Raw genomic sequence first — 115,343 nt, 5'->3', positions numbered from 1 at the left:
ACGCTGTAACGCGCGTCTGCCTCGTCAAAATCACTCTTAGCGGTAAGATTTTTTGCCAGCAATTCTTTTTGCCGCTCAAGTGCGAGGCGCGATTCCTCCAGGGTCGCTTGCTGCGATTTCAGCAGATATTCGGTGGATGCAATTTCTTCCGAACGTGCGCCCTGCCCCAGATCCAACGCCTGCTGCTGCGCCACCGCAACCTGGGCCTGCGCCTGCGACACCGCTAAGCGCTGCGATTCGTCATCCAAGGTTACAACAATATCCCCTTCCGAAATTGGCTGCCCTTCAGTAACGTTCAGTTGATTTATCCAGCCAGCCTGCGGAGCAGAAATGTAAAACTGCACAGCCTCAACATAGCCGTTTGCGTGCCGGTTGGCGGGCTCCTCGCTGCAGGAAGTTAGCCAAAAAAACACGCACAGAGACAGGGTGCGAACAATAAAATTCATGCGGATTACTCCTCTTGCAGGCCAATAGCCCGAAACAACAGACGGCGATGCTCAGCCATAAATGCATCCAGATCCAAGCGGGAATCGCTATCATCGGATTCAAAAAATATGGTCCACATCAGCGATTTCACGAACGGTGAAACCACCAGGCGGGCGGTCAGTGCCGGGTCGCCAATGTTGATTTCGCCACTGGCCTTCCCGCGTTCCAGTAATTCTGTCAGCGCATTAAGTGCTCGCAAGATAATCTCCTCGCGGTAGTGCTGGACAATTTCAGGAAAGCTAAACGCTTCACTGAGCAGCACTTTGAGAAGTTTCGGCAGCGGACTGTGACTGATCAGCCTTGGCGCAAAGGTCAGCAACTGCGTAAGCCCCGCGCGCACTGTGGGAGTCGCCCTTAGCGCCTGTTCGACAATATCCACGTTTGGGCGCGCAATGGATGCCACCAATGCAGCGAAGATGGCGTCTTTCGACGGGAAATACAGGTAGACCGCCCCCTTGGATATACCCGCATGCCGGGCAATGCTTTCCATGTTGGTGGCCTTTAGCCCGTTGCGATAGAACTCGTCCAAGGCTGCAGCGAGAATGGCCTCGCGCCGACGGTCTTTCGCATCATCTGAGATAGCTCGTTTCATAGAATAATAACTTACTGACTGGTCAGTTAGTTATTATGGTTGCGGTCCGAAGGATTAGCAAGGAATTTTTGGCTATTTATTATGCAGATGTTATGACCAGAACGAGACAGCCGGCACACGTGACGAAAGCTGTTATACGCAATAGAGGTTGACGTTATGCGAAACGCAGGACACCAGTGCGGTTTGGCTATATATTTGTGTCCTGCGTGCTGGGTACGCACATTAAGGTATTGTTACTTCTTGGAAAAGGTTCTGTAGTCCACAGCAACCAGCGTGGCATTGGGGAATGGCCCATACGTTTGCGTCACTTTGGATCGCGCATAGTCGTCCCAATCGGTAAAACCTGAAGGATGGCCACGAATAAACCCCAAATCAAAATCTTCATTCTCTGTGGTGGTCGTTTGCACGTTAGTTGTGTTGTCCCGTAATGTGTAGCTTTTTATTTTAATCATTTGTTTTTTGTTGTGGCTGCCCTTTTCCTGCAGAACACCTTGCATGGCTGACGGTGCGCGCTCATCTTTAAACTGCTTTAACGGTGTTGTATCACGCGCTACAGTTTTTTTGGACACCGCGTTGTACGATTGCCGGTGGTGGATTGCGGGTTCTTTATCACTTTTGGAAAACATCGGTCTCTCCTTTTTTGGCTCACTAAGCGGTTAACCTTGATTCTTCGCCTTTTCTCCCATGACATCGGCTTCTTTTTCCAGTGACGGATTATCGTTCACGGGCATGCCATCAACTGTGGTTGTAACCGGCACACGACCTTGGGCCTGCTGCACTACATGCCAGGCTTCGTGTGGCAAATGCTTCATCTGGCCGGGAGCGACATGAATATCCGTGCCTTGCGCAAACGCGTGGGCGCCAACTTGTGCTGGCTTGCTGGAATTTTGGTGCACTCGTACCCCATCCATACTCAAGCCAGATAAGGTTTCGACCCCCGTCTTAAGATTGTCTGGCAGCCCTGTTTTATTTTCCTTTCTTTGCAGCGCAGTATGGAATTTACCCTGAGTTAACTCCTCTTCCTCAAGCGCGTCGCGCTGCATCGGCGCGTTAATAAATTTACCTTGTGTTAACTCCTCTTCATCGGGTGAAGCTTTTTGTAGCGCGCGGTTATCGCGAAATTGCGCCGTACCAGCGCGCCCGGATAGATCGGCGTGTTCAGTTGGATTATTCACATATTGTTTAGTCATAAAATTGCGCCTTTTTAGGTTAAGCACGTTCCAGCTTGTCCGCCATTTTCAGGTAGCTGCGGTAGCCGGAAAACGCCAGCATGGATAGAGCACCAACGGCCAGCAAGGGGGTAGCATAGGGGTAAAACAGCGGGTTACAACCCAATACCAGTAGAGCCAATAACACCGGACTCCAACGCAAGAGTAAAAAGGTTACGGGGTGGGCTTTCATAATCTTTCGTGTTGGGCAGTGTGTGTTGTACAGCGCGTAAAAAATCAAATTAGAAACAAACAACACAACTAACATCCACAACACAGTAATTCGATTTGGGCAGGCGTAAGCGCAAATAGAGAATACATCCGCTGCAGCAGGATAATGCATAGCGGCCGCCAACCAGCCCATGTTTTCCGTATCAACATACCCCACTTCAGTATTTCCATACCCTAGCTTTAGGGTAAAATCGAAAATGCTCATCACTGGGTTTTCAATGTCAGCCTTGCCTTTATCTGTTTGCGGGGTGAGTGGCAGGTTCCATAAACCGATACCGCCAAAGTTATATTTTAAATACGCCAGATCATCAACAAATTGCCGATGCGGCTCTGCACTTTCTTCACCAAGGGTTAGCCGCCCCAGCACCGGAATAATTTTTTGTTGTGCTTCTACCCTGGCCTCGCCTTTAAATTCATTTTCCAATTGCATCCGCAGGCGTTTTTTTTGCTCACTGGACGGTTCGTTGAGAAACACCAGTATATTTTTCACTTTGGGTGTTTGCGAGCCGGCTACCGTCTGATCAATCAGGTCTTTCGCAATAGGTTCATGTCCCTTCTCAAGCTCGGACGCCGTGGACTTGAGTAGCTCGTCGCGCGAAGCCACCATAAACAATTCGGACAATTTGGCAAAGTAGCTCTGTGACAATTCAACGCTGGCGCCAACATGGGTTTTCTGATTCTCCAAGCCCTGAATATCAAGCAGCAACCTGAGCTCCAGCTTCACAAGTGAATCGTCTTGCTGTATTACGTCATAGAGCCGCGACATATAAGTGAGTATTGCGTTCGCGTCGTCACCGCGACCGTAGTCATTAAAATAGACAATAACACCATTAATTCCGCCCCAGTGAGCAGCTTGCTCCTGTATAACCTGCAACGTTTTGTAATGGCTCTCCGCATAGGACCGAATATCATCGGTACCTCGCCAGGATTTCCAGTTTTGCGCCACCAAAACAATATCGCGCTGCACATTAAAACGTTGTAACTCCCGCAGGTAGTTCACAAATAATCGTGAGCTGGCCCAATGGAGTTGGTCGCTGACGCGGTTGTCTGCCCCCAATGGTAATGCGAAATAGGCTACCCGGCTGAACACTCCAAAATTTATGTAGCCGGGATTAATCAAGGGGAAGCCTATTTGTTGGTAGGCTTCCGACGCCAGCCAGTACGGATAAAACCCGATAGTTGTACCTTTAAGTGGTAAGGCGCATTCACTACATCCCGGCAAGGTCGATAATTCAATTTTGCTCAATTCGCTGCGCAAGAACGGCTTGACCGCCATAGACAACACGGCGTTTTGTACCTGGCTCACATAGTCAGTACCACTGTGACAGGTTTTGGTACGACAGATAGCGCAGGATTCCGGCGAGTTTGCGAGCAGCAGATCCGGACCAATTTCTGATTCAGTAAGCACCGTGCAAGCATAATTACCCGATCCGTCCTCGCTGCCTGAATCCGAGTTATCTACCGCGAGATCGCCCTCTTGAAAAGGTTTAACTATGTCGTCCGACAATGGGCATTCAATCTCAATACCAGGCGTATCGGTGCCGTCATTCGCGGCCGTGTTGTTGTTTTGTACCGCCGCTAAGCCAACCTCACGCATCTGGTACAAGAGGTTCGCCACCGCCAAGCGCAAACCATTTACCGACGGATACGCGGTACTCGCCAAGTTACTCAGGCAATCACTCACGGATGCGTCTACCGACGGGAACACCGCATCAAATGCGGCAGCATCATTGACTACCGCGTACCGGAGCGATTCCTGAGGTGTTCGAACAGCTATAGAAAGGGCACGATCAGTATCTTCTTTTTGGACAGAGGCTTGCTCCAGATTCCGCCGCAATTGTTGTGAAAAATACTGCGCCGGCACTGGCTGCCCGACAGCTGGCAGCAACGCCTGCGCTGCGAGCGACAGATTCTGTTGGCCGAGTTCAGAAATCGTTTGTGGCGATACGGCGAGATAATGCTGTTGCGTGATAAAACTTCGTATTTTTAGCGTAACGCTGTCGAGTATCTCCGGGCTGAAACCATCAATTTTTTCAAGTTCGGCAGACAAATACGCCAGTGCACTATCAAGGGTAACAAACTGATTGACACTCGGATTTTGTGCGGTGCTTACGGCTATTTCGCGAACCGCTTTATTAAGCTTTAACATTGTAACATCACGAGGCAACAGCATTATTGGCTGTATGGGGCTGATTTCTTTCTGCATAGCTTTCTGCGTACCTTGCTCCGCAGGTGTAGCAACAGAACTTCCAGCTGATGTGCCAGCATTAAGGCTCACAGCAGAAACAGGCACCGCTGCTGACACGTTTGCTGTAAAATATACTGTGCTCAAGCCAAGAAAAACAAACGACAGCAATCCGAAACGACGCGTATTAAGTAGTGAGCGGGTCAAGCCAACACCCTCCCCTGTTTTTTAATCTCCTTCGCAACGCCCTCCTCCAAGTCTTCGGTTGTTAACCTCCCATTACCCCGTTTAACCATGCGAATGGCCGCATAGCGCACCACATTGACAATCGAACCGCCCGCGATTTCGTACTCTTTTGCCAACAGTTTGAGATCCACCGACGCATCCAGGCAATCCGCATTAATAAAAGCATTTTCCCATAACGCCAGTCGCTGATTAAAATCGGGCATAGGAAAATAGATGGCCGACTGAAACCGGCGAAAAAACGCATCATCAATATTGCCACGTAAATTTGTAGCCAGCACGACAACCCCAGGAAAGCATTCTATTCGTTGCAACAGGTAGGCCACCTCTTGATTAGAATGCCGATCGTTAGAATTACTCGTTTCCGTACGCTTACCGAACAGCGCGTCCGCTTCGTCGAAAAATAGTATCCAGTTGCGGTTTTCTGCCTGGGTAAAAATGGCTTCCAGGTTTTTTTCGGTTTCACCGATGTACTTAGAAACCACCGCAGCCAAGTCCACACGATAAACATCTGCCGTCATAGCCTTTCCCAACAGACACGCGGTCAGCGTTTTTCCCGTACCAGGCGGCCCGTAGAACAGCGCACGGTAACCGGGCTTTATCGATTTCTCCAAACCCAGGTTTTGCATGATGTGCTTCTGGTGAAGCAGCCAGGTGCGCATGTGTTCTATATCGTCGAGCGTTCGTTCTGCAAGTACCAGGTCGTCCCAGCTAAGATTGGTTGTTAAATGTGTGGCCGGGAAATGGATGCTGAAGTCCGGCTTTTCACAAACGCCCGTGGTTACCTTGTGAAAATATTCATTGGAAACACTAATCGCAGCTGACAAATATGCTTCGTCAAATTCGGCCGAATGCACGCGCAATAATCCGCATCGAGTAAAATAGTGGTCCTTTTCCAGCATCGCGATAACATCCAGGCGCTCACCGAGTTTATCCCCTGCAATAAGGAATGCTGCTGTTTCACCTGTTGGCAGGAATCCGCCGTGCACTTTGCCTCGCCATCCACCAAATTCACTGTACGGGCGATCTATCTGGGGATCACGAATAAGCAATAAATTTAGCGCCTGTGGCCGTAAATGAGGTGCCAGCGCCAGCATAAACAGGAGTCGCTCGCGACTGCCCATACCAAATTCACGAACAACGTCGCCGTAGCTAGAGCTACAGTAGGTAATATCCGGCGGTTCGATTTCGGCAATGGAGGTATATTCACATTCATTGCAAAAATACAGCGCTAACCGTGTTTCCAACACACGGGAAAACCAGGCTAGCTCGCGTTCCAACACCAATGCATTGCGCTCGGCCTGAGTGCGTATTGCGATATCAGCAAGAGGCTGCTCCGCATAAGCAACGCTATTCAAGCGAATGTAGCCATCTTTGTCTGCAAACATAGTTTTTTCCGTTGAGTACAAAGCTTTGATCCAAGCGAGTTGGCTTTGTCAGCAGGGATACCACAAAGCAATCAATCATTGCGCCAGTGCACGTGAATCGCATCCGCCATAAAGGGGAATTTAATAATATTGAAATTCCACGGCAACCGGTCAATCAATACATCAACGCCACGCTCTTCAACCTCCAGCAACCATCCTTTTTCCTCGCGCCACAACAAGGCACCATCGCGTACAAGAAATGTCTCTCTCAGCCCAGCGATACTGGTAGAGCCAATTGCACTCCAATGTTGAATAACCGCACCCAGCAGTTCATCGCACATGGCAATTTCAGAACTCGCCAATGGCGCGAAGGACACTTTTACCTGCAGGGGTATGCCCAATAAGGCGGAGATTAAACCCGTATGCACCGAAGACAATTCTTCGCTGCCCGGTATAGATAGTACCTGCTCTCCCGTCGCCAGATAAAAGAGCACCTGACAGGCCTTAGATTGGTGTGTTTGAATGATTGAATCATCTTTTGTGTAGCCCAAACGGTTGAGCAAAACGGGAATATATGGCGCGAGTAATACTAGCCCACAGTACGAGACAATAGATGGCGTATGTGCATTAGCCCCCGACTTAACGTCAGCCTCCGCCTTCGCACGCTCTTCTACCTCCACATTTAGCTTGGGCAAGCCTAGATCACTCGCGCTTAGAGAGCTGATCACCTGCTGCGTCTCACGAAGTATCACAGAGCTAATGCGAAAACCCGGATTATGGATAAGACGGCTACAATACTGTCCGAACCGTTCTAGTTCGAACTGACGCGGGTTCGGTTGCCAAATCCGAAATACCTGGAAAAGCACCTGCTGAATGAACAAATCGACACTCACGCTGCCTGGATGAAGGAGTTGCCGGGCCAAGTAATGATAGGCAATACAGCGCCAGCGGGATTCGCTTACCAGCTGGTTGCATTTTAACGAACCAATGTTGTTCTTCGGAGCATTCTCACAGCCTTTAATTAGCAAATGCAATAACTGGAGCACAGGATATAAAACACGCATTTTATCGAGCGAGTAACTGTAAGCCCAATTGAGCAGCGCCGCTTCGCCCGCCCAAACCAGCTTTCCTGCCTCGGACAGTGACGTGGCGAGAGACTTAATTTTTTCCTCACAAAGGGTATGTTCCATCTCCCACGCGTTTTCAGATTTTTCGCCGTCACTGAGATTGGCGTCACCACTGTTAAAACTGTGCAAGGTGGCTGCAGTCAGTTTAGCGGCCTTCGCCTCCGAATCCTTCGTTCTTGGCCCAGGTAAAACACGCGAATCCATCCTTGATCGGCTACTGGCAGCTTTAGCTTGAGCCCTTTGCAAGGTACTTTCGAGATTGAGATTTACCTGCGCTAATATATCTTCGATCAGCACCGCATAAAAAATCTGTTGGCTACGACAGCGCTGCGCATAGCTTTGTAAAGCAGCCATAAGCATACCGGTACGCGCACTTTCAAGCCCACCAGCACCGATAAAACAGCGAGCCAATAGCACTAAACTGTCGCCATCAATACGATCGCAGATCATACTCAACATATGCAGATGAGCCCGACAATAATCGCTAAACCGTTTAAAGTAGATATAGTGCCCTGCGGCAATAAAACGCAGCGCTTTGTGTAAATCAGCTACCGTTGGCAGGGCTCCCGAACCGGTTATTTGTTGCAGTGTTTCAACAGCCTTAGCGGCGAGATGGCCATACTCCTCTTCACCCACAGGTGATTTATTTTCCGCTGAATATTGCTCGCGCAAATGCTGCCCTGACATTTTCTGCTCTGCTATAGGCGGCAGACCCGATCTGCTGGTGGTTTCGATCGAGTGATTTTGATCCCCTAACCCTAAACCATCGCCTGCAATGAGTCGCCACTCATCGGCCAGGGCTTGCGGCAAATTGGCCTGCTCACATAAGAGCCTTATGCAATGCAACACGTCCACATAGTTCAAATTAAAATGATGGCACAAAGAACGCAAAAAATATCTTGCAAAGCTGCGACGATTAAAAACACTGCCGCGCTGGTCCACAATAAAATTAATTGTCAGTTCTCTAACCAGTGAAAAGACCTTTTCACTCTGACCGGAGACTGAGGACGTAAGTTTTTTTGGCAGCGGACCAGGATTTTTCGAGCCTGCTAAAAGCGTTAATTGGGATACCTGACCCGAAGATGACCATATTTTCTGCAAAAACTCATCGTTCTCTGGTTCTAACACCGACAACAGATTCAACTGTACGACTACGGGGATACGATGAACAAACTGCTTACGATAGGTCATACTTTGTAGTAGAACCCGAGTCATCGAATACAAATACCGAGTATGCTCTGCTTTTAACCGCGCCCAGTCGTCGTCGGTTAATTGCCACACGCCCTGCTGTATCGAATCAACAAACAGACTAAACAGCTGTTTATCCGTATCGGACAATGGATAATCCTGATTTTCACTCGTGGCACCCTGCGTGCCAGAATACACTAGATCCGTAAGGTGGCGGTTAAGCAAGCTCGCCAGATCCCAATATGCAGGCTGGTTGTGGCGGGCGTCTTCCGCGAACTTCACTAATACATCAGAAAGACTATTGAATTTTTCGGACCCACCGAATGAGCGGGTGTTTGTCAAATGATCGAAGTAGAGTTTTCCCAGCCGGGAGCGCGCAGATGCAGAATCTTGACGCCCGAGTTTAGTATCACAGAAAAACCACTCTACGAAAAATTCATTGAAACGAAAGGATTTTCCCGGTAACAAATGATCATGCAGTTTTACCATAGCGGGTAACAGATATCGTATCTCGCCAGCAACCGATCGGCTCAGGTTGCCGCAGAGTTCACTTAACACTGATTGCGGCAATATCGTAAAAACCGCCTTCAAACGTTCCCTGCCTTGTGCGTCTACTACTTGACGAATCATTGCCACTAGCTTGTCAGGCGCCTGCGCCAGCAAATAGCCGAATTGGGTAATGAGAGCATCACTTTGCGCCAGGTTTAGATCGGGATGTACATCACTCAAACCAACAAACCACGCCCGTAAATTTTTGAGTGCTCGCTGCACATCAAGGCGAGACACTGCTGGATCAGCTTTAGAGGTAGTTAAAGAAGCCTGCGCTGAACCCGTATGCTGCTGTTTCGACGTGTCCGTGCCGTACAAGCCTGTGTCAGGATTTTCGGTTAGACCCGAGGAAACACGAAGAATCTCAAGCAGGTCGGATTTAATGGTGTTATCCGCTTCACTTTGCGACACCAGGGAATACAACCAGCGACTGAGTTTTTCAGTGCCTAAATTGTTCCTCTGCGCAAGTTGTCGCACCACAGAGCGCATATACATTTTTCGATTAAACTGGCTCCCACGCTCACATACCAGATAAATCAGCGTAAACTCGACAACAATATTTCTGGTCAGTTTAGTGCCAGATAAATTATCTCGATCATATTTTTCCGTCTCTTGAACCAGCTGAGAAATGGTTTCCTCCTGAATTAGCGTTTCATGCCTATTGGCGACACTAGCCATCTGATCTGCTGTGCGGACAAAAGTGAGTACGTAGTCCGCATGAACAGGCTCAAGTTTTTTAATAATCCATTCCTGCTGGTTCTTAGAAAATAGTTCCGCTACTTGTCGACGTGATTCCGGCTTTCGTAACACCCGCTTTAAAACATCGATGAAATTAAAAGCTGAGAAAACAGTCGAGCTGTTATCCAGCGCGACAAGTTCCTGAAATAATTTTCCGTCCCAAGCGGAGCGCGAAGAGGTGTTAAAGATATTCTTTAGAAGCCGCTCTACCGATACAGCGTGCCCCCCGTTCGCCCCGTTCGCCCCGTTCGCCCAAGGCGAGCCTCTAGAAGCGGCCTCATCGAATCGGCCTTGCTTGAGCGCAACGATATACCCGATAGCATCTTTTATTTCAGATCGGAACTTGTCTATAAACGCGGCTTCGAATTCTTCCCAACTGGAAGCTTCTATTGAAAGAGTGATTTCTTTGATATGAAAGGTATCAATGGGCACATTCTCGAAACGCTTTGTTTGTGAAGGGCCTCTATCTAACCCACCCTTCGGGCTATTAGCTTCCAACCGCTCCAACCAGATTTCCGCATCAGCCAGAATCTTGTCCGTATGCTTCAGCAGCTTTTCACGGGCAAGCAATTCAACCCGATCATCAGTTACATCTTCCATCAGCCGATCACATATTGTGAAATCCACACGCTGAATACTATTCACCGCAATCCTCCTTCTGCGAGCTTCATTAGCATCCGAAGGAGCTTTGCGGAGAGAAAATTAAATTTGCGGTGCTCGTCCCTCCGCATACGCACATCGCACCAATTTTTAAATAAAACCTCAAACCGCTCCATCGTCGAAAAATCAAGCCAGAATACCTGGGTATACATATGCGCAGGAGACTCCTGTAGCACCAGGTCCTCGACATAGCGGCGAAATTCCCCGTCTACGAAGCGTGCGGACCAGCCAGACACAACCAGACTTTGCGTATTCGCAAAAGGATTAAGCGACGCTACTTTATCGACTGCGGGTTGCCAGTGTTTAGAAACAGGCAGCAGGAGCTGGTGCTCTATTAGATGAAAGCCTTCCATATCGCTGTTCAGCGTTTGGATAAATTGACACAAACCATTGGCAGTAATGGCGGCATCGTGCTCTGATTTGGTCGAGAGCAAGTAGAGCCAGTTTTCTCGCGAATTTCTCCCCAAGTTGATGTATAACCGGGTTGCTGTGCGCTGATCAGATACTTTGATACGGTAGCTTGCCAAATTTGCACCGGCGCGAAAGAGCAGCGTTCGAAGATTTTTTAAATGACCAAAAACGTGGTTCCTTACCTGGTGGTACACCTTTTTACTGGTTGGTTCGTCAACAGCAATGTCAGGCACCGGCTTTAAGTTTCTTGTTTCATCCGCGGCCAGACTATGACCGATATTTTCGTAAAAACTCGTCGCGAATCGCGTCTCTTGTTTTGCGTTATTGGCGTTGAAATGGAATCCTAAATCACTGTCCTGGTGATTTAGCCCGGCTCGAACCAGCGGATAAACGGTAGACAGCCTTCGCTCACTTAATCCCAGTTTTATCCGCAGATGTTTTTCTAATGTAGATTGATTTGTTGTTCCCCAGGTTTTCTCTACGAAGTTTGTACCGGCTGCTCTATCCCTCGCTAACATGCCTATATGCTCAATATATTGCTGTTTACACGCTAACAGCTGCTCGGCTCGTGCCAGCTCAGAAAAATAGGGATTGTTAAAATCCCAGGCAAAACTCTCCTTGTCGCGCCCGTTCATTGCTGCCAGAAAATCAAATACTCGCGCCTTACGCGGACTGTAATTCTGGTAGGCTTCGAGTGAGTCTAAAAAATCAACGCCCGGTACTGATTGGTAAATTTGCGATACAACACCGTCAAGTTTACCGGTCGGATAAACGCGCTTAACCCCGGTATCCGTCGATAAAAAATCCTTTGTGCTATCGAGCATAGCCAGATGATCGACAAGCAATTGGTCGAACAGGGTAAGATAGCCTTTTAGCTGCTTCGCTTGCCCCTTCCGCTGTGCGGACGCACTAGCAGGGAGTCCAAACGCATTAATGCCGTAGTTTGCTGGAAAGTGATTCTGTACCGAAATATACGATAACAATTCCTTGTGTGAGCTGGGGATACTCGCCGTGGGCGCGGCATCGCGTAGCATGTTGCGTTGTAACTGGTGCGCTTCCTCCAAACTATGTATCAACTGCTGAACCGCGGCGGCGTCGACATTTACCTGACGGTTGCGCACAAACACACGCACAGAGTCGGCTCCGGCAATGGTTGATAACTGTAATCGCAGCGCGTATCGAGGATCTGTGAACACATTCGAACCGACAGGCTTCTCCAGTCTCCCATCCACAGCAACACCGATAAGTGCCAGGTGGCTGGTAGTAGTTACCCCCGGAACTTTGTGAATCTCATTCAAAAGAGCGACCAGCGGCTCACCGGTTACTTGAAATTTCGCGGTAACAAGATATCGCTGCACACAAAAATACATCGCCGCCATCGCCTGCTCTACTTTACCCGACTCACCTACTTCCTCGTTAAGATAGATATCACCTGAAAGCGCCACATTCACACGTTTTGTCAGCACGACATCGTTTAAAGCGTTACCCAGGTTTCGCACCCTGTGGTATTGAGTAATAACCTTCGCTTTTAGCTCTTGCATTTGCTTGGACGAGTTGGAACTGGCCCAAGCTGTGATATATATTTTATGCAGCCAGGGTAAGGTACTAACGACTGCTGAGGCTTTGGTTCGCACCTTGGTTTCCTGAATCGACACCGCTGCCAGCTCAGGTATCTTTCTACACAAATAATCCGCCATTTCGGTGGTGGTGAGCGGCCGCATCTGAAACGCGTCGCCTGGGGCAGATAACCCGTGCTGCCTCAAGCTCAATTCTTGATTTGCATTTGCGAGCAGATTTTCTATAGCGTAGTCTGTACGATGGTTTATATCGGTTAATGCGTAACACAAACTCTCTAGAATGGTAATCCCTGGATCGTGTAGGTTGTAATCCGTCCAGCAACTTGCAGCGAGCTTTTGTACTGCCTCCACCATCGCTTTTCGCAGTTGCTCAAAATCACTCGCGCCTCTGCGTTTAACCAACGTTAATGCCGGTGAGGTCTTAGCGTTAGAATTCTCCGGTTTAAGTGCGGTTTTTAAGGGCCTAATCATCGCCAAGACCTCGCTGCGCCTGCATGCGAAGTGATTGGAAATGATCATCGTCATCCCACAATCGAGTGATGTGGAAATCAATTACACAAGGCTCATCCGCTGCATAGCCGTCTTCTGTGCGTTGCTCGGTACCGTAGTCGCAATTACTGCGAATCTGCAGTTGGTAGCCGGACTTCATATCGTCTTCATTCCAGCGCAGTTTTATTTTGTGCAGCAACGAATCGTGGTATACCTGAGTGTAATTAATGCGATTCCGCAGACCGAGCCAAGCAAGAAGATCGTTACTTTTACGGCGCCAAGGGCAATGAAGCGCTATCGCGTGTACCATCGCGTAACGGCGGCGAGAAATATTCTGCGCTCTGGCGACGATCTCAAAGCCCGAGCCACCTTGAATGTTATCGACAATGGTCTGCCACTCACCATTCGCGGCAACTGACTCAAACGAGCGGCCATAGGTACCTCGCCTCTCCTGCACGAATGCTGCACCATTAACATCAAGGGTTGCTTTGGGATCTTTGGTACCAATACCAACCCCCAGTCGATTATTCGTACGGGCCAGGCACAACGCGGCATTCAACTTAGCGTCATCTGCGGCGCTGAATTCAAAACCCTCGTCGGTGTTGGCCTGTGATGACCATAATAAATTACTGTGATCACCATCGAATTTTGATCGCCACACAGCTTTGTCTTTTGAGCCAGCCTCATAAAAGCTGGTCAATACCGTATATTCAGAATGGCAGGTAAGCTTCAGTCCGTTTTCGCTGTCCTTAGCAAAGCCGTCCTCGCTGATATTGATAGTTGAATCAATGAGGTCACGAAAATTCGAAGAATTAGGCAGCGCACCGTCACCGAAGAATGCCTTTAATGTACTTCGGTTTTGTTTAGACATTGCGGCTTCTCTCACCAATAACAAAAGTCGAGCCAATTTGCATCGCGCTGACCCCTACAGGTTTTGCAAATTCCGGTGCACCCGGGGTTTTTAATATAGCGATATCGTGTTCGCTAAATGGCAGAGGCAGGCTCCAGGGGTAAGAGGCATGTAGATGACTGGCTGCCTTGTTGGGATTCGAGTGTGCTGTCTCACTCAAATAATAAACACCTTTTCGATCAGAAATCTCACCTATTTTAAGTAACGATATTGAAGTAACACTTCTGACATAATCGCGTTCACGAATAAAGCGCTCAACGTCCTGGGCACCTATTTTCCAACCAAGATCTATTTTTTGCGATGAAGAGCTGCCAGGTGACAGGTAGTCGAAAAGATCATTGTTCAAGCGCTTAATATTCAGCCCAACCCCAATCGGGTCAACAAAAGCCGCTTTACAGCGCACACGTACTTTTTCATAAACGGGATTACACACGTCTATCACAACGTGCGGCGAACTGAGCGATTGAAGATAGCGTTGAATTTCAGCTAATAGAACCTTGTTTATGTAAAACGCCTGCCGCTCGTCAGAGTTGAGGTTGTTGTAGGCAGGGCACACAATAATCGCGATGTGACCCGGCACTGGCTGTATCTCACCTACGCGACACGCAGGCAAACATTTTACGCGCTGCACCTCCGCGAACCGCTCTAATACCAGCCGCTCATAATCCCACGGCGTAATCGCACGATTTCGGTGCCGCAACAGTTCATTAATTCGGGCATCGGCCGCATGCTGAGTTTCACGCTGTTTTTGCGCAATTGCCGGCTCACATTGCATTAAGCGGCTAACCGACGGCAGCGCGGGTGTGGCCTGCCAGGTACTACTGTAACCCTCAGGCAAGCCCTGTTGCGGACAGCTATGCAAAGTCAGCTCCGGGTTTGTCGAAACAAGGGGTATCACATCGAACTGCAACGCCAGGAGTTCGCCAAAATCCTGTAAATTTCCGGACGAAGAAACTCTCAACCAATAACAGTTTCCATTGAAAAAACCTGGGTGACGGCAACGCTGCGCGGGTAATCGGAGATAAACAATTCCCGAGCGGGTTAACCCATTGGTGGAATCGCTTAGAATATTAGCCGTAGAAAGCTCCAGCCAACCGTAGGAAGTATATACGAACCATTCCAGTATCGAACCTTCGCTTTTACTGCCGCTAGTAGTACTCGCATCGAGCTTAAAATATAGGCTAAGCGCATCGGCTTGCTCGTCGATATCAAAACCGATATACAGATTGCCATCCTTCGACCATTCAGGAAATAGCGGGTATGCGCCCTCATCCATGAGTGTATAGCTGCGTTCATACCCCAACGGAGTTTTGTAGAATGCCAGCGAATTTCCCGTGAAAGCCTCGTCTGTCAACTCAGAAAACGAACCTATAAATTGGACCTTCTCGCAAGACTCGTAATCCACAAGTACACGGGAAATTTCCGGCGTGTAAGGCGGTGACGGCAGCGTCAGCTTCCTGCGCTTACGCGTGTTGTGAATAATAGTATCGCTAAGCACCGTCGAGTACTCGGCGTGGCCAAATAATTTTGCTTTCGATTTAAGCTTTAAATTGACGTAACCTGTCTGTAACGCAGTTTTATGCGAGTATTGCTTGCCAAAGTCGGACTTGTTCACAGCTGCAGGCAACGGCCTGTAGCTAAAATTGATCGGAAGTGAAATCGCTGTATACTTGCTTAACTTGCCAGTGGTAGGGTTGAACTCGAAAAGCGGTGCAAGGTGAACCTTGGATTCATTTTGAGGTAGTAACACCCCAGCCATTTGCATTTGCACAACCACCCAGTAGTTCGAATTCTCGTAGCCGTCGCCATAAGCGCGATAGTACTCGGCAAACCCACCGTAACATGTAGGCAGGTTTTTCCACTCGATATGTAACTGTAAGCGTGTGAGATGTTTACGAGCGTATTCATAGCCGCCGATACGTAAAAAGTCGTTAGTCGCTGGCTGCGCTGAAAAGGCCTGGAACGCCTGGGAGTTATCGACTTTACCGTAGACATTTCGTAACACAAGATCCGTGTACCCTTTTACACTGACACGCAGCACGCAATCCTGCACCGCAACACTGCGCACAAACGAATATGGGAACACAGTTGCCGCGTTGTTGATACCCAGATACAGCATAGGCTGTTGAAGACTCGCTAAAAGTGCATCTTTGCTAAGGTTACTGTCTTTGCCAAAGCGCTGAACTGCCGGCGCAGAGCTGTCAAGGCTTAGCATTACCACCAAAGAACCGCGCCCTTCTCCGCGCTTTACGCGATAGTTCTGAACAGTGAACCACCCTTCTGCGGTACTTAGACGGACAACAAAAGCGTTGTTCAAGTAGTAATGCAATAAGCCACGTTCACTCAGCGCTACATCCGCATACATGGTTCGGAGCATAAGCTGCCACTGTTCCGCGGTCGCTACAGCGGTATCCTTTGCTGGGTGATCCAGTAGCCAGATCAGCTTTGCCTTCATAAATGCGATATCTGAGTGACCTAGATAGCCGGTAAAGAAAATCCGTCTGTTAGTTATTTCTCTGTGAAGAAATCCCATTAAAGGAACCGACTCAGTCAGCAAATACAAGCACACCAGACAGCTATCAAAAAACGTATGCAGAGGTGCTTCGGCGACTAACCCATCGAAGCGCGGCTTCATATCTGCGATAGTTAACTTAGATTTTTCCGGCAGATATTTTTGTAACTGTTTAGCGTCGCCGCGCTCACTTTCACTCTCACTCTCACTCTCACTCTCACCCAGCAGATTTATTAACTCTTTGACGAAGAACGCTTCGCACTTAAGGCTGCTGGAAAGCGCAAAAAGTATGGCGTCAGCCCTGGCTTGCAACGGCGGCGGCAGACAGGAAAAGGTATCCGATTTCGGCAAGCTGGTATCGCCCTCAACCACGGCAATAAAACGATGAAAAGCACGGTCCTGCAAACTAAATTGCAAACAGATGTTTCGTGTACCCTGAGCCAATTCCAAATTTTTAGATGCGATGTAGAGACCAAATTCAGCATCAGAATCTTCGCGGCCAGCACGACTTTCCAACGCGTTTCCGAGTAGTGACACAGGTTCTATGCCGCCATCCGGATTGGGGAATGACTGATGCTGCAGTACCCCCGTAACAGCGCGAGTCGTATTCTCCGGAAATATTCTAGGGTGCCTTTGCAGGAATACGGTACCGAGCGCGCTCAATTTCGCGCCGGTTAGCAGCATGCTGGTTTCCGCTTGATACACAACACTTTTGAAGTCTGGTGTTTTACCTGCGTCAAAAAGTGTGCCTTTAGGGACTATCCGGTTAATTCCGGGGCTTGCATTACAGTGCAAAAAAACACGCTCTGCGTGACCGCCTCGAGGTGCATTCTGCAAGAGCGTTAGATAATAAAACCTAAGCAATCTGAGCGGTAAATTGTTGGTTTTTTGTTGAGTGTATTGATAAGTTTGAAGAAAACTCAACAATAAGCTAACGCTGGGATTGTGATCGCCCTGAGAGAGAAGAGACGGCAGCAATTTCGCACAATGTTCGGCAGTATACTCCCGCACTCGCAGTACTTTATCGAAACAATTGCGGAGAATGTCTTCCTTATCTCGGTAGCTTTGGGTTCGATATTGTATTTTTAACTTGTCGGTGGATAAAATATTTCTTAAAGCCCCCTTCAACTCTTGAGCATTTTCAAATTTTTCTGATACAGCAACTTTTAAGTAGGCTCCGCCAATATCACCCAGCATTTCCTGGCTGTACTCCCGCACAGCCAATGCCGCCTGACGAGATTCCATATAAGCAAATCGCTCACTTGCACCCAGCCAACGACCGACTGCGGCTATCGCTTGCAAGCCATAGTTGAGCCCATCTGTCAGGCTTTGTTTCAGCTTTGTATCAAACTCCTGCTTCAGGGTGCGAATATCAATTTCCGCCGCATCCGCTATCACCATCACTTCACTTTCACTGAAAAGTGACTGCCAAGTACCCTCAGGCTCATTTTTAAGATTAAAAAAACGTATCTCACTTGCATAGGAGGCAAGTGCACGTATCAGATCAGCCAGTGAGCGATCATCAATTTGCAAATACTCCTCTGCAAGCACGGAAGGCAGGCGCGTTTGCTGCTGTGATCCGTGCTGACGATTCAGCTTCGTAAAATAGGTATCACTCACGCGGAATCATTCCTATAGATTATCGGCTTCGGCAAAGTAAAATGGATAAACCATATTGCTGCGGGTGTTTGTGGTTCGAACCGTGTAGTGCAACTCGATAGCGATATAGCCGTTGTATACGCTTTGTGGGTTCGCAGGATTTCGATCGATATGTATTTCAATTCGCTCAAGACTAATGCGGGTTTCGTAGAAGAGTACCGCGCGTCGAATATTGTCCTTAATTTTGGTGATCGTGCCCTGTGTCATTTCATCGAACACGTTCGCTTTGAGGTTACAACCAAAGTTGGGATGCATGACCCGCTCGCCAACAGAGGTGGAAAACAAAATCTTCAGACTTTGCTTTATATCTTCATCATGTGAAACCATTTCAGCACTTCGTGTTTCGCCGCTAAAAGTAGGAGGAAAAGCCCAGCCGGTTCCGAGAAAGGCGCTTTCGTTAAATGCGCTCATTTCAACCTCCGATTATTACGTTTGGGGAGCCCAGGATAATAGATCCACCATGAGCCGTCTGATCGCCCATCCTGGCAGCAGGCTTGTTCGTGATCATCACCGTAGCCGAACCTTTGATTATGGTTGCGGTCGGCCCCACACAGGTAACCGAATCTCCCAGCAGCGCTGCAGGCAGATTATTAATCAGAACCGTGGCTCCGCCTGGCCCTATAATTGGCCCACCAACATGCGGCACCACACCTGTGACCATTGGACATGTGTGCATATCGGTTATTCTCGCTGCCGGCGGCATAAGCTCTCCTTTTGCTCAACTGATGCTTGCGTGTTGATTAGAAACACCCTAGGGCTAGTTAATCATCACCATAGAGCCCTTTACTGTCATGGTACCGCTGCTGGATATTTCCGCAGACGCTGTACCAGACGCAACCAGCCCCGCGTCCCCACTTATGGTCGCTTTAGCGCCAGCACTAATATCGACATTTGCACTCGCGCTTAGCGATATATCCGAATTGCTGTTCAAGCTAATACCAGAACTATTTAAAGTGATACTGTTCCCATTAGAATCTGCCAAAGCTATCTCGTTACTGTCATCTGAGAGGGTGACCGATTGCCCCCCCGACGTCTGGATGAGTATTTTTTTGTCAGTATCGTCCAGAGCGACTTTGTGTCCGCCAGGCGTAATTAAATTGATTATTTTGTTTTCGTCGTCAAAGCTCAGCGTCAGCTGACTCTTGGTAACAATTGCCTTGGTATAGTTTTCATCCGTGTGCTCTAGTGGTGACATGTTTTTAGCGCTATACAAACTTCCAATAACAACCGGGTAGCTTGGATCTGCATTCAAATAGCCAATTATTACCTCGTCACCTTTTTCAGGAATAAAAAAGCTACCACAACCTGAGGATGCATACAGATGCCCCAGTCTCGCCCAGATTCCCTCAGTTTCAGCTTGTTGCAACGGAATTTTCACTTGAACCCGATATATTCCGTCCGGGTCTTCGTCCAGTTTTTGGACGATTCCGATCTGTAACCCATTGAAACCCGAAACCAGGCCCGCGGCATCTGGAGCGGTTAAACCCGAAGATTCTGCAAACCACATGTGATCGCAACCGAACTCCACCTGAGTTTGCCAATTGCCCTCTTCTAACCGTTGCTCTACCGAGCTGCAGTAAACGTTACCGCTAAAACGCTCGCCAACACCTTTAACTTCGATGAGTGCGCCAATTTTTGCATCGGCGCTACCTTGAAATTTCATATGCCCGCGCAACTTCGCTAACTGGGACTTGACGAGCTGCGCCTCGGACCAGGCGGTAAGCAACGCTTGCTCTTGCGCCGTGGACGTTTTTAGTGTGAACTTTTCGTAGCCGAGCACACCTGCCAGATCACCGTTTTTTTGCCCTCGAGTGCTGGAGTCTGGCTCGGCATTCGCAGACTGACTTACCACATCCAATTCCGATGTCGACCAACCGACAGCAGTGACCGTGTTCGGCTGAAATCTAGCATCTACAGCCGCTTTAAATTCCATTAAGTCCGCGCCATAGGTAACGGATAATACAGGCGTACTGCTAAAGTCCGGCTTAGCTATTGTCAGCGCTGCGTCATCGTTCATCACGACCATTCCATTTATTTCTGCGCGAGTCAGAATAAAATCCCAATCTGTAGCGCCATACTGCACAAGGCTCTTTAGCTCTGGTGTTGTAGATGTAACACTCGGTGTTATATCCGCGTACTTATTAAGAATGGTCTGCATTGCGTCGCTATCGCGAACTATACTGCCGTCTGTGAGCGCAACAAAATTGGCATGCTGTCGTTGAAACGTCATTTTTATCGCCTGATCAACACATTCAAGCAATACCCGTGAATGCCCGCTGGACCCAATATCCAGACCATGCTTAACAAGCAATCCTGAAAAAATGACAGCGGTGTCGTCACCGTAGCCGGCTTCTATCTCAATTTTAGCGCCGGGACTTAGATCGTCCATGTCACTCGCCGGAAACTCACCACTGCCAATTTCACCATCAATAAGGTGAATCCAGGCTTTCGCGATACGATTAACCTGCTTCACAACACGAATGGAATGAACACGCAGCGCATTACTTTGGTCGTTACCATTCAGCTTAATGACATATTTAACTACGCCGTTTGCATTATCACTGGGTGAGGCGGCCATAATTAACTCAGTGGTGGAAACAGTAAACGAGTGCCAGCGGGTAGCTGACGAAAGTTATCAATGCCATTAATGCGTGCGATGTCGGTATAGTAGTGACTATCACGATATATCCGATAGCACAGTAGAGGCAGGGTATCTCCCTCTTTGGTTTCAACAATATGGGTAAGATCCGGCGACGACCGATTTGCGGCCTTACTCTCTTCCTCGTCGGTCATAAACCTGACAAAACTCATATTGATCTTTGCGCGCAGCGGCTCGCCGCTAGGTTTAAACAGGGTAAATTGTGAGCTGAGTGATTCCAAACGACCGTAAAAAACCACCGTTCCCCAAACAATACGGGAGTACTTGGGTTCGTGTGTGTCACCGTCGTAGCCCACAATAGCTTCCAGCGACGAGATCATATCCTCGACCGACTCAAGCGCGTAATCGGTGATGACGCCTGTGCCGTCGAGAATGGCTTCGAAAGCGAATTTGTCGTCGTCCATAGCGACAAACCGTTTTTGGTTTCCGACTTCGCCCAGCGCCTTATCATTGCTAAATTTAATTTTCTGATCGCGTTTGTAATTTTGTGGATTCAGCATGAGGGTAAATGAATCACTTTCGTTTACCGTGATACTACCGTCTTCATTAACGCTGCACGCCGTAATCTCGAGCTGTTCATGCACCCCAGAACTTGCCATAGTATTTACCTGTTTCGTTGTTCTTCCATAAACTCGGCAATTAACCGTCTTACTTCCACAGCCATAGACTCTTTAATGGAAGCCATACGCTGCTCTAAAAGCGCAACCGCAGCGTCGTCTATTTCCTCGACCATGTTCATTGTCGACTGCCCTGATGTAAGTGTTTTATCGGCAGACTCAGGTGAAACCGTGTTGATTGTTAGCTGACGTATTTCAATTGCCATAGTCCAGACTCACATTAATCTAATGGATTTTGTATAGCCCAACTCGACTGTCTCTATCGCCACTTCGTTTTTTGTAGAGTTAAACTCATCGATACTCCACTTAACAGGCAGGGCATCGCTAATCCCCCATACGCGTGACGGCATACCCTTTTCATCCAATAGTTGAATGGTTAATGCTTTTGGTATCACCGGCAGCGCAAAATCTGTGTGCATAATGCTTGTGAGCCAAAGATACAATCCGGACTGGTAGCTGCCAATACCCCGCTTGAGCACCAGGTTCGTATGTTCCACCTTTTGGGGAAGCATATAGGCCTTCTCGTTCATCCCCCCCTGATACAGGGTTTCGTATTTCACCGAGGAACCCAAGCCGCTCACGCTTTGAAACGATGTGTCCGAATACAAAAGTCCGTCCAAAAATTTAACGACAAAATAAAATGATGGGACGGGGTAAGTCGATGTAGTCATTCAAAGTTTCCATTTTGTGGGGAGCAAAGACAGATTTTACTGCTTACCAAATTCACTTTAATTAGGAAATCTGCACGGGTAAGAATCGCAATAAAAATCTCGAACAACGAACCTTGCATTACGACTCTCGCATATCGAATCTCGCCTCACAAACCCAGAGCGTTAAAATACGTGCAAACTGGCAAGCCATTGAATACTTGCGGTCGAGCGACGGCAGATACCGCAGTTAAAACACGGATTACTTCAGTTTTGCGTTTTAAAAACATAAAAACCGTGCTCGAGCGCGCGAGCTCTCTCTAAGAACTCGCGAGTATCACTTATCGTGACTATGCATTTGCTATGGTGAGACCTTCATGAGCAATTTCGATAGTCTCGATTGCAGCTTCGTTACCGTCAGATTTTAAATCGGTTCCGGTTATCTTGGTCGGCCAGGCGTTCGCCAGAGTCCACACCATGGTTGGTGCACCGGTCTCATCGAGCAAGCTGATGGTTACCGGAACCCGCGCAATGGTATTCATTTTGATTTTGCTAAACCAATCCCAGAACTTATTATCCGATTTGAATACGCCCTTTTTCATCGTGACATTGCCACTCTTTTGAATACCGGGCATTTTTACTGTGGAAAAAACTGGGCTGTCGCCACTTCGGTATTCAATCACTTGAGCTTCCACATCCAACCCGGAAACTTCCTGAAACGAAAGCACTTCTGAATCCCACTTTACTTGAAAGTGAAATTTGGGGATTGGCCATACACTCGTAGATTGCGCTGAACCGTCGTCCGCCATGATGATCTCCTTAACTGGGTGTTATGTGTGTTACGATTTCTGCATTTGCTGAGTAAAGGTAATTTCTATAAATTCGGCGGGCCGGGTAACGGCTACCAACACGGATACACGCAAAATACCTTCGAGAATATCTTCCGATGTCATGGTTTCGCCTAGCCCAACATACACGCTAAACGCGTCGTCTGGTGTCGAGCCCGCCAATCCCCCGCGCTTCCAAATACCGGTAAGAAAATTGCGGATCATGCTTTTGATCGTAATCCAGGTTTGCGCGTTATTAGCCTCGAAAACATAAGCTTTGGTACCCAGGCGAATGGATTCTTCCATCATGATCATGGTGCGGCGAACATTGATATAACGCCAATCCAGACTATTGCCATCGAGCGTCCTGGCGCCCCATACCAAGGTGCCTTCACCGATAAAACTGCGAATAGCGTTTATCGATTTACCTTGCGTGGTAACATTAAGATCTTCCTGATCATCGTGGGTGATATTCACTGCGGGTGCCGATACAGAAGAAAGGCTCACGTTCGCGGGTGCCTTCCAAACTCCGCGCAAGGTATCGACCGCGGTATAAACCCCTGCCATCGCTGCTGCAGGTGGCAGTAAATTCAAGCGGGCGCTGATCGCTTTCAAAATTTGCACATAAAGCGGGCTGACAGCCATCAGTGTTTTATTGAGCAGTGCTCGTTCAGCTTTTACCTGGAGTTCAATACTGGCATCGCTCTTACCTTTTAAGGATGGATCGCTACCGTCATCCCGTTTAGAGATTTTTTTATTGATTGCATCCTTAAGTTCAATTACGCCATCTAGTTCCTTGGCGAGGCTTGCCCGATTATCTAACAGTACCTGCCCTTCTTTCGTGGGTTTGGCTTCACCGACATTCCCGTCGGCATCTGGCTCAGGTTCCTCCATGGGAACATCATCCGTAACCGCCACCTTGAGTTCCACTTTCAACAAATCCACCAACGCGGACTTACCCTCCGGGCTCAGAAAATCAAAGGTGATATCGGAATCTGCGGTGATCGTCGTGTTAACCCAAGGGTAGTAAGCGGTCGCAAAATCGAGATAATTGATGCCCAACGAATCGCGGAATGCTGCGATACAGTCTCCGTCGGGATCCTGCCGGTCCTTATGGCCATCGAAAATATCGAGGATTGCAACCCGGTTGCGCATCTTGTTGCCGCAGTGCAAAAGCGCCGCCTGTTGCACTGAGGTGCAGGTTTTAAGGTCTGCCAGGCAAACCGCTTCGGGAATAACAACCATGGTTGGCTCTGGCTCTTTGATTAGCGGAGCTATACCCTTGCGTAACTCGTCGGCTTTTATTTCGCCTTCACCGTCACCACTGGCATCGCCGTCATAGTCTCCTACGGAGACCACATAGCAAGCACCACCACCATTTTGGAAAAACAGCCGCATGGAAGAATACAAAATAAATTTCGCGTTTTTCTGGTTCAGCACTTTGCCAGTGCCGCGTGAATCCCCGGGCGTACGCACCTTGACATCGGCGATATCCAACGTAGGCGCATCGTCAATGGTGAATTTGGGGCATGGCGCACCACCAAAAAACCGCTCAAACTCCTTCATGGAGGTTATCCGCCAAGGCTTATTGAGCAGGGATTTATCACCGTTCTCCGCCTTCTGGGTGTAGCCAATAAAAGCGGGAACAGCGGTAGCAACCTCCACGACAGAATTCGGGAAGGCGTTTTTTTCAACTATATAGACGCCGGGCGTTTTCATTGCTGGCATAATGATTTCCTTTCTGTTACTCGTTAATGAATGATTCCGCGAATGTCGTCGGGATGTTTTCGCCATCCAGATGCACGGCGAGGTTGCAGGAATCAGGTAGCGGCAAACAATCAATTAAAATATTTTGCCGCCCCCTGTAGGTATCTACTAGCGATGGATAGGCTTTATGCTTACACTTCAGCTCCAACGGGCGTTGCGATACAAAGGTTTGGACCGCCCTGCCTTCGCTGATATTTTCTATAGTGGAGTGAAAAGTATGATCCGGATAAACCACAGACAACCGCTCGCTGGGAGTACGGTTTAGCAGGTAATATTTCACCCGATAAGCGAACGCGTTTAGCTGAACGCGTGTATTTCGGTTCTGTCCTACCAACTCACCCAGCACGTCAGCCACCGGAAAGCTAAGAACTATTGCGGCCTCGGATTTAAGCGACTTATAGAGACGGGCCAAGCGAATGTTGACAGGCTTTTTATCAGCTGGCTCAATGATGAGTTCAGATACGGGAGGCAAACTATTGATTTCGCTTAACTCTTCTAACCCAGGTATAGCATCCACATTGAGAAAACTCAGCTCAAGGTCTTCGCTTTGGATTTGCCAATCGATTCGGTAGGAGTCCAAAGCCCGAATACCAGAATTCACATTTTTTTTGTTTTCTGTCTGATCTTGCACTTCCGCTTTTTTAGGCTTAGGCAAATCGGTTACCTGAAAGAATAGCGCTTTATCCGTCGGGCGAATTTCAAACAACATCCATTCATTTGCAAACTGTTCACGCAACTCCAACTCCGTCCACTTGCGATCATTCCATGCCACCTGAAATCCGCCAGATTGAGAAATGGTAATCCAGTCCAGCGCTGCCATTAGCCGTTCTGTTTCTTCATCTGGCACGACTGAATAGTTAAAATTAACACTGTTCTCACAGTATTTATGAAGAAGCGTTAGTCTGAATAGTGGCTTGTACATACTACTGCCCGAACGTGGGTTCCGGCGCGGAGGCCGGATTAATACGACTAACTACACTTTCGGATCGCAAGGTAATCAGCCTGACCTTATAGAAAACCGACGGTAGATATTTCCCTCCCAGCACACCCCACAAATTTGTCGATTCATTGATGTCCGTATTCTGAATATCCACAATTAACCGATCCAGCCCCGGAGGTAAATCGGCTACGGTACGCCTGTCTACAACGGGGTTTTCGTGAAGGTGCTGGATGGCATAAGACAAAAAGGTAAGCGCCTCCCCGTAACGAGAGGCGTGAAAATTAGCAGCTACAAAAAGGTAAAAATTCAAATGCAATGGCTCTTCCACCCTCAGACCGCCAGCCTCGATTGTTTTAAATCGAGTGCTGTGTGCAAGCGTATCTTTTGCAATGTTTGCCAGAAAAATCAAAATCTTATCGTTCGCTTCAATTGGACTCACGCCATCCGGCGACACCGGTGAAGCAAGCTGAACAATGTCCTCATCCAGATCAACCCGATTGAGGATATACGCGTTTAACCGCGTCGCGATGAGATTAAGAGCTTTGTCCAACATAGGGTAACGTCTTGTCTATTTTTTTGATTCGAATATGCCTCTGTATGCGAGGATATGTACGCGCAAGGCTAGTTATGCCGGCGCCCTGGAACGATTGATCATCACGCAAACCTCTGATTGCCTGAAGCGACCTAATGCTTCAGATCAGGCCCACCATTTGGGCGCCTCTACACAAAATACGGCCAAAACCGAGCTACACCGACTTAACCCTGTTGGTACAAAACTGGTTATTAGCACTCACTTCAGCCTCAGTTGGCTTCTTTGCCTACAGCTACCAAAGCGAGACGATTTAGTCTGGATTCAGGCTTGTTCGTATAAGAGTGTCACTGACGAGAGGTAGCGGGAAATGAATATTGGATATGCTGTAATAACGGGGCGTTATTGGTTGAATTAGGAAGAACGAGCAGTGGATTAGTGGTGATTTGGGTTGAGTTGAGCAGAGTTGAGTTGGGATAGGTAGTTACAAGTGGCTTTGTGGAAGTATTGGGCGCCCACAGACAATCACCCTATAGACGCCTACAGCTTTATTGGGTTTAGCTTGCTTAGTACACGCTGTAGATCTCCCCTTTTCAGAATGCGATTCAATGGCATCCTTGTATGCTGCAATTTTTGTTCAATTAGTTTTTCGATTTACCACAGTGAGCTCATACTTTATGGAACGCTCATCATAAATCAAATAATCGTACTACGAAAAAGTAGTTAAAAAATTGGGAAACTGGACATCAAAGACTACAAAGCACCCAATGTCATATCCAGCAATAAAGGAAAATACTAGGGCACCAAAGGCAATAGAAAAATAGGTAGCTCGCTTAATAATGACTCGCACTCGAATCATTTTCCCAGCGAGCCTAAAATCCAGCTCATACAAGCAGCGACCGTAGTGAATTTTCGCGTAAAAAAAGTCCATCGATTGCTCAAAAAACACAGATCGCTGCGTCAAATTGGGAAATTTGCTATAACTTTATTGATTTACTAGAAAAATAAAAACCGACTACTGTACCGATGATCGCACTGGAGAATGCCAGCAGTTCATTGAAATGGGCACTATTCAGAAGTGCCGCCAACGAAACCAATATCAGCAACGAAAAGGTCAGCACTATAGCGAGCACGGGAGCGATCCGCTTGTTCATTCGCTCAGTTAAGGGTTCCGCCCGGCCAATTCCACCACACGCACCACACATTAGTCCTTTGTGCTGTCTACGCGACCAAAAACCAAGCTCATTTTTCTTTATGCAAGCGGCACAACTAAAGCCATCTGGGCCATTCTGGCATGTCCCAGTGCCAGCGCAGTGCTTGCATTCATATAATGTCGAAACAACGTTCATTTTATTCCTTAGTTAGAACACGTCTATTGGGAGTAGACTTATAGCTGATTTATTTTGAACTTTTAAAGCACAATATAGTGCGAATAAAAAATTCTCACGATGCTAGTATTTTTAAGTATTTTTGGGGTTACTTAATTCATACACGATCACATCAAAAGTCTATTCCATATTTCATCGCCAGCAAATTTCCGACCATTGTATTCACTATCGATTAGCCGGAATGAGTAGACGCAAACGCCATTTACGAGCAATTTTTTGATTTTGACAAGCTGTTTTTCCAGTTTTGATAATTTAAGTTGATCTAGCCGCCAAAACACATGACGAGAACCTTTACAGGAGAGCGTTGCTAGATAGTAATGCTCGCCAGGATGGCTAGTTCGGATTAAGGGGAAAACCTGGCTGATAACTTAGGCGCTAGTGAAGTAATAATCTTTTTATGTTAGCAACCAAATCAAAGTTGATGCAGTACCGCATTAGCAACCAGCCTCTAGTGCCTTACGCGTTGCCTTGCTCACCGACGACGACTCGCCGCAGTAGTATCGCGAACTATGATGTTTTAGCGATATATTTTTAACATCAACGCGTCTTGAATATGCCCACTGTAAATTTCCGACAAGTGACATTTTCTATCTACAGAGTTATTGCTTATGCTTTGACATTTACCGCTGCAGCCATCTCCGGGAATCGGATTCCAGGCCTTCGGTTCTTAGTTCACTAGCTCTCTACAAGCTGTTTATGCCTGTTTAATTTTTTGGTCTGGTGCGGTGCTATTTCCCCAGGTATTTTGGAATAATTCAGTGCACTGCAGACCAGTCCAAGTATGTTAGAACACTGAACACACCCAAAGCGCCTAAACTGGCATACAAACTTTTGAGCCGGGGCTTTCGCAAGGCAGGGTAGCACGCCGAAGCCATTTCTTATCCGACTGTACTTTAAACCAAAAAAAGGGCTACACTCTCCCCCCTTTATTTCTCCGTAAATGGACAGAGTGTGTACAAGATAAAAACCACAACAGTCCATAAAAATATTTTATTTAAAACCCGCCTAGAATCTCATTCAGATTGATTGCGGGTTATGGCTCCATGATAAATAAATGAATGCTGTTATATTTAATTTTCACGATATTGGACTTTTGTTACGCGCCTTCGAGTGCGCGATGTTTGGCATTTTGCTAGTTACGCTTCGCGAAACAAAGCGAAATAGCAATCTTTTACTCGCGGGCTTTTTATTGGCAAATGCCTGTGTTGCAATGCAAACACTTGTACTTTGGGGAGATGCCGTAAAATACCAGGTGTTCAGTATTAACCCTAACATTGTGTTTTTGCTCGGATTTACACCTTTTCTGCCTGGCCCACTGTTACTTCTCTACACACAATCATTGGTCTACAGCGATTTCAAATTTCGACCGCTTTATATGTTACATATTATACCGTCCGTATTGGCAGGCTTCGGGCTGTATTTTTTGTATTTTTCGAAAACGGTTGCAGATAAAAAGCTAATTGCTCTGGATTTTAAAAATTATGGCAATTACGAATGGCACTTCAACTGGCTTGTTCATAGCGAAAAGTATCTTCTCGTAGCTTACGGTTGCAGCTGCATCTATACGCTACTTCGATATCGTACAGCTTTAAAATCAAGCTATTCCGACCTGGAAAACATTGATTTTTCCTGGCTTCTACTGTTGGTTGGCGGATTTCTCGTGGTGTGGTGCTGCTTTCTTGTTTCGCACCTGGCTGGCAATATGTCCTATATCACGCTAGGCAGGGATATAGCAATTGCTGGAAACTATCTTATGCTGACTCTTATCACCGCTCTGGTGTTCTACAGCCTAGCCTTTTCCGACCGGTTTGACGGAATTGCATCACCCACAAAAAACGAGCCACACGCGTCCTACTCGCCGCAGTACGTGCGCGCTTTTGTCGCGCAGTTCGAAGCGTCTAAACCCTACTTGAACCAGAGGTTAACGCTTGAGGGGCTCGCCGCGGACCTCGGTATGCACAAGCGCGATGTATCGGGCATTATCAATCAGCACCTAGACCAAAATTTCCACATGTTTGTCAATCGGTATCGAATACAGGCGGCCAAAGCGCTGCTTGATAATCCTGAGCACAGGGACACACTCATTTCTGAAATAAGCGGTTTGAGCGGGTTTAACAGCAAAGCCGCGTTTAACCGATTCTTCAAGAAGTTTACAGGAAAGACGCCAACCGCATACCGCCTTGATCATTAGCACGGCAGCCCGTAGGTACCTTGAGCGCAGCGGCACTCCCATCTTTCCTCCCCCGAGGCCATCGGTTTCATATTACAAATACGCGAAGCGAGCATCTTTTACGTCCAGCGCTCACTAGCACGCCCAACCAGTACAACTATCCGCAAAACCTCGTATCACTTTGTATTTTGCATAAAGTGCTACTTTACCCGACAGCCTCAAGCGGGACAGACTGGGCGAAACCCCTCAAAACCTGTCTCCCTCCATTGGCGGAGACCTAGGTAAAACATTCGAATAATCAGGGACTTAGACAATGTCTTTTGCTTTCAAACCACGCTCAAAATTGGCGGCTCTTTTGCCACTTACTCTATTTACTCACTTTGCTCATGCGCTGACCACCGATGGTGTAGAAGCTACGATAGTACAACAAAACTCCTGGGGTACCGGGTTTTGTGCCGACGTTAAACTAGAGAACCAAGCCTTGAATCCGGTGGAAAGCTGGAGCCTAACCCTTGATCCGCAAGGAAGTACCGTTACAAACGTTTGGAATGCAACGCTCAGTTCAAATGTTGCAAAACCGCTGGCCTGGAACACCCGTATCAACGGGATGTCTGCCGTAGGCTTTGGCTTTTGTGCAAACGGTAGCTCCCTACCGCTCATCACTAATCTGAGTATTAGCCGTTCGCAAAACCCCAGTTCCTCGTCCAGTAGTAGTTCATCGTCCAGCAGCACATCCTCTTCAAGTAATTCAACCAGTTCATCCAGTTCTAGCTCCTCTAGCTCCAGTTCATCCTCTTCAAGTTCTTCCTCTGGAGGCCAATGCGTGGCGGAGCAATGCAACTGGTACGGCACTCTTTACCCTCTTTGCATTTCTCAGAACTCAGGCTGGGGCTGGGAGCAAAGCAGTAGCTGCATCGGTACCAACACTTGTCAGAATCAGTCTGGTAATGGAGGTTTGGTTACTGGAAACTGCACATCTTCCAGTAGCTCAAGCTCATCAAGTTCGTCCAGCAGCTCCAGTTCATCAACAAGCTCCAGCTCTTCGGGTTCGTCCAGCAGCGGTGGATTTGAACTGGTCTTTCGGGATGATTTCAACTCACTAGATAGCTCGCGTTGGCAGCTGATGAACCACTCGTGGGACGGCAATCTTGCGCTGTTTTCCCCGGAGGCAGTGACCGTGGATGATGGCATGCTCGCCATCGGCTTGCGAGCGGCGCCTGCAGGCACCGTGTTCAATGGCACATCAAAACCCTATCTAGGGGCCGAAGTTCGCTCATACACCACCATCGAATATGGCCGGGTTACCGCTAGAGCGAAGCTCGCCAAAGGCTCTGCAGTAGTATCAGCACTTGTGACAATTTATACACCATGGCCAGCAGATGACTGGAACGAATTTGATATTGAAAGCCTCGGCCAAGACAACACCGAAATACAATTTAATTCAATGGTATACACCGGCCCAGAATTAACGCCACCCGTAACTACATCAGTCACGCCAACCCAACACCCGTCGCTCCAGTCGCTCGGGTTTGATTCATCGGCGGGTTTTCATACCTACACCATTGAGTGGACGCCAGACCAAGCATCATTTTATATCGACGGGACACTCTACCATCGCTGGACTGAGCGAATGGATCTGATTGGGTTACCGCAAAATATTCTGCTCACAATCTGGGCGTCGGATGCTGCCTCCTGGGCTGGGCCAGTTACGAGTGATACCGTTAACGGAGTCGCGCTCTACGATTGGATCGAAGTCTGGCGATACACCCAATAGCCATCTATAAAAAACAAAAACCGGCCTTTTACAGGTCGGTTTTTTCATCGACGGACGACTTGATTTTGGAAACTACAGCGGAGCGGCTACACCGAAAAGCTGTTTGCAGCAGAGCATCGACGGTGAGTCTATAGCTAGGGCCTGTTAACACTAATTCAATTCGCTCTGCTGGAGTCTGTATTTTCAGGATGAAAGGCATTTTTGGCGTTGTTTAGCGGGCTAAACGAGCGAAAAATAACGCATCAGCCTGGAAATACAGGCCCAGCCCTGCGGGTTGCGGCTAAAATCCCGCTCTCAGCGTTGTGTATCGCTCATTTGGAACAACCACTAAAACGCCGGGAGCGTTTTAGCGTGTAACCCCGTAGGGGTGAGGCATAGGGATATGCCGAACAACCTGCACTCCAAACGTCGGGGTGCCGCATCACTCGATAGCGAAATTTTAGCCGCAACAGAATGAATCGAATTAGTGTTAACAGGCCCTAAGAGGCTCTTGCAAACAACTGAGACTCCACTTGGTATTTAAGCGCCCTATTCATGGCCTCGAACCCTGCGCGAGCACCGGGTTCTATTTTTTTCCAACTCAGCCCAACTAGAATGCCGCTGTAGGCCTCTTGGTTCACAAACAAACACTGGTTGGATGAGATGCTTGAGATATCAAATCGATGTACGCTATCGAATAAGCCACCGATAAGAAATTTGCTTGTCCAGCACAAAGACTTTGCGCTTTCAAACTCGCAAATTTTGGTTTTGAATTGCATTCGCTGGGAATCCTTAAATGCGACTGAAATCGTAACGTTCTCGTGAAGCTGCGCTGCGCCCTTAACATCAACCATAAACGGGTTCCAGTTTTGATACGCGTGAAAGTCGGTTAAGGTTTGCCATACCTGGTGGCTCGGTGCATCAATTTGAATTTGAGTAACGATTTCTTTGCTCACAGGGCGTCCACCTCCGCCAGCATAAATCGGTTAACGTAATCGTGGGCACCTTGCATTAGTTGACTGGCAATATCAGCGACGTGTCGATTTCTCCAGGACTCGAGTTCTGTGCCCTTAACCCACTGGTTAAACGAACCCAACGCCGGGCCGCACTGAACCTGGTAATTAACCCGCTGTTGCCTTTCGCCACGCAGCGCCATGCGCGTGCCATGAATAAAGTACCATTTAAACACCAACGCCATTTTATGCTTGGGTGACTCTACGGCCTTTTTGACTTCTTCCGGGCGAGCGCGAAGATAAAACGCTTCGGTTTCCTGCCAGATTTCGTCGATTGAACGGGTAAATATCTGCTTCTCGAGCTTAGTTATAACATCGCGAGGAATAGCATCCAGACTGTCGTAGTTTTTGTAAAGTTCGTAGAGCTTGTTAGCGCGCACGTGGAAAAGGCTTCCTTTTTTAAGCACTTGTACTTTTGCCCCCAGTTCAAACATATCGCCCGCTGGCACTATCGCCATATCCTGAGGTTGAGCTTTTTCAAGCATGTCTTTCACGTCTTCGCTTACACCCGCTTCCACCGTGCATTGGTTAATGCTGCCGGTAACCACAAAATCGGCACCGAGCATAAAAGCAGCAGCAATCGCCTGGGGTGTGCCCAAGCCGCCCGCTGCACCAACTCGCACTTTCTGGTTATAACCAAATTGCAAGTTAAGCTCGTCTGCAATGGAGCGTATCGCGGGGAACAGCACCGTAATAACACCCTGGTCGGTGTGGCCACCGGAATCGGCTTCCACACAAATGTCGTCCGCCATCGGTATTAACGGAGCCAGCTCTGCTTGCTGGGGGGTTATTAAGCCCTGCTGTAATAAGTCCTGTACTTTTTCTGCGGGCGGCGGCGAAAGAAAGCGCATTGCCACCTCCGGACGAGACACTTTGCCAATTATGCGGTGGGCACACTGTATTTGTCCGTCAGGCGCAAGGCTTGCGCCGGTTAAACGATAGTAAACGAGTGCATCGGAAATACTAATATAAGAAGCGGCCTCGATTACCGACACACCCTTTTCCAAATAGAGACGAATTAACGCCATCTCTTTTTCCGGTTCTTCAAAATTACTCAGCATGTTCATGCCGAAAGGTTTGTTCTCGCCGACTCGACGTTTTATTTCGTCGATGCTTTGTGCAACTTGTGGCATTTTCAACCCACCTGTTCCCAGGAAGCTCAGCATCGATTGTTCAGCCATGGCACATACCAAATCAACGGATGCAATTCCTTTGTACATGGCTCCAGCAATATATGGACTGCGCACGTTGTAGGTTTGCATAAACTGGCGGTTGCCAAGCTGGATAGTACGCCCGATGGAGTTCATAAATTCACGGTCCTTCTCTCTGAGTAAACTTCGATGCTATACAAACCATGGTGCATGTATCGACGTTCCGGGTAGCTAATGAAAAAATTACGATGGCACACCGCTGTTGCGCAGCGAGTCCTGCGCGTTACCGCCGGTGGCGACTGTGCTTTGAATTAGCATGGTAAGCCGCTGAGCAATATCCGCATGTGCGTTCAACGGGAAGAAGTGCCCCCCTTCCCACAAGTGAAATTCACGTTGCAACAAGAAATAACGATTCCACCCTATGACTTCCTGCACCGGGGCGAAAGTATCGTTCTCGCCCGCCCAGATGGCGACTGGTAACGCGAATGGTCGATCCGGGGAGCCACTAAAGCGCTCAAAAATCCCCATATCGTTTTTTATAATGGGCAAAAACAATTCCCGCATTCCCTGGTTTTCCACCAGTTCTTTGGGGATTCCGCCATGTACCTGTAATTTTGCGATAAAAGCATCATCATCCAGGTGCGATGACGGGTCTTTAATCACCACATCTGGCGGCCGGCTTGCGGAAGCTACAACCAGTTTTGGCATAGGCAATGCGCGATTGCGGAATTCGTTACATAAAGCGAAGGCAAGTCGCCCCCCGAGACTGTGGCCAAAGATGACCAGTGGTAACTCGGTAAGCATGCCGAACTCGGGTTCAAGGTCTGCTACCAGTTCTTCAATGGAATGACATAAAGGCTCGGAAAACCGGTTACCGTGACCGGGCATTTGATACGCCAGCGCGCCTATGTGGTCGGGTAATAGCGACATGGTTTGGTAGAAACTCGTCGCATTCCCGCCGGCGAACGGCAGCATCAGCAGGCGAACTTTCGGCGCTGCCACGTCCTGCGCAGTTACAAATCGACTTGGTTTTTTCACGTTATCACTCATGCGTTTAAGGTATTTCGCTCGTAGTACCAGGAGAGCGGATGTTTGGCGGAATGACGGGCCACCTGCTCCACCTTGGGTGCAGTATCGGCTTTTGACACCTGTTGAAACGCCGCTTTCACCTCATCCAGCTTCGGTAACGCTGCGAGCACAGTTTCAAATTCAAGGCCAAAATCCACAAAACAGGCGACTTCATCGGTGCCGACCTTTTTAAGTTTCTCTGCAAATGCGATGCACTTTTCCACGGTGCCAAACATGGCCCGTTTTTCGAACATATCGTCGAACACAGCCTGTAGCAGAATGGCTTTTTCATCCTTACTAACCACCCGCTCCTTGGCCCCGCTGATGCTTTTATCGTCGTTGGTCGCTTTCACGAATTCGGACAAATACTGTTTCATTGGGGTTTCCACCAAGGCTTTTACCTCGGCGTTGCTATCGCCAACAAAGGTATGCACGGCGGTGGTCACCACACCTAATGCAGGGTCCAGGCCAGCTTCTTCGCGCGCCTGCCGGTAAGCGACAATATTGCTTTCGAGCGCCTCCCAGTTATTTAACAAAGAAAGTATATTAAGCCCCCTGCGGCCCGCGTCTTTCCACACTTCCGGGCTCGAGCTGGACACCAGCCACATTGGCAGTTCTTTTTGCACTGGCTTGGGGTGCACCGAAACCTGGGTCAGCTCACCATCCACACCTTTAAACTCCAGCGATTCCCCCGCCCAGAGCTTGCGTAAATCGTCGATACCTTTGTAGGTAACGGCTTTACGATCCTGATAGTTTTCGGGGAAAAATACAAAATCGCGCTTATGCCAGCCTGAGGCAATCCCCAGTCCAGCGCGACCGTTGGATAATTGGTCGATCATCGCCCACTCTTCCGCCACCCGTACCGGGTGGTGGTGTGGCAGCACCACACAGCCCGCCCTCAAGTGCAAACGCGAAGTTGCCTGACTTAATGCTGCGGAAAGCACGGAGGGATTGGGAAAGGAACCACCGAACTCCTGAAAGTGACGCTCTGGTGTCCACAATGCCTGATAGCCGTGCTGGTCGAAATATTGCGCTGCACGGGTAATAAACTGGTAGCGCTGTTGCACTGAAAAGCTGTCTTCTGCTGAAAAAATAAATCCGCTGAATTCCATGGTGCGCTCCTTAACTTAGGCGTGGTCTGTGTTATCGTCGACAGTGACTTGCGCCAGTATGCTTTTCGATAACTCAACCAGTTTACGATCATGGCAGATCGAGTAATGGTCTGCCTCCACATCAATAATATTTAGCTGACCTTTTACATAGGGTTCGAAACCATTGCTGCGATCTTCCACGGTCACACGAACTTCTGGCATGCCATAAATGTTGTCCGCCGCAATAAATCCTTGCGTGGCATGAAACAAGAGTACGTTAATGGACTCTGGTAAAGATTCTGGCTGATAACCGGTAAGGGCATCATTGTTGGTTAAAATCGTATTGTAATTATTTTCAACCAATTGATAGATTTCGTCGTAGGTTAAGCTGGTTTTACCACCTTGCAAAAACTGACTGACCACATCGAATTGCTGGTTCAAAGGCAAGCCATCTACATGATCCAGGCGCAATTCGTCTGTAATTTTAAAGCGTCGTGCAAAGTTATTGGCGACCAGTAACAATGCCATAACATCGAAGTTCTCGACCTCAACATTAGTAATGTCGATTGAACCAAATGTCTCGGTGTTTGGCATAAATGAATCGATCATAACCAGCATTTCGACAGGCTTACCCAGTTCAGCGAGTTGGCGACACATTTCGTAGGCAACCACGCCCCCGAACGAGTAGCCACCAATAATATAAGGGCCGTCCGGATTCTCGGTTTGAATGCTCTCAATGTAGTGCGACGCCATTTGCTTAATGGACGGCAACAAGTGTAAATCGCCATCCACCGTGAACTGCTCAATGCCCAGTACAGGGCAGGCTTTACCCAAGTGGTGCGCAAGATTTAGGGTGAACGAGACATCGCCAAATAATGTGTGCACCCAAAATGTCGGCGTCTTATCGCCTTCGCGGTTAACAAAAACCAGTGGAAAATCATGCTGCTGACCGGGCGCCAGTACGTTGTAGGTTTTTTCGTATTGAGTGACCGCCAAACGACTGAGGCACTCTGTTGTATTCAGGCGCAACACGCTCGCTGGCGGTACCAGTATTTTTGCCAGATTAACTTCTTCACCCTCGTAGGAAAGAATAATTTCACTGTCGTAGGTATTCACCCACACCGGCGGCATGTAACCCGTTAACAGGGGAATTAATCGTTGAGCATTTAGCATTAACGCGTCGAACCATCCATCGAAGGCCGCACGCGGCATTAACTCGAGCGCCATCTCCTGAATTTCATGAATTTTTTCTGGCTCGCTCATGGACTCATAGGCAACAGTGGAGCGGCCGCGCCACACGGTCGAGCAAGTGGTCGCGAGATCGGTCAGGAAGTTGCCCTGATCGAGGAATTTGCCGTGCTGTGGACTGATAAATTTTAAATGGGTGGTTATCCCGCGCTGTTTCTGAATCACTTGCGCGAGCCCTACCGAAAATTCCGCCATATACCCTTTGGTCACCAGTACCAGTTCGTTGCATTCCACGGCGGCCAGTTGAGTTATCACCGCGTCAAAAATACTATTAACCGATGGTGGAGAGTCTGCCAACGACCATTCCAAGCCAAGAATCTGAACATCCTGAGAAGTTTCCATCCAGTTTAATGCCCAACTGAGTTCGCCGCTGACATCGGCAATAAACAGCCACGCTGTTTGCATCTGCGCGGAGCCAAACTGACTGATACGCACCCGCACGGCGGGTGTTGTGTCTTCTGAATTGGCTGCCGCTGATGATGTATTTAGCTCCGGCTTAACGCTGGTGTTGCTTTCTATAAATTGACTTAATCGCAATACCGTCGGTTCTTCAATAATCGCCGACATCGCAAGGTTTTCACCGTAGCGCTGCTGAACTTTCTGCATTACACGCAAGCCAATAATGGAATCGATACCGTATTCCGGAAATGGCTTGTCGTCCACGAGGTTCCCCGCCTCTATATCCAGTGCATCCACAATAATAGCGCGCACATCGGCTTGGATCTGTTCACTAAAGGACAAGGTGGATTGAGCCGTGCCGGAAGCTTTCTCGGCAGGATTTTTTTGTTTAGGGGTTTCTGCAAGTACCGTAGGCGCAGGCTGACGTGTCGTTGTGTTCGTTGCTTTGTCTTTAACTGCGCTTTTAGCCGGTGCTGCCGCCGGTTTAACCGTTGCAGGCGCTGCTGTTGCAGGGCTTGCGCTTTGAGATGGAACTGGAGCTGAAGTTGAGACCGGCGCAGGGTTTGTTTGAGTTTTCGGCTCAATTGCAGCTGCAGGGGCAGGAACGACGGCAGCCGCAGAGGCTTTTGGCCAGTAGCGCATTTGTTTAAACGGAACAGGTGGCAAACTCAAGCGACGCATTGGGCCAGATCCCTCGCCGGTCATGTTCCCGACCAAGGGCAGCGTCAGGGGTACGTGGTTTACCCACAACTTCGCTAATTTACCCCAGTTTTTCTGTGCGATAACAGATTCCAGAATTGCCGCTGTGTCCTCTGCATCGAATAACGCCTGCCCGGCGACATTGACCGCCGGGCTGACAAATGCTTTAGATGCTGTTGGGTCACTACAGAATTGATCGAGCTGCGTATACAAATCCTTCGTGCTGCTAACGACGAACGCCAGACGCTTCACATCCTGGCTGCGCGACATTTGCAGGGTATAACACAAGTCCGCGATCTCCACCTGTGCCTGCCTGGAAAGCCATAGTTTTAGACTGCTGGCATAGGCTTCCAACTGTTCTTGAGTTGGCGCACTGAGGGTAGCCAGAAAGGGGCCTGCTGGAAGTTCGCGATACGCTGTCTGTGCCTGTGCCGGTGCCTCACCTACAATTACATGCGAGTTCACGCCGCCAAAACCGAATGAACTTACGCCAGCATAACGCGCGCGCTCATGATTTACCCAGGGCGTCAGCTGGCGGTTGAGATACAAACAGGAATCGTCCAGATCGATTAACGGGTTAACCGTATCCAGCCCAGCGATGGCCGGCAACATTTTGTTTTCAAGACACAAAACGGTTTTTATTAAGCCCGCGATGCCAGCTGCCGTCTCAAGGTGACCAATATTGGTTTTAACGGCACCCAGCGCACAGGGCGCGTTACTTTGTGCAAAAACCGCTTTGAGTGCATTAATTTCCACTGGGTCACCCAATGCAGTGCCGGTACCGTGGGTTTCGATGTAGGTTAACGCTTCCGCGTCTAAACCTGCATCGGCCAATGCGCGTTGCACCACTTTTTTCTGGGCACCCACGTTAGGCGCAGTTAACGACGTCGCCCGGCCACCGTGCCCTACCGCCGTACCGGCCACGCACGCATAGATGTGATCCCCATCCGCCTGTGCTTGTGCCAGCGGTTTTATCCAGATGCCTGCACAGCCTTCCCCGCGGGCATAACCGTCTGCACTGGCGTCGAACGTATGACAGCTGCCACTAGCGGACAACATACCGCTTTTGGCAAACGCAGCATGACCGGTTTCATCCAGCATTAAGTTAACGCCGCCAACAAGCGCACTGCTACATTCGCCATTGCGAATGGCTTGAACCGCGCGGTGTACCGCAACAAGCGAACTGGAACACGCGGTATTTATGGGTTCGCTGGGGCCAGTAAGGTCGAGCAAATAAGAAATTCGGTTAACGAGTACACTGTGCACATTACCCGTCGCCATATGACCATCCACATCTTCACCTGCGGCGACTAACAACTGGCCATAACTGTTTGCTCCGACGCCGACAAAAACCCCAGTGTCTGTTCCAGCCAATTGCGTGTGGTGATAACCGGCATCCGCAATAGTGTGAAACAGCGTTTGCAGCATCAGCCTGTGTTGCGGGTCCATGAGGCGCGCTTCGCGTGGTGATATCTGGAAGAACTCCGCATCGAACATATCGATATCATCAATAAAGCCGCCGGTGTTATAGGTGAGATTGGTTTCCGGAATAATAATGCCGCTGGCATCGAACCGGTCAGATGGAATAGTGGTAATTGCCTGTTCGCCAGCAATCAGGTTCTGCCAAAACTGGTTTAAATCCCGGCTGCCAGGAAACTGGCCGGACATGCCGATAATCGCCATCGCACCACGGTTTTCAGTGCTCTCTTTATTTGACTGGACAGGCTGTGCTTGGGCGATGGATTGTACTTGGTCGACGGACTGTACCTGGGTGACGGATCGTACCTGGGCAACGGACTGCGGCGGCGCCGCTTGAGCTACAGTTGCAACGCTTTGGCTAGCTATTTGCGCAGGCAAACCATCGGATGTGTGCTGGGGTGCGGACGACTCTCCTGCGGGGCGGTTTTCTGCTACAAAGTCTGCCAGCTGAGGAATATCCGTACACTGGTAAAACACCGTTGCATCAACTTTAAATTCAAACTGATTTTGTAGTCGCTCGGCAAATTCCACGTAGGATATGGAATCAAAGCCAAACTCTTCAAATCGGGCATCCGCGTCAATTTCTTCCAAAGGAATATTTTGCAAGTCGGCGATCAAAGAACTTATCGTGCGAACTAGTTGCGCGTGGGACTCTACACTCATGGTTTGCGTCGCTCCTTGCTGTTGTGATGCGGCCATTTGCGAAATAGAAGGATTTTCTGCCTTGGCGTGTGCAGGTGTTTGTAGTGAAGGTTGTACTGAGCTTCCTGTCGCGCTTTCTGACTGTTCGATCTGGGGTTGGCTCGGCGCTATATTCGCGCTATCAACCAAATTGTTGGCTGCCAGCCAGAAAGATTTGCGCGCAAACGGGTACCCAGGCAGGGAAACGACCCCTGGAACCACACCGCTATACTGGCCAACCCAATCAACGGTATTACCAGCCAGCCACTGTTGCGCGATTTGTTGCAACTGGCTGGGCAGCGCAGCTATATCCGGCTCATATGTAAACCCATCGGCCAATCGTTCGAGCTCTGCTTGCAACGCCTGAACAGAGTCTGCGACCAGCAGTGCGCGGTATTTAAGTGATTTGCGCCCGCGCTGTAAGGTAAATGCGATTTGTGACAAGCGCATGTTCGACTGAGCCCGCACCTGCTGTAACAGGTTGAACCCGACCTGCTTCAACTGATCGGGGTTGCGTGCAGATAAGGGGAAAAGAGTCGCCAGAGGGTTGTTTATCTCGGCGCTTTGCATATTGGCATTCTGGGTTTCCGGCGCATTGCGGACGATAAGGTGAACGTAACTGCCACCGGCCGCAAATGCATTAATGCCCGCGTAGTGAATGCTATTCTCGTCAGGCCATGCCCGTTTCGATTGTTCGATAAAACACGCGCGCTCTTGCAGCGACGCGGGCAGATCACTACCGTACGTGGGCAGCCACTGGCGATGTTTCATCTGCAATAAAACCCGCGCTAATTGAGCCATTCCAGAAGCTGCTTCCAGGTGGCCAAACTGGCTTTTGACTGAACCTATTCGCGTCGCCGTGCGCTTGCCAGTTTCATCGATAAATCGGCTCACTGCATCGCACTCGGCAGCGTCGCCACGCGCGACCCCAGTGGCTGACACCTCAAGGTAGTCAATGTTATCAACGGGAATATTTGCCTGCGCCAGCGCCCGGCGCATAACCGCCAACTCGGCAGCAGCCTCGGGTGCGGCAAAACCGTCGGATGTCTGACCTTTAAAATTACTGGCGACACCCGCGATAACGCCGTAAATCTGATCACCGTCCGCTTTTGCTGCCGCGTAACTTTTCAGTAAAACTGCACCCGCCCCTTCACCAGTAACCATGCCACTGCCCTGCTCTGCAAATGGTCGGCAGTCGCGCCCCTGGGCTAACATTTTTGCCTGCGCCAGCCCAGCGTGATGGCCTGGGTGGAGAATTAAGTTTACACCGCCAGCAATGGCCGCATCGCATTGCCCGCTGCGGATCGCGTCGACGGCAAGTGCTACACAATTCAGGGCGCCTGAGCAGGCGCTATCGACCCCAATAGACGGGCCCGTTAAACCAAGGGCGTGGCTGATGCGATTCGCCACAGCCCACAAGCTCGATTCTGCTGCCACCGAAACGCCTTGCGCCCATTGAACCGCCGCCAACTGACCATAGTGCTGGTACATGGAAGCTACGTAAACACCCACACTGGAAGCAAAATTATTTCGCCCACCGGTAAGCGTTTCCGGTGCGTAACCCGCATCCTCCAACAGGTGCCAGCACACGTCCAACATCACCCGCTGCTGTGGGTCTAACTGCGGTGCTTCGCGCGGCGAGATGCCGAAAAACAACGGGTCGAATTCGTCAACCGCATTGAGAAAACTGCCGAATTCTGAATTGTCGCTCTGCCACCGGTTATGGGGCACCGGTGTCGCAGCCGGCGTACCCATACACAGCTGCTGCCAAAATTCATCAATATTCGCGGCGCCTGGATACATTCCAGCTACGCCAATAATTGCAACTTCAGCGGTATTTGCGTCAGTACGACCTGCTTGATTTGGAATTGCGGTTGGAGCTGGAGTTGCGGTTGGAACTGGAGTTGCAATTAAAGTATCACTGTGCTGCGGCCTATAGTCACTACCTGATGGAGTAGAAACAACTGCCTCAGAATACGGTTTTTGTCCGCGCTCCAGGGTAGAAATTGTCTGCGGTGCAACGGTTTGCAAAGCGCTTTTTTCATCCATCCTGGCACTTGAGCCAGTTGTATTAGCGTTCAGCGGTAACGCATTTTGCACTGGCGCCTTCGCGCTGACCTCAACGGAAGCGGCACCCATGGTAAGGGTCAGCTTGGCGACATCTGCGATCGTCTCTGCCTGGTTAAGTTGCTCCAGAGTTAACGCGGGGAAGCGTTCCTGCAGCGCATTGAGCACTTCCGGCAAAATAATGGAGTCGAGCCCAAAACTCTGAAAATTGTCGTGTTCGTCCAACTCCGCTACGGGTATTTTTAGCACACGCGCAAAAACCGATTTGAGATACGCCACGTGCGTGCCGTCGGCCTCTGGCGCGCTTGGGGTATTAGCCTGCGCTGTCTGCTCGGCACGACTTACTTGGGTTGCGCGAGCGCCCTCACTGGCCGTGGCTAAAATAACCGTCTGGCCAAGCGCTTCAGATTCCAGCGAGGAATATTCGGGGCCACCACCAAAATAATCACGCCCCTCCAATCCTGATTCGCGCAACGCTTGCCCCCATTGAGCACAGGATAACAATGGCGAATGAGGCATGCGTAAATGCGCATCCTCAAACAACCACCAGCCTTTGGTTAAGCCAAAAGTCATGGTGACAAAGTCCCAGTTTTCGGTAACCTCGTTGATGATCATTCGCCCACTTGGTTTAAGCAGCTGATCACAGTTCTTTAATGTGTAAACTATATTGTCGGTCGCATGTAGCACGTTAGACGCAAGCAAAATGTCACAGTTTGGGATTCCCGCCTGTGCTTGCTCGCGCGCCAGATCTGCTGCAGCCACATCAAAAACTGCAGCTTCAATAAACGGGTATTCAGTCGCTAATTCACGTTTTGCCCGCGCCACAAAGTGCGATGAGAGATCCGTAAACCAATAATGTAATTTAATTGTGCTATTGAAGTTGGCACTGATTTTTTTAGCGACCGGCGAGGTGGTCGACCCAGTACCTGCACCAATCTCCACCAGATTAATTTCCTGCACACCATTCGCCACTAAACGCGAGATTTCATCCTCCACCGCAGCAGCAACCATGGCGTTGCAGGCATCGGAAACCGGGTTATCACGATAGGTAGCCTGCACTAGATGCGCAGATCCACCGGGAAACAAAATTTCCGTATCGGATTTTTTGCCGTCTAAAAGTAACGGGAGATTATCGAGACAATGGTCCAACAACCGCAGGTGCCCTTCTGCCTGGCTGTTTTTTTGCAATACCCTCGCTCGCTCCAATGCCTTTGGCAATTTGGCAGCAAGGCTCCACGAAGCACCACGCTGAATTAAATAGCGCCCTCTCGCTAGCATTGCCAGCATAGCGTTTACCAGGGGAATGGAATCCTGTTTCGCGGCAAAACCATTCAACACCTCCTGAACACCCAGGGCTGACTCAACATCAACAAATAGGCCGCGTTTTTGCAGAATTGCTAGAACACGCTGCTGGCAGTATTGATTCATTAACTGCGCATTTTCGTGCTCAAAGGATGGCCGTAAACCCTGCCACAGCTGGTGCAACGCCGAATTTGAATTACCGCCTGAAAATTGTGAATTCACCTGAGCCCCCTTGGCCTGGTCACAAAGATAAGGCTGCCATTGCGACATACCCTGCGAATTAAGTTTTAGTGCAACTAGCTGACGCTCGGTGCCCGCGAGTAACGCATCAAGCACCGAAAGGCCATCGTCGAATGTAATCCCGAGTAATCCTTTTGCATACATACGCTGACGATAGAATTCGTCTGCCACGACACCTATTTCGTGCCAGAAACCCCAATTCACCACACGGATACCCCGGTGTAACCGGGCGTAATAATTGGCCAAAGCATCTTGAGTCAGTGACGCCGCCGCATAGTTGGACTGACCTGGACTGCAGGTTTGCGAAATTGTCGATGAGAAAAACAGAATAAAATCGAGATTGAGGGCTGTAAGAGATTCCATCAGTTGGATCGTGCCAAACACCTTCGCGTTTAGCGCCGCTGCCAAGTCCTCGTCTTGCATTTTCGCAACTGACGTATCCTGCAAAGTAAGCGCTGAATGGACAACACCATGCAAGGCGCCATATTCTTGCTGGACTGTTTTTAGCAACAATTGCACTTGCTGTGCATCGCTTATATCGCACTGCCGATAATCAAACTGACCGCTCACAAGCTCCGCAACAGCGCCTGCACTTCGGCGCCCAACAAGAATTACACGAGCTTCGTATTTCTCGCGCAAATGTTTTGCAAACGCGAGCCCAAGACCGCCCGCGCCACCAATAATCAGGTAGACCCCTGCGTCCCTAAACGCGATCTGTGGCTGGGTGGCTTGAGGTGCCCCGGCAAAGCGGGAAAACTTTTCGACAACATATTCACCGTGATGGTTAGCCACCGCACACCCCGGCAAACGTGCTTGCACTGGCACCAGTCGATTAAGATCAGCAAACAACGGTGGTAAAAGGCCCTGCTCCACCAAGGCTTGAGACAGATCCAGTTGGTAGCACTCTACCTGCCGTGCCTCCTGGGCAAACGCTTTAGTGAACCCGAGTAAACCTGCGGCCAACGGGTGGAAATTATGTTGTTGGGGTTGTAGAGCAAACGCATCATTGGTAAGAACAATCAGCCTTTGGGCATTACTTTGACCAAAACAGTGTTTTGCTAGTTGCAACAAATTAAACAACGCTTCTTTCAGGAATCGATCCACGAACGCTGTATCTGCAAGTGAGTAGCGCTGCGGATAAATTGCTGCGGTAAACCACAGGGTGTCTGCACTGTTTAGGGTTTCCCGCGCACTGGCAAGCTGTTGAATGGGTATTACCGCCAAAGAAGCAAGGCGCCCCCTGCCTTCGGCTTCGCTAAGTTTTTGCAGCAGCGAATTTTGAATATCACTGCTGGAAGAGCTGGTGATAACCACGTGGCGACGGGTCGGCTCCACCACGGTTAAAAAATCCTGAGATTCCAGCGCCACCCACCTGGGAGCATAACAATGGTCAAAAATTGTTGGTGCGTTTCGGTTGAGTTCTACCCTATTGACGTGTTGGGTAACAACACCGGGATCTTCAGCAGGTGCGGATTCTATGCGGCGGGCAACAAACTGGTCGAATTCGATTACCGGTTTACCAGTATTAGATGCAGCGCTGATCTGGTAAGGATATTCACCATCCGCAGTAGACTGGAGTGCACGTATTGAACCTTTGGCCGCCCTGCATGGCGCTTCGTAAACTCGAATAGACGCCACCTTAAACGGCACTGCTGGCGCCGACTCCTGTTGCGAATGCAAAACAAAAATACTTTGCAGCATGGAATCGACGAAGCCCGGGTGAAAAACATCGTTTGTGTCCGGCGCGACCTGCAATTCAAAATTTACCTGGCTTTCGCTGTATTCAAGCTGATCGACGTATTGATATCCAGGGCCGTAGGTGAATCCAGCGGCCGCCATAGCTTGATACAAGCGCTCGCCTCGCCAGGAATCCGACGCGCTAAATTCCACGTCGTCAAAGGACTTTTGTATTCTACTTGGCTCTGCACCAAACCGCTTAAATTTGCCAAAAGATGCTAATTCTCCTTCAGCATTTTTTACGCGAAACTGAACGGTATCGTTTTGCGGTTGTACTTCTACCGTGACTCGCATTTGCTTGCGTTGCGATGCCAGCGGTCTTAGCCAGTGCACATCCGTAAATTCGTAACCGCCGCTGAGCTGGGTTTCGACAAGACCGCACTCTTTTAACGAAGCCAGCACCAGCGATAAATGCCCCATACCACTTAGAATCGGTTGCTCTTGGATGACATGGTCCGCAACAGCAGACGCGGCCGGGGGAATGCTCCATTCCACCTGTGAGTTATCAATACGATTCGGCACTGGCTCAAAACTGCGCTCACGGTACCAAAGGCGCATTTTCGCGAACGGATATAACGGGAGCGGTATGCGAGTCACCGGCGTACCTTGCCACAAATTTTCCCAGCGCCAGTTTATCCCGCTCAGCCAGCCTTCCTGCAACGCCTGTAATTCTTGGCTATTCAAAGTGAGGTTATCAGCGGGTGCGGTGAACTCGTCCTCAACATCTTCATCAACGAGTTTGTGTACGTTCGTATTTTTATGAATGTCCGTCGCCAACAAATTCATTAGCTCGCTAATCAATGCATCTTTTGAACTGGTGTGAATAGCAATACGGGTATTTAATGCTGCGCGGGAGGTTTGCAGGCTAAACAAGTAGCAAGCAAAACTGAATTCGGTGTCTGCCGCTTGGAGAAAATCGAGATGAGCACGACACAATCGCGCCAGCCCTGCCGGATTATTCGCCGAAAATACAGCGAGCGGTACCGTGACATCGCTATTTTTATAATCGCTTGAATCGTATTTTGTTAATTTCCCAGGCGCTTGTTCGACGATTAAATGCGCGTTACTGCCGCCGGCGCCGAACGAAGAAAGCCCGCCAATTCTGGGCGCGCTTTCAGATACCCAGGGGGCAAAATCAGTTTGCACGAAGAACGGCGTATTCTCCAAATCCAGCGCTGGATTAAGTACATCTGCGTGCAAGGACGGGACTCTTTGCCGACGGTACAATTGCAATACGAGCTTGGTTAAGCCAGCAATACCCGCAGCGGATTCCAGATGGCCGATATTGCTTTTTACAGAGCTCAACGCGCAACTCGCACGCAAGCCGGAACCACCGTTCATTCGGAAGGCCTGTGTCAAACCGTCGACCTCAATCGGATCGCCCAGCGCTGTGCCGGTGCCATGGGTTTCAATCAGGCTTATGTCACGCGCGTTTACACCAGCATCCTGCAGCGCATCGTGTACCAGCAACGCCTGAGATTGTGGGCTGGGGACCGAATAGCCGTTCGTGGTGCCGCTGTGATTGACCGCCGCGCCGCGTATCACTGCATAAACATTGTCACCGTCTTTTTTGGCCGCTGAGAGCGGTTTTAACAATGCGGCACCCACTCCTTCACTGGGTACAAAGCCCGTCCCGCCTTTGCCAAAACTTCGACATCGACCATCGAGGGAAAGAAAACCCATATCCGACAGGGCGACATAGCGACTTGGGTCGAGGTTGATATTAACCCCACCCACCAGTGCCATTTTGGTTTTGCCTGCAACCAGCGATTCATAACCCAAGGTGATCGCACTGAGCGATGCAGAACACGCCGTATCGATTGCGATGCTAGGCCCTTGTAGATTGAGAAAAAACGATACCCGATTGGCAATGGACCAATAGGCGGACGATGCAAGAGTACGTTCGCCACGTCCCCAATCTTGTGCACTGAGTTGTTGGTATTGCCCAGAGGTAACACCGACATATACACCGACTGCGTGCTGGCGTGACGAGGCTTTACGACTGTATTCACGCAACCGCTGCGGAGAGTAACCGGCATCTTCCAGAGTATGCCAAACGGTTTGCAAAAACAGCCGTTCTTGCGGGTCAATACTCTCCGCTTCACGCGGTGAGATGGCAAAAAAGAGTGGATCAAATGCATCGACATCATTTAAAAATCCACCCCATTTACTGTGACTGAAGCCACTGGTTTTTTGCGGTCGATAATAGGCCTGCCAATCCCAACGGTCCGCCGGAATTTCGGTAATGGAATCCTTGCCTTCTACCAGGTTTTGCCAAAATTCATCGATATTTGCTGCAGCAGGGTACCGACCCGCAAGGCCGATAATAGCCACCGCTTTTGCATCGACAGAGTCAGTGTGCGGCTGACTAATTTGCGGTGTCTGATCCGCTGTTACCTGCACCGCCACTGATGACTTTGCGATGCTCGCTGGTTCGCTGGTTCCAGGCTGAGGAACTATTTCCACACGGGACAAAATCGCATCGGTGAGCTCGGCTATGGTATGACAGTCGAACAGCAGGGTTTTTGGCAAGGTGCCGAATTGTTTTTCAAGGGTGACGTTCAGACGGGTAATAATCATCGAGTCGAGGCCCATTGCCTGCAGGCTGAGCTTCGGCTTGACCTTAGTACTCGGAAACTGCGTCGCATCGCAAAGGGCATCGATGATTGCCGTTTGTGCTTGTTCGCGACTTTGTACCCTCGGCGTATGTTTGCGAATTTTCATCGCGTCTTTATCGCCAATAAAACGCACAATTTCAGCTTTATCGCCAAAGGCAATAACCCTATTGCCCGCGCCGGATTTTAACAACACTTGCCAACCCAGCACCTGTGGCAGCGGCACCATACCTGTTTCACTGCGCATTAACGCTTTGTCTTCGGCGCTGATATCCATACCGCCACCGTCCCACAGTGGCCAATGCAGGACCTGCAACGCTACCGACGACGGTAAAAATTTTTTTGCCAGCGCTGTCATAGCGCGATTGGCGCTGGCGTAAAAGCTTTGCCCCGAATGGGGTAAATAAGCAGCGATCGATGAGAATAAAATAACGCTGTTTACATTATATTTATGGACGGCGCGCAACAGGTTTATCGTGCCTTGATATTTTGGGCTTAATACTTTTGCGTACTGATCCGCCGACGCTTTATTGATAAAGCTATCTGCCAATACACCTGCGCAGTGTACAAGTACAAGATCACCCGCAAAACGCCGCACACTCTCGCAAATTGCCCCATCCACAGCCGTTTTATCGGCGATATCCGCCTGCTGATAAGCCACGCGGGATGAATGCTGTGCAATTAATTTTTCGACAGCGGGCTTCGCCGGAGAGCGCCCCAGCAAGGTGATACACAGGTCTTCCCGCTCAAGCAGAATCCGACTTAAAGACAGCGCAAGTTCACCACCGCCCCCGGAAATAATTAGGTGGCATTTATTATGTAACCAGGCTGGTGTTTGGCTGCTTAATTCCGGCGTTTGTACCAAGCGCAAAACCTGGCGACGACTCGATAGATAGCGAACTTCCACGTGCTCTGCCGCAGCGGCCAGCTCCTCGCGCCAGTGATCCGTCTCTACCGAAAAATCAAACAGCACCGAAAAATGGCAATTGGGATTTTCAACCCGGGCGCCGCGCAGGAAGCCGGCTATCGCCTCATTCGCCACCGCTGCATACTCGCCCGTAGCACCGAATGACCAGCGCTGTACAGATTGATCGGCATTTAAGGTTGAGAGTGATTTTACCCAAGCAAATACGTCAAGTAGCGCAGGCTCCACGTCATTCTCAGCGGATGCGTGCACCAACCACAAACCAGATTTTTGCGTAATCTTTTCACGGCTGAAGGTGGTAAATTCATGCAGGCTGGAAAATTCTTTGAGCGGGGTCTCGTTGCGAGTGCAGGCCGACGCAGATGCAAACAATAAATAGCGCCCCGCGTCCACCAACACCACATCACAATCGCCAAGTGCATCTGACAAACACGCCCTGCTGTTTACCACGACCAACCCAAGCGCACTCCGGGCGGTGTTAGTCGCTGGAGCGTCTACCCAGCTCGGCTCATAGACTGCGAGCTGCGATTGATCCAATGGCATTTTATCCTGCAGCTTGCGCAGAGCGACCAGCGCTTGTTCCACCGTCAGTGTTCCGTCTTTAACTGCTGCGAGCACCGCATTTTTATCATTCATTTCCATTTCCTTACCAAAACAACCTGAGGCAACCACTGCGTTTAAAGCCGAATTGCCGCATTTGAGGTATCCAGATCGATGTCGCCCTCTGCGAGTCGGGTGAGCACCAGACGCCAGTCTTCGTTTGCGACCATATCGTTAGCCACTGGCCCGACCGCTGTCGTCTTTCCGCGAGAAGAATCATCTTCTGGGTGCCAATAACGCTCACCACCAAACGGCCGCGCCGGTAACGCTTTATGATGACTCGGTTTATCGCTAACGCGGGATTCCGGCCAGCTGTCCTGTTCACCTTTCAGCCAGGGGGTTAGATCAGCGGGTACACCAACCTGATCAAATTGCTGCAAGCCGCCCCAGTGCGTTAATTGCTTAACAAAGTCATCAACAGATTTCGCGAACATCAGCACACGCGTGTCGCGGGCGTCGTGTACTGTTTGTAACACCCAGGCACACTGGGCCAGTGTCGGCCAGTCTGTTTTTTCTAACACGGAAAAAAACGCCGTCAGAATAACGATATAGCTATCCAATTCGGTTTCGCTGTGCGCACTGAGTGGTAGCCAACAGCCATCAGCTAGGGCATCAACAGATACTGAATTAGCGGTATCTCGTACCACATGATCTGGAGCCTCAACGACCATATGCGCGTTAGTACCACCAAAGCCAAACGAACTCAGTGCTGCAATGCGGGCACCCTGTTCTGGAACTGGCCAGGGGGTATTTTTTTGCAGCAGCGTAAGCGGGGTATTTTCTACCTCCAGGTAGGGATTCAATCGCTCCAACCCAGCAATAGCCGGTAACTCCTGCTGACGCATGCAGAGCAAAATTTTAATTAACCCGGCGACGCCTGCCGCACTCTCAAGATGGCCAATATTGGCTTTAAGCGCGCCTACCGCTATGGAGGGTTGACTAGCTGAAACGGCCAGCTTCTCGCACGCTTTTTTCAAACCTTCAATCTCGATGGGATCGCCAAGTGAAGTGCCGGTTCCGTGCGCTTCGATGTAGGAAATATCTGCCGGGGATACATTCGCCTCCCGCCATACCTGCTCGACTAATTCAGCTTGCGCACCAGGATTAGGCACACTCAGCGACCGCACACGACCGCCGTGATTCACTCCAGAACCACGAATGATGCCGCGAATATCGTCACCATCCTTAAGTGCATCAGCACGGCGTTTAAGCATCACTACGCCACACCCTTCGCCGCGAATATAACCATCGGCCTGATCGGAAAAAGAATGGCACCGGCCGGTTGGCGATAAAAACCCGGACTGACCAAAAGCAACAAACAATTCTTCCGTTAGGGTCAGGTTTACACCGCCAGCTAACGCGAAATCACACTCATGGTGTTGCAGTGATCGTATTGCACGGTGAATTGCCACCAGCGAACTTGAACAGGCGGTATCGACTATTTCGCTGGGGCCGGTAAAGCCAAAGAAATACGACACACGGTTCGCCACAACTGTATGAGCAAGGCCAGACGCTGTGTGCATACTGCGTTCGCGCCCAGCGCGCTCTGCCACATGGATATAATCCAATGCACTCACACCGGCAAATACACCGCCTTTTTTACCTTTTAACGCAGATGGGTTATAGCCCGCTTCTTCTAAGGTTTGGTAACACGCGGTCAAGAACAGCCGCTGCTGTGGGTCCATGGCTTCCGCCTCCTTCGGTGAAATACCGAAAAACGCCGGGTCGAACAGATCCACGTTGTTAACAAATCCACCCCATTTACAATTTGTTTTGGAGTCATCTTCCTGCGGGTTACCAAAAATAGCTCGCCAGTCAAACCTTTCTGCGGGGACTTCACGAATACCACTGCCATGCTCACTCAGCATCTGCCACAACGCCTCTGGATTATCAGCACTGGCAAACTGACCAGCCATACCCACGATGGCAATGTCGCTATTGTTGGCAGAGAGGGATTGCGGCGAGTCTGCTGCGCTAACTTCAGGCCGAAAATCCGCTATCTTCCGCTGGCTAAAGTAGTCTGTTAACTCCGCTATCGTCTTGTGTTCAAACAGCAGGGTTTTACTCACCGACCCAAAGTACTCGGCAAGTTTATTTACCAATGTCAAACCCGTGATGGAATCGATGGCCAACTCGTCAAACTGTTTGTCTGGTGTTGCGTCATTAAAAGGCTGGCGAGTGACCTCGATAAAAATATCGCGAACCTTTTTACGCACTGCGGCTAAATCGTGTGCGACGGAAGGAGGTGGTTCCGCGGTATGCTGGGGCGCAGAAGAAATTGGTGGGGCAGTTTCCTCGCTTGCGCGATAATTCTGTGGCCAGCATGGGGTTTGTTCAAATGCATAACCCGGTATGCGCGCCACCGGGAGATTATCCGAAAACGCCACTCGCGCACCCGATTCTCCGTTTAACCACGGCACAGCCAACTCCGCCTGGTGCCAGCCATTGGCTTTCGCGGGGTGTCTACAAAAAGCTAATGCAGACTCGCGCTGATGTTCAAAGTCGTTAATCGCACTGAGGATTTCAGCCACACTCTGTGCCTCAAGTGCTGCGCGTTGTGTAAATGCGCAGCGGTGATTGGCTAGTGTGAACGCAACGCTGGCCAAGCACGGGGCTTGTTGTTGTTCCAACCAGTTTTTAAAGTTAATAAGTTGCTGACGCAGGCTTTCTTCCGTTTTAGCGGACCATACAAATAACAATCGTTGATTGGTCTGCGCTGAAGCGGTGGTATCGTTTACAGAGCCGAGCACGGCGTGAGCATTGACACCACCAAAACCGAAGCTGCTGACGCCCGCCAGCCGCTGGCCAGCGCCGGACCATGGCTCGCGTTCCGCCTGAATATAAAATGGTGAGTTAGCAAGGCGTATGTGTGGATTGAGCGTTTGGAAATGCAAATTTGCAGGACGCTGTCGAGTATGGAGTGCGAGCGCCGTGCGTATTAAACCGGCAATAGCAGCAGCGGATTCCAAATGGCCGATATGGGTTTTCACGGTTCCTAAAGCACACTGTGTCGGCGACTGGCCTAAGGCATCAAACGCGAGCTTGAGCCCGTTAATTTCGATTGGGTCCCCCAGTTCCGTAGCCGTACCGTGACACTCAATGTAGTCGAGATTGTCAATATTCAAATTTCGCTTTGAATACACCTGTTGCAACAGTTCGCTTTGAGCGATTGCGCTTGGCGCCGTCAGGCTTTGTCCTTTGCCATTGTGATTAATGCCGGTATTTTTGAGTGCAGCGTATGCGGGCGCCGTGGGCGTGGTGACCGATTTGCCTTTAAGTAAGACCACACCAACGCCCTCCCCACGCACATAACCGTTAGCACGTGCATCAAAGGTATAGCAACGCTGATTTTTCGATAACATGCCTGCATCTTCACACGCTTTAAAACTGTTTTTACTCAACAGTAAATTGGCCCCACCGACAACGGCCCAGTCGCAGTCGCCGTCATCCAATGCTTTGCGCGCACGGTGTAATGCGACCAGAGAGCTCGAACAGCCTGTATCAACCGTCTCGCTGGGGCCTGTCCAGTTGAAAAAATAGGAAATACTATTCGCTGACATCGACAATGATGTACCGCTAACGTTGTGGCCATTGTGGCTTGCAAACGCTGCCAACACTTCGCGGTATTCAATATTCGAAATACCAATGAAGACGCCGACTTTACACCCGCTCAGCGATTCCGCGGTCACACCAGCATCTTCCAGCGCGTGCCAGGTGGACTGAAGCAACAAACGCTGCTGCGGATCTGTTTGTTCGGCCTGCACCTGAGTCTGATTAAAAAAGCCTGCATCGAAGTCATCCACACGACTTAAGAAACCCGCACCGGTGATAGTCGGTTGCAGTTCGCCAACCATGCGCTCAGGAAAGGTTTCTTGGATTACGTCCTTTCCGGCCAGTTGATTTTGCCAAAATTGCATAAGATCTTGGGCGCCGGGGAAGCGGCCTGCCATTCCGACCAGCAAGATTTCCTGTGCTTGGTTTTCCGGCGTAGTCACACTTTCAGAACCTACACGGTTGAAAGGCGATTGGTGTTGCGCTGTATTTCCAACTTGCTCAGAGGGGCTTGGATCAACAACGATCTGACTTTGAATAAAAGTGAAGTAATCCTGCAGCGTACGATAACTGTAAATATCCGCACCCGATAACTCCACGCCCAACGATGTTTTCACTCGGCGAGTGAATTCGATCACCGTAATTGACTCGAACCCCAGGTCCGCCAGAGGCGTAGTTAATGCCGGGCGTTTTTTCAGGGCGAGCACGTCCTGTACCAGTTGCAAAAGCACTTGTTCTGTATCTGTATTATTCGCAGTATCGCTGGTAACAGCGTATGAAGAAGCCGCGGTGGAAGGTAACGCAATTGGTAAACGCTTGCGACGCATGATTGCTGCATCGAGTACTGCATGAATTTTTTCCGCATCACCATAGGCGATTAAAACGACCGGTGATTCTTGAGCAGCCGCCATGCCCAGCGCGTTAAAACCAAGTTGGTCCGGCAAAGGCAAAAACCCTGTTTGCGCTTGAATAAGGTCAAGCGTGGCTGAATCGGCTTGCATGCCCCCGTTCTGCCAGTACGGCAGCTGAACCGCGACGACGGGTAAACCTTGAGCAAAACACGCGCGGCAACGATGGTCCATATAAGCGTTTGCCATGGAATAATCCGCCAGTTGTGCCGAGGGTATAACAGCAGATGTAGACGAAAAGGCGAGAATGCGCGGGAAGGCTTTGAGCTTTTTCGCGGCAGACAATAGATTGTCAAGTCCGCTTACTTTACTGGCAAGTGTCGTGCGAAAATCACTCGCGGACTTACTCATCAATGGGCCTTCGATTAAACATCCGGCCGCGTGTAATACCGCATCCAATTTACCAAAGCGTTGCTCGGCAAAAGTCAGTGCGCCTAGTAGAGACTCGGCTTGGGTCACATCCGCTTGTAAATAAACAACAGCGTTCGCGTTGTGGCTCAAACTGCGACAAAAATCGTGACTAACCCCATCTATTGGGCGTCGCCCCAATAAAATAATATTTGCCTTATATTCATTGACCAGCTGGCGTGCAAGCAACTGACCCAGCTTGCCCATACCTCCGGTAATAACGTAGGTTCCGCCCACCTTAAAACCAGACGTTTTATTCTGCGCAATCCTGGCCGTAGCATCGGCCAGGGAAATTTTTTGCGGACGATAAAAACCTCTTTCTCCATTGCGGTATTGAACTGAAACAGGCCCTAGATCACAGCATAACTCTGAGAGGAGCTCTGCGTCTGAAAGACCGCCGAAAATTGTGCGCAAACTGACACCGGGCTTTATTGCACTGGCCGATAACGCAAAACCACTCATCATAAGTGATTCGGCAGCAGGCAGTTCATTGCGATCTATGTAAATAATATCGATATCCGCATTACCGCTGGCGAGAACCTCCTGCAACAGCTTGACCACTTTGAATTGCCCGCCGCGTTCTAGCTCCTGGTATCCGTTCGCGTTCTCAGATAAAGCAATCTTAATTGGGCCAGCGAAAGCTGCGCACTCCGCTGCTATGGACTCGAGTGCCAATAATTTACATTGAACGGAAAGCCCAGCCGAGAGAGCGTCAGCCTCAATACTCTTCAATACATCTGGGCTGCACAACCACAATGAGTGCTCCGGATTGCATTCCGATGTTTCTAATGGTTGTCGCGTCCAATTCTGCTCATAGAACGCCAGCTGCGGTGTCGCATCTACAGCAGTTGTTGTGGCGCTATCCGAGCCAGAGCCGTACGTGTTTTTTGACTCAGAAAACCAATAGTCCTGCTCGACAAATCCATAGCCAGGCAGATGCGCAGGTAACACACTGGTTATAGAAATTACTGGAGACTTTCCTCGTATCACAAAATCTGTTGCAGCGCGGTCCAGATTCTCATCAATATAACCGACACAAGATTGCTGAAAACCGTCAGCGAGCGCACGATCAAAGTGACGCAGCAACTCGTCGATATTGTTGGCAACAAATGCCATGCGCTCGGCGAATACTTCCCGTTGAGCCAAAGCGCTCGCAATCCCGGCAAGTTCCTCGGAGCGATGGGTTGCGATCCAGTGCCGGAGTTGTCTTATCGAATTGATTAAAGCGTCGCGAGTGCGTGCACTCACGACACACAACTGCGGTGATTGCGTTGATAACGAGACATTATGTTTTACACCACGCAGCAACACATGTGCGTTAGCGCCACCAAAACCGAAGGAACTGATACCCGATATGCGTTGGTCGATCAATTGATTCCAAGCTGATTCCGTTGAACTTATTTTGAGCTGGCTCGGCAGGATTATTTTTTTGTTTTGTTCCGTGAATGCCGCCTGCGGCGGGATAATGCCATGTTTGGTGACCAGTACAGCCTTTATCAATCCGGTAAGTCCTGCGGCCGCCTCCGTATGGCCAAGATTGGCTTTAACACTGCCCAAATAGCACGACTCCGCTGCATCGTTCGAATCGCTGAACGCGCGCGCGATCGCATCCACTTCGATAGGGTCGCCCATGGGGGTTCCGGTACCATGGGTTTCGATATATCCAGGCAGAATGCCTGCCTTGCTCCAGCAGCGGCTCAATAACGCAGCTTGCTGACTCACGCCCGGAACAGTGATGGAATTTGTCTTCCCGGCATGGTTAACCCCGCTTGCAATCACTTCTGCGTAGCTATTTTGTAGATGCGTTTGCGGATGTGAATGGCCTGCGGACTGGGTTTGCAGTACCACCGCAACTACCGCCTCACCAGGTATGTAACCGTCTGCAGCCGCATCGAAAACAGCACATCTACCGCTCGGCGAAAGTGCCCCCAGGGATTCCATGTGTTCAAAATGCCAGGGGGAAAGTAAAAGACTTGCACCGAGTACGATTGCTTGCTCGCACTCCCCCATGCGCAGTGCATTGCACGCCTGATGAAATGCCACCAATGACGAAGAACACGCGGTATCTACCACCACCGATGGGCCTTTTAAATTAAATGTGTAGGAGATTCGATTAGCCAGCATGGTTGCGGCATTACCGGTACTTTCATGCGCCTCAATTTTATCCGGCCCGTTGTGCCGCAAAAGATGCTCGTAATCACGGAAGGAAATTCCCGCAAATACACCGGTGTTGGAACCGCGAATCGTCGATGCTAAATTTGCATCCTCAATTGCGTGATATACCGTCTGCAACGCTAGCCTTACTTGCGGGTCCAGCAAATTACATTCGCGCGGTGAAAGGCCAAAAAATTCACCATCAAAACCGCGGACGTTATCCAGCAGTGCCGCATATCGATTGGTATCCGAACTGGCAAGTTCCGGGCGCGCATTTTTTACCGGCTTTAACACAACGCGACCGTTTTTGATAAGCTGCCAAAAATCATCCAGTGAATTGGCTTGAGGTAGGCGTACAGCCATTCCCGTAATCGCTATATTGGGAATTACCGGCGCTGTTGCCGGTACTAAGGCAGGAGTTGATGGTTTTGCGCCACCACTTAAGCCATCCGCGTTACTATCAAATCTGTTTATATTCTCAGCGACAGGCGATTCTCTTTCCTGCACAGCAAAACCGGGTGCACTACCGCTCTTACGAACAATATGCTCGGCCAACTGCGCAATCGTCGGATTATCAAAAAACACAGACGGTGATAGCGGCTGATTGATATCTGATTCAATAAAAGCCATCAATTCAGCAATCTCAACTGAGCCGAGCGCCAATTCTTCGAAGGTGCGCGATTCGTGCAGGCTCGTGTCGTTGCAGCGTTTTCGCAACCATGTCAACAACACTGAAGACCATGCTGCCGCTATGTCCTGTTTGGTCGCTGGCGACGCCTGTGAGCTTCCGTCACTGACTGACTGAGCAGCACTGGGTGACATGGCCACTGGCCGATCACGATTCAGTTCCAAACGCCCTGCACCCTGCTGCAAAATCACGTGCCCGTGTGTACCCCCCATGCCCATATTGTTTATTGCGGCAGTTCGGGGTATCGCGGTTTGCGGCCAAAGCTTGGGTTGCGTTGTTGGATAAAAGTGACCATCGCGAAATGGCATACGCGGTGCGAGCGTGTTTAAATTTGGCTGCGGGGGATAACAACCCTGATGCATCGCCAAAATACACCGAGCGAGTGAGAGCATTCCACTTGCAGGCAAGGCTGTCCCGTAGTGCGCTTTAGCGGAACACACGACACAATCATCAAATTCGGCGTCGCCCACGTAAGTCGTGTGAATCGTTTCCAGCTCTACCACATCAATCAGTTGATCACCCACACCACTGATATCCACATAACTGACAGCGTTCGCATTCACCCCGCTTTGCATTAGAGTTCGCTGCATCATACGCTGTAAATTTTTTGCGTTCGGAAGGCTTTGACTCGGACTGATACCTTCGTTTTGAACGCTGATACCACTGATTACGGCCAACACATTATCACCATCCGATAACGCCTGGAGATGCGGCTTTAATAGGAACAGCCCGGCCCCTTCTGATAAGCCAAAACCTTTAGCGTCAGTATCGAACAACCGCGTAATACCGTCTGCCGAGAGCATTCCTTTTTCTGCCATCGCTGCAACAATATGCGGATTAGATAACAGGTTAACCGCGCCCACCACGGACAGATCCGTATCGCCAGTTCTAATCGCCTGACAACCTTGGTAAAGCGCACTCATAAACGAGCTACACGCGCTGTCCACGACCATGGCTGGCCCAGTAAAACCCACCGCGCGACTCAATTGGGTTGCCAGCGAACTGGTAAGCATTTGGTCCAGCGTCGACCCCTGCCATGCGGGCGAACTTGCGCCAAGGAATACCCCGACGGATTTATCGCGATACGCCTCGCGTTCCAACGACGCCGAAACCAGTAGTTCGTTCATCAACGCCTGCAGGACAGACAGCTCATAAGGTAATGCCGATGTGCGCCGGTCGGCGGTTTGCACCAAACTAAAAACCGGTAGTGCAGCAATTTCGGAAATAAATGGATAACCACGCTGTACGCAGAGGTCGCCGTAAGCAATGGGCGTTGTAGGTAGTGACTGCTGAAGTGCAGACCATAATTGAGCTAAATTTTCTGCGCCGGGAAATCGAGTAGCAAGACCGATAATTGCAATGTCCTGTTCTCGCGGACAACTGTCGGTATTGGAGCTATTGCCGACGTCCGTGGCAATACGCTGAGTCGCTTGTGTTTTCGATTTAATAAGTGGTTCAACAGCCGGTGCAGATAAAACGGTATCCGACGTCGTGCGATTCAACCTCGCTATGGTCTGATTTTCCCCTACTGCCCCAGCAGCCTCCGCCATCGTCGACGGGGGCTGCTGGCCAAGAATATAGTCTGCAATTTTTTGCAATGTATTCAGTTCTGAAAATTCGATAACTGAAATTGCAATATCGAATGCTTTTTCGATACTTTCCAAAAGCGATACGGTTTGCACCGAATCGATACCGTAGCTGTCCAGCGGCTCATCGTCGACAATATCGTCATCATCTAGCTTTAGCAGTTCTGATAATATGGCGCGTAACTGCGGCGTAAAATCTTCGGACACCACTGTTTTTTGGTGCGTTGCAGCACTTGCCGGATTAATGCTTTGTAATTCCAGGCGCTCTGCGACTTGAGCCCGAGCGGGTTCTTCGGTAGCAGCTAGAGCCGGAAATCGTTGGTTTTCAACTTGCTCGAAGCGAGTAATAAACTTGGCTAGATCACCTGGCATTTCCAGCACGGTGGCAGTCGAGCCGATGACTGCGCGCTCGAAAGTTTGCATACCGGCATCTGTGGTTAGTACATCAAGTCCAGCGGCCTGTAATACATCAAGGTCTTTTTCGGCGATTTGCATACCGCCGTCTTTCCACAGCGGCCAATTGACCGAGATCCAGGGCTGCGCCGGGTGTGAAACCGCTTCTGCAAACCCATCCATAAAACCATTGGCCGCGGAGTAATCGGCCTGACCCTTGCTGCCAAGCATCGCACTGACCGACGAACACAACAAAACAAAATCCAGCGTTTGGTTGCGCAAAGCCTGATGAAGCGCTTTAGTCGCGCTCACCTTTGGTGTGAGTACCTCACTGATTTGATCTCGCGTTTTAAAGGGCAAGAGCGCGTCGCGAATAACACCAGCGGAATGAATCCAGCCATGCAACTCGCCGAATGATTCTCGCGTTTTGTGCAGTACCGCGGACACATGGGTAGTTTCGCTAATATCTGCGCTCATATAGATGGCCCGGCCGCCACAATCTGCAATTTCATCGCATATTGTGGTCGCAGCCCTATCCAGCTCACGTCGGCCAACCAGCACCAGATTTGCCTTGTAGTGTGTTGCAAGGTAACGCGCAAAAATAATTCCCAGCCCGCCCAGGCCGCCGGTTATAACGTAAGCGCCACCGTTTCGAAAGTTCTTGAGTTGATTAACAGAAGCCGCAGCAGGCACGCAAGGCTGCATCCGTTTTTCGTATCGCGCACCATCTGCATAGCGCACATGCACTCCACTGTCTAAATGCGATTCAGACCAAGCGGTTTGCAGCGTGGAAATGTCGTTTAGGCTTGTATCAATCTCGAGCGACTTTAACCGAAAAGCCGGAAATTCCAATGCGGCGGTTTTGGCTAGTGACGCGACCGCACAAGCGTCGGAATAATGAGATTCGCTGTGCAAGAACACGGTGTTTACGGGCTGCTTTTGCTTCAGGCGATACCAGGCCCGCATCAAATCGAGGAGATTTTCAAAGCCAAGGCGAGCGTTATCTAATCCATTCCGTACATAAATGACTGTCTCAACAAATGTAGTGGAACTGCGATTAAATTCGCGCAACCAATTTGCCAGGGCTACGTAATCATTATCTGAAGTTGTATTCCATACACAATGCACATTATCCGGTTCAACCGTAAAAGTACTCCCGGCACGAGCCCATAAAACAGGGCCTTTGGTACCGTCCGCAAAGGAACGCTCGTCTGCGTGTTCGAAAGGCGTTTCGCACAGGACCAATGTTACTCCCGCACGCTCGTCGTTAATTGGTGCGGGTGGAACTTGTAGCCACTGAGGTTCAAATTTCAGTAAAGGCTGTGCATTTTGTTTACTCAGCAATTCCGCCAATGCGGTTTTGGTTGTAGTGGTAAGTTGTACACCCAGCAGAACAGCTACCGCATTTTCCTCATCGTCGTAAATCCCAATTTCAAAGCGATTGTGGCCCACGTTTTGGATGAACGCTTTACTCGCGTTGTGCACGTCTGCCGCTATCCATAGATTTGCGACCGTGAATGGAAGGCGAATTTCATCTTGCCGAGCTGGTGAAAGCATCAGCGAGGTTGCTTGTAACGCTGCGTCTAATATTGCAGAGGCCGTCAAAGGCCCTTTCGCGTAGTTCACCCATACCTGCTGCTCACTGTGTTGTATGCGTGTCAATACTCGCAGGCCAGGTCCATACTCAATACCAAGTTTTAATAGTTGCGTATAGAACAGATCGACGTCTTGCACCGGCACGCTGCTTGCCGGAGACTGCCATTTTAAATGTTGTTCGGTCGTACTATTTACAGTGCTCTCAACAATCAGTGCACTGCAAACCTGCAATTCGCCATAATTAATCTGGTATCCTGATTCCGTCGGAATAAATTTAAGCTGTTCTTCCTGACCGGCCTTAAACACCGCAGGCGCCAGCCACTTCAACTGCTGTATTGCAAGCGGAGTTTTAGCTGCATGCATGTGTAGCAGTCGTTCCAGATAATAAACCCCAGGTAACACCGGGTGCTGCAAGACCAGGTGGTCATTTGCCAATGTATCCGGTCGGCTGGCCGGCACAGACGTAAATCCCCGCGCGCCCTCGATCCAAAATTGTTTCTTGGCAAATGGGTAACCCGGAACCAACGGAGCAAATTTGGCATAACCAGCTGGTGCACCTACAATCTCGTGCGAACCGGAATCTCCGGTTAACCAGGCTAGCGCCGCACTACTCAAGGTATTTGCAAAAGTGGGCGCCAACGGTTTTTTGCCATCGTAATAACCGGCATTGGCTAATAAGTCGGGCTCAGATTGAATCGCCGATAAAAGACCGTGTAGCTCGGAACAATCCCTCGCTTCAAGCACCAATCGATGGGCCAAACGCTTTCTGCCTCGCTGTAGCACAGCAGAAATACCGGTGATGGACAATTCAGGATCTTTGCTCAGATAGCGCTTTAGTGTATATACACTTGCCAAAAGCTGGCCGACGCTGTGAGCAGATAGTGGGACCCAGCTCTGCTGATCAGCCATCGTCTGACCGGATAAGCCTATCGAATTTTGAAATTGTTCGATAATCAAGTAGGCGTTCGCTCCACCAGCGCCAAAAGAGGCAATTGCTGCACGCCGAGGTTCGGTGCCTTTCGAGGGCCATGGCAGGGTCATCTGGACAGGTGTGAGAGGCGTACGACTGAAGTCGATTAACGGGTTAAGATTGTCCGTGTGCAAACTCTTTGGGATCACGCCATGATGCATCGCCATCAGTACTTTGGCGAGACTGGCGATGCCAGCAGCAGCTTCCAGATGCCCCAGATTCGACTTCACCGAACCCGTTAAAATTTGCCCTTCACGGGCGTTCAGTCCAAAACGTTTAAACGTTTCTTTCACCCCATTAACTTCAATTGGATCACCTATTTTGGTACCCGTACCGTGGGCTTCTAAATAGTCGATAGCCGCAGGCGCAAGACCAGCATCCTTCAATGCAGCGGTAAACGCATCCGCCTGAGATTCATGATTCGGTACAGAAAACCCCGCAGTTTTTCCACCATGTGCAATGGCACTACCACGCACAATCCCGTAGACGTGCTGGCCCTGTTCAACTGCGCGCTCCAGAGGAACCAGCACAACGGCACCGACGCCCTCACCTGGAACATACCCATCGGCATCGTCGCCAAATGCGCGACAGCGCCCCGTCGGAGATAGCATTTGCAACGCGCTCAGCTTTATATATTTACTTGGATGAACTGACAGATTTACCGCACCCGCTAAAGCGGCGCTGCATTCACCTCGACGTAAACTGTCGCACGCAAGGTGAATCGCATAGAGCGCAGATGAACAGGCCGTATCCACCGGCATACTTGGTCCGTGCAGATCAAAACAATAGGACACGCGATTGGGAATTGACGAGAACCAGGAAGAGGCTAACGCTGGCTGATTGTCCAACAGGGCTTCGTGACCATAGAGTTGATAATCACTCCACATAACGCCGCAAAAAACGCCCATATTTTTTTCATGCCGCGCACTGCCTGGCGCCATAGCCGCGTCTTCCAGCGCATGCCAGGCTTCCTGCATAAAATGGCGTTCCTGCGGGTCCATTCGTTCCGCGTCAACCGGTGAGAGAGCGAAAAATAACGGGTCGAACTGGTCCACGCCGTTAATAAAACTGCCCCATTTACTATTACTGGTTCCGGGCTCTCCACGTTCACTGTAAAAGCCAGCAATGGGCCAACGGTCCGACGGAATTTCTTCCACCAGATCTTTTTCATCCAAGAGGTTTTGCCAGAATTCACGTACGTTCTCTGCATGGGAAAATCGGGCAGCCAGCCCTACTATCGCTATTTCTGGACTCTCACCAGGTACTTCGCCAGGTAGTTCGACAGGCATTTGCGCCGGCTTTGCAATCTCTATAATTCCAATAGTGCGAGATGCGGAACCACTAAGTGATTCAGAATCATTCGAGGTTTCTACTTCAGGAACAACCTGAGCGCCGGTTGCAGTTTCATGCGCGTTAGCGCTGAGATTATGTTGGGAAGCGGCGTCTGATACTGTCGATACAAGCGATACCCCCTGCTCTTCAACTTCGGCTACCAGGAATTCGTGTAGTGCGTCTACGCTGGTATGTTCGAAGAGTAAGGTTGGATAGAGTTCCAATTCCAACCCAGCCTCTAATTGGCTGACGAAATCCAATAGGTCGACAGAACTCAGGCCGCTCTCATAAAATGACGTTTTGGTATCGATTTCCTGGGGATTTTTTTTAAGTTTGCTCGCAAGAATATCGAGCACAATCTTTCGGACAATGTCTGCGGGAGCGGCAGACGCATCACCAGTGGCTAATTTCGCCGTGGCAGTTAGCGGCGTTACTTGTTCGCCAGTAGGAGCCGCCGCTGACTCAGGCGCGACTTCTGTGTTATCCAACAATGAATGGATCAGATCGCTACTGCGAATACGCTTCGCGCCAAAGCGCTCAAATATCAAGGCTATCTCACCGCGCTCGTTATACAGGTAAATATTGTTGTAAAGAATATCATCAGACTCAGGGCCGCGATTTTCCGAGGGATTGTAGACCCGACACTGGTCTTTAAGTGGCTGAAAAACTTGAATTTGCTCGATATAGATTGGAATATATGCCTGCTCATATGCAGACATATTGCGGCTGAACGGCACCAGGGTGGCAAAATCCATAAATACCGGCTGGAGCATAAAGTTGTTCATGGCGCCGCGCGCAAGCTCACCCAATTCAACACTTGCCAGGGTGCCATGATCCAGATGGCTCAATCGCCCCAACGGCTTCATAAATTCGTAGTGAACAATATCCACGTTGCGTGCAAATGCATAAACTTCATCCGCGTCCATGGACGCCGGCATAGCGGCAGGTATATTAGGTGCAAATAAACGCTGCCCGGTTGCGGGAACAATATGCGCTTTCAGGTGTTCACGCGCCTGAGACGGCGATTCGCCTTCGGCAAAACTGACAACACGTACTTTAACTTGGTTTAGGCTACCCTCGAAAGATACGGTGATAGTGCGTGAATTTTTTGCGGGCGCGGAATCTAAGCCAAACGATACGGGTTCGCGAAAAATAATTTTTTTCAGTAGCACCGATTCCGCACTGATGCCCGAGGCAGTAATCGCACGATAAATTAAATCGATCAGAAATACGCCCGGCAGTAGCCTTGCTCCGTGCACCAGATGGTGGGCCACGGGATAATCGTCGGATTTAATTTTCGCTCTAACTTCCCGATGAAAATGCTCTTCAAACATTTGTAGTCCTTATCGCGCGAAGGGGGTCAATGGCAGCTCGTTGCTAGAGCCATTCCAGTGCGAGAATGCCTTCGGATGAAGCGACTGAAGCCGCAGATGCCGAAGCACGTTTGTGTGTCACCGTTTGGCCCGTAGATTCGAGCCAGAAGCGTCTGAGATTAAATTTGGGAGCAGGCAAACTTACGCGAGTACCACTGCGGCCTGTCGCTCGATTGCTTACACAAATATGACAATTGGTCCCACCAAAACCAAAAGCGCTGATTCCCGCATAAATGGAATCCTGATTTGCGAGCGTTTTGGGTTTATTTGCGGGCACCAGTGGCGAGCGTTCAAAGTTAAAGCGAGGGTTCGGCTCACCACAGTGAAGTGTCTCAGGAACAAAACCGTTTTGAACGACAAGCACTGTTTTAATAAACGCCGCAACACCCGCAGCACCCATTAAATGACCTACATTGGATTTAACACTGCCCACGGCCACCTGACCTTGCGGCACTTGTAAACCATCCAAAATAGACGCCATGGCTTTAAGTTCAATAGGGTCACCAATCATGGTGCCTGTCCCATGCGCTTCGATATATTGCAGATGTGCAACGGCCTCAGGAACAGCGGAATAAATACCTGCCAGCAACGCTTTTTGTGCTTCGAGATTTGGCGTTGTTAAACCCATTGTATGGCCATCGTTATTCACCGCGGACGCTTCGACTACGGCACATATTGTGTCGTTGTCTCGCAACGCATCCTGCAGCCGCTTCAGAACGACCATACCGGCGCCTTCGCCCGGCACAAATCCATTGGCATTTTTAGAGAAGGTTTGACAAAGACCATCTGGCGACAACGCGCCTGCTGCGCTCAATTTTAAATACGGCGTCTGATCCAGAAGAACTTCAACACCTCCTGCTATCGCCATATCAATATCACCCAGCGCGAGATCACGCGCGGCGTTATGGATACTTAACAAAGAGGATGTACAGGCTGCGTCCATTACATAACAAGGCCCGGTGAAGTTATAAACATGAGCCAGGTGAGCCGCCATAAAATTTTGATTTAAGCCTGTGGCGGTCGCAGCATTGCTGACATGATCCAGGCCGTAGTGGCTGCGATTACCGCCAACATAGACACCACAACGTGTACCCCAAACATCGTTTTTACTATAGCCAGCGTGAGCAATCGCTTCGGCGCTGGTCAACAAGCTCAACCGAGTGAGAGGGTCGATGTATGCAGCCTGCTCCGTTGGGATACTGAAAAACTCGGGATCAAACAGATCTACCCCGTCGACAAAACCGCCCCACTTACTGATAGATTTACCCTGTTCCTGTTCCTTCGAAAATAACGACTCCACATCGAAGCGATCGTCTGGCACTTCAGTCACACTACATACAGACTGCATCAAGTTTTGCCAAAACTCCGTCAGTGATCCAGCGCCGGGAAAACGGCACGCCATGCCAATTACCGCTATTTTGTCCGCATGTTCAACAGAAGTAGATACTTGTTCGCGCGATGGTGTTGCTACTGTGGCAACGCTGGATAAGCTTTGGTTAGCTTTTGGTAAGCTATTTACACCCAACTCCTCATTCAGAAAATCGGCCAACTGAGCCAGCGTGGGGTGTTCCAAAATTGCCGACGGCGGCATAACGCATTCGAATTTAGTTTCTATAGCGCGCACTAAATCAGCAATCAAAATCGAATCGATACCTAAATCGCTAAAGCCCGCTTCCGCTGCGAGGTTCTCCTGAGCAATCAATAATTTTTCGGCGAACAATGTTGTCAGGCTGGCGAGTAGATCGCTCGAGCCATCGCTGGCTTGGTCGGTTGTCGCTGGCGAAACGATGTTTTCACCTCTCAGGTTACTCGCTTCAGAAACCCCTGCGAGCATCGCTGATGATGACTTTTGCGGGAACAAATTGAGAGGTAACGAGATATCCAGATGCGGAAGTATCAAAACATCGTGCAAACGTCCCTGAATGGCCGCTTGCATAATAACCCGCAAAAACTGATCGGCTTGATCTTCTGTAAGACACGCCAGCCCCGTGTTTTGATAGCGTTCAGAGGTTATTACCGGCATTCCGCCACTTTCGTGACTGGGCCACAAAATGCTAACAAACCCGGAGTTAGAATAATGCTCTGCTTGTGCGGCTACCCATGAATTGAGGGCGCCATTCGCTGGGCCGTAGTCGCTGCGACCTGCAGTCAATACCGGCACAACTGAGGAGACAGACGAATAAGCGATAAAAAATTGTAGTTTGGCTGGGTCCAGGTGGGGCTTGAGCTCTTCACACAGCCGCTGAGCCAACTCGGTTTTCGGCAACAGGCATTTCTCGAAACTGCTGCTGGACTTATTGATAAACGCCAAGTCACCCTGAGTATCGACGCCCGCACAGTGGATAACACCAGCGACAAAGAGCCGCTCGCTTTGCAAACGCGTTTTAAGGTCGTTGACGCTGCTACTGTAATTTACTGTTGCACCTTTTTCGCTGAGTGTGCGAACAACAGTTTCTCCTTTCTCACCCAAAGGCTTTCTGCCCAGTAAGATCAACTGGCGTGCGCCACAAGAGATAAGCAGCTTCGCCGCAACAACACCCAGACCGCCGGTACCGCCGGTTACTACATAAACCGCGTCTGCTCGTAAAAATACCGAACTGGAATTTGTGGATAGTGTGATCGGCTCAAACTGTCTGACATTACGCGAACCTGATCGTCGCGATACTGATTGCTGGGTTGCGGGTTGCATCGCTTCCTGCTCCAACACTGCCTCAAACTCTCGAATAACAGGGCAAGATTCGAGCTGTAACTGGTGCGTTTGAATATTTTTGTATTCAACACCTAAACCTGCGTATAGCGTTTCGAACCAGGCACTTTGCGCGGACCCGTTACTCCCGGACAAATGCCAGAAGTGTACGCCCGCATTTTGCCCCCTTCCCTGCCAGGCGCGCATGCAGCTTTGCAATAATTGAACGCGCTGCAACCAAAATCCACTGGACGCGGTAGCTTCCTGAGTAGCCGCAAAATCAAATGCGTCTATCACCCAATCCGGTCTAATGTGCCGATGCTCCAATAATTGGATGAACTGCGTTATTGGATTTTCGGCATTAAGATCAATTTCCAGCTCAGTCTTACTCAGCCTTGGGTAAAGCCCTGAAAATCGCACAATGTGCCAGTTGTGCCGTGGGCTTTGCGCGATGCGTTCGTGCCACAGCACACTTTCATCGTCGCGTACTAACAACAAAATGGTCCGGGTATAAGGCACGATCGAAGCCGCGTTGGATTCGAGCGGACACGGTTCCCAGGCCGGGCGGTAAAAGACCGCCTTAGTGACCGGTTTCTCATCCGAGCGGTGCTCGCCTACTGAATCCGGGCTGGCAATAGTCGGTTTTGCGCCTAACAGCTCAATACTGCAATCCCGGCGATTAAATCGGGTTAATGGGAAAGGTGTTCGGTGAACGGGCAACTCAGTTGTACCCGTCGCTTGCCAGTCAATATTCAAACCTTGCAACCAGCGCGCGCCTAACTCGGCCCACGCTCCTTCATCAATAAGCGCTTTGAGTGGCCTTTCGGTTATTTCTCTTTCATTCAAATTGGCCACAACAGCGCCGGAAATAAACTGGGAAATCTGGTATTGCAATTGCGATAGACTGGACACCAAAAACGCTGCTCGATGTTTATAGCTACCGCGCGCTACTCGCGATGTATATGCAAGCGTGGCGAGTTGATTCTCGGCCAAACTCGCAGCTATGGCCTGCAAGTTCTGAAGTTGCTCAACGAGCAGAGACTCCGATACCGCTGATACAATAATCAGCTCCATTGAACCCGGATGTGTTTGCGCTGTTTCAAATGAATCAATCGATGGCGCTTGCTCCAGAACAATATGTCCGTTAACTCCACCAAAGCCAAATGAGCTAAGGCCCGCTCGCAGAGGCAAACCGTTATCTCCGCCCCATGATCGCGTTTCATGTAAAAATTCAAATGGTAAAGTGTCTGTATTGACTAAGTTGTTTATCGGCTCACCGTGAAGCGATTTCGGTAAAATCTGGTGCTGAAGCGCCAGCACCAATTTTATAAGCCCCGCCATCCCCGCCGCGCTCTCAAGGTGCCCAATGTTTGTTTTAACCGTCCCGGTGTACCGCGGATGTTCCACATGTGCAGACCCAAATACCTGAGTCAAACCTTCCAGTTCAATGGGGTCGCCCAATTGAGTGCCTGTGCCATGGGCTTCGACGTAGCTAATCGTATCGGGACTTAATTGCGCATCTTTAAGAGCCTGCTGAATCACCCTGGCTTGCGCATTTGCACTGGGCGCTGTCAGCGATTGACCATGGCCGCCATGATTTACAGCGGTACCACGAATCAGCGCTAAAACAGCATCTTTATCGGCGAGCGCTCGGTGGAGTGTTTTAATAAACACCATGCCACCGCCCTCACCTCGTACATAGCCATCCGCATTGGCGGAAAATGTATGGCAACGGCCAGTCGGCGATAGCATGCCAGCTTCGGTGAACGCGTTAAACATCACATCCGACAGCAACGCATTCACGCCCCCGACCAGCGCAGCAGTACACTCGCCCGTGCGCAACGCTTTTACGGCGCGGTTCATAGCGACCAACGAACTGGAACAGGCGGTGTCGACCGATTCGCTGGGACCGTTGAGGTTAAGCAAATACGAAATACGATTGGACGCCAGACAATGAACATTACCGGTTGCCAAATGAGAGACAGGTTGCTGCCCAATATCGTGTAATCGCTGAAGGTGGTCGTGCAGGGTTATGCCCACAAAAACGCCGGTTGCACTGCCCGAAAGTGATTTAGGATGGTAACCTGCGTGCTCTACGGCCTGCCACGCAAGCTCCATGAGCAAGCGATGTTGCGGGTCCATTAATACCGCTTCGCGGCCGGTAATCTTAAAAAACTCCGGATCAAACTGCTCCAACCCATCAACCAGACCTGCAAAATATTGCCGCGCCTCATTACCAAATCGTTCTTGCGGAACCGGCGTTACCATATCCACGCCCGACACCAGATTCTGCCAAAAAGTTTCGAGTGAGTCTGCACCTGGAAAGCGGCCAGCCATGCCGACAATAGCAACTGTACGCTCGTCAAATTCCTGTTCACTGGCCGGGGTTTTCCCGGGCGCAGCTAATGCCACTGACAATGCAGGTACTGCATTGCCATTGCTTACCGCAACTGAGGTTTTTTCCGGTTCAGGCACAACCGTTGTAATCACTTCGTCAACAGTTTTCTCACAAGCCACGGAAGCGTGCGTTGGCTGTTGATTAACGGTACTCTCGCCTGACAACTGCTGGCGGGGTAAAGGGGGTATACCTGCTTGCGAAACGGCGGTAGTAGGCGCAGCTAGCTGCATTTTTTTGGCAATTTTTTCGCCGAAGCGTTCGAGTAACGCATCCGCCAGCCCGCTCAACGTTGGGTAATCGAAAAATAGTACGGGGCTTATCCCCAAGCCATAATCTGCGTTTAAGCGATCAGCAAAGTCGGAGAGGGAAATGGAGTCAAAGCCATAGCTGGATAAATCTTCGTCAGCCTCTAACACACCTTCCGGTAGGGATAATAATTCGTTGGTGTGATCAAACAGGTTCTCTAACAATTGCGCTCTTACGTCTACCGGGTCCGGTACGAAAACGTCGCCTGTTGCGGCTTCGCTTGGATCGCCTGCTGATGGCGCATGCTCGGTGTTCGCCATGACCGCTGTCACCGCAGAATGAGGCAGACTGATATTAAATGCTCGCGCTATTTTCTCACCGTCCCCCGGTAGATATATAACGTGAGGTGAGTGAGAGGCATCCGCCATGGCCTGCTCTAATACCGCCAAGCCATTCTCTGGCAAAATGTAACCGAAGCCAAACCGTTGGTTATGCTCGACTAAATCCTCCTTATCAGCAGCCATTCCGGTATTTCGCCATAGCGGCCAACTGACACTGAGCACCGGCGTTTTTCTTCTATCCGCTCCAGCAGACAGTGAGGCAGTTTCCTTCAGTGTATCTTGCCCGCGAGCGAGCGATTCCCGCGCCAGCGCATCAAGAAAGCCGTTGGCCATGGCATAGTTACTTTGGCCTATATTGCCAACAACAGACGCAATGGACGAACCCAATATCAACCATGCATTTGGGCAATCGTTTAGTTTGCTAAGTAAGTTTTTAGCACCGGTAATCTTGGGCTTTAAAACACGGCTTATACTTTCCTGCGTTTGATTAACCAGTCGATCATCGTGAACCGTGCCGGCCAAATGGATAACGCCGCTCAGTTCGCCCAGATTACGCTTAATCCAATCGAATACGTCCTCACATTGCGCAGCGTTCGTTATATCCGCCTGTATGTAATTCACGCCTGGCAGCCTATCAAGCAACGGAGAAACTGTCTCCGGCGCCCGACGCCCTGTGATGACAATCTTTGCCTGATATCGCGCTTGTATCTGCATCGCAAGCGCCTCCGTTACACCACCAAGGCCGGTAAGCCAATAAATGCCGCCCACGGAGAAGCCGATGGATTGCCCTGAACCTTGCTCTGCGTTTGCGTCCAAAGACGTGTAATTTAGGCTGTATAGTTCACCCTGTACCTCTTTGAACGCCAAGCTGCTCTCGGCTGTGAGTACATCTTTAAAAAGTGTTTCCCACGCGAGCCCTGTAATAAACGTTTTTAGAATGAACTGATCCGTTTCGTGCAGCATTGCTCGGCCAAAGCTCGCATAGGATTGCGCCAAAGCTTGCACGTCAGCAGTATCACTATCGCTAGCAACGACTATATATTCGGTACCGGAGGGGTATTGGCGATAAACATCCAGCACCGGAAGGAAATCTACGTCCGCTAAAAAAGGAGACGCACAGTCCACGAACAGTCGTTTCGACTTGCCCAACTGAGGTAGCTGCGGTATTTGTTTTCCAGACACCGGCACCTCTAAAATTGGTGCGCCGTTACAGGCGATGGCAAGGCGTTCCACGACATTTTTTGATGAGGATAGCGGATGGGTAATAACCACCACATCCACATTATTGAAATCGGTCGCTGCAGTCTGTGATCGATCGACAGGTGTCCATTGACTGCGGTAAAAATCGCTAGCAGCGACATTTCGAGAATGGTTATCGCTGGGCTTCAGTCTCCCAGTGGCAACGGCTTCTGTTTGCGAGGCCGTATCCGATTTACTTGCCAGCAAGGTAAGTCCTTGCATTACCAGCAGAGGATTTCCTTGTGAATCGTAAAATCCTAACTCGCAGGTAATCCGTTGTGCGCTGCGGTGTTGTAGGTTTGCGACAGAAAATACCCGCGAAGGCCAGCGTTTACTGCATACGATAATTTTATCGCAAGCGTAGGGCAATAAAGTTTGCGGTGCATTATTCGCTATGATTGTGGTTTGCAGGCCCGCGTCTAAAAGTCCACTGGACAGACTCCAGGGATCACCCGCGGTGGTTTTTTGCTGTATTATGCGGCCCAGGATCAAATTGTCTTTAAACTGAACCTTATCCACGCAGCGTAAACCAGGGCCGTAATTGAACCCCTGATCTACAAGCCTTCGATAGCATTCTTCACGGGAAATTGTTTCGCGCAAATCGGACAACAATCGGGGTAAGTTAATTGGCGCCGCCGCATCACTGGCACCAACGCTTTGGCACTTCGCGTACACCGTGCCCTGGTCATCCACCAACGCGGTATGGGAACCACCTTGCTGAGCACTCAGTATGCACTCATTTTGGTGTTCGAATGACAAAGGTCGCACCCACATCATTTGATCGATGGCGAATACACCATCAGTGTCATTCAGTACCGATTCAAACGCAGCTAAATAGCTGACACCGGGCAAAATTGCGCGGCTATCAACTACGTGGTCAGCGACAAAATATTGTGAAATGGATAGCGCTACTTTATTCTCTTCGCCATGAGCTATAGCAATGTTCTCGCCTGAAGCCACAGGTGCGGGTGACGCGGCGTGAGGAGTTCCCTCCACCGGTTGCCATTTGGCGCCATCCACCCAATGGCGGTCGCCCATAAAAGGGTAACCAGGCAGACGTACGCGTACCGAACCAGGCTGAGAGGTATCAATAGACCATAGTCGCTCCCACTTAATCGCCGCTCCCTTCGTCCAAAGGGCAGCGATTTTGTCGGCGTGCCCTTGTTGCAGCCATTGATCAACGAGTACATCGCAATCGGAAAATATATCGCCAAGATCACGGTATTCTTTTATATCTCCGCTCTCTGTGGCTGCACCATGACGTTTTCGATCGTGCCAGCCTTCTAATTGTTCAAGTAAGGACTCTCGCGAGTTCGCCACAATTGCAGCGCGATAGCGAAATTCATCGCGACCGGTTTGCAACGTATAGCCAATAGAGGACAAATTTACGTCTACGTGCATGGAAATATAAGCGTGCATCTGCTTAATTAGCGCGTCCAACGCCTCATCACTTTGCGCCGAAAGTGGAACGATCGTGCTCAAGCTAGGGTATGTCGGTTGCAGCGCTGGAACTTTATTTACATCACCAGTGGAATATGATTCCAGAATAACGTGTGCATTTACACCACCTGCGCCAAACGAACTGACACCCGCACGTTTAGGCTCCGACGACGAAATCGGTAGCCAGTCAGCAATGTGTTGCTGTACTTCTACACCCTCCGCAGCAAAATCAATGCGATGGTTTAGTGCCTTAACATGAAGCGACGGCGCGAGTGTTTTATGCTGAAATTGCAGTAATACTTTGGTAATGCCTGCGATCGCAGCGGCGGGCTCCAAGTGCCCGATATTCGATTTAATACTGCCGAGTTTGCAGGGTTCTTGCTCTGCACGCCTTTGCAGTGCGCTGCCGATGCCTTCCACTTCAATTGGATCACCCAATGGGGTTCCCGTACCGTGTGCTTCGATATAGCTGATGCTGTCAGCAGAAATTCTGGCTTTATCTATTGCCTGACGGATCAAATCTGATTGCGCAACCGGATTGGGTACAGTGAATCCGGTCGTCCGGCCACCGGCATTGGTGTGAGTAGACAACACGGTCCCCAAAATGTTGTCCCCGGCTTGTTGCGCCACTGCCAGTGGTTTGAGCAACAAACAACCCACGCCCTCCCCCATTACCATCCCGTTCGCATCATCAGCAAAACTTCGACAGCGGCCATCCTTGGAGAGCATCTGCATCTGCGCATACTGCACATGACGCTGCGGATGCAAAATCAGATTTACACCTCCAACAAATGCCTGACTACACTCGCCTTTACGTATGGAATCCACCGCCATATGCAGCGCAACCCCTGAACTGGAACACGCGGTATCTACTGTGATACTTGGACCATTTAAGTCCAGAAAATACGACACACGGTTTGCAATTTGGTAGAGGTCGGCGTACGGGAATGGCACTTTGCCTTGCGCTACCAAGGGCGCGCACAACGCTTGGTAGTCACGCGCCATAGCACCAACAAACACCCCGGTATTGCTAGTTAAATTAGCTCGGGAATAACCTGCGGAAAGAAGACACTCGTACGCGATAGTGAGGAACCAACGCTGCTGCGGGTCCATTATCGCCGCATCTTTAGGAGAAATATTGAAGAGTCGGCTATCGAATTTATCTACATCAGAAATAAACGCAGCATAGTTACTATAGGTTTGTCCTGCGCCTGTGTTTTCTTGAGAAAAAATGCAACTGTGCGGCCAACGCTCTTGAGGAACCTCTCCTACAACGCATTCGCCTTTTGAAACCAAGCCCCATAATTCATCGATGGATGACGCGCCTGGGTAGCGACCAGCAACGCCAATTATCGCAATTTTTTCGTTTGAATCAGCTAACAGAGGTTCAAGTGGATGCACCTTGGAAGAATCACTGCTGATAGGCCCAAGCGAGTCTCCGCTGCTTTCTTTAGCCGCTAACGACACAGAAACCACCGGTGACGACTCATCGACCTGACCATAGATATCTGTTTGCAGTTTTTTATCCAAATCCGCCAGCGTGTTGAGACCATATAGGTAGGTGCTTGAAAGTTTGGTCTTGAACGCGCGTGCCAAAGCGACCGTAAGGTTGACCATCATTAATGACGTTAACGATAAACTGTCGAAGCTTGTTTTCTTGGTAACAGGTTCATCGAGCTGAATTAGAGTATCTTCAATAACAGCTTTTAGAATTGGCCAAACTTCGGCGACTGCTTTAGCGCCGTCGTTTTTCTGCGACGAATTTTTGCCTGGGCGTGCGAGCGCACTTTGGGGTTCTGTGGAGAATTGAGTCAATACGGACTGATAAAATATATTTTGTGCTACAACCGCCCCCGAAGCGAGTTTCTCGCTGCGAGCTGTAACACCAGAACCAGGTTGTGCTGACTCGCCCTCTTCGGTTAAGCGAAGCTCAGCTAGCTTTGAGCGTGTAGTGGTAAGGCAACCTGCATCGGTATTTTCGATGTTCGAATCAGGGAAAACTTTAGCCAGGAAATCGATAGCTGGCGTATTCTTTGCCGAGACCTTGAAATCGATACTACAGTCATCAAAGCCTTCAAGCTCAAGGTCACCTACAAAATTTAATACCTGGTACTCAATTCCGCGGCCTAATACACGACAACTCAATAACATATTATCCATATGTAATGTGTTGTTATGAGTATGTAAAAAGATAGCGCCAACCAGACCGTAATCGCCAAATTTGTCTTGAACGTGCAGAGCATAGGCGTATTTTTCGGGTTCGCTGATATACAGCTTTACTGCGTTTTCATCCAAGCGCAAGGTCGTAAAATTGAATTGGTTGGTCTTAAGGCAAAGCTGAGAGACTCGTGCTACGCTGGCATCATCCAATGGGATGATTTGTGTGCGAATATCCAATGCCTCAATATAATCAAGTAAGCTGCTTTGCCGAGATTTTTCCTGCTCGCGCAGCACCTGACCCTTATACATCGCAGTGCGCTTACGGTCCTCACTCGTAATCGTTAGCCGGTCTGTAAACCAGAAATCGTTACAAAAACTAGCGAGGTGTTCACCCGCAGGAATATGAATACACAGTACAGCCTCTAATTGCTGATGCACTTCCAGTATTTCTACTGGATTGTCGTCAAGAAATACAAAGCTTTCTAACCCCAGGCTCAGTTCGTCAGCCAGATTTCGAATATTGTCAGACTTCGGCGACCAGCTTACCTTCCAGCCCGTCACATGCTCGGCCTGCAACACCATATCCTTGCGCTGCTCAAATACCGCCTTTACGTCCTCAAGATTATTTTTGCTGGCGAGACAAACGAGAAAGCCGGAATTTACCGCATTTACTAATAAATGCTGTAACTTAGAGTGACCAGCATCAATAGAAATGCCTTCTACCCCATCTTCACCGACAATGCCGCCCCACAGCGTGTTGTCGCAATCACAGACCAACACCTTCTTAGGAGTGAAGCGCAATGCACATAGCTGGCGAATACTACCTCGGACCAACGCGTCGTAGTAGTTATCCACGTAAGGTATATGAGCTATTTCATTGCGTAATACATCTTCGATACGCGACGCCAGATTCGGATCAGTTAGGCGATCTTTCGTATTATTTTGCAACGATGGGCTGAGCTCGAGGTGAAACTCCGAGGCTTCGCGAAAGTAAACAGCAGCCGCACTACTGCAACAATCACGTAGTTGAACAACGCAGGATGCACGCAACTCTCGATAGCTCGCTGTGCACGAATAGGCGTGAGAATCAGGACAAAGAACAACAGTGAGCGGAGCAGCTCCATGGTAGGCAGCTATAGCATCACACCATTGCTTTACAGCACCCAATACCAAACGATGCACCTCTTCGTCGTTGCGCCCTTCAACGAGATCGCGGTAATTTTCGTGATAGTGAAATGCATCTTCAAGGCGTAGTAAAACTATACTGAGCTCACAACCGTCCTGGTAAAAAACGCTTTGTGGTGAAAGCAATGTTTGCACAACCTGTCCGTATTTTGCCAAGGCAAGCTTTATTGGACCGCCCAGCGCCGAAAAGAGCTTTTGATTCTGCGACCATCGGGTGAATGAGTGTTCGATTGGGTCTAGAGTAAAGCTGGATGCGAATGCTATGGTTTTGAGTGGCTTACCCCCACTATTCGCTTGTTCAAGGCTAGCTTCGGCATTTTTTGCCGCTGTGGAATTGTGCCCTTTAGAAATCGTCGCCGACGAAGCACTTTCGTTTGGATTGCTTGTAGCAACGGAAAAATCCGAAATAACTTTAAGGTTTCTATTTCCGGCAATAGTCGTACTATCTTCCGCAAGCGCAGACAACAACTGGCTGGCTGCATCCTCTGGCGATAAAAGCGCATCGCGATTTGCTACCGAATAAACCAGATCCGTAGCCAACTGCGGAAAACGCACCACACACCACCGGCGTAGCTCCTTTTTAAGTGCCAGTGTTTCAAATAACTTTTCCAATCCGCTCTTAGCAGCCACATAATGAGGCCAAGCTGCAACTGGAGCTTCAACAGCCACTGTAGATATAAGTACAACTTGGGCATCAGCCGCTATGATATCTTCTAACGCAGCCAATGGTGCGCTGACCATCTTGAAGGATTGTTCGATATAGGCGGAGAATCGCTCATGCGAATCCTTGGACAGCACCATAGCCTCGAGTGCGGGTGTCGCAGATAAGAAAACGTAATCCAGAACAGCTCCAGACTCTTCCAGTGAATTGGTCAAAGTACTGAAGGGTTCAGCCTGCTGACAATCTCCCTGAACGGGAACAAAGTTTATTCGTATATGCTCGGGAAGCAATTTCAGCCATTTATCAACTTCATCCCTACTGCGATAAAAATTTCCATAAACCCTGGCACCGGCAAGCAAACTCGCGGCAGCAATACATGCCCCAAGACCGCGGCTTGCACCAGTGATAAAGATATTTTTACCCGAAAAATGGGACTCAACCCTATCTTCAAGTTTCAGTGAAAGCGGATTCAGCCCTCGACTCTCTGGCCTGAACAGCGCTTGTAGCGAAGCGCTCGCCAAAGCTTGCGAGTGGTTCGCTATAGCAAGTTCCTGACTCACCATACCAAACGCTTTTTCTACATGGGTCACACGGGCATTGACATCCAAACTGTCGAATATTTGGCCAGCAAAGTCCGGCTCCAATGAAGCGGAAAATCCACTGAATAATGCCTGTTGCCCAGGCAGCTTCATTCCAATCCAATAGCTGAACAGACCAAGCACAGCCGACAAATTTGCCAATAAATTGGTAGGCACAACACCCAGATTTTCCGCCAGAAGTTCAAAACAATCCCATCTAGGCGGATAGCGGCTCTCGGCGTAATCATTCTCGCTAACAGAATCCACGGCGACTAAGGTAGCGCTTTCATCGTATTCGGTAGAATCTGAACGGCGGGGCTGCCAAAACAACTGATCATTATCTATGAACTCAGCCACGAAAACACATTCCAGCAGCGGCAAACTACCGTCACTAATTCTTATGCTGTATTTATTTTCCGAATGCTGTTTACCGCTAATTGAATACTCTTGACCAATTGCTATTGCGCCGAGAAACTCAGCCTTAATGTTATGGATACGGTAACGATGCAATGAACGGATGTAAGCTAGGCTGGAGATCACAGCGAGACAACCAAAGCAAATAGGCGTCGCAAACGATGTCTTCCTGGCGTACACCTCATCTAGGTGCATCGGGTTAAGGTCGCGACTAAATTCGGAGAAACTGTCGATCAGATTCTGATGAAAAGCAATGCGGTGGCTGACTAATTCCATAAGGCGATATTCCGTAAGAACAACTTAATCTAAACGCGAATTTCAGTTCGACTGTCTCATAGCGCGAAAAAACCGCGACAACAAGAACAAAGCTGACAATGATTAACTACTTTAAAATGGCGAGCGAAAGCAGATAGGCCAAACGTAAAGCACAAAACAGCCTCACCATAAAATATATTTTCCATGCAAACGACTGTCATAATGCATGCGCAAAAACCAATAGCGTGTACAACCTTTAGATAACAACCCGCTTGGATCGATTTAAAACAGCCAAAACAAAATAACGAATTCATGTTAATAGCGCAATTTGACCGACAACCTATCAACAGAAATTTTTACCGACAGAAGCGCGAGCGAGCATAACACCAACCTCACACCTTTTTATAAAATAACCATATTGGAGCTACATGATTGAGGAAGTAGTTCACATTCTGCATCCTCAAAAGATCAAGACCAATTAAGAATCAGGCTTTTAATACACTGAAGACACCAGCAAGCTCCCAATTTTCACAGAATGAATGCAGATAAATAACGCATACAAAAACACACAAACAAAAAACACATTATTAATGTTTCATACGTTTACAATTCCACAAATTAAAACAAACAACCCATAGATGCCTGTCACCCATTTAAGCCGTATAGATATTCACGCCACACTTACAGATTTATATGTCCGCACTAACACCAACAATCAACCTCGCCAACCACGCGGAATTATAACGAGCCATCTAAATATATTTTTATAAATTCAGCGCTCTAACAAACCGGCTCACAACAACCAAAAAACATTCCAGCGATATTGAAAACACCCACTATAGTTTTATTGCGTATAAAAAGTGTGACCTTCACGCTATTGATAAATAAAAAAAGGATGGTTTACTATTTGCGCGCCCACGATCTTCGTTGAATGTGTTGTGCGACCTTGGGCGCCTTGATTTATTATTCTCGCACCGTGATCGAAAAAAGAGCTTTTTCGTTATTTCGAATTCAAATGGTGCACAATTTAAACAGCGACACCGCCAGCAGTGTTGGCTGGCAACCGAAATTGAAAGCATAGGAGCGCTAACATTGAATCTAACAAAAATTGCTTTACCAATTGTGACTATTGGATTGCTAACTGGATGTAAGGTGAGCGATAAGGCGCCTGGCGTTTGGTACGGCGTGGCATTTGACAATGCAACTGGAAACTATTCTGAGGTTGCCATGTTTATCACCGAGCTGGGGGAAACCCGAATATCCACAACGTCTGGATTCTATCTAGCCGGACCGGGATTTTTTGATGGCGACATCATTTATAGCCTTCCGCTAAGCAACTATGGATCAACAGATTTCACATCTGTTAGCTACGATACGCAGCTCCTTGTCACCGGTGAATTTACGGATGCAAGCGTGTCACTGGAAATAAAAGATGAAGACGAAGTAGTACAAAACCTCGACCTAATTCGCAGTACGGATGCGGTCGCCACTCAGGCGCAGTATGCTGGCAGCTGGTATGCAAATCCGCATGCGCCTGACCCTGCATACACATGGCTCATCGATGAAAATGGCAATATCGGGGGCAATGATGAACTAGGCTGTCTATATTCTGGCAAGGTTACTGCTTCCGATACAATCAACGTTGCAGAGCTGAATCTTGTTATTACAGAGTGCGTTTACGAAGGCGCCTACCATGGCATCATGAGCCTGTTCTTGTCGCCCAACTCAGATCGAATCGGTATTTTCTACAACTACAGCAATCTTGAAAATATTTTTGTAAACGGTCTGGAAAAAATTCTCTAGCACAAACTTAGGAGGCAATCGCATGACAGAATTATGTCTTTTTCCCGGTCAAGGCAGTCAAGCACCGGGCATGGGAGAGGCGTTATTCGCCCGCTATCCGCACCTTACCGACTCCGCGTCCGATTGCCTCGGGTTCGATGTTAAAGATAAATGCATGAATAGCTCAGCGAGCGAACTCTCCAAAACACAAGTCACACAACCGCTGCTTTATGTGGTTGGCGCGCTGAGTTATTTAAAACATGTAGAAGAAACTGGTGTAGTACCGGATTATCTCGCAGGTCATAGCTTGGGAGAATATGTCGCGCTTTTCGCAGCAGGATGCTTTGACTTTATCAGTGGTCTGGAAATAGTCGCAGAGCGGGGGCGACTAATGTCCGAGGTATCCGGTGGAATTATGTTCGCCGTGCTCGGCCTGCCTGCAGACGCCATTGTGCGCCAACTGGACAAACTTAATTTCGACCAGCTCACCATTGCTAATTACAATGAGTACACACAAACGGTGATTGCAGGATACTGCGAAAACCCCAGGTTACTGCAGGAAGAATTAATTGCCGCTGGCGCAGCAAATGTGGTTCAGCTCAATGTTAGCGCGTGTTTTCATACCCACTTTATGAAACCAACAGCAGAAAAACTCGCACAATTTCTGAACCGATACCGACTTTCACAACCTAAAATTAAAGTCATCGCGAACCTGACCGGCATGGCCTACCGCAAGGAAGACAATGTAGCAGAGATGCTGGTTAAGCAGGTTTACAGCCCAGTGCTTTGGCTGCAATCTATGGAAGCCGTACTTCCAAAAGTCGAATCGTGGCAGGAACTCGGCTCTGGCACTGTACTTACTGGAATAGTCACGCGCATACAGGATGCGATGGCTAGTACAGCTTAAAGCTTGGCAAAAGTGGGCATGTTTTCGCCCGACGATGCACGCGGCGATTAAATTTATTTTCTCTATTTAATTTCCGCGCCCTTTAAAAACTGGCGAAGTTTTGTGGGTTCCTACGTTTACGTAGCTTGTGTATTTGTGATATTTCAAGGGATTAGGTTGTCCTTATGGCAATGGCGGTGATCCCCTGCACCGCCTATTGGCTTCGTAATTTCCTTCGCCAAGTGAATATACGCCGTCTAATACGGAGCGAATACGTACAGAAACACGTATGGCGTGCTCTCGATATTCCTTTCATCGGCACACAAGCAATCGGCTCTTTATGCAAGCAACCAATCAAGTCAGCTAGTGGGCGATCTAGCCTCACCTAAACCCCACCCCAAAATTCAAGTACACATAACTTTCCATTTGATTAATTCACACCACTTACCAAATGCAATTTTGTTGAAGCAAATAACATCTTGGTTACCGCCTATCTGACCTTACAAGAGCGAACATTGAGAGGCATTATCAATCCAGGTGGTATTGACGCTTAGTTGACAGACCAAATGATTTCCAATTTAAGAACGTTCCCTGAGTTCTCAAGTGAAGTTCAATTATTTAACGCGACACCCCTGATTATGACGGTCTGCTTTTTAACAGGCTTAAAGCCATACTTCTGAAAAAATGGCTGCGCTGTATGACTTACTTCAGAATGTAGCGCACCAACGCTGGCACCGCGCCTTAACGCCTCGAACATCAATAAGTTACCTATACCCTGCCCTTGATATTCACCATGAACAAAAAAATGGTCTATTAGACCGCTCTTCTGAACATCTGAATATCCGACAATTTTATTTTCCTTGAGCACAACGAAGGGCTGAATTGCCGAAATTTTACGCCACCATAGCGCGCGGTCTAGATCGATGGGCGCCCAGGCAGATATCTGTTCAGCAGTGTAGTGCTGCGAACAAATCATATGAATAGACGAATAGAAAACCTCAAACAGTGACTCTTCTTCACCAGCCACAAAATCACGTAGCACCACCATTCCGAACTCTCCAGATACGACTAACGCGTAACATATTTTATATTTATAAAATATCATTAATTTAAACAGCTCACACCCATACAACACATCGACAAAATTCGCTTTTTGAATCAACAATGTATTACGACGATTATTTTTTTTAAATTCGCACATTAGTGGCTTTGCAATACACTAATCTATTTGCCATATATTCCTGAAAGCAGGCCATGGCATTTCTCTAAATGAGTAGCAAATTGCTTGGAGCAGGCGTATTAATAATTCCCCACAAACGCAGAGAAAACGACAGCCCTCATTTTTTAAAGACTAAGCTTTCACCATGACTGACGACATCAATTTCCTTCTTAGAATATTAATCACCTACGCCTTAAATTGTTTGACATAACTACCGAAGAAGTCAGTGAAAACATCCTAATCGGCAGACATAGAACGATGAACGTTGACCCATCCAGATATAACGGCAAAACACTGCGACACAAAATACCTATTCGATATCCCATCACTCAGAGATCCTATCCCGCCGGGCAGGATCTTGCTGAGCTTAACTTGGTTAACTAAACAATATAAACCCGCACGCCAAACCTCTCAACCAACCTCTAATATACGAAAAGACTTGACCCTAATGAGTACTTTTGGATCGAGGCGCGCACCAAAACAGGCCGAAATTCAGATCTACGTAACTAGGGACTTCTAATTTAGCATGTGAGCACTAACCGCAATATTAACGGGCCGCCGGAAAGAGCCTTACTGATTAAAGCATAATATTTGAGACCCCCGGAGGAGGTAAGGAAAAACACAATCTCGACAGAAATCAATCTGTTAGAAGGCACACTTTCTCCAAAGCTACCGGAGATATCAGCGTCAATCGAAAAGGTTAACACTAGGATTTTTTATCCTTAAGACCTCGGCTTGCCCCCATAAACCATTAAAACAACGACACGTCATGACCGCCACATCAATTGGTACATTACGTGATGTAGCAAGCCTCATCACTGGTTTAATTATCATGTATATTATTTGTATGGCAAGCTATAGTGGCAAGCATATTGCCATCGATAGTACGCTCTAGCCGATACCGAACTAACCTACCCCGTCCCAACCCGTTACTTTCTGTACCATCACTGCTGAGAATTCCAGCAGTTCAGTTTTGAATACATCAGAGCTAGGCGGGGAAGCAACCAACACAAGAGATTCGTTTTTCCTGCATGCATCTATATATTAATTGCATGCCAATGCAATGATTTATTCTAATAATGAACCCAAAGATGACTATTTCGATCACAGGTAGATTTTGTGATTTTTCGCGTACCTGGAATATTTTGTTTTAGGTATGCGGTTAACCATAACCGAATCAAAATTAATTATTGGAGTAGTACATGAAGCACCAATTTAAAAAACTTGCTGCAGCTATAGCTTTGACTGTACCCGTGTCTTTAACGGAAATTGCTCTGGCCCGGGGTATCAAAAATCAAATACCAGTAACTCAAAAAGAACGACAGTACGAATTTATTTGCAAATTCGCAAAGGCCGCGACGACGCCCTCGTCCAAGAATTCTAATTCAGCGGAAATTAGGGATAACCCAAAGACTCTGCGAATACAAGGCAAAGATCTTGTCGTTACCCCCATATTCGATTCTACTGAGGCGTCAGCGGCAAGCAGCGCCACCAACGGCAACAAAAAGCGAAAGGCGGACTTCTCCAGTTTAAAACAGTTTTACGCAATGTCGTCTAACAATGCGACCATCGAAGAGCTCCATAATATAGCCAAAGAATTAGAGTCAACCAACCAAGTGGAGTATTGCGAGTTTATTCCAAAATACACCCCGCCCCCTGCCGACATCGCCCCCCTCAGTACCGACTACAGCGCCTATCAAGACCACATACAGCCCGATCCAGGCATTGATGTCACCTATGCAAGGTCCCTCGGCTTAACGGGCTCTAATGTCACAATCGCCGATATAGAACATGACTGGAACCTAGATCATGAGGACCTAATCGACCAAAATGTTCGTTTCGGTAATGAGCGCGTGCCCTCCGTTTTTTCGAGTCACGGTACGGGAGTTATTGGCATTCTAATCGCTGGGGACAATGGCTATGGTATGACAGGCACGGTTCCCGATGCAGAGGTCATTGTATTTACCCATTCGCACGGACAACACGGACGAAATCTAGCTCTCGCCCGAACCATTGCGGCATTATCCGCCGGAGATATTATTATTCTGGAAATGCAAACTGCAGGCCCGCAAACTCCCGGCTCATGGACAATTTCTGACAACCCAGGTAAATCGTATGGACCACCGGATTATGACCGGTCCATTTGGGATCTTGTTAAAATTGCCACCGATGCTGGCATTCACGTTGTTACCACAGCCGGCAACGGGAACGTCGACTTAGATCACAGCCTTTACGACGATTACCGCGCACGGGGCGATAACGGCTCCATTTTGGTGGGTGCCGGCAGTTCCACGGCCCAGCATTACAAACTAAATTTTAGTACATACGGCAGCCCTTTACACCTTCAGGGCTGGGGAGAAAATGTTTGGACCCTTGGCACTGGCGACTTGGCTAAATTTGGCGATGACGACAATCAGGCTTATACGCACTCCTTTAACGGTACCAGCTCCGCCGCGCCGATTGTTGCCAGTGCCGTGGCTTTGGTTCAAGACTATGCTGAAACCTTCTTAGGCCGAGATATAAGCCCGCTTGAAATGCGTACCCTACTGATAGAAACCGGTATCGCACAAGGTGAAGGCGGCTTGATTGGCCCCCTGCCGAATATTCGGGCCGCTATTGAGCGACTATCGGAAGAGATATCGAGTGGTAATATCTGTGACGGCATAAATGAGTACCCTAATTGGACAGCACAAGATTGGCCTGGTGGCCCATACAACCACGCTAATGCACTCGATAAAATGGTTTATCAGGGTGGCTTATACGAGGCTAACTGGTATACGTCGTCGGTACCCGGCAGCGATCCGTCATGGCTTAGTTTGGGCGCGTGCGCAACTTCATCTGCAGCCCATTGACCAACGGGAAATTTAACCTAAAACTTCCGAGCGAGAATACAACAGGCTCTTCTTGGCTTTCATGAGGTAAAAATACTAAGGCTCGCGTAAGCTGTTGAAATATGGGAATTTTCATAACTTAATAGGCAGCGAGCACTTTGAGCCTTAGTATCTCCAACAAAATAATTGAGCTATCCTGAGTAATGTAGTAAATATGTACAACGCGATTGAGTTGAGCAGATATCAACAGTTATCCATGATCAACTTCGCCGATCTCAATTGCTGGGCCCGGATAAAGAACTGTAAGAAAAAGCGGCTGATCACCCAAAATTTTTACGCCGACGGAGGTACACAAACACTCCAGATCATACCTATATGCGATACGATTTTTTGCAGCTCACTTCTGAAGTAAAGTCGATATTTCAACTTGGGTAAACGCCATTAGCCAGAGATGAGCACACGAATTATTGGTTCAAAATATCTTCGAGCCAATTTAGAAATTTGGCCGCACCTTTAGTTTCGAAGCTGTGCTTATTTGGTACGTAATAGCAGAGGTCTGACTGGATTGACCGGGTTTCAAATTGTTGTAGAAGGTTAGATTTTAACAGCTTTTTAGTAAGTGTCGTAGAACAGAACACAAGTCCATTTCCTGCCATAGCCTGCTGGATGCCGAAAAGCTCTTGATCAAATTTCTTAAGTTTAATATTAGCCCCATCCAGTCCATTTTTGTCCAACCAAGCAGCTAATGGAGGGGCCGGTAAGGATTTATTTTTCCACTCCGTGGTAAATAGAGTAATGGACTCATTTGACCAAGAAGGAGGCATCATTCCAACAGCACCAAACACATTGAATGACTCTGACCTAATGACATCAGAATCCTCAGCAACTGAGACCTGACCATACCGAATTGGAATAACATATGATTGGCTATCGAGTGACTCACCGGTCGATATTTCCATAGAAATATCAGGGTTGGCTAGTTCAAATTCATGCTGGGAGGGAATCAACACCAAAGCGGCTAATGACGATGTCGTCGTCACCCTGACCGTACTGCCAGCCTTCAACACATCTTCCAAAGCAGCGTCAATTTTACGAAACCCATCCGAGGTCGCTTTAGCTAATATTATCCCCATTTCGGTTAGTAATACCCGCCTTCCTTGCCGGTGGAACAAACCTACATTTAACCGACTTTCCAAGTTGCTAATGTGGTGCGAAACAGCAGTTGGGGTTAGCGAAAGCTCCTCGGCAGCCAGCTTAAAACTCCCCTGACGGGCAGCCGACTCAAAGACTTTCAGCGCCTGTAACGATACCTGCAAGCTTAACCTCCCAATTAACAACGAGTTCATCCACAGTATAGATGAGTTAAAGTCATCTATAGGTGTAACGTTTTCGTTTGTAATGATCTATACAGGCTAACAAAATGGCGCCCGTTATCCACCAACGAAGGTAATGGACATGAGCACATTATTGCACATCGACTCGAGCGTTAGAGCTGCGAACAACGCGAACTCAGATCAAAATTCCATATCGAAAAATATCGCACTCCGATTTGTTGATACATGGAAACGTAATCGGCCTGAAGATGACTATATCTATCGTGATGTCGGAATGAACCCACCTGATTTCATCACACAGGATTGGATTGGTGCGGTATTTACCCCTGAGAACAAAAGGACTCCGGCACAGAAAGAAAGACTTGCACTATCAGATAAATTGATAGATGAGGTGTCAGCTGCCGATGTTATCTTGATTTCCTCACCAATGTATAACTACGGCATGCCGGCTCAGCTAAAAGCCTGGTTCGATCAAATTGTACGCGTAAACAAAACGTTTGATTTCGATCTTTCACGAGGCGACTTCCCGTTGCAACCTATGCTTTCAGGCAAAACATTGATCATAGTGACGTCCAGCGGAGAGTTTGGTTTTGAAAAAGGAGGACTAAGAGAAGTGTCTGGTCACCTGGCACCGCACCTACGGACACTGAGTAAATATTTAGGCGCGGATAAAATGTATGAGATTGCCTCCGAATACCAAGAATTTGGTGACGACAGGCACCGCTTGTCGGTCGCCAATGCAACAAATCGGGCCGAAAAACTTGCATCAGAACTTAGTATTTCAACCCCGGCCGGATCGGTAAAAAATGGCATCGCCACTATGTGATCATTTTCTTAAAGAAGTTCACTGTTTAATGCATTTTATGATGCCGGAGTGGGGTTGGGTGCTTTTGTGATACACACCACAAAAGCGCTCGGCAAAAAAGCCCCCAGCACGCGAAGTTCTTTCGTGTTGAGCTGATTTTTATACACTTGCCTCTAAAATACCGGTGTGCCCTTTGGAATTCTAGTTTTAACATTGCTTTCCTCCTCCGTCAGACAATGGCACGACTCAGGTTCAATGTTGTAGCGTCCACTAGGCTTATATCTAACGTCGTGATAACCCTTCTCATAACATATGTTCTCACATTTTTCGCGCCCATCACTAACACTGGAAAATGTTGAATATAATCCATACACAAGAACCGGAATGAATATCCACTTGAATATCACAGTCTCAAAAGATGTAGGTTCCTTATCTGGTAATCGTTGGTACAAATTCAGTCCTTTTAAAGACACAACGCTCATGCAATGGTTGGAAACGGAGTTGATGTCCAAGACGCGTTAGCTGCTGAACATTGACTTGTAAGCATCAGGTTCCAGCACTGAATACATACCTACCTTTTTCTGAGTCAACATTTGGCGGAACCTTATGTTTGGCAAAATGATCGTACCCTTCCTTTAAATTCTTCCAGAAGGAGTACCACCTATTATTTTTGTACTTTTCTAATACCTCACTTTCCAATCGGAAAGGAAATGCATGTACTCTAAAAAATGGTTGCCCTGACTCAAAAGCGCCCTGCGCCATAGCGTATATTTCATTTATATATCGGTCTGTCATCGCGTAGCTCCCAATCGACACGCATTTTCCGTGTACCATCAACGCGCTTCCCGTAAAACCATGCAGGCGCTCATAGCTATTTGGGTAACCTAGATTAAATGATAAATGATATGAGCTCCATGGGTTTAAGCTTCCAGGTTTAACGAAATAAAAGCCCTCGGGTGCCTGATTGTCTCCCTTTCTCGTCTTTGGTCCCAAACTCCCAGAAAAAGTACAAATTTCATATGTTTTGAATAGTTCGTACTCTTCGCCACTCTTTACCCACAACTCAAGTTCCGATGTTTTTTTAATATGCGTATGTAGATGGGGTTACCATATTCAAGACCAGCTCGCTTAAGCTGAGCAACCAATTCAGGCTTAACATTGGCAATTGCCTTTTTCGATCTTGCACTCGTAGGCATTTCCGCTGAAATACAGACATTGGAGAGCAACAGAAAAAACACAACTTTTATATATTTATCCATACGTATTCTTTGAATGCGTCATGTTAGAACGCCCAACTTCCCGAACGTCCCCACACAGATTCTGACGTGCGGAATTACCGCATCGGAATGCCGCACCACCGGCTCTTCAGTAATATCATTGCTCGTGTAATCCACGAACCCTCAATACCAATTGACTGCAACATTACGGTTAGTAACGCGCAACGGCTGGATTCGAAAATATCTTAACAGGTTTATCCTTGATCAATGAAACAATTCTCTCGTTTCTTCAGTTAGGTGACTCCGTATCAGTTCCTGAAATGACTGGCATATTGCTATAAACACTCTCTCCTCATAGTAATCACCAGTATCTATTGATTCTTTGTTTTCAGTCTTTTTGTACCAATAGCATCCTTCAATATTTTTAAATACATCAGGCTCATAGCTCAACATTCTTTTATTAGGTGAATGTGCATATATACATCTTATTCGATATATCTTTCTCAAATCGTTCAACTCTTGAGCATTCAAGTAGCCTAAATTGTGCAAAAGAACTGACATCTTGCCCAAAGTACCAACAATTCCATTTTCGCCGAACAATTGTTTATGAATAAGGTTTTCTCTATATTCAGGATTTCTATTCTTGAATTCTTGACTAAGCAATTGACTAGCCACTAGTTCTAGCCGACAAATTATCTCAATCACTTTGCCCCGGTTTAATGGATTTGCATTCGTTGAAGAAGCTTGCCACACCATTAATGCATCCTCTTAGTTCGTCAAACAGATCTTAGGGTAGCTTGATGGTCTTTCTCGAACATAACGAGGCTGTCGAATAACACCGACATACCTATACGCAGCGGATAATTTCAGGCACCCGTTTTTATAAGGCTGTTTAACAAGGTTAGTCACAAAGCCGAACGCTATCAGAAAAATTCTAATAACGAAAAACAATTTTTCTTTAGTGGTTCTATCGTTCATAAGACCCATAACGAGACCGTAGAAAAACAAAATAAGCAAAAATACCTATTTAGCTTGTAAGCTGTAAATTTGCAGCAAGCATTTTGCTTTACTTCAGTCGACTAATTTTTAATGGCTTTCCAGAAGCCAATTTTGCCGAAAACTCGCCTATTATCAGCACCCCATTGCACTATAATTGGCTAATTTCTCAATATTATGCACCAAACAATATAATTGCCATTGACCTTGAACCTTCTTTTTTCCCCGTAAACCAAACCGATCCAATCCCTTTTGGGTACCAATATTGGCGAATACCGGCTCTACGACGGACATGCGATGTTGATAGACTTGTTTTCCGTAACGGCTATCCACGCGTTTTTGCATCCAGGCCGTTGGCGAATTTCGGGTGTCGATGGTGAATGTCACTTGACGGCCATGTCCCTCCCGGGTGTCTGCAGATCCTGGGTTGCGCATACATTCGTTTTTGCGTGGGCAATGACGGCAATCAGTGAGCCTTCCTTCGAAACTTAGTTTACATTTTCCATACTGATCTGTCGTTTCATGTTTCAGCCACATGGGGTTGCCTTCTGGGCATACACAGGTCTTATCGCGCTTGTTCAGGGTAAACTCAGAAGCGGGAATGACCTTTTTAATACCTTTGACGGTATCTTGATGCCGCTTCCCGTGCTTAACTTTCTGGTGTTTAAATTTAGGATCGCGCAAACGGAAGCTGTTGTCCGGTACGTACGCGTTGAATGCGTTGTCCTTGAGGTAGGCATAATTGGCTTCATTGGCAAAGCCGGTATCGGCGGTAATGATGATTTGGTCTTCGACAAGACCAACATCTAATCCTATGGTGCTATAACGGGCTTGTATCTGCTCGATCACAGGCTGTAACGTATGGTGTTCCTGCCCTTCGCCGAACGCTTGGGCGTCGACAATAATCTGGTGTTTTTTATCCGCCGCCGCAACACCGTTGTAGCCTTGTATCGTCCCCTTGCTGGTGGTCATTTTCGCCGACTCATTGTCGGTGATATTGCTTTTAACCTCTTTTTTCCGTTTACCTTGCCCCATCCGTGGGGTCTCCGTCTTTAGGAACTGATCAATCTTGTTGAAATGGTTACTAAGGGTTTCAATGCTTTGCTCGAGTTGATCCTTGCGTTCCCGCTCTCCTGTTCTGCGACGATCCAGCTTTTGATGCTCTCTCACGCAGGCTCGGATTTGTCGCTGTATTTTGTCGCGCTTCTGAGCCAGCTCTTCAAAAGTGCCCGAGTGTTCCTTTGCGGCATTCGATGAGATTTTACAGCCGTCAATAGCGATTAGTTCGTGACCAATAAGCCCCTCCTGATCACATACCAATAATATCTGAGTAAATATGTCGGCAATGGCATCGGGCTGGGAACTGATGAAGCTGGCAATACTTGTGAAGTGAGGTTGTGTATCGCAAGATAGGGCTTTGAACATGATATTGGTTTTACATGCCCATTCAATATCCCGACTAGAGCGAATGCCATGGTAATAGCCGAACAAAGTGATTTTTAACAAAATCGCGGGATCATAGGCTGACCGGCCGCCGTGATCATTGTGATAACGCTCATAGAACGGAGTGAGATCCAACCGTTCTTCAATAAGCTTGTGGAGTACAAACTCAAAGGTTCCCGGACGTATTTGCTCTTCGAAGTTGATGACAACCATTGTGTCTTGGTTGTAATTGGGCTTTTTGAAGTTAGGCATTCTTACGTCCCTCAGATAATGCCTCATTTTAGCGATAAACCGCTTGTTTTTGGAGTTTTTCTACAGGCTCAACGCCCCAGTAACGGGCCGGAACGGAGTGGTTTGCGTTGTGCTATTAAAGCACATAAGCGAACCACGCAGTGAAGGTCCGAGCCAACTTGCTGGCGGGCGTTAACTGGATTGTTATGTTTTTTCACTCGAATACCGGTTTCATAAATGAACGCTCGAAACTAATAAAACACTTGGTTTCTCGGTAGTATTCCATTGCTGCTTGGCATTCAGGATCATTTGCTGCATCAGTGCGATATTTTTCGTACTCCGCAAGTGTGGGAAAGGTAAATAACGCTAAAGCAATATTACTTGGACCCTCATGCGGTAAAAAATAACCGTGATGCTTGCCTCCGAATTTCTCTACTAAAGGAATCCAGAGTTTTGCATAGTGCTCAAACTCCTTGAGTTTAAATGGATCAACTACATATTTCAGATAACACGTAACCATAATTTTCCCTGTAAAATATAACGCCGCGGTAAGCTGCGGCTATGTAGTTGATTGTGTTGTGGCAGCGTAGCGACCGCCACATAAACAAGCAACGGAATAGCCGTCAGCTTGACCGCCTTGTTAAGTACGGAAGGTAGATAGCACCCAAAAAGCATAATAAGGATGTTGATACACCCAAAAACATTACAACTTGTTGACGTACTTTGGCTGATTTTTTTAACATTTTGTCGTTACCAAGAATCCGGGATTTTGAAAATTCATAGCTTTTCTTATCTTCGGCAGCCATCGCATCAATATTGATAAATCTATTTTCAATTGAGTGCATAGCACTCTCAGTAGCAATTTTCATCAACGGATATTCCAATGCACTTAGCACAGGCGTAACAAGGCAAACAAAGCCCCAGACAACTAGAAATATCCGTATTTTTTTCATCTAAATGTATACCTAACGAGGCTGTCGAATAACACCGACATACCTATACGCAGCGGATAATTTCAGGCACCCGTTTTTATAAGGCTGTTTAACAATATCAGCCACGACGTTATTTACATCTATTTTTAAAAAATAGTTACCCTTCATCGGGCATAGCTCCCATATTTTTGTATCTTTACCAAGTTATGTACCGCACAGAATAAATACCATTGTCCGGACACCTTTTTAAGGCTCCTCAAGCTAAACCAGCGCAGACCCATTATGTGTTTCATATGCGCAAATACGGGTTCGACAATACCAATGCGATCCGAATAGATGGCTCTACCTTCGGGACTGTCCATTTTGCGTTTCATTCGATCAATGGCGCGACTGTTGTTTTTAGCGGTGTCTTTGCGGATACTCACCTGTCTGCCGCGGTCTTTGACCCCATTACGTAAACACTGGGCTTGCATCGCGCAGTTTTTACAGTCGTTGAGGTAACCTTCAAAGCGAATGTACTCGACGCCTTTGTTTTGATATCCAGAGGAGCAAAGCCAGAGTTCTTTTCCCGCTGGGCACCAACAGCGTTGTGCCTGCGGGTCATACTCGAAGTCACTCGATTGAAAGTATTTCTGTTTCCTTGCCTTCGGCTTTTTATCTTGGTGATCCACAAACCTCGCATCGCGTTTACGATAGAGGGTATCCGCAATATAGGCATCGACGCCTTTCTCTGCGCAATAGTCTAAATTCACCCCGCTATGAAACCCAGCATCTGCCAGCAGTTGGCAACCATCTAGCCTGTCGGATGCAAGGAGTTTATCAATCATGGGCTGGAGCGTGGATTGTTCGCTATCACCAGTTACATCAGCATTGACAATGACCTGGTTCAGTTTATCGGTTGCGGCCAAACCGACGTACCCTTGTAAGGCACCACCGTTACCGGACATCATATTGGCGCTATCAGGGTCGGTGAGGTTGGTCTTACGAACTTTTCCGTTATGCCCCCGTTTATCCACCATATCACTGAGGGCGGTTTTTAGCTTTTTATTGATGCGTTTGAGTTTTTCTATCTGCTTTTCTTCTTTTTCACGCACCGGGGTATTCACCACGCCCTCAGCATCTTCTTGACGATGCCGTGCCATCACCCGCCTTACCGCACGTTGAATTTTTTGATGTTTCTTCGTGAAGTCGGCCTTAGTTCCCGACCATTCCTTCGAGGCGTTTGAGGGAATTTTACAGCCATCCAATGCCAGTGTGTCACCACCAATCAGGCCCAGTAAGTCACACTGCAACACGATTTCTATAAATATGCCTTCAAGTCGTTGAGGGTTCTTCGAAACAAACGCGGCGATAGTGGAATGATCCGGGGTGAGAAAACCAGAGAGTGCCATGAACACTGTATTGTATCGGCACAAATGTTCGATTTTACGGCTGCTGGTAATTCCGCGATGATACGCAGAAAGTATGATCTTGAGGAGAGTTCCCAGGCTGTATGCAGAAGCGCCACCCGCATCGTTGTTAAAATCGCTTTCAAACGACGAGAGATCTAGCACATGATCGACAATCAAGCAGACTGTCGCCTCAAAGCTGCCCTCTGTTATTTGTTCCTCGGGAATAACAGCGACAAATTCCCCCTGTTTATCATTACCTTGTTTGTAATGCGCCATGCCAGACTCCGTTAAGCGGCGTTGGGGTCTATTTTAACCCTTTAGAAACTTCTGTTCTGCAGGTTTTTGATGATTTTTTGAGTTTTTCGACAGCTTCAACGCTCCGCTAAGGGGCCGGAGCTGTGTTGATGGTTTTGTGCGAGCGTAGCGGTAAAGCACAAAACGAGCAACGCAGCGGAGGTCCAAGCAGCGACAGCTGCTGAGCCTTGAGCGGTTTGTTATGTGATTGTGCACTTTCTAAATAGATACGATACCTTTGAATATGCGACAGTACCGATGATTACCCCTTCAGCATCACTTCCAGATTGCCTAAAAGCACATTTTTCTAAAACTTTTGTTGATGCCACGTTGGGTTCAGTGACGTTTGCCACCACTGTTTCGTAGCCCAGAAATAATGCATAGTCTAACACTGCTTTAAGCGACTCAGTAGCAAAGCCTCGACCATGGAATTTTGGCAGGAACATAAACCCAACCTCAACTTGTTTTTGGTTAGATGTATTTCTGAAACCAGTTACACCTAAAAATTCATTCGTTTCTTTTAGGTAAACAGCCAACGCTAACCAGTGGGACTGCTTAGTATCCCAATCCTTTATGCGTGACTCGAAGGAATTCTCGACTTCCGCTGCTGACAAAGGATCAAAACAATACCTTGTCACATCATCATTTGTAATGAGACGCTGAAAATCAGCGCAATCCTTTCGCGTTAGCTGCGAAAGAATTAGCCTCTCAGTTTTTAGTTCGTGAGCCATGATCTCGGTTTCACATAACGCCTGGCTATGGCGACGTAGTGTAGCTGGTTCTTTTTGTGGTATTTTAACCACAAAAAGAACCAGCGGAACGGAGTGCGCTCATGAGCCATTTGTTACATCCCCATTTTTTCAACAAAGAATTCTATAATCTTATCTATTTGCCTTGAAAATACCACAATTTCAGAATCCGTAAAGTATTGCTCAGTTTCATGGATCATGACATTTCTGACTTTATTTAGTTGCTTTATTTCCTTATACATCGCCGAGCTAATAAGATTATTCTTTATCAATGCCTCCTGATTTTTGAATAGCATTGCGCGATCCCTCTTTGAAAGATCGGGCGGCAATATATTCTCGGCAATTAGCAGCTCGACCATGAGAGACTCTAGCATTTTCCACTTTTGGATAAAAGTCCCGAAAACTACGCTTGAATTGCTAACTACTAGTTCTGCCAAATCCTCTCTGTCATTTTCGTTGATGGTTATTTTGTCTAATGACTCTATAGCCGCCAAGATTTTAAGTTTTACTTCTTCGACCAATTTTGTTGTCTGCTCATGGTCTGGTTTAGTAAATGTATTATTGTGGGCAATTTTACACCTTAGCTTGTAGAGCTTTCCCCACCTGGATTTTAGATACGATGCTTCACAATCAACATAAGATTGGAAGTATCGCTCCCAATTTGATTTGGGTATAAACTCGCTAATCTCTTTGATGCTTACTGTTTCGGCATTTACTTCAGATATCTTCTTTACTAATCCTGAAATATCTAGGGTCCTATACTCGTCAAACAGAAAATTAGAGAGTTGAATAAAATCTGTTTCGTAGAGATAATTCGTATTTAAATCGACATTCTCCGCCCGAGCCGATTTCTTTAAGTCCTCTGGCACGGTTTCTTTAATCCAACCAAGCCCAACATTGGTAAGCATGAATTTTGTGATTAACTTTCGAACGAGATTTTCAATTTCATATATCAACGGATAACTATGGGATGAATAATAAAAACTAATGTCGTCCCATAGCGCTTGAACTCCGTTGTTAGCATTCATATTTAACAGTTTCCGAATTGATCTGCAAAGATCTGAAAATTCAGATACATTGTCACCGTCGAAAATCAATCTTATGTGAAAGAATTTATGATTCTTTTCAGTATTCTCACCTTCTTGAAGTTCGTATTTGACCGAGATATCTCTAAAGTTGAGCTTAGTCCCACCTATGTGTATTTCCGAGTCTGATTGAAGAAAGCTCTTGAAAGACTTAGAGTCTCTGCAAAAGGTACTTCCTGAGTCAATAAGCACCAAATACTCAACTTTCAATTTCTACTCCTTAGCGTGGAAAAGATGTAACGCCGCTAGAACCTGCACTGCGTGCGGAGCGGATTTTTGGTGTATTTTGGCGAAGCCACACCAAAAAGGAGCGTAGCATGCAGTGTCAGGTTGCTGGCTTGGTTATGCATTAACTCCCGCCTCTAAGGTGCGCACGAATATCTTTGAACGAAAGCCAAGTAAATAACAGTGCTACTACGAAACAGAATACAGCAATTATATAGCCCAATTCCGCAGGTACTTTAGCACCCTTAATTGATACAAACCCATTCGTTAATATTTGCATTGCAGTTGAAGCAGCTATGAAATATGCCACAACGCTCATACCAACCATTTTCCACAGCTCTACTATTGGCACTCTAGAGACAGAAGAAGACCCATTTTTAATCTTTCGATTTCTTCTATGCTGCATTGATATTTACATTATCTATTTTCGTTTTTAGTTTTTGCATAACGCCGTGCAGCAGCGGCCGAAGTGGAGGAGCTTGTTTTTTGTGGTAGCGTAGCGTTTAGCCACGAAAAACAAGCTCCGAAACGCAGGGGAACCTAACCCGCTTTTGCACACACCTGTTTGTTAAACCGCTATTCTACTCTCAAATTTAGCGGGTGATATATACCCAATCACCGAATGCGAACGCTCATGGTTGTAGTAGCGCATGTATTCGCTGATTATTCCCCTCAGCTCATCTACCGTATTAAAAGCCTTTCTCTTAATGCTTTCTGTTTTAAAATCCTGAAAGAAAGACTCGATATGCGCATTGTCATTCATTTGCTTAACACCATTCATGCTTTGCTGTATGCCGTAGTGGTGTAGCTTTCTTCTAAATGATGTTGCGATATATTCTATCCCTTTGTCTGAATGCAGAATAACGTTTTTCGCGCCTTTGCGATTCCGCATTGCCCTCGCAAGGGTGTTGCTCGTCAATTCCGCTGTACGATTTTCTCCAAGAGACCAACTTATTATTCGACGACTGTAGCGATCCATGATGACCGATAGGTATTGCCAGCTTTCATCTGGCATGCGGATATAGGTCACGTCTGCTACCCAAAGCTGATTAATTCCCGTTGGGGTAAAATCCTTTATTCGGTTAGGGCTCGCTTTCTGAAATACATGCTGATAAGCCTTTGTCCTGTACATTCTGGCCTTTGCAGCCTTTAGTCCGTGCTCCTGCATGAGCCTGGCCACCCTTTTCTGACCAACATTGACCCCCTGTTTGCGTAGCTCCTGCGTTATCTTCGGGCTTCCGTAGCATCCTTCGTGCTTTTGAAAAATACGGTTAATCAGTGAGTAGATCTCGCTATCTTCCCGCTTACGCCTACTCTCGCCCCTTCGTCGCCAACTGTTGTAACCGTGTCTGCTTACACCATACAACCTGCACATTAGCGCAATGCTGTGCTGCGACTTATTTAGGTCGATGAATTCGAAGATTTCTCTTTTTTTTGCAAAGAGTGCTGGATGGCTTTTTTTAAAAGGGCGTGCTCTTCTTGCAAGAGATTGTGCTCCCGCTCCAGCTTACGCAGCCTTTTCAACTCCGATTTAATATCTGGATCTATCTGTATATTTTTCTTTTTCACCCTAATCTGCCCTCGTCGCATTTCCATTCGCCAACGATATAGCATCACTTCATGAATATCGAGCGCTTCAGCAACATGGTTTGCTTGCACCCCAGGAATTTCCGTTAGCGCTACCGCTGTCGCCTTGAAATCGTCATCATATGAGTTGTAATGTTTTCTTCTGGCCATTTGTCACCTCCAACTAAGTTATATGGAGGTGTGTGCATTATCGGGTTAGGTTCCCAGGTCTTGCTGACTGACATTGTTAGAATTTTATTTGTACAGACCTTGAACATATTGTTTTATAGGCTCTGGCAATAAATCCTGGGGGTGATCTCCTCCAAATGTAGCCCATTTACTCTTACCGTAAATTATTGTGCTGCTCACCTCTGTTCCATCTATTGAATAGACTACTATTTTTATTTCCAATTTATCCTTGAGCCCAGACCATTCTGTTGCTCTATCTTCCCAATGTAGTATGTAAGGAACAACTAAATATCCATAATTTCCGTTTGATTCCGATTTAAGACACTCCATGTCCTGGCATTTCCTCGATACTTCAACTTGATCTACATACCGCATAAACGCCGAACGTACAGCATTAGCAGTTGATTCTCCCGAGTTCGCATAAGTTTTTCCGCCATAAGACCCGTTTGCAGGAGTAGCAATAAATACGCTCAAATTCGAATACAAACTGTTGTCACTTTTGACTAGAACCTCATTTTTATAAGTGGAAGCGCAGCCTGACAGCACACATAAAGCCAATACATTAATTATTCTTTTCGTCATAGCCTTAAACTCCGATTATTGTTTGTATTTCTAACGCCGTGCAGCAGCGGCCGCAGTGGAGGAGCTTGTTTTTTGTGGCAGCGTAGCGACAAGCCACAAAATACAAGCTCCGAAACGCAGGTCCTGCTGACTGACTTTGTTATAAAAGCTTACGTGACAAGCCCAAATTATTGGGACCAACCGACCCTGCTCCATATTAAAAACAACTACTCACTTTAAATGTGCGATGAGAACACCGCGCAAAATTACCACTATTTTCAAAGCCCAAACGACCGCGAAGAGAACGACCAGCACCAATTAGAAGCTGACTCGCTCTCCGAGAGCCAGAACCACATTAAGAGCCCTACAACTTGCAGCAAGTAAAGCTCTAGTTTAAGCCACCAAATCCCTAACTACCCAACAACGCTTAACCAAAACAGAGCGCTTTAAAGTTGACGTTTCCGACGCTTTATAACGCCGTGCTCAACGGCAGTTTGTAAGTTGTGGTTTTGTGGGTTACTTTTGCGCAGCAAAACCACAAAGCCGCGACTTACAAACTGTCCAGCGCACGAAGCGCGCGAGTTGGAGCACTTTGTTATGCGCTGCCACACTTGAACATTTTTGCTTCAACCCGATAATACATACCCGAATTTTTCGGATTTTTCGCGCTAATATGTATTACTGAATGCTCGTTGATAAATATATAATTTGCCCCTACCTTAATTGCAGAACTCTTAAATTTCTTTTCAGCCAGCTCTTGCACTTCCTTCAATTCAACACCAGGTTCAACAGCCACCTCCTCTCCCAAAAACTCACATTCAGAGGGCACTGCGCTATAACTCAACGAGCCTTGATATGACTCAGGAGCTACTGCACAACCAGCAAAAAGTAACAGATAAATATATTTTAGATATCTCATAGCTATTTATGCATAACGCCTTTGTCATTTGCGTTTTGGTTGTAGTGTAGTTTTGGGGTAAAGTGGCGCAGCCACCCCAAAACGGAGCGTAGACCAAAACGTCGAATGGACATAATTGTTAGAACTATTCTTGCTCATAACATTTCAAATCAATATCGCTAGATTCTAGGCGAACATTATATATTTTGTTTTCGTCATGGCTAAAACAATACATTTCCTTTATGGTGCCCCATTCTAGGATTTGATAATCCGCTTCTTTGCTTTTCTCTAGTTTCGATAGTGTAGCAATTACACTTTTATGGCTCCCTTTCTTCAAAGCGTGCCGTCCAAATAGCACCCTAATTTTATTCTTGCTCAATTCACCGGATATTACCTTCTTAACTTTGGCTTCGAAAACGTAGAAATACGCCCAAGGGTGGCAATCTTCATCACTTTCTCCGTAGCACATCCATGCTGCCGCGTCCTCGGTTTCCTTTATAAATTTCAGATCCAAAACGACAACTAAGTCTTGCGTATAAGCAAGGGGTGAAAGCAATATTAAAATAAGGGCAAGTAGCTTTTTCATAGTGTGTTCTAACGCCTTTGTAACAGGCATTTTTTTGTGCAGTGGAGTTTTGCGGTAATGTGGCGAAGCCACCGCAAACGGAGCGTAGCAAAAAATGTCCTGTTGACAAACTTGTTAGCATTTAACGATCTCCCTTAGAGTAGAACGACACTAGCTCCTTAGCTTTTGGGTATAAATCCTGCCCGACTAGAATGCCATGTGCGACGCCACCTTCTTTGCCACCTATTTTATACATAAAGTGAAATACCGATTCCTTTAGAGCGTGTAAAGTTAAGCAAGGTCGTGCGCGATACATTATGGAATCTCTTTTAGAACTAAGAGGAACATAACTTACCCCCTCGCCACTAGACTTGAGCAACATATTAATACCAGAGAATTCAAGATTACGATACTGCGCCACCGACGACAGGTTGATTGTTACACACTCAAATTTAACCCATGACTCATCAGTAAGTTCCCATGTAACTTCAAGCTTACTATTATCAAGATCCCTAGCACTTTCCGAAAAAGCGGAACCAGAGATCAAAAACAGAATTACGAACCAAAACTTATTCATAGATGCTAACGCCAAGTTAACCTGCCGCAGCGGAGTTGTTTGTTTTTGTGGTAGCGTGAGCGTAAAGCCACAAAAACAAACGACGCAGCGGAGGTCAGGTTGAACTTTTTGTTAGTACCAGCTTACGAAAGCGTAATCATAGTTATTACACATCTTTTTTGTGACGGGAAATATGAGTCACTCTCATTTAGCCAAACTTTTATAGGCTTACCCATTGCATACGCAGATAAGGCCGCAGAAATTAAGTGCTCGTCGCCTTTACGGAAGGCTGCATGGACCTTACTGCAATCACCAGATTCATAACCTCCTTCGATTTGAATTTGAACAACATCGGGGTGACTCGACATGTTTTCGCCCGCAAACGCAATAGATGTAATTACACCATCATTTGCGGAGAAGACCTGCGAAGAAAAAAAAACACAGGAATATAAATAGCTTGATTTTAATTTTCATGATACCTCTTTATCTATATTGAGCACTAACGCCTACAGCACCTGCCCGCGCTGTGGAGCTTGATTTTGTGCAATAATGAGCGCAGCGAATGCACAAAAACAAGCGTAGCAGTGTGGGTCTGGTGGCTGTAATTGTTATAACAGCTTACGCGACAAACACAAACTATTGCGACCAAAAGACACTGCGACATATTAAAAAACAACCACACACTTTAAATGAGCAGCGAGAACACCGCGCAAAATTGCCAATTCTTTGTTAAAGCCAAAACAACCGTGATATGAACAACCGGTACCAATTAGCAGATGACTCGCTCTCCGAGAGCCGGATCCATATTTAGAACCCAACAACTTGCAGCGAGTGAAGCCCCAATTTAAGCCTCCAAATCCCTAGCTACCCGATAGCGATTAACGAAAACATAGCGCTTCAAAGTTAACGTTTCCGACGCTTTATAACGCCGCTAGAACCTGCACTGCGTGCGGAGCGGATTTTTGGTGTATTTTGGCGAAGCCACACCAAAATGGAGCGTAGCATGCAGTGTCAGGTTGCTGGCTTGGTTATGCATTAACTCCCGCCTCTAAGGTGCGCACGAATATCTTTGAACGAAAGCCAAGTAAATAACAGTGCTACTACGAAACAGAATACAGCAATTATATATCCCAATTCCGCAGGTACTTTAGCACCCTTAATTGATACAAACCCATTCGTTAATATTTGCATTGCAGTTGAAGCAGCTATGAAATAAGCGACAAGGCTCATACCAACCATTTTCCACAGCGCTACTATTGGCACTCTAGAGACAGAAGAAGACCCATTTTTAATCTTTCGATTTCTTCTAAGCTGCATTGATATTTACATTATCTATTTTCGTTTTTAGTTTTTGCATAACGCCGCTATAAGCAGCCGTAATGGAGGTGATTGTTTTGCGCTAGCGTAGCGGCCAGCGCAAAATCAAGCACCGGAATGTAGGTCTGCTTGATAGCTTTGTTATGCATTTGTGCACCTAAAGTATTCTTTAGACCATGAACCACCATTATCCAGGCATATATCTACAAGAATGAATTCCCTTATATATGGGTACAATAACCCCATGACACTTATGACAATTACTGCCTTTACAACCTTGCTCGCTTTGAGCGTTGCAAACCTAAACTGACATAATATACCGCACATTAAGAGTGCTGTAGCTCTCCACCACCAAATAATTCCCTGCTGATACCAATAATCTGGATATTCATTTGGCGGGCCACTTGAAACCCAAAAAGAAAACACCGCATGATTCAACAAGAATAAGCCAGCTAAGACTATGCAGAGCTAACCAACACTCGAATCACCCTTTCCTTTTTATTCATTCGATACTCGCGATGCATAACGCCGCTATTACCGGCGAATTGTAGTTGTTTGGCTTTTATGCTTCCCAGCATAGAAGCCAAACGACGGAAATGGAGTCCGGTAGATAGCTTTGTTAGGCATTTTTTGCCATATTAGGTAATTCCAGCCGCATATCGACCAGAATTATTTTCCCTGAAATTGAATCTTTGTATTCTGGGTGATAGTCATATGCTCCTGAATGTTTTGTAAGGGCGACAGAAACCCAAGGTGATTTTTGAACCTCGCTATAATACATATTCCTACCCACTTCGTTCCTGCTATAGCTAATAGGCCCCTCAAGCAACTCCCCAACGATATGAAACTGAATACGGACATACAAATGGTTTATATCATTCGAACTTTCGTAAAGCTCTGTAGGGTAATCAAGATCAATACATGCTCTTACAAGCTGGTTTAAGTAATCTCGCGGCAAAACGGTTTTGTAATTCGATTTCCACAGTGCACAAAGTTCACATTCACACATATACGCTGGAGCTTCAACATCTCTCTGAACTCTTTTAGTATCTTCGAGATTAAGTGCCACCAACCATTTATCAATTCGAATCGTCGGACGTCTTTTTCTCATGATTGCCTAACGCTTCAATCAGCCGACGCATTAGCGGTCGGCTGCATTGATTTGTTACATTTAATTCTTGAGTCGGCCATAATCGACCTCCTCTACAGCCCCTCCTATACACCGGCCTGCACCGGCAGCCCACAACGTTTTACCAGAAGCTTGTGCAGCTAGAGCCATTGCATAAAATGCTTTGCCGCCTTCCGATTCAAGGGATACAGCCATTCTTCCATTTACATCAGTCGCGCATGCAGGGCTTGCTTCAGGCATGTTTGAAAACTTGACTAATGCAATGTTCGGAGAACCTGTATTTACGTTGACTTGTATCCAGGAGACTTTACCCTCTGCGGTCCCAGCGAATGCCGTTACCGAATATATGCACACAAGAAATGACATTATTTTAGATATTTTGATCAATTTTCTCTCCGTTTAGCTATAAATGTAACGCCGTTGTAAATTGCAGTTTTGGAGGAGCCCGTTTGTGCTATTAAGCACAAAAAGGAGCGACGGAAAAACTGTCAATTTGACAACCTTGTTAGCTCCTAGTCCTGATCAAATACCACAACTGCTTTTGATCTTTCTTCGTTTAATGACACGGTTACGGAACCGCGTTCTGATTGCCAGTCGCCTGCACGATAGCAGTGTTTAAGCCTTACTGCCTCGTGGGCTTTAAGCCCCGCCGTGGCCGTTTTACTACTTTCAGAAGGTTCACATTCTAAAAACTCTCTACCTACCAATAAGCCTTCATAGCTCCCAGAGAACGTAATGAAAAACTCTTCTCGATAATCCGTCCAAGCGAAAGTAGCATGATCTATGATCCGCGTATTGCTAGGCAAGCTATTGACAGCTAATACAGCTCTCAATGTACGCTTATCCGAATCAACCAAAAACCAAATAGACCCTGCGACGGAAAGTGTTATCAATGTGTAGAGATACTTTTTCATTTGCAGAGCTAACATTTTATTCTACGTCCCAAGCACAGCTTTCCAAACGTCGATTCCAAAAACTCGTCGTGAGGCCAATATATCTTAAGCCCGCCAATCTCGCTGTTTGCGCGCAGCGCTTACCCCTAAACGACTCACAGCAGGGTAACACCCTAAACTATCCAGACAAAACTGTGCATACGCCTCTTTCCAAAGCTACTATCGGAAAAATACCCCACTGATCCAATATTTCCAGCAGAAGCAAATATCCGACCAATACAATCTAAAATTTCCACAAAAAATCGAGTATTAAACGCAATTTAGTATGATTTTGCGGCGTTTTACAGAGGCTGGCGCTCAATCCTTAGCCCGTTTGGCAGAACTATGCGCCAAACCACGTGCCGAGAAAATTAACATACGGAAGAAGCATTTGTGGTGCTAGTCCGTCCGCGCAATTGCGCTTCGCACTGTACGGTGAATAAACACATCACCTTATGATATTTGCCAGCCTGTGGTAGAGAAGGCTTGACGCATTGACCTGTGACGTGCGCCCAAAAGCCAATGTTACATGTCACCCGCCAAGGGCCAGCTCTACCCAAAAGTCAATACCCAACTGAAACAAGCTACTGATTCAGCTTTTTTACCACCTTGGCCGGGTTTCCAACGGCTAGCGAGTCTGCCGGTATGTCTTTGACGACTACTGAGCCAGCGCCGATAACTGCCCTATCGCCAATGGTCACGCCTGGGCAGATCGTTGAGTGGCCACCAATCCAGCATTCTTCACCTATGGTCACAGGTGCGCAATCCTCCCATTCGCGGCGCTCCTTCACTTCAACAGGGTGCCTGTTGGTATAGATATGTACCCCAGGAGCAATGAGCGTTTTTTTCCCGATGGTGACTGTTGATCCATCTAAAATCACCGCTCCAAAATTGATAAATACCCCTTCCGCAGCATGAATATTTTCACCGTAATCGCAGTAAAACGGCGGCTCCAAGTGCAGATCTTTTGCCGAATTAGGGCAAAGCTCATGTGTAACCGCTTTAAAATTTTCGGTGTAATATTCGGTCACGTTTAGTTTATGGAGAATGCGCTTTACGCGTGTTCTAATTTCCAACATTTCCTCACAGTGGGCATCGTATGGCTCACCCGCCACCATTTTTTCTAATTCGCTTTTCATAGAACCTGACTTCGTAAAATTTTTGTTTGATAAAGATATTCGATTGTTGACTGCACCGCTTTTTACGTGCGCCGAAAAAAATCAAATAATACTTTGCATACTTCTGGAGACAACAAAGGGCGCACTACCGTTTCACCATTAATCTTTTTTGCGCTACAGGTTCTGCACATAGCCACTCCATTTGCCATTTGTTTCGCTCGCCATAACAAGTGCTTCAGCAGACTCATCGGCTTCAGCCAATAGCTGCCCGTTATACCATATGGCGCTTCTACCCGCTGCGTCGTACCCGCCTGTTCGACCGGTGTAATTGGCAATGGCGAGCAACATACTTTGATTTTTTGACTGTTCATCCCAAATTCTTGCGTCAGTTTCATATCCGGCTTTAGAAACCAATACGCCAGCCGCGTAGACACTAGCGCCTGCCTCGCCGCAGAGCGCATAATGCGTATGTTCGCATGTGTCTGCGCAAATAGCATTAAAAATTCGCTGACCTGCACAAGTCACGACGCATGTATTCTCCCCTCGCGTAAAATAGGTATTCTCATCGCCATGCAAGTTCATTTTTGCGTATATCTCATCGCGACCATCCGGAACGAAGATGACAGCCGCGATGTGAACAAACCCATTCAAATTTAGAGGCATACCAACGGAGATACACATCTCGTGTTGTTTCGCTAATAGTGAAAACACGTTCAATTGATTGTCATTTTTTTGCAGAGCAAGGGAACTCGCGATTTTAAGTTCGTAGCCGGTGAGCGAAAGCTCAGGGAACAATAAGTAATCGACCGACTGTTCAGCCGCAGATGAAATGAAACGTATGTGATTTTCTATGCCCCCCTTGATCTCGCCGTTTGGGGAGCGAATTTGAGCAACTGCAATTTTCATAGTGTGTTTACAAAAGTTACTACCTATTCACAAACGGAACTCAAAAAAGTAATCAATTGAACCGAGCGCTTCCGTAGTCCGCTTCGATAAAAATCCAGTTTTTTGCAACAACCGAATTGAGCGTGAATTGGTTTGGCTGGTGACCGCCCACACACGATTCAAATTACACCTCGCCATTTCCGCAGCCAACACGGCCCTTGCCGCTTCAGTCGCAGACCCCATGCCATTGTACGCAGGCAAGAACGAGCCACAATAGCTTTTAAAGCACTTACAATGCCTCGAACTCTGCCTTTTTACCCTGGTACCAAGCCTCCATATCTTCAGGCGACTTCATTAATTCCCGCATTGCTTCCATCGCCTTCAGATGTGCGGCATCCTTTTGTTGCATCATTTCCATTCCATGCTGCTTGCTCTGCGCCTCTATCTCTTCAAACGTATCTCCTTTAAATTCCAGGTCGCACGCTCCACCAAGATCCGAACATTTCATGCTTTTCACGATCTTTCTCTCCTTTGCTTGTCAGAATTTATAAAGGGCCCGCTTACAGCCCCTGAAATGATAGCTCTCATTCTAAGGTTGACCTGCCGAAATCTCAGGAATCCAACTCCTCTACCCCACCCTAAAACCTCATCTAACCCATAGATCTCCCACTTAAATCGCGAGATTCAGGGTTATCGGTATAACATGAGCGCCATCATCCTCGTTCGAAATGAATATCCTTAAAAATCAGCTACAAGGATACGATACCCCAAATCAACTTCAGTTTTGCTTAACAACGCAGAATATTTCGCCGACCACGCTCCAGATAGTAACTCGGCCCGCAATCTTTTCAAGCCGCTATCAAGGTATTTAATTTTAGTGAATGTAGAGATGCAGGCCCTAACGGCTGGCTGTAAGTAAGCTTCCGGCCGCTGCCAGAAACAACCAAGGAATCCATCGCGGCAATCATGCGGAATGAGCAGTGGGTTAACTGTTAACTGGGTAAAGTACTGCTTAATCTCATCAATTAATGGAAAGTGCTGCCGATCGTAATCCAATATCTCCGGAAAATAATCATCAGTTAACCAGAAAGGCGCGAGATCTGGCATCCAGGTAACCGCAGTAAAACGCTGTTGTGTCACCCTTTGAATTTCCTCGAAGGCTCGATCTCTGTTTTGCCAGTGATGCATGGACAACACGGTCATCGCATGCGTAAACGCGTTATCGGGAAACGGTAGACTATCGGCCCTGCCACAAACAGCAGGGTGGGACGCTTCAGGTCGCTGGTTTATCATCACCTGCGATGGTTCCAGCGCAATGAGCGGGATATTTTCCGGTTCATAAGATCCAGAACCTGCACCAATATTTAAAATGCTACCTGCGCCCTGAAGCTTAGCGGCGATCTGGGCATAGATCTTAGGGTCCGTACAGCGCTTGGTGCTATAGCCTCTCCCTATTCCATCGTACAATTCTTTCATATCTGCCCCGCAAGATATCCCTCTTTCTGGACTGCTTCCGTCACCTGCGCTTTGGTGGCACCCTGCGCTGTTACGCACCGATTTCGCCGAACTACCATCAGCAGATAGCGGAGCCCCCCTAAACGCCGGAAATTTCGTAATTGCGCACCACGTTCCTGGTAACTTTACCCCAGGTTGACTCCGCTACACGCCGCTGATGAAACTCAAACGCCGATTTGTTGCTAAATTCCTCATACACCCTGTACCGGCAGGGTTCACCCTCGACTTCGGACACTTCGAATATTAAACAGCCCTCCTCCTGCCTAGTGAGCGCAATATGTACTGCCAGCTCTCGCAAAACCAGCGCCAGGTCGGAAGACGGAATATCGATAAACCCTCTCAAAACGACTTTTTCAGTATTTGAGACCATAGATTTTCCTTAAGTCTGGAGCCATGCGTACATTCGGCCGCGCTCAGCCTGCAACGCGAGCTAATTAACAACATGACCTGTTCTTGAGAGCAAGTGCCGTATCGCCTACATGTGAATGCTAGGGCCTGTTAACACTAATTCGATTCATTCTGTTGCGGCTAAAATTTCGCTATCGAGTGATGCGGCACCCCGACGTTTGGAGCATAGTTTGGTTGTTCCAAATGAGCGATAAACAACGCTGAGAGCGGGATTTTAGCCGCAACCCGCAGGGCTGGGCCTGTATTTCCAGGCTGATGCGTTATTTTTCGCTCGTTTAGCCCGCTAAACAACGCCAAAAATGCCTTTCATCCTGAAAATACAGGCTCCAGCAGAGCGAATTGAATTAGTGTTAACAGGCCCTAGTATACGCCGCTTCAGTGACAAGCAGGGAAATGCGGGGCAAAGCGCCATGTTGAGTGGCTGCGGACAGCCACAGCCAGAGAGTAGCGGAGAGTCAGGAACCGGACAAGTTTCACAGGGCACGTCTTGATAACATGCCCCGTAGCAGGGTATTGCTAAATGGTTTATTTAACGTCGTTAGACAAAAACATGGTTTGCAGAGATACGGGATCCAGCACCCGAATATTCGTGATGTTATCCGATCCGCCGGTGAAATAAACAAATCCATTGTCAAAATCGTATTCCGCATAGCCATTTGCGGGTGACGAACTGTCATTTGCCGGGGATATCCGCTCATAAGAAGTTTCGTCCACACTAATTGTAATCGGATAGAAACTGTCTGGAGCGACTGTGCCGAGCATATGAATTGTTTGATTAGCCGGGTCAAAATTCATGTCTTTTATCAACGCGCTTTTAATTCCGCGTGTTGCAGACTGAGAATTCAGGGTACGTTTACCAGTTTGAATGTCTACCCATATCAGGCTTTCATTATCGCTCGCCTGTAGTACCAGTAGACGATCGCTATCCACCGCAATAATATCGTAGATATTTGCTGCGAAATCCACATCAGACACAATCGTGTTGTCCGAAATTAGTTTTCTGTCGCCTGTAACAGGGTGCACCGAGTAAATTGAACGAGACAGACTATCTGCGACATAAAGCAGACTTCCATCCGCATTGGCGGTGACCGCATTTGGCCAGCCAACATCAACGTCCTTTCCGTCATCAGAGCTGGCGATTACACTAATCTCTGCATCCTGCGGATTTTTTAGGCTATAGCGATAGATTTTTTTACCGTCTCTGTCCAGCAAAATTAAAGTGTCCCCGTCGTCGATAAAGGTATCACCTTGGTAGCTGGAGGTTGCCTCAGGTGGCGCTGGTAACTGGGTTCGACTGCCATCGGTAATATCTACCGCCACCATAGACTTGCTGTCACCGAGTATAAAACGATTCCGCTTGGTATCCATCGCGAACAAACAACAGTTATCTGGCAGAGAAACCGTTTCGGTCGAGGGAAAGCCGGTTTCCTGGTCGGAAGCACGCGTGATTACGATTTCATCTGCCGCATACTCCCAGTTGCCGCTCGCATCTTTAACTTGTAAAACAACGGTTGATGTTGTCTCAGCCAACCGCAGATTACCGGTCCACTCAGTCTTCTCTTCGTTCGGCCACAAAAATTGCGTGTCTGAACGCCCTAACTGGTCCACCACAAAAAGTTTCACCTGACTGATGCCAAAATCGTCAGCAACTCGCACACGCACTGGGTTAAGCAATGAGTTTGTGAGACTGACACGCGGAGGAAAAAGAATCTCTCCGGTAGGTGCGTCCCAGTCCGGCGCTGTCGTTGCAGTAAACTGCGCTTCTACGCCACCAATATTCACAGTAACTGTGGCGGCGGTATCTGGCAGATCAGCCGCCAGCACCTGAACATACACAGTATCCCCCGGCCCAATCGTACCAGGCTGATCGGTGAAATCTGCACTGCCCACTCTATAACGGCCGTTCGTTACAGTAATCCCCGTACTGACTTCTAGCCCATGCATCACAGCTGGAGGCGACGTTTTCCACGCACCCATTGAGACAAAAATCGATTCAATAAAGCTGAAGGCGTCCGGCTGGATTCTGGGCGCGCGAGTTTTAACACTAAACGGCGCTGAATAGCCGCCAACAGAAACGCTTGCGGTTGTGTTAGATTCAAACTGCGTGGATGTAGTAACGCGTAAAACCAGCTTATCGCCATTCTTGATGGTGCCAGCAGAGCTTACGAAGTCACTATCGTTAATCGAGTAAGCGCCACCGGTGATACTGATAACTGCTGCAGCTTCTATCCCCTGAATACTCACCGCATTTGATACCTGATAAGTATTCGGATCTGCATCGGTCAGTTCACCAAAAGTAAACGACTCGGGCTCGAGATCGGGTGCTCGAGTAACAATATGAAAAGTTTTTTGAGTATCGCCAACGGTTATTTGCACTTCCACTGTTTCGCCGAAAGCGCCCGCAGTCGCACGCAATTTTAAATGTTTGCCCGTGGTGATTGTGGCTGGAGAGCTTGTGAAGGCTGCACCTTCAATGCTGAACTCACCACCTTGGATAGTGACGTCGACCGCGACGTTGATACCGCTGATCTCCACAGACTCGGATTCAACTACGGCAGCAGGCTCAACCCCGTTGATGGCGGTAAAACTGAACTCAGCAGGCGTTTTGTCTTCCACTACAGGAGGCTGAGAAGGCGTTGCGCTCGGGACCACGGTCGGAACAGACGTGGGGGCGGTAGGCCCACCGCCCGAGCTATCACTTCCACCACCTCCACATGCAGTCAATACAACAATAGCAAAACCAATTACCCCGCGGGAAACAGAGGGTGGGCACCAACTATTCATTTCTTTGCACTCCATCAAAAAATACTTCAATCCCGTTAAATTAACGATCTGGCTGAACGCAGTGCAAATTTCTTGACTGCAACAAGGCCAAAGGCGGAATTCTAGCGAAGAAGTGAAACTATCGGTGGCGCCTTTAACAAACTTTTACGAATATCATCTCTAACCACATGTCCAGATCAAATAACGCCATTGATCATCAGCTTGCTTAAACAGCACCTAGCAAGCAACAACTGACAAACGAGCCTAAATAGCGTACGGACCGTTTTCTAACAGAACTAAAGTGAAAAATGCGATACCCGCAACAATCACTACTACCTGGCCAAAAAAGATTAAGTTTACAGAAAAAGCGTGGCTGCCATCCTTAACGGGTTAATAAGTCGAAAAAGTCTCAGAAGCTCAAAGATAAAAATACGGCTAACCACTACTTAGCATTTTCACTCGAACCTGACTCAATTTGGTGAGAATTTACTGCGCTCGTACGCATACATGCGGTAGAGCCTTGATAGAAAAGTCAGCATCAACTGCAATGGCGCCTATGTTCTTGTACTACGCGCGCAAAAGCGCCGCTAAGCTCAAACGTGAACGCAAGAATATCCTTGGCCGCCACCAAACTGGTGCTAACAGCTTGTGATATAGCTATATAACTGACCTAATAGGAGATTGGTATGTTATCAAAATTTCTTTCTAACACTGGACTCGCTGCAGCGCTATTTTTTACTGCTGCTGCGCATGCAGAATTAACCAGCCCGCAAAAGGCTACGCTCGCCACAGCAATGGCATCTGGCACACCGCTCGCAATTCTGTGGGAAAACAACGATTTCACTGGGAGAGCAGTGACGGTAAGTGACTGCCTTGATATCAACTCCCTCAGCAAAATCAATAATTTCAACGACCGAACCACGTCCATCCAACTGTTTAATGGGGCGGAAATCACAATCTACCAACACGATAACTGGCAGGGGTCCAATCGCGTTATCACTCAAAACGTTAACACGTTGAACAATGGTCCCTACTACTTTAATGACGAAGCTTCGTCGGTAAAGTTTAACAACTGTTACCAGCCTTAACGTAAAAAAACGTTACATGAAAAATACATTCCGCTTCGCACCTTGCATCCAAACAAAGGAGGATAAACCGAAGCAACGCCACAGGTAAGCGCAAATCAACAAAACGCCCAGCATTAAAGCTGGGCGTTTTCTAATTCCCGTGGGGGCTTAAGCTCACGCAAGCTTGGTTTAAATAGTTTTAACCATTATTTGAATCGCACTGAAAAAGCTCCTCGAGGAGAGCATGGAATTTCTATCACTTCTTAGTGGTGCATTTTGCAGCCACACCACCGTGGTCTCCAGTGGGGTAGGAGGAACAAATGTATTGCTCCCCTTAGCAAATGGCGACCCACGTATGATTAGTCGCCCCCATTTTTGCATCTTCGATAACGATATCTTTAGGTAGACACCCTACTTCGGCGGCGCTCATTTCTTTATAATTAACACATGACGCTAAAAATACACAAGCACAAACAAGTATCATAGCTTTCACTGAACATCTCTCCTTCGTTTTATAATCAATCCTCAAGCGGGCTAAAATAGTACCTCAACTAAACCAGCATTTCAGCCGTTTGGCTACTTTTCACCATATCGAGCATTAATCAGTCGCGTGAGCCTACACCGGCGATAAGATACATGCTCTGTTTGAATAGTAATTATCGAAAAAACCGAAATTATTGTCTCTTAACGATAATACTTTTCTACAAGGCTTTTTATCTTCATTGTAAAGTCCATATACCCGTTCCAACCTTTCGCATTGGTCATGACAGCGATCGCCAAATCCTTGGAAGGAATTAAAACCACAATCGACGACCCGCCATCCTGTCTTCCTGTATGTCCGATCATACCTTGTTCGTATTTTGAAAAGAGCATGATGCCAGCGCCGTATTTATCGGCATTAGGCATAGCGTCTCGCCAGGAGTACGGCGTATCTATATCCAATTTTACGACCCTGGCGGGTACGAGCATCGTAGTTTTTACGGACTCGGGGAGTAAATAGTGGTTGAACGCCGAGGCGAAGGCAACCAAATCACTTGCGGTCGATAAATAACCTCCAGCGGGGAGATTTTCACTTACGTCCCGCATATTTGCCCGCCGAATGCTTTTATCGCGACCTAAATAGTAACCCGACACGCGCCCTGGGATGATGGCCCAGGCATCGTCGGGTACGGTACTTTCCATTCCAGCAGGTTTGAAGATAAAATCATTCATCAATTGCCGATATTCAATATGTGAAGCCCCTTCCAATACACAGGCCAGCAGGCGGTATCCGAAAGATGTATACATCCAGTTGCTACCGGGCTCAAATATCAACGAGTCATTCTTAAACGTTTCCAGTGGGGCCGTGATATCGGTATAGCGCCGGTAAAAGCTTGCCTCTTCTTCGAGCCGGCGCAAATTCAATTTGGCCAGCTCTTTTGAGTCAGATATTTGGGCAACAAGTTCATCATAATCAAGATACCCGCGCACCCCGGCCGTATGTGTTAACAAATGCCTTGTTGTAATTCGATAAAATTTTACAGGGTAGGCCGCGCAATACTTTTGTATCGGTGCATCCAGATCCAATAACCCACCGTCGACAAGCTTCATAGCGGCTGTGGCAGTAAACCATTTGGCGACTGATGCGGTGCGGTACCTGCTGCTGGCTGTCGCCTGAACGTTGTTTTCTACATCAGCCAAGCCAAATGCACCGTTGAACGACAAGCTCTCACCGTAGCGAACAGCGACTTGAATGGAAGGAGTACCAGTGCCCTCTAGCTCTGCCAATGCTGCAGTGCTTATCTGTTCCCGCAGCTGACGGAAATCGTCGTCGCCCGCAGAAAATGCGTAATCTGCTTTGCATACGCACCATAAGTACAACAGTAGCAAAAACATTTTTTTGGCAAACATATGTATCCTTTTTGTATTTATGTGAACTTATTCTATTTTTTGAAAGAAGAGTCAGCGCCGAGGGTATTTTCTGCTGAAATTCGGACCCCCAACGCAGGGTATATCGCACGCCTGAACTTAGCGCGAACAACGGCGCGAAATAATGAGAGTAACCGAATCAGCAGCGAAACGGAATCCATAGTACTTCCACAGACTCCAGCTGGATCAAAGCGGAAATGGAGAGCCACAGCGCACGCAGCGTACATTGACTGGATGGGGCGGAGTTCAGACGGGGACAATTACTCGCGAGAGCGCGAGCAAGCCAACCTTATTGTAGGCAAAGCAGAAAACTTGGTAGCTTTACCATGCAAACGCGGTTACTTTTTCTAGAAAATATGTGCTCGACCAGTAGAAAATCACATAGTGTACTTTATTCACTTGTGTACATTTATTCACTTGTATACTTTACAGCCAAGTGAGGCTCATCGGCGGGATACAGGTGCCCTTCTTTATCCGCCCAGTCCACTAAGTCGACATAAAATTTCGCGGAAAGCTCGATGGAAGCGCCCGCGAGCATCTTGATTTGTTCAGCTGGCGCAGCGCTTATATAAGCATTGGATTGTACAACTTGATCTCGCGCGGTTCTCCAAGCCTCATCTATCGGGCTTTGCATAGCAAGTATTTTCGACAACACCGCCGGACGATAATGCCCATCTTTAATAGCACGAACTTTTCCGGGAATCGCGGGGTGGTGAAGGCTGACGCCCTGCGGCCCTGCCACCACCACCCCATCTAATTTTATAGTGTCAGCGAATGCGTCCACTCCGGAGTCTTCGCTGGCTTCATCTTTTGTAGCGCCCGAGGAACAGTTCAGAGAAATTATCGAACCCTGATAATCTTCAGGGAGAATCAGGCCTGTTGCCCTAGCAAGCTCAGCGGGATCGCGCGTACCAATATATCCCTTACTTCCATGCCCGACAAAATAGATATTCTCATCAGCTTTAATTTTTGAGTAACCGTTCAGCTCAGCGTATTCAATAATATCCTGTCCCTGCCCGCCGTGATCCAGCGCCACCTGTAACGTGGATGCGGTAATCCAGCCAACATCGCGAGTTGTATCCTCACTCAGTGTTCGCCCACCGACACTAATAATCAACCGTTGCATTGGAGCAGAAGCAACTGAACGATGTGCAGCAGGCTTTACATCACTCGATGTATTTGTATCAACGGCGGCCGTTTGCGTAGCATCACCACCACCCGCTACAATCTTTTTTTGGATCGCTGTACCGGGCCGATTATCGAGAAACATCGCGCCACAATACTCTCCACTGTGCGTTTCAGTATTTGTGACTGCCTGACGACTCTGTTTTTTTGAGATTTCATGTGGCGTCTTCATACGTTTTCCTTAGATTCATCGGTGATGATATTGGAATATTCGCATGCTTTATTTTAATTTAGTGAGATGTTCAGGTATGCGCGAACTAGGGAATGCTGTGGCTGCCAAAACAATCGTTTTGGCAGCCACACATGTAGGAGCCGAAACATCAGGCCCACGGATAATAGCTCGCCTGAACCCAGTTAGTTGCAGTGCTCACACAGATGGCATATTAAATATACTTTACCCACAACACGCGATTCCGCACGCTCGCCCTCAAATATAAATTGAAGCACAGAAAGTGCGAAAATCATACGAATTTCAGTGTGCCTGGCAGCTTGAAACGTAAAATAAATTCTCTACGGCTATTTATTTAGATCCATTCGGAGTATGGCTAGGTGGGTAACCAAATCGTTTCTTGTAGGCATGAGAGAAATGAGAGAGGTTCTCGAACCCCAATTCCAAATACAGGTGTGATGGCGCTATTGATTGCTGCTCCAGTAAAAAGCGTGCCTCATCAAGCCGACGTTTCGTTAGCCAGCGTCCCGGGGTTTCACCGAAAGTGGCATAAAAATCCCGCTTGAAGGCGGACAAGCTGCGCCCGCTTAAATGCGCTAGCTGTGCGAGACTGGCCTTGAACTTGTAATTCTGATGAATAAAAGCCTGAAGATCTGCTTTACCGGGGGCATGAAAATCGAATAAAACATTATAAAGGCCTGGTTGGTCGTTTAGAAGAATACTCAAGAGCGCGTCTCGAATATGGTAAGAATCCGCCAAGGCGGTGTTACCAGGCTCAAGACTTTCTATAAAGCCGACAAGTTTAGCGCTCGGGGGGATCTCAATGAAGGTCGGCGCAAGTGATCGATCGGGCGCCGCCAACTTGTAACGCGACATGTAATCCCT

At 48.1% G+C, this 115,343-nt stretch carries 63 protein-coding genes (2 of these 63 only partly in view); 7 read left to right on the top strand and 56 right to left on the bottom strand.

Annotated elements, in window-relative coordinates; translation table 11 throughout:
• The 20 genes from TERTU_RS09905 to TERTU_RS09810 form a co-directional block, all read right to left on the bottom strand.
• A protein-coding gene (locus TERTU_RS09905; protein ID WP_015819725.1) for an HlyD family secretion protein crosses the window boundary here: on the bottom strand, positions 1-446 show its 5' end (the start). It extends 499 nt beyond the left edge of the window; only the first 446 of its 945 coding nucleotides appear in the window; the start codon lies at positions 444-446; the stop codon falls past the left edge of the window.
• 5 nt (positions 447-451) lie between these two features.
• Positions 452-1,078 carry a TetR/AcrR family transcriptional regulator gene (locus tag TERTU_RS09900; protein ID WP_015817434.1) on the bottom strand — a complete coding sequence of 209 codons (627 nt, stop codon included), beginning with the start codon at positions 1,076-1,078 and terminating at the stop codon, positions 452-454.
• Positions 1,079-1,311: 233 nt separating this feature from the next.
• A complete protein-coding gene (locus tag TERTU_RS09895; RefSeq protein WP_015817644.1) occupies positions 1,312-1,704 on the bottom strand; it encodes a hypothetical protein in 393 nt (130 codons plus the stop codon).
• 30 nt (positions 1,705-1,734) lie between these two features.
• Entirely contained in the window at positions 1,735-2,268 is a 534-nt protein-coding gene (locus TERTU_RS09890) for an eCIS core domain-containing protein (RefSeq protein ID WP_015817529.1), read from the bottom strand.
• A gap of 19 nt (positions 2,269-2,287) precedes the next feature.
• Entirely contained in the window at positions 2,288-4,666 is a 2,379-nt protein-coding gene (locus TERTU_RS09885) for a hypothetical protein (RefSeq protein ID WP_228378303.1), read from the bottom strand.
• 239 nt (positions 4,667-4,905) lie between these two features.
• Positions 4,906-6,333, bottom strand: coding sequence for an ATP-binding protein (locus TERTU_RS09880; protein ID WP_015820304.1), 1,428 nt, complete (start codon positions 6,331-6,333; stop codon positions 4,906-4,908).
• 71 nt (positions 6,334-6,404) lie between these two features.
• Positions 6,405-10,559, bottom strand: coding sequence for a contractile injection system tape measure protein (locus TERTU_RS09875; protein WP_015820887.1), 4,155 nt, complete (start codon positions 10,557-10,559; stop codon positions 6,405-6,407).
• The gene (locus TERTU_RS09870) at positions 10,556-13,033 is read right to left on the bottom strand and encodes a hypothetical protein (protein ID WP_041590181.1); all 2,478 of its coding nucleotides are present in this window, start codon (positions 13,031-13,033) and stop codon (positions 10,556-10,558) included. Before TERTU_RS09870 ends, TERTU_RS09875 begins: the two co-directional genes overlap by 4 nt.
• Positions 13,026-13,922 carry a hypothetical protein gene (locus tag TERTU_RS09865; RefSeq protein ID WP_015818160.1) on the bottom strand — a complete coding sequence of 299 codons (897 nt, stop codon included), beginning with the start codon at positions 13,920-13,922 and terminating at the stop codon, positions 13,026-13,028. Before TERTU_RS09865 ends, TERTU_RS09870 begins: the two co-directional genes overlap by 8 nt.
• A complete protein-coding gene (locus TERTU_RS09860) occupies positions 13,915-18,093 on the bottom strand; it encodes a baseplate J/gp47 family protein (RefSeq protein WP_015818499.1) in 4,179 nt (1,392 codons plus the stop codon). Before TERTU_RS09860 ends, TERTU_RS09865 begins: the two co-directional genes overlap by 8 nt.
• 12 nt (positions 18,094-18,105) lie before the next feature.
• Positions 18,106-18,543 (bottom strand): GPW/gp25 family protein, encoded by a 438-nt coding sequence (locus TERTU_RS09855; RefSeq protein ID WP_015816964.1) that lies wholly within the window; start codon positions 18,541-18,543, stop codon positions 18,106-18,108.
• Position 18,544: 1 nt separating this feature from the next.
• Positions 18,545-18,793, bottom strand: a complete 249-nt coding sequence (locus tag TERTU_RS09850) for a PAAR domain-containing protein (protein WP_018015995.1) — start codon at positions 18,791-18,793, stop codon at positions 18,545-18,547.
• A 96-nt stretch (positions 18,794-18,889) separates the two neighbouring features.
• Positions 18,890-20,710 carry a type VI secretion system tip protein VgrG gene (gene vgrG, locus TERTU_RS09845; RefSeq protein ID WP_015820755.1) on the bottom strand — a complete coding sequence of 607 codons (1,821 nt, stop codon included), beginning with the start codon at positions 20,708-20,710 and terminating at the stop codon, positions 18,890-18,892.
• Between the two features lie 2 nt (positions 20,711-20,712).
• Positions 20,713-21,390, bottom strand: a complete 678-nt coding sequence (locus TERTU_RS09840) for a CIS tube protein (protein WP_015820293.1) — start codon at positions 21,388-21,390, stop codon at positions 20,713-20,715.
• 5 nt (positions 21,391-21,395) lie between these two features.
• On the bottom strand, positions 21,396-21,614 hold the full coding sequence (locus tag TERTU_RS09835; protein ID WP_015816985.1) for a hypothetical protein: 219 nt from the start codon (positions 21,612-21,614) through the stop codon (positions 21,396-21,398).
• A gap of 9 nt (positions 21,615-21,623) precedes the next feature.
• On the bottom strand, positions 21,624-22,079 hold the full coding sequence (locus TERTU_RS09830; protein WP_015817064.1) for a phage tail protein: 456 nt from the start codon (positions 22,077-22,079) through the stop codon (positions 21,624-21,626).
• 326 nt (positions 22,080-22,405) lie between these two features.
• Entirely contained in the window at positions 22,406-22,864 is a 459-nt protein-coding gene (locus TERTU_RS09825; protein WP_015817153.1) for a phage tail protein, read from the bottom strand.
• 30 nt (positions 22,865-22,894) lie between these two features.
• A complete protein-coding gene (locus TERTU_RS09820; protein ID WP_015817623.1) occupies positions 22,895-24,610 on the bottom strand; it encodes a phage tail sheath family protein in 1,716 nt (571 codons plus the stop codon).
• Between the two features lie 16 nt (positions 24,611-24,626).
• Entirely contained in the window at positions 24,627-25,496 is an 870-nt protein-coding gene (locus tag TERTU_RS09815) for a hypothetical protein (RefSeq protein WP_228378302.1), read from the bottom strand.
• A 76-nt stretch (positions 25,497-25,572) separates the two neighbouring features.
• Positions 25,573-26,142, bottom strand: coding sequence for a Pvc16 family protein (locus tag TERTU_RS09810; protein WP_015818773.1), 570 nt, complete (start codon positions 26,140-26,142; stop codon positions 25,573-25,575).
• Positions 26,143-28,560: 2,418 nt separating this feature from the next.
• Here TERTU_RS09810 and TERTU_RS09800 point away from each other — a divergent pair.
• A complete protein-coding gene (locus TERTU_RS09800) occupies positions 28,561-29,697 on the top strand; it encodes a helix-turn-helix domain-containing protein (protein ID WP_015819653.1) in 1,137 nt (378 codons plus the stop codon).
• A 334-nt stretch (positions 29,698-30,031) separates the two neighbouring features.
• Complete coding sequence (locus TERTU_RS22350; RefSeq protein ID WP_266352087.1) at positions 30,032-31,450, top strand: family 16 glycosylhydrolase; 1,419 nt, start codon at positions 30,032-30,034, stop codon at positions 31,448-31,450.
• A 479-nt stretch (positions 31,451-31,929) separates the two neighbouring features.
• Here TERTU_RS22350 and TERTU_RS09785 read toward each other — a convergent pair whose 3' ends face one another.
• From TERTU_RS09785 to TERTU_RS09755, 7 genes are all read right to left on the bottom strand, one after another.
• Positions 31,930-32,385 (bottom strand): SRPBCC domain-containing protein, encoded by a 456-nt coding sequence (locus tag TERTU_RS09785; protein WP_015819535.1) that lies wholly within the window; start codon positions 32,383-32,385, stop codon positions 31,930-31,932.
• Positions 32,382-33,749 carry a PfaD family polyunsaturated fatty acid/polyketide biosynthesis protein gene (locus TERTU_RS09780; protein WP_015819094.1) on the bottom strand — a complete coding sequence of 456 codons (1,368 nt, stop codon included), beginning with the start codon at positions 33,747-33,749 and terminating at the stop codon, positions 32,382-32,384. Before TERTU_RS09780 ends, TERTU_RS09785 begins: the two co-directional genes overlap by 4 nt.
• Positions 33,750-33,836: 87 nt before the next feature.
• Positions 33,837-34,631 carry a thioesterase II family protein gene (locus TERTU_RS09775; RefSeq protein ID WP_228378301.1) on the bottom strand — a complete coding sequence of 265 codons (795 nt, stop codon included), beginning with the start codon at positions 34,629-34,631 and terminating at the stop codon, positions 33,837-33,839.
• Positions 34,632-34,639: 8 nt separating this feature from the next.
• The gene (locus tag TERTU_RS09770; protein WP_015817550.1) at positions 34,640-35,773 is read right to left on the bottom strand and encodes a MupA/Atu3671 family FMN-dependent luciferase-like monooxygenase; all 1,134 of its coding nucleotides are present in this window, start codon (positions 35,771-35,773) and stop codon (positions 34,640-34,642) included.
• 15 nt (positions 35,774-35,788) lie between these two features.
• Positions 35,789-49,780, bottom strand: a complete 13,992-nt coding sequence (locus TERTU_RS09765; protein WP_015819178.1) for an SDR family NAD(P)-dependent oxidoreductase — start codon at positions 49,778-49,780, stop codon at positions 35,789-35,791.
• Between the two features lie 41 nt (positions 49,781-49,821).
• Positions 49,822-64,665, bottom strand: coding sequence for an SDR family NAD(P)-dependent oxidoreductase (locus TERTU_RS09760; RefSeq protein WP_015818530.1), 14,844 nt, complete (start codon positions 64,663-64,665; stop codon positions 49,822-49,824).
• Positions 64,666-64,708: 43 nt separating this feature from the next.
• Positions 64,709-78,328, bottom strand: a complete 13,620-nt coding sequence (locus tag TERTU_RS09755; protein WP_015820112.1) for an SDR family NAD(P)-dependent oxidoreductase — start codon at positions 78,326-78,328, stop codon at positions 64,709-64,711.
• Positions 78,329-79,399: 1,071 nt separating this feature from the next.
• Here TERTU_RS09755 and TERTU_RS09750 point away from each other — a divergent pair.
• Positions 79,400-80,110, top strand: a complete 711-nt coding sequence (locus TERTU_RS09750) for a hypothetical protein (RefSeq protein ID WP_015816817.1) — start codon at positions 79,400-79,402, stop codon at positions 80,108-80,110.
• A gap of 22 nt (positions 80,111-80,132) precedes the next feature.
• The gene (fabD, locus tag TERTU_RS09745) at positions 80,133-80,996 is read left to right on the top strand and encodes an ACP S-malonyltransferase (RefSeq protein ID WP_015817148.1); all 864 of its coding nucleotides are present in this window, start codon (positions 80,133-80,135) and stop codon (positions 80,994-80,996) included.
• Positions 80,997-81,585: 589 nt separating this feature from the next.
• On the opposite strand, the gene TERTU_RS09740 is transcribed toward fabD, so the two are convergent.
• Positions 81,586-82,176, bottom strand: coding sequence for a GNAT family N-acetyltransferase (locus TERTU_RS09740; RefSeq protein WP_015818809.1), 591 nt, complete (start codon positions 82,174-82,176; stop codon positions 81,586-81,588).
• Positions 82,177-83,396: 1,220 nt separating this feature from the next.
• On the opposite strand from TERTU_RS09740, the gene TERTU_RS09735 reads away from it, so the two are divergent.
• Entirely contained in the window at positions 83,397-85,046 is a 1,650-nt protein-coding gene (locus TERTU_RS09735; RefSeq protein ID WP_015817691.1) for a cellulose-binding domain-containing protein, read from the top strand.
• Between the two features lie 443 nt (positions 85,047-85,489).
• On the opposite strand, the gene TERTU_RS09725 is transcribed toward TERTU_RS09735, so the two are convergent.
• Positions 85,490-86,341 carry a LysR family transcriptional regulator gene (locus tag TERTU_RS09725; protein ID WP_041590175.1) on the bottom strand — a complete coding sequence of 284 codons (852 nt, stop codon included), beginning with the start codon at positions 86,339-86,341 and terminating at the stop codon, positions 85,490-85,492.
• Positions 86,342-86,480: 139 nt separating this feature from the next.
• Here TERTU_RS09725 and TERTU_RS09720 point away from each other — a divergent pair, with 139 nt between their 5' ends.
• Entirely contained in the window at positions 86,481-87,185 is a 705-nt protein-coding gene (locus tag TERTU_RS09720) for an FMN-dependent NADH-azoreductase (RefSeq protein WP_015818706.1), read from the top strand.
• 525 nt (positions 87,186-87,710) lie between these two features.
• Here the strand turns inward: TERTU_RS09720 and TERTU_RS22195 are convergent.
• From TERTU_RS22195 to TERTU_RS09595, 24 genes are all read right to left on the bottom strand, one after another.
• Complete coding sequence (locus TERTU_RS22195; RefSeq protein WP_228378300.1) at positions 87,711-87,959, bottom strand: hypothetical protein; 249 nt, start codon at positions 87,957-87,959, stop codon at positions 87,711-87,713.
• 686 nt (positions 87,960-88,645) lie between these two features.
• Entirely contained in the window at positions 88,646-89,137 is a 492-nt protein-coding gene (locus TERTU_RS09710; protein WP_041590174.1) for a hypothetical protein, read from the bottom strand.
• Positions 89,138-89,512: 375 nt separating this feature from the next.
• Positions 89,513-91,072, bottom strand: a complete 1,560-nt coding sequence (locus TERTU_RS09705) for an IS1182 family transposase (protein WP_015817709.1) — start codon at positions 91,070-91,072, stop codon at positions 89,513-89,515.
• Between the two features lie 193 nt (positions 91,073-91,265).
• Positions 91,266-91,571, bottom strand: coding sequence for an NIPSNAP family protein (locus TERTU_RS09700; protein ID WP_015817236.1), 306 nt, complete (start codon positions 91,569-91,571; stop codon positions 91,266-91,268).
• A gap of 103 nt (positions 91,572-91,674) precedes the next feature.
• On the bottom strand, positions 91,675-91,920 hold the full coding sequence (locus TERTU_RS09695; RefSeq protein WP_041590173.1) for a hypothetical protein: 246 nt from the start codon (positions 91,918-91,920) through the stop codon (positions 91,675-91,677).
• 227 nt (positions 91,921-92,147) lie between these two features.
• Positions 92,148-93,650, bottom strand: a complete 1,503-nt coding sequence (locus TERTU_RS09690) for an IS1182 family transposase (protein ID WP_041590172.1) — start codon at positions 93,648-93,650, stop codon at positions 92,148-92,150.
• 218 nt (positions 93,651-93,868) lie between these two features.
• Entirely contained in the window at positions 93,869-94,471 is a 603-nt protein-coding gene (locus tag TERTU_RS09685; protein WP_228378299.1) for a GNAT family N-acetyltransferase, read from the bottom strand.
• Between the two features lie 41 nt (positions 94,472-94,512).
• A complete protein-coding gene (locus TERTU_RS09680) occupies positions 94,513-95,445 on the bottom strand; it encodes a HEPN domain-containing protein (RefSeq protein ID WP_143876285.1) in 933 nt (310 codons plus the stop codon).
• Positions 95,446-96,295: 850 nt separating this feature from the next.
• Positions 96,296-97,138, bottom strand: coding sequence for an IS3 family transposase (locus TERTU_RS22000; protein WP_228378322.1), 843 nt, complete (start codon positions 97,136-97,138; stop codon positions 96,296-96,298).
• Positions 97,129-97,464, bottom strand: coding sequence for a transposase (locus tag TERTU_RS09665; protein ID WP_015817892.1), 336 nt, complete (start codon positions 97,462-97,464; stop codon positions 97,129-97,131). The genes TERTU_RS22000 and TERTU_RS09665 overlap by 10 nt, the downstream gene beginning before the upstream one ends.
• An 84-nt stretch (positions 97,465-97,548) precedes the next feature.
• On the bottom strand, positions 97,549-98,064 hold the full coding sequence (locus TERTU_RS09660) for a DUF4823 domain-containing protein (protein WP_049772811.1): 516 nt from the start codon (positions 98,062-98,064) through the stop codon (positions 97,549-97,551).
• A gap of 574 nt (positions 98,065-98,638) precedes the next feature.
• The gene (locus tag TERTU_RS09655) at positions 98,639-98,962 is read right to left on the bottom strand and encodes a hypothetical protein (RefSeq protein WP_028877013.1); all 324 of its coding nucleotides are present in this window, start codon (positions 98,960-98,962) and stop codon (positions 98,639-98,641) included.
• A 124-nt stretch (positions 98,963-99,086) separates the two neighbouring features.
• The gene (locus TERTU_RS09650) at positions 99,087-99,527 is read right to left on the bottom strand and encodes a hypothetical protein (RefSeq protein ID WP_041590169.1); all 441 of its coding nucleotides are present in this window, start codon (positions 99,525-99,527) and stop codon (positions 99,087-99,089) included.
• Between the two features lie 121 nt (positions 99,528-99,648).
• Positions 99,649-100,083 (bottom strand): hypothetical protein, encoded by a 435-nt coding sequence (locus TERTU_RS09645; RefSeq protein WP_041590168.1) that lies wholly within the window; start codon positions 100,081-100,083, stop codon positions 99,649-99,651.
• Between the two features lie 1,915 nt (positions 100,084-101,998).
• On the bottom strand, positions 101,999-102,490 hold the full coding sequence (locus tag TERTU_RS09640) for a hypothetical protein (RefSeq protein ID WP_041590167.1): 492 nt from the start codon (positions 102,488-102,490) through the stop codon (positions 101,999-102,001).
• A 60-nt stretch (positions 102,491-102,550) separates the two neighbouring features.
• The gene (locus TERTU_RS09635; RefSeq protein WP_143876283.1) at positions 102,551-102,895 is read right to left on the bottom strand and encodes a hypothetical protein; all 345 of its coding nucleotides are present in this window, start codon (positions 102,893-102,895) and stop codon (positions 102,551-102,553) included.
• Between the two features lie 125 nt (positions 102,896-103,020).
• Positions 103,021-103,437, bottom strand: a complete 417-nt coding sequence (locus TERTU_RS09630) for a hypothetical protein (protein WP_041590165.1) — start codon at positions 103,435-103,437, stop codon at positions 103,021-103,023.
• A gap of 587 nt (positions 103,438-104,024) precedes the next feature.
• Positions 104,025-104,579 carry a sugar O-acetyltransferase gene (locus TERTU_RS09625; RefSeq protein ID WP_015816780.1) on the bottom strand — a complete coding sequence of 185 codons (555 nt, stop codon included), beginning with the start codon at positions 104,577-104,579 and terminating at the stop codon, positions 104,025-104,027.
• Positions 104,580-104,732: 153 nt separating this feature from the next.
• A complete protein-coding gene (locus TERTU_RS09620; protein WP_015817526.1) occupies positions 104,733-105,464 on the bottom strand; it encodes a carbon-nitrogen hydrolase family protein in 732 nt (243 codons plus the stop codon).
• 27 nt (positions 105,465-105,491) lie between these two features.
• The gene (locus tag TERTU_RS22465) at positions 105,492-105,704 is read right to left on the bottom strand and encodes a GNAT family N-acetyltransferase (protein WP_041590164.1); all 213 of its coding nucleotides are present in this window, start codon (positions 105,702-105,704) and stop codon (positions 105,492-105,494) included.
• Positions 105,705-105,732: 28 nt separating this feature from the next.
• Entirely contained in the window at positions 105,733-105,951 is a 219-nt protein-coding gene (locus TERTU_RS09610; protein WP_228378321.1) for a DUF1059 domain-containing protein, read from the bottom strand.
• A 230-nt stretch (positions 105,952-106,181) separates the two neighbouring features.
• Positions 106,182-106,919 carry a class I SAM-dependent methyltransferase gene (locus TERTU_RS09605; RefSeq protein ID WP_015817426.1) on the bottom strand — a complete coding sequence of 246 codons (738 nt, stop codon included), beginning with the start codon at positions 106,917-106,919 and terminating at the stop codon, positions 106,182-106,184.
• Between the two features lie 118 nt (positions 106,920-107,037).
• On the bottom strand, positions 107,038-107,328 hold the full coding sequence (locus tag TERTU_RS09600; RefSeq protein ID WP_015820408.1) for a putative quinol monooxygenase: 291 nt from the start codon (positions 107,326-107,328) through the stop codon (positions 107,038-107,040).
• 563 nt (positions 107,329-107,891) lie between these two features.
• Positions 107,892-110,150: an SMP-30/gluconolactonase/LRE family protein gene (locus tag TERTU_RS09595; protein WP_041590163.1), complete on the bottom strand. Its 2,259-nt coding sequence runs from the start codon at positions 110,148-110,150 to the stop codon at positions 107,892-107,894.
• Between the two features lie 665 nt (positions 110,151-110,815).
• Here TERTU_RS09595 and TERTU_RS09590 point away from each other — a divergent pair.
• Entirely contained in the window at positions 110,816-111,217 is a 402-nt protein-coding gene (locus tag TERTU_RS09590; RefSeq protein WP_015818498.1) for a beta/gamma crystallin-related protein, read from the top strand.
• Positions 111,218-111,880: 663 nt separating this feature from the next.
• Here the strand turns inward: TERTU_RS09590 and TERTU_RS09585 are convergent.
• From TERTU_RS09585 to TERTU_RS09570, 3 genes are all read right to left on the bottom strand, one after another.
• Positions 111,881-113,086, bottom strand: coding sequence for a serine hydrolase domain-containing protein (locus TERTU_RS09585; protein ID WP_015819392.1), 1,206 nt, complete (start codon positions 113,084-113,086; stop codon positions 111,881-111,883).
• Between the two features lie 427 nt (positions 113,087-113,513).
• A complete protein-coding gene (locus tag TERTU_RS09575; protein WP_015817775.1) occupies positions 113,514-114,461 on the bottom strand; it encodes a hypothetical protein in 948 nt (315 codons plus the stop codon).
• A gap of 348 nt (positions 114,462-114,809) precedes the next feature.
• On the bottom strand, positions 114,810-115,343 hold the 3' portion of the coding sequence (locus TERTU_RS09570) for an AraC family transcriptional regulator (protein ID WP_015817176.1). Its footprint extends 246 nt past the window's final position; only the last 534 of its 780 coding nucleotides appear in the window; its start codon lies beyond the right edge, outside the window — the gene reads right to left on this strand; the stop codon is at positions 114,810-114,812.

Source organism: Teredinibacter turnerae T7901, assembly GCF_000023025.1.
Lineage (GTDB): Bacteria > Pseudomonadota > Gammaproteobacteria > Pseudomonadales > Cellvibrionaceae > Teredinibacter > Teredinibacter turnerae_B.
The sequence above is the reverse complement of the archived record's forward strand: the minus strand, read 5'-3'. Positions and strand labels throughout refer to the sequence as shown.

What these genes read in the sequence shown, in the direction of transcription:
- TERTU_RS09900 (WP_015817434.1), bottom strand. Translation starts at nt 1,078, where the DNA reads ATGAAACGAGCTATCTCAGATGATGCGAAAGACCGTCGGCGCGAGGCC.
- TERTU_RS09895 (WP_015817644.1), bottom strand. Translation starts at nt 1,704, where the DNA reads ATGTTTTCCAAAAGTGATAAAGAACCCGCAATCCACCACCGGCAATCG.
- TERTU_RS09890 (WP_015817529.1), bottom strand. Translation starts at nt 2,268, where the DNA reads ATGACTAAACAATATGTGAATAATCCAACTGAACACGCCGATCTATCC.
- TERTU_RS09885 (WP_228378303.1), bottom strand. Translation starts at nt 4,666, where the DNA reads ATGTTAAAGCTTAATAAAGCGGTTCGCGAAATAGCCGTAAGCACCGCA.
- TERTU_RS09880 (WP_015820304.1), bottom strand. Translation starts at nt 6,333, where the DNA reads ATGTTTGCAGACAAAGATGGCTACATTCGCTTGAATAGCGTTGCTTAT.
- TERTU_RS09870 (WP_041590181.1), bottom strand. Translation starts at nt 13,033, where the DNA reads ATGATTAGGCCCTTAAAAACCGCACTTAAACCGGAGAATTCTAACGCT.
- TERTU_RS09865 (WP_015818160.1), bottom strand. Translation starts at nt 13,922, where the DNA reads ATGTCTAAACAAAACCGAAGTACATTAAAGGCATTCTTCGGTGACGGT.
- TERTU_RS09855 (WP_015816964.1), bottom strand. Translation starts at nt 18,543, where the DNA reads ATGAGCGCATTTAACGAAAGCGCCTTTCTCGGAACCGGCTGGGCTTTT.
- TERTU_RS09850 (WP_018015995.1), bottom strand. Translation starts at nt 18,793, where the DNA reads ATGGTCACAGGTGTGGTGCCGCATGTTGGTGGGCCAATTATAGGGCCA.
- vgrG (WP_015820755.1), bottom strand. Translation starts at nt 20,710, where the DNA reads ATGGCCGCCTCACCCAGTGATAATGCAAACGGCGTAGTTAAATATGTC.
- TERTU_RS09840 (WP_015820293.1), bottom strand. Translation starts at nt 21,390, where the DNA reads ATGGCAAGTTCTGGGGTGCATGAACAGCTCGAGATTACGGCGTGCAGC.
- TERTU_RS09835 (WP_015816985.1), bottom strand. Translation starts at nt 21,614, where the DNA reads ATGGCAATTGAAATACGTCAGCTAACAATCAACACGGTTTCACCTGAG.
- TERTU_RS09830 (WP_015817064.1), bottom strand. Translation starts at nt 22,079, where the DNA reads ATGACTACATCGACTTACCCCGTCCCATCATTTTATTTTGTCGTTAAA.
- TERTU_RS09825 (WP_015817153.1), bottom strand. Translation starts at nt 22,864, where the DNA reads ATGGCGGACGACGGTTCAGCGCAATCTACGAGTGTATGGCCAATCCCC.
- TERTU_RS09820 (WP_015817623.1), bottom strand. Translation starts at nt 24,610, where the DNA reads ATGCCAGCAATGAAAACGCCCGGCGTCTATATAGTTGAAAAAAACGCC.
- TERTU_RS09810 (WP_015818773.1), bottom strand. Translation starts at nt 26,142, where the DNA reads ATGTTGGACAAAGCTCTTAATCTCATCGCGACGCGGTTAAACGCGTAT.
- TERTU_RS09800 (WP_015819653.1), top strand. Translation starts at nt 28,561, where the DNA reads ATGAATGCTGTTATATTTAATTTTCACGATATTGGACTTTTGTTACGC.
- TERTU_RS09780 (WP_015819094.1), bottom strand. Translation starts at nt 33,749, where the DNA reads ATGAACTCCATCGGGCGTACTATCCAGCTTGGCAACCGCCAGTTTATG.
- TERTU_RS09770 (WP_015817550.1), bottom strand. Translation starts at nt 35,773, where the DNA reads ATGGAATTCAGCGGATTTATTTTTTCAGCAGAAGACAGCTTTTCAGTG.
- TERTU_RS09765 (WP_015819178.1), bottom strand. Translation starts at nt 49,780, where the DNA reads ATGAATGATAAAAATGCGGTGCTCGCAGCAGTTAAAGACGGAACACTG.
- TERTU_RS09760 (WP_015818530.1), bottom strand. Translation starts at nt 64,665, where the DNA reads ATGTTTGAAGAGCATTTTCATCGGGAAGTTAGAGCGAAAATTAAATCC.
- TERTU_RS09755 (WP_015820112.1), bottom strand. Translation starts at nt 78,328, where the DNA reads ATGGAATTAGTCAGCCACCGCATTGCTTTTCATCAGAATCTGATCGAC.
- fabD (WP_015817148.1), top strand. Translation starts at nt 80,133, where the DNA reads ATGACAGAATTATGTCTTTTTCCCGGTCAAGGCAGTCAAGCACCGGGC.
- TERTU_RS09740 (WP_015818809.1), bottom strand. Translation starts at nt 82,176, where the DNA reads ATGTGCGAATTTAAAAAAAATAATCGTCGTAATACATTGTTGATTCAA.
- TERTU_RS09735 (WP_015817691.1), top strand. Translation starts at nt 83,397, where the DNA reads ATGAAGCACCAATTTAAAAAACTTGCTGCAGCTATAGCTTTGACTGTA.
- TERTU_RS09720 (WP_015818706.1), top strand. Translation starts at nt 86,481, where the DNA reads ATGAGCACATTATTGCACATCGACTCGAGCGTTAGAGCTGCGAACAAC.
- TERTU_RS22195 (WP_228378300.1), bottom strand. Translation starts at nt 87,959, where the DNA reads ATGACAGACCGATATATAAATGAAATATACGCTATGGCGCAGGGCGCT.
- TERTU_RS09710 (WP_041590174.1), bottom strand. Translation starts at nt 89,137, where the DNA reads ATGGTGTGGCAAGCTTCTTCAACGAATGCAAATCCATTAAACCGGGGC.
- TERTU_RS09705 (WP_015817709.1), bottom strand. Translation starts at nt 91,072, where the DNA reads ATGCCTAACTTCAAAAAGCCCAATTACAACCAAGACACAATGGTTGTC.
- TERTU_RS09700 (WP_015817236.1), bottom strand. Translation starts at nt 91,571, where the DNA reads ATGGTTACGTGTTATCTGAAATATGTAGTTGATCCATTTAAACTCAAG.
- TERTU_RS09695 (WP_041590173.1), bottom strand. Translation starts at nt 91,920, where the DNA reads ATGAAAATTGCTACTGAGAGTGCTATGCACTCAATTGAAAATAGATTT.
- TERTU_RS09690 (WP_041590172.1), bottom strand. Translation starts at nt 93,650, where the DNA reads ATGGCGCATTACAAACAAGGTAATGATAAACAGGGGGAATTTGTCGCT.
- TERTU_RS09680 (WP_143876285.1), bottom strand. Translation starts at nt 95,445, where the DNA reads ATGAATGCTAACAACGGAGTTCAAGCGCTATGGGACGACATTAGTTTT.
- TERTU_RS09665 (WP_015817892.1), bottom strand. Translation starts at nt 97,464, where the DNA reads ATGGCCAGAAGAAAACATTACAACTCATATGATGACGATTTCAAGGCG.
- TERTU_RS09660 (WP_049772811.1), bottom strand. Translation starts at nt 98,064, where the DNA reads ATGACGAAAAGAATAATTAATGTATTGGCTTTATGTGTGCTGTCAGGC.
- TERTU_RS09655 (WP_028877013.1), bottom strand. Translation starts at nt 98,962, where the DNA reads ATGAGATATCTAAAATATATTTATCTGTTACTTTTTGCTGGTTGTGCA.
- TERTU_RS09650 (WP_041590169.1), bottom strand. Translation starts at nt 99,527, where the DNA reads ATGAAAAAGCTACTTGCCCTTATTTTAATATTGCTTTCACCCCTTGCT.
- TERTU_RS09645 (WP_041590168.1), bottom strand. Translation starts at nt 100,083, where the DNA reads ATGAATAAGTTTTGGTTCGTAATTCTGTTTTTGATCTCTGGTTCCGCT.
- TERTU_RS09640 (WP_041590167.1), bottom strand. Translation starts at nt 102,490, where the DNA reads ATGAGAAAAAGACGTCCGACGATTCGAATTGATAAATGGTTGGTGGCA.
- TERTU_RS09630 (WP_041590165.1), bottom strand. Translation starts at nt 103,437, where the DNA reads ATGTTAGCTCTGCAAATGAAAAAGTATCTCTACACATTGATAACACTT.
- TERTU_RS09625 (WP_015816780.1), bottom strand. Translation starts at nt 104,579, where the DNA reads ATGAAAAGCGAATTAGAAAAAATGGTGGCGGGTGAGCCATACGATGCC.
- TERTU_RS09620 (WP_015817526.1), bottom strand. Translation starts at nt 105,464, where the DNA reads ATGAAAATTGCAGTTGCTCAAATTCGCTCCCCAAACGGCGAGATCAAG.
- TERTU_RS09610 (WP_228378321.1), bottom strand. Translation starts at nt 105,951, where the DNA reads ATGAAATGTTCGGATCTTGGTGGAGCGTGCGACCTGGAATTTAAAGGA.
- TERTU_RS09605 (WP_015817426.1), bottom strand. Translation starts at nt 106,919, where the DNA reads ATGAAAGAATTGTACGATGGAATAGGGAGAGGCTATAGCACCAAGCGC.
- TERTU_RS09600 (WP_015820408.1), bottom strand. Translation starts at nt 107,328, where the DNA reads ATGGTCTCAAATACTGAAAAAGTCGTTTTGAGAGGGTTTATCGATATT.
- TERTU_RS09595 (WP_041590163.1), bottom strand. Translation starts at nt 110,150, where the DNA reads ATGAATAGTTGGTGCCCACCCTCTGTTTCCCGCGGGGTAATTGGTTTT.
- TERTU_RS09590 (WP_015818498.1), top strand. Translation starts at nt 110,816, where the DNA reads ATGTTATCAAAATTTCTTTCTAACACTGGACTCGCTGCAGCGCTATTT.
- TERTU_RS09585 (WP_015819392.1), bottom strand. Translation starts at nt 113,086, where the DNA reads ATGTTTGCCAAAAAAATGTTTTTGCTACTGTTGTACTTATGGTGCGTA.
- TERTU_RS09575 (WP_015817775.1), bottom strand. Translation starts at nt 114,461, where the DNA reads ATGAAGACGCCACATGAAATCTCAAAAAAACAGAGTCGTCAGGCAGTC.